This is a genomic window from Homoserinimonas sp. A520 (assembly GCF_054489245.1).
In genome coordinates this window covers 616016-727754 of the sequence record NZ_JBTMWX010000001.1, presented here as the reverse complement: position 1 = coordinate 727754, position 111739 = coordinate 616016, and the positions used below count along the sequence as shown (strand labels likewise).

The 111739-nt window shown below is 64.8% G+C and carries 119 protein-coding genes, 3 tRNA genes and 1 pseudogene (2 of these 123 cut by a window edge); 67 read left to right on the top strand and 56 right to left on the bottom strand.

The features are described 5' to 3' along the window. Both ACX3PH_RS03740 and ACX3PH_RS03735 read left to right on the top strand, forming a co-directional pair. Positions 1-1010: the 3' portion of an MATE family efflux transporter gene (locus tag ACX3PH_RS03740; RefSeq protein WP_459089513.1), read on the top strand. It extends 307 nt beyond the left edge of the window; only the last 1010 of its 1317 coding nucleotides appear in the window; its start codon lies beyond the left edge, outside the window; it ends in the stop codon at positions 1008-1010. A gap of 19 nt (positions 1011-1029) precedes the next feature. Next, entirely contained in the window at positions 1030-2250 is a 1221-nt protein-coding gene (locus ACX3PH_RS03735; protein WP_459089511.1) for an MFS transporter, read from the top strand. Here ACX3PH_RS03735 and ACX3PH_RS03730 read toward each other — a convergent pair. Continuing rightward, complete coding sequence (locus tag ACX3PH_RS03730; protein ID WP_459089509.1) at positions 2247-2453, bottom strand: dodecin family protein; 207 nt, start codon at positions 2451-2453, stop codon at positions 2247-2249. The two genes, ACX3PH_RS03735 and ACX3PH_RS03730, sit on opposite strands and share 4 nt — an antisense overlap. Before the next feature lie 359 nt (positions 2454-2812). Further along, positions 2813-3766 carry a hypothetical protein gene (locus ACX3PH_RS03725; protein ID WP_459089507.1) on the bottom strand — a complete coding sequence of 318 codons (954 nt, stop codon included), beginning with the start codon at positions 3764-3766 and terminating at the stop codon, positions 2813-2815. Between the two features lie 119 nt (positions 3767-3885). Here ACX3PH_RS03725 and nucS point away from each other — a divergent pair, with 119 nt between their 5' ends. Together nucS and ACX3PH_RS03715 are read left to right on the top strand one after the other, a co-directional pair. Further along, a complete protein-coding gene (gene nucS, locus ACX3PH_RS03720) occupies positions 3886-4581 on the top strand; it encodes an endonuclease NucS (RefSeq protein ID WP_459089505.1) in 696 nt (231 codons plus the stop codon). Between the two features lie 26 nt (positions 4582-4607). After that, positions 4608-5264 carry an HAD hydrolase-like protein gene (locus ACX3PH_RS03715; RefSeq protein ID WP_459089503.1) on the top strand — a complete coding sequence of 219 codons (657 nt, stop codon included), beginning with the start codon at positions 4608-4610 and terminating at the stop codon, positions 5262-5264. A gap of 118 nt (positions 5265-5382) precedes the next feature. Here the strand turns inward: ACX3PH_RS03715 and ACX3PH_RS03710 are convergent, their stop codons facing one another. Continuing rightward, on the bottom strand, positions 5383-5598 hold the full coding sequence (locus tag ACX3PH_RS03710; protein ID WP_459089501.1) for a hypothetical protein: 216 nt from the start codon (positions 5596-5598) through the stop codon (positions 5383-5385). A gap of 78 nt (positions 5599-5676) precedes the next feature. Here ACX3PH_RS03710 and ACX3PH_RS03705 point away from each other — a divergent pair, with 78 nt between their 5' ends. Then, positions 5677-6117: a MarR family winged helix-turn-helix transcriptional regulator gene (locus ACX3PH_RS03705; protein ID WP_459089824.1), complete on the top strand. Its 441-nt coding sequence runs from the start codon at positions 5677-5679 to the stop codon at positions 6115-6117. A 111-nt stretch (positions 6118-6228) separates the two neighbouring features. After that, positions 6229-7110 (top strand): bile acid:sodium symporter family protein, encoded by an 882-nt coding sequence (locus ACX3PH_RS03700; protein ID WP_459089499.1) that lies wholly within the window; start codon positions 6229-6231, stop codon positions 7108-7110. Between the two features lie 124 nt (positions 7111-7234). Here the strand turns inward: ACX3PH_RS03700 and ACX3PH_RS03695 are convergent, their stop codons facing one another. The 7 genes from ACX3PH_RS03695 to ACX3PH_RS03665 all read right to left on the bottom strand — a co-directional run bounded on the left by ACX3PH_RS03695 (position 7235) and on the right by ACX3PH_RS03665 (position 17604). After that, positions 7235-8353, bottom strand: coding sequence for an NAD(P)/FAD-dependent oxidoreductase (locus tag ACX3PH_RS03695; protein WP_459089497.1), 1119 nt, complete (start codon positions 8351-8353; stop codon positions 7235-7237). 10 nt (positions 8354-8363) lie between these two features. Beyond that, positions 8364-8879: an isoprenylcysteine carboxyl methyltransferase family protein gene (locus tag ACX3PH_RS03690; RefSeq protein ID WP_459089495.1), complete on the bottom strand. Its 516-nt coding sequence runs from the start codon at positions 8877-8879 to the stop codon at positions 8364-8366. Beyond that, positions 8876-9934 (bottom strand): type III polyketide synthase, encoded by a 1059-nt coding sequence (locus ACX3PH_RS03685; protein ID WP_459089493.1) that lies wholly within the window; start codon positions 9932-9934, stop codon positions 8876-8878. The genes ACX3PH_RS03690 and ACX3PH_RS03685 overlap by 4 nt, the downstream gene beginning before the upstream one ends. Positions 9935-10161: 227 nt before the next feature. Continuing rightward, positions 10162-10869 (bottom strand): ABC transporter ATP-binding protein, encoded by a 708-nt coding sequence (locus ACX3PH_RS03680; protein ID WP_459089491.1) that lies wholly within the window; start codon positions 10867-10869, stop codon positions 10162-10164. After that, positions 10866-11867 (bottom strand): ABC transporter ATP-binding protein, encoded by a 1002-nt coding sequence (locus tag ACX3PH_RS03675; protein WP_459089489.1) that lies wholly within the window; start codon positions 11865-11867, stop codon positions 10866-10868. The genes ACX3PH_RS03680 and ACX3PH_RS03675 overlap by 4 nt, the downstream gene beginning before the upstream one ends. After that, the gene (locus ACX3PH_RS03670; protein ID WP_459089487.1) at positions 11864-14629 is read right to left on the bottom strand and encodes an ABC transporter permease; all 2766 of its coding nucleotides are present in this window, start codon (positions 14627-14629) and stop codon (positions 11864-11866) included. The genes ACX3PH_RS03675 and ACX3PH_RS03670 overlap by 4 nt, the downstream gene beginning before the upstream one ends. Next, positions 14626-17604, bottom strand: a complete 2979-nt coding sequence (locus tag ACX3PH_RS03665; protein ID WP_459089485.1) for an FtsX-like permease family protein — start codon at positions 17602-17604, stop codon at positions 14626-14628. The genes ACX3PH_RS03670 and ACX3PH_RS03665 overlap by 4 nt, the downstream gene beginning before the upstream one ends. Before the next feature lie 146 nt (positions 17605-17750). Here ACX3PH_RS03665 and ACX3PH_RS03660 point away from each other — a divergent pair, with 146 nt between their 5' ends. Both ACX3PH_RS03660 and ACX3PH_RS03655 read left to right on the top strand, forming a co-directional pair. After that, the gene (locus ACX3PH_RS03660) at positions 17751-18107 is read left to right on the top strand and encodes a hypothetical protein (protein ID WP_459089483.1); all 357 of its coding nucleotides are present in this window, start codon (positions 17751-17753) and stop codon (positions 18105-18107) included. A gap of 26 nt (positions 18108-18133) precedes the next feature. After that, a complete protein-coding gene (locus ACX3PH_RS03655) occupies positions 18134-18466 on the top strand; it encodes a cupin domain-containing protein (RefSeq protein WP_459089481.1) in 333 nt (110 codons plus the stop codon). Positions 18467-18468: 2 nt separating this feature from the next. Here the strand turns inward: ACX3PH_RS03655 and merB are convergent, their stop codons facing one another. Next, positions 18469-19146, bottom strand: a complete 678-nt coding sequence (merB, locus tag ACX3PH_RS03650) for an organomercurial lyase (RefSeq protein WP_459089479.1) — start codon at positions 19144-19146, stop codon at positions 18469-18471. 132 nt (positions 19147-19278) lie between these two features. Here merB and ACX3PH_RS03645 point away from each other — a divergent pair, with 132 nt between their 5' ends. Continuing rightward, positions 19279-20967, top strand: a complete 1689-nt coding sequence (locus ACX3PH_RS03645; protein ID WP_459089477.1) for an ABC-F family ATP-binding cassette domain-containing protein — start codon at positions 19279-19281, stop codon at positions 20965-20967. A 24-nt stretch (positions 20968-20991) separates the two neighbouring features. Here ACX3PH_RS03645 and ACX3PH_RS03640 read toward each other — a convergent pair whose 3' ends face one another. Next, positions 20992-21444, bottom strand: a complete 453-nt coding sequence (locus ACX3PH_RS03640; RefSeq protein WP_459089475.1) for a CHRD domain-containing protein — start codon at positions 21442-21444, stop codon at positions 20992-20994. A gap of 102 nt (positions 21445-21546) precedes the next feature. Here ACX3PH_RS03640 and ACX3PH_RS03635 point away from each other — a divergent pair, with 102 nt between their 5' ends. Continuing rightward, the gene (locus tag ACX3PH_RS03635; RefSeq protein WP_459089473.1) at positions 21547-22200 is read left to right on the top strand and encodes a hypothetical protein; all 654 of its coding nucleotides are present in this window, start codon (positions 21547-21549) and stop codon (positions 22198-22200) included. A 154-nt stretch (positions 22201-22354) separates the two neighbouring features. Here ACX3PH_RS03635 and ACX3PH_RS03630 read toward each other — a convergent pair. Further along, positions 22355-22438, bottom strand: a tRNA-Leu gene (locus tag ACX3PH_RS03630). A 155-nt stretch (positions 22439-22593) separates the two neighbouring features. On the opposite strand from ACX3PH_RS03630, the gene ACX3PH_RS03625 reads away from it, so the two are divergent. The 7 genes from ACX3PH_RS03625 to pknB are packed head-to-tail and all read left to right on the top strand — an operon-like array spanning position 22594 to position 31359. Further along, entirely contained in the window at positions 22594-23301 is a 708-nt protein-coding gene (locus ACX3PH_RS03625; protein WP_459089471.1) for an FhaA domain-containing protein, read from the top strand. Further along, entirely contained in the window at positions 23302-23811 is a 510-nt protein-coding gene (locus ACX3PH_RS03620) for an FHA domain-containing protein FhaB/FipA (RefSeq protein WP_459089469.1), read from the top strand. Positions 23812-23815: 4 nt separating this feature from the next. Beyond that, the gene (locus tag ACX3PH_RS03615; protein ID WP_459089467.1) at positions 23816-25057 is read left to right on the top strand and encodes a Stp1/IreP family PP2C-type Ser/Thr phosphatase; all 1242 of its coding nucleotides are present in this window, start codon (positions 23816-23818) and stop codon (positions 25055-25057) included. Next, complete coding sequence (locus ACX3PH_RS03610) at positions 25044-26453, top strand: FtsW/RodA/SpoVE family cell cycle protein (protein WP_459089465.1); 1410 nt, start codon at positions 25044-25046, stop codon at positions 26451-26453. The genes ACX3PH_RS03615 and ACX3PH_RS03610 overlap by 14 nt, the downstream gene beginning before the upstream one ends. Positions 26454-26473: 20 nt before the next feature. Next, entirely contained in the window at positions 26474-27916 is a 1443-nt protein-coding gene (locus ACX3PH_RS03605; protein ID WP_459089463.1) for a peptidoglycan D,D-transpeptidase FtsI family protein, read from the top strand. Then, positions 27913-29601, top strand: coding sequence for a protein kinase domain-containing protein (locus ACX3PH_RS03600; RefSeq protein WP_459089461.1), 1689 nt, complete (start codon positions 27913-27915; stop codon positions 29599-29601). The genes ACX3PH_RS03605 and ACX3PH_RS03600 overlap by 4 nt, the downstream gene beginning before the upstream one ends. Before the next feature lie 54 nt (positions 29602-29655). Then, positions 29656-31359, top strand: a complete 1704-nt coding sequence (gene pknB, locus ACX3PH_RS03595; RefSeq protein WP_459089459.1) for a Stk1 family PASTA domain-containing Ser/Thr kinase — start codon at positions 29656-29658, stop codon at positions 31357-31359. Between the two features lie 23 nt (positions 31360-31382). Here pknB and ACX3PH_RS03590 read toward each other — a convergent pair whose 3' ends face one another. From ACX3PH_RS03590 to ACX3PH_RS03580, 3 genes are read right to left on the bottom strand one after another with little or no spacing between them, the layout of a single operon-like run. Next, entirely contained in the window at positions 31383-32021 is a 639-nt protein-coding gene (locus tag ACX3PH_RS03590; RefSeq protein WP_459089457.1) for an anthranilate synthase component II, read from the bottom strand. Continuing rightward, a complete protein-coding gene (locus ACX3PH_RS03585; protein ID WP_459089455.1) occupies positions 32018-32176 on the bottom strand; it encodes a hypothetical protein in 159 nt (52 codons plus the stop codon). Before ACX3PH_RS03585 ends, ACX3PH_RS03590 begins: the two co-directional genes overlap by 4 nt. 1 nt (position 32177) lies before the next feature. Then, positions 32178-32945 (bottom strand): class E sortase, encoded by a 768-nt coding sequence (locus ACX3PH_RS03580; RefSeq protein ID WP_459089453.1) that lies wholly within the window; start codon positions 32943-32945, stop codon positions 32178-32180. A 79-nt stretch (positions 32946-33024) separates the two neighbouring features. On the opposite strand from ACX3PH_RS03580, the gene ACX3PH_RS03575 reads away from it, so the two are divergent. After that, positions 33025-33270, top strand: coding sequence for a cell division protein CrgA (locus tag ACX3PH_RS03575; protein WP_459089451.1), 246 nt, complete (start codon positions 33025-33027; stop codon positions 33268-33270). 90 nt (positions 33271-33360) lie between these two features. Here ACX3PH_RS03575 and ACX3PH_RS03570 read toward each other — a convergent pair whose 3' ends face one another. After that, positions 33361-34233: a rhomboid family intramembrane serine protease gene (locus tag ACX3PH_RS03570; RefSeq protein WP_459089449.1), complete on the bottom strand. Its 873-nt coding sequence runs from the start codon at positions 34231-34233 to the stop codon at positions 33361-33363. Between the two features lie 15 nt (positions 34234-34248). After that, positions 34249-34788: a peptidylprolyl isomerase gene (locus tag ACX3PH_RS03565; RefSeq protein WP_459089447.1), complete on the bottom strand. Its 540-nt coding sequence runs from the start codon at positions 34786-34788 to the stop codon at positions 34249-34251. Positions 34789-34905: 117 nt separating this feature from the next. Here ACX3PH_RS03565 and ACX3PH_RS03560 point away from each other — a divergent pair, with 117 nt between their 5' ends. Then, complete coding sequence (locus tag ACX3PH_RS03560; RefSeq protein WP_459089445.1) at positions 34906-35490, top strand: hypothetical protein; 585 nt, start codon at positions 34906-34908, stop codon at positions 35488-35490. 4 nt (positions 35491-35494) lie between these two features. On the opposite strand, the gene nhaA is transcribed toward ACX3PH_RS03560, so the two are convergent. Then, the gene (gene nhaA, locus ACX3PH_RS03555) at positions 35495-36817 is read right to left on the bottom strand and encodes a Na+/H+ antiporter NhaA (RefSeq protein WP_459089443.1); all 1323 of its coding nucleotides are present in this window, start codon (positions 36815-36817) and stop codon (positions 35495-35497) included. 294 nt (positions 36818-37111) lie between these two features. Here nhaA and ACX3PH_RS03550 point away from each other — a divergent pair, with 294 nt between their 5' ends. Further along, positions 37112-38380, top strand: a complete 1269-nt coding sequence (locus ACX3PH_RS03550) for an MFS transporter (RefSeq protein WP_459089441.1) — start codon at positions 37112-37114, stop codon at positions 38378-38380. A gap of 53 nt (positions 38381-38433) precedes the next feature. Here the strand turns inward: ACX3PH_RS03550 and ACX3PH_RS03545 are convergent. From ACX3PH_RS03545 to dnaA, 10 genes are all read right to left on the bottom strand, one after another. Further along, positions 38434-38506: transfer RNA gene (locus ACX3PH_RS03545), tRNA-Ala, on the bottom strand. Positions 38507-38520: 14 nt separating this feature from the next. After that, positions 38521-38594, bottom strand: a tRNA-Ile gene (locus ACX3PH_RS03540). Positions 38595-38725: 131 nt separating this feature from the next. After that, positions 38726-39133: a DUF3566 domain-containing protein gene (locus tag ACX3PH_RS03535; protein ID WP_459089439.1), complete on the bottom strand. Its 408-nt coding sequence runs from the start codon at positions 39131-39133 to the stop codon at positions 38726-38728. Next, positions 39126-41711 carry a DNA gyrase subunit A gene (gyrA, locus tag ACX3PH_RS03530; RefSeq protein ID WP_459089437.1) on the bottom strand — a complete coding sequence of 862 codons (2586 nt, stop codon included), beginning with the start codon at positions 41709-41711 and terminating at the stop codon, positions 39126-39128. Before gyrA ends, ACX3PH_RS03535 begins: the two co-directional genes overlap by 8 nt. Positions 41712-41831: 120 nt before the next feature. Next, positions 41832-43850 (bottom strand): DNA topoisomerase (ATP-hydrolyzing) subunit B, encoded by a 2019-nt coding sequence (gyrB, locus tag ACX3PH_RS03525; RefSeq protein ID WP_459089435.1) that lies wholly within the window; start codon positions 43848-43850, stop codon positions 41832-41834. A gap of 167 nt (positions 43851-44017) precedes the next feature. Beyond that, entirely contained in the window at positions 44018-44524 is a 507-nt protein-coding gene (locus tag ACX3PH_RS03520; RefSeq protein WP_459089433.1) for a DUF721 domain-containing protein, read from the bottom strand. Further along, a complete protein-coding gene (gene recF / locus ACX3PH_RS03515) occupies positions 44521-45687 on the bottom strand; it encodes a DNA replication/repair protein RecF (RefSeq protein WP_459089431.1) in 1167 nt (388 codons plus the stop codon). The genes ACX3PH_RS03520 and recF overlap by 4 nt, the downstream gene beginning before the upstream one ends. A 6-nt stretch (positions 45688-45693) precedes the next feature. Beyond that, positions 45694-46584: a phosphogluconate dehydrogenase (NAD(+)-dependent, decarboxylating) gene (gene gnd, locus ACX3PH_RS03510; RefSeq protein WP_459089429.1), complete on the bottom strand. Its 891-nt coding sequence runs from the start codon at positions 46582-46584 to the stop codon at positions 45694-45696. Positions 46585-46669: 85 nt separating this feature from the next. Then, positions 46670-47818, bottom strand: coding sequence for a DNA polymerase III subunit beta (dnaN, locus tag ACX3PH_RS03505; RefSeq protein WP_459089427.1), 1149 nt, complete (start codon positions 47816-47818; stop codon positions 46670-46672). 362 nt (positions 47819-48180) lie between these two features. Continuing rightward, a complete protein-coding gene (gene dnaA / locus ACX3PH_RS03500; protein ID WP_459089425.1) occupies positions 48181-49590 on the bottom strand; it encodes a chromosomal replication initiator protein DnaA in 1410 nt (469 codons plus the stop codon). 290 nt (positions 49591-49880) lie between these two features. On the opposite strand from dnaA, the gene rpmH reads away from it, so the two are divergent. The 8 genes from rpmH (at position 49881) to ACX3PH_RS03460 (ending at position 55328) form a co-directional block, all read left to right on the top strand. Beyond that, positions 49881-50018, top strand: coding sequence for a 50S ribosomal protein L34 (gene rpmH, locus ACX3PH_RS03495; protein WP_459089423.1), 138 nt, complete (start codon positions 49881-49883; stop codon positions 50016-50018). Beyond that, entirely contained in the window at positions 49957-50373 is a 417-nt protein-coding gene (gene rnpA / locus ACX3PH_RS03490) for a ribonuclease P protein component (RefSeq protein ID WP_459089421.1), read from the top strand. Before rpmH ends, rnpA begins: the two co-directional genes overlap by 62 nt. Then, on the top strand, positions 50370-50747 hold the full coding sequence (yidD, locus tag ACX3PH_RS03485) for a membrane protein insertion efficiency factor YidD (RefSeq protein WP_459089419.1): 378 nt from the start codon (positions 50370-50372) through the stop codon (positions 50745-50747). The genes rnpA and yidD overlap by 4 nt, the downstream gene beginning before the upstream one ends. Positions 50748-50756: 9 nt before the next feature. Continuing rightward, a complete protein-coding gene (yidC, locus tag ACX3PH_RS03480) occupies positions 50757-51716 on the top strand; it encodes a membrane protein insertase YidC (RefSeq protein WP_459089417.1) in 960 nt (319 codons plus the stop codon). Between the two features lie 7 nt (positions 51717-51723). Beyond that, positions 51724-52290 carry a Jag family protein gene (locus tag ACX3PH_RS03475; protein WP_459089415.1) on the top strand — a complete coding sequence of 189 codons (567 nt, stop codon included), beginning with the start codon at positions 51724-51726 and terminating at the stop codon, positions 52288-52290. A 361-nt stretch (positions 52291-52651) separates the two neighbouring features. Continuing rightward, positions 52652-53284, top strand: a complete 633-nt coding sequence (gene rsmG, locus ACX3PH_RS03470) for a 16S rRNA (guanine(527)-N(7))-methyltransferase RsmG (RefSeq protein ID WP_459089413.1) — start codon at positions 52652-52654, stop codon at positions 53282-53284. A 113-nt stretch (positions 53285-53397) separates the two neighbouring features. Next, positions 53398-54369 carry a ParA family protein gene (locus tag ACX3PH_RS03465; protein WP_459089411.1) on the top strand — a complete coding sequence of 324 codons (972 nt, stop codon included), beginning with the start codon at positions 53398-53400 and terminating at the stop codon, positions 54367-54369. Continuing rightward, positions 54369-55328, top strand: a complete 960-nt coding sequence (locus ACX3PH_RS03460; RefSeq protein ID WP_459089409.1) for a ParB/RepB/Spo0J family partition protein — start codon at positions 54369-54371, stop codon at positions 55326-55328. The genes ACX3PH_RS03465 and ACX3PH_RS03460 overlap by 1 nt, the downstream gene beginning before the upstream one ends. 115 nt (positions 55329-55443) lie before the next feature. Here the strand turns inward: ACX3PH_RS03460 and ACX3PH_RS03455 are convergent, their stop codons facing one another. From ACX3PH_RS03455 to ACX3PH_RS03430, 6 genes are all read right to left on the bottom strand, one after another. Next, the gene (locus ACX3PH_RS03455) at positions 55444-56400 is read right to left on the bottom strand and encodes a D-alanine--D-alanine ligase family protein (RefSeq protein WP_459089407.1); all 957 of its coding nucleotides are present in this window, start codon (positions 56398-56400) and stop codon (positions 55444-55446) included. 50 nt (positions 56401-56450) lie between these two features. Beyond that, the gene (locus ACX3PH_RS03450; protein WP_459089405.1) at positions 56451-57761 is read right to left on the bottom strand and encodes an aminotransferase-like domain-containing protein; all 1311 of its coding nucleotides are present in this window, start codon (positions 57759-57761) and stop codon (positions 56451-56453) included. Between the two features lie 100 nt (positions 57762-57861). Beyond that, positions 57862-58188, bottom strand: coding sequence for a thioredoxin (gene trxA / locus ACX3PH_RS03445; protein ID WP_459089403.1), 327 nt, complete (start codon positions 58186-58188; stop codon positions 57862-57864). A 32-nt stretch (positions 58189-58220) separates the two neighbouring features. Next, positions 58221-59168, bottom strand: a complete 948-nt coding sequence (gene trxB, locus ACX3PH_RS03440) for a thioredoxin-disulfide reductase (RefSeq protein WP_459089401.1) — start codon at positions 59166-59168, stop codon at positions 58221-58223. An 84-nt stretch (positions 59169-59252) separates the two neighbouring features. After that, complete coding sequence (gene murJ / locus ACX3PH_RS03435; protein ID WP_459089399.1) at positions 59253-60902, bottom strand: murein biosynthesis integral membrane protein MurJ; 1650 nt, start codon at positions 60900-60902, stop codon at positions 59253-59255. Continuing rightward, positions 60895-62565, bottom strand: a complete 1671-nt coding sequence (locus ACX3PH_RS03430; RefSeq protein WP_459089397.1) for a DUF6049 family protein — start codon at positions 62563-62565, stop codon at positions 60895-60897. The genes murJ and ACX3PH_RS03430 overlap by 8 nt, the downstream gene beginning before the upstream one ends. A gap of 106 nt (positions 62566-62671) precedes the next feature. Here ACX3PH_RS03430 and ACX3PH_RS03425 point away from each other — a divergent pair, with 106 nt between their 5' ends. Next, entirely contained in the window at positions 62672-64102 is a 1431-nt protein-coding gene (locus tag ACX3PH_RS03425; protein ID WP_459089395.1) for a CCA tRNA nucleotidyltransferase, read from the top strand. On the opposite strand, the gene ACX3PH_RS03420 is transcribed toward ACX3PH_RS03425, so the two are convergent. Next, on the bottom strand, positions 64095-65165 hold the full coding sequence (locus ACX3PH_RS03420) for an inositol-3-phosphate synthase (RefSeq protein WP_459089393.1): 1071 nt from the start codon (positions 65163-65165) through the stop codon (positions 64095-64097). The two genes, ACX3PH_RS03425 and ACX3PH_RS03420, sit on opposite strands and share 8 nt — an antisense overlap. 178 nt (positions 65166-65343) lie before the next feature. Here ACX3PH_RS03420 and rpsF point away from each other — a divergent pair. From rpsF to ACX3PH_RS03390, 6 genes and pseudogenes are all read left to right on the top strand, one after another. After that, positions 65344-65706, top strand: a pseudogene (rpsF, locus tag ACX3PH_RS03415) (30S ribosomal protein S6); the annotation flags it as partial. An 87-nt stretch (positions 65707-65793) separates the two neighbouring features. Further along, entirely contained in the window at positions 65794-66288 is a 495-nt protein-coding gene (locus ACX3PH_RS03410) for a single-stranded DNA-binding protein (protein WP_459089391.1), read from the top strand. A 29-nt stretch (positions 66289-66317) separates the two neighbouring features. Next, on the top strand, positions 66318-66581 hold the full coding sequence (gene rpsR / locus ACX3PH_RS03405) for a 30S ribosomal protein S18 (RefSeq protein WP_141881228.1): 264 nt from the start codon (positions 66318-66320) through the stop codon (positions 66579-66581). Between the two features lie 11 nt (positions 66582-66592). Then, positions 66593-67045 (top strand): 50S ribosomal protein L9, encoded by a 453-nt coding sequence (gene rplI / locus ACX3PH_RS03400; protein ID WP_459089389.1) that lies wholly within the window; start codon positions 66593-66595, stop codon positions 67043-67045. A gap of 529 nt (positions 67046-67574) precedes the next feature. Continuing rightward, on the top strand, positions 67575-68948 hold the full coding sequence (dnaB, locus tag ACX3PH_RS03395) for a replicative DNA helicase (RefSeq protein ID WP_459089387.1): 1374 nt from the start codon (positions 67575-67577) through the stop codon (positions 68946-68948). 305 nt (positions 68949-69253) lie between these two features. After that, positions 69254-69916 carry a hypothetical protein gene (locus tag ACX3PH_RS03390; RefSeq protein WP_459089385.1) on the top strand — a complete coding sequence of 221 codons (663 nt, stop codon included), beginning with the start codon at positions 69254-69256 and terminating at the stop codon, positions 69914-69916. 115 nt (positions 69917-70031) lie between these two features. On the opposite strand, the gene ACX3PH_RS03385 is transcribed toward ACX3PH_RS03390, so the two are convergent. Then, the gene (locus tag ACX3PH_RS03385; protein WP_459089383.1) at positions 70032-70598 is read right to left on the bottom strand and encodes a hypothetical protein; all 567 of its coding nucleotides are present in this window, start codon (positions 70596-70598) and stop codon (positions 70032-70034) included. 226 nt (positions 70599-70824) lie between these two features. Between ACX3PH_RS03385 and ACX3PH_RS03380 the strand changes: the two genes are divergently transcribed. From ACX3PH_RS03380 to ACX3PH_RS03370, 3 genes are all read left to right on the top strand, one after another. After that, positions 70825-71454: a uracil-DNA glycosylase gene (locus ACX3PH_RS03380; protein ID WP_459089381.1), complete on the top strand. Its 630-nt coding sequence runs from the start codon at positions 70825-70827 to the stop codon at positions 71452-71454. A 149-nt stretch (positions 71455-71603) separates the two neighbouring features. Further along, positions 71604-72257: a DUF308 domain-containing protein gene (locus ACX3PH_RS03375; protein ID WP_459089379.1), complete on the top strand. Its 654-nt coding sequence runs from the start codon at positions 71604-71606 to the stop codon at positions 72255-72257. Further along, a complete protein-coding gene (locus ACX3PH_RS03370) occupies positions 72254-72523 on the top strand; it encodes a hypothetical protein (protein WP_459089377.1) in 270 nt (89 codons plus the stop codon). The genes ACX3PH_RS03375 and ACX3PH_RS03370 overlap by 4 nt, the downstream gene beginning before the upstream one ends. A gap of 12 nt (positions 72524-72535) precedes the next feature. Here ACX3PH_RS03370 and purB read toward each other — a convergent pair whose 3' ends face one another. Both purB and ACX3PH_RS03360 read right to left on the bottom strand, forming a co-directional pair. Then, entirely contained in the window at positions 72536-73918 is a 1383-nt protein-coding gene (purB, locus tag ACX3PH_RS03365; RefSeq protein WP_459089375.1) for an adenylosuccinate lyase, read from the bottom strand. Continuing rightward, on the bottom strand, positions 73915-74436 hold the full coding sequence (locus ACX3PH_RS03360) for a low molecular weight protein-tyrosine-phosphatase (RefSeq protein ID WP_459089373.1): 522 nt from the start codon (positions 74434-74436) through the stop codon (positions 73915-73917). Before ACX3PH_RS03360 ends, purB begins: the two co-directional genes overlap by 4 nt. A 141-nt stretch (positions 74437-74577) precedes the next feature. Here ACX3PH_RS03360 and ACX3PH_RS03355 point away from each other — a divergent pair, with 141 nt between their 5' ends. Next, entirely contained in the window at positions 74578-74829 is a 252-nt protein-coding gene (locus ACX3PH_RS03355) for a hypothetical protein (RefSeq protein WP_459089371.1), read from the top strand. Next, positions 74822-76231 (top strand): hypothetical protein, encoded by a 1410-nt coding sequence (locus ACX3PH_RS03350; protein ID WP_459089369.1) that lies wholly within the window; start codon positions 74822-74824, stop codon positions 76229-76231. The genes ACX3PH_RS03355 and ACX3PH_RS03350 overlap by 8 nt, the downstream gene beginning before the upstream one ends. 14 nt (positions 76232-76245) lie before the next feature. Here the strand turns inward: ACX3PH_RS03350 and ACX3PH_RS03345 are convergent, their stop codons facing one another. Further along, positions 76246-76650, bottom strand: coding sequence for a phage holin family protein (locus ACX3PH_RS03345; protein ID WP_459089367.1), 405 nt, complete (start codon positions 76648-76650; stop codon positions 76246-76248). Positions 76651-76712: 62 nt separating this feature from the next. On the opposite strand from ACX3PH_RS03345, the gene ACX3PH_RS03340 reads away from it, so the two are divergent. The 8 genes from ACX3PH_RS03340 to ACX3PH_RS03305 all read left to right on the top strand — a co-directional run bounded on the left by ACX3PH_RS03340 (position 76713) and on the right by ACX3PH_RS03305 (position 84585). Beyond that, a complete protein-coding gene (locus ACX3PH_RS03340) occupies positions 76713-77810 on the top strand; it encodes a histidinol-phosphate transaminase (protein ID WP_459089365.1) in 1098 nt (365 codons plus the stop codon). A 100-nt stretch (positions 77811-77910) separates the two neighbouring features. Continuing rightward, positions 77911-79050 carry a thiamine pyrophosphate-dependent dehydrogenase E1 component subunit alpha gene (locus tag ACX3PH_RS03335; RefSeq protein ID WP_459089363.1) on the top strand — a complete coding sequence of 380 codons (1140 nt, stop codon included), beginning with the start codon at positions 77911-77913 and terminating at the stop codon, positions 79048-79050. After that, on the top strand, positions 79047-80036 hold the full coding sequence (locus ACX3PH_RS03330; protein ID WP_459089361.1) for an alpha-ketoacid dehydrogenase subunit beta: 990 nt from the start codon (positions 79047-79049) through the stop codon (positions 80034-80036). Before ACX3PH_RS03335 ends, ACX3PH_RS03330 begins: the two co-directional genes overlap by 4 nt. Positions 80037-80048: 12 nt before the next feature. Next, entirely contained in the window at positions 80049-81359 is a 1311-nt protein-coding gene (locus tag ACX3PH_RS03325) for a dihydrolipoamide acetyltransferase family protein (protein ID WP_459089359.1), read from the top strand. Between the two features lie 164 nt (positions 81360-81523). Beyond that, the gene (locus tag ACX3PH_RS03320) at positions 81524-82483 is read left to right on the top strand and encodes a metal ABC transporter solute-binding protein, Zn/Mn family (protein WP_459089357.1); all 960 of its coding nucleotides are present in this window, start codon (positions 81524-81526) and stop codon (positions 82481-82483) included. Positions 82484-82502: 19 nt separating this feature from the next. Further along, complete coding sequence (locus tag ACX3PH_RS03315; protein WP_459089355.1) at positions 82503-83330, top strand: metal ABC transporter ATP-binding protein; 828 nt, start codon at positions 82503-82505, stop codon at positions 83328-83330. Next, positions 83327-84208: a metal ABC transporter permease gene (locus tag ACX3PH_RS03310; protein ID WP_459089353.1), complete on the top strand. Its 882-nt coding sequence runs from the start codon at positions 83327-83329 to the stop codon at positions 84206-84208. Before ACX3PH_RS03315 ends, ACX3PH_RS03310 begins: the two co-directional genes overlap by 4 nt. Further along, positions 84205-84585: a Fur family transcriptional regulator gene (locus ACX3PH_RS03305; RefSeq protein ID WP_459089351.1), complete on the top strand. Its 381-nt coding sequence runs from the start codon at positions 84205-84207 to the stop codon at positions 84583-84585. Before ACX3PH_RS03310 ends, ACX3PH_RS03305 begins: the two co-directional genes overlap by 4 nt. Positions 84586-84655: 70 nt before the next feature. Here ACX3PH_RS03305 and ACX3PH_RS03300 read toward each other — a convergent pair whose 3' ends face one another. Continuing rightward, positions 84656-85753, bottom strand: a complete 1098-nt coding sequence (locus tag ACX3PH_RS03300) for an LLM class F420-dependent oxidoreductase (RefSeq protein WP_459089349.1) — start codon at positions 85751-85753, stop codon at positions 84656-84658. A 210-nt stretch (positions 85754-85963) separates the two neighbouring features. Between ACX3PH_RS03300 and rpmB the strand changes: the two genes are divergently transcribed. The 4 genes from rpmB to ACX3PH_RS03280 all read left to right on the top strand — a co-directional run bounded on the left by rpmB (position 85964) and on the right by ACX3PH_RS03280 (position 87073). Then, complete coding sequence (gene rpmB / locus ACX3PH_RS03295; RefSeq protein ID WP_459089347.1) at positions 85964-86200, top strand: 50S ribosomal protein L28; 237 nt, start codon at positions 85964-85966, stop codon at positions 86198-86200. Further along, complete coding sequence (gene rpmG / locus ACX3PH_RS03290; RefSeq protein ID WP_108518565.1) at positions 86200-86367, top strand: 50S ribosomal protein L33; 168 nt, start codon at positions 86200-86202, stop codon at positions 86365-86367. Before rpmB ends, rpmG begins: the two co-directional genes overlap by 1 nt. 2 nt (positions 86368-86369) lie before the next feature. Then, positions 86370-86675, top strand: coding sequence for a 30S ribosomal protein S14 (gene rpsN, locus ACX3PH_RS03285; RefSeq protein ID WP_459089344.1), 306 nt, complete (start codon positions 86370-86372; stop codon positions 86673-86675). 125 nt (positions 86676-86800) lie between these two features. Then, entirely contained in the window at positions 86801-87073 is a 273-nt protein-coding gene (locus tag ACX3PH_RS03280) for an HU family DNA-binding protein (protein WP_459089342.1), read from the top strand. Between the two features lie 109 nt (positions 87074-87182). Here the strand turns inward: ACX3PH_RS03280 and ACX3PH_RS03275 are convergent, their stop codons facing one another. The 5 genes from ACX3PH_RS03275 to ACX3PH_RS03255 all read right to left on the bottom strand — a co-directional run bounded on the left by ACX3PH_RS03275 (position 87183) and on the right by ACX3PH_RS03255 (position 91214). Beyond that, positions 87183-87545 (bottom strand): hypothetical protein, encoded by a 363-nt coding sequence (locus ACX3PH_RS03275; RefSeq protein WP_459089340.1) that lies wholly within the window; start codon positions 87543-87545, stop codon positions 87183-87185. A gap of 551 nt (positions 87546-88096) precedes the next feature. Then, positions 88097-88843: a GAF and ANTAR domain-containing protein gene (locus tag ACX3PH_RS03270; protein WP_459089338.1), complete on the bottom strand. Its 747-nt coding sequence runs from the start codon at positions 88841-88843 to the stop codon at positions 88097-88099. Between the two features lie 46 nt (positions 88844-88889). Continuing rightward, positions 88890-89582, bottom strand: a complete 693-nt coding sequence (locus tag ACX3PH_RS03265; RefSeq protein ID WP_459089336.1) for a GAF and ANTAR domain-containing protein — start codon at positions 89580-89582, stop codon at positions 88890-88892. 193 nt (positions 89583-89775) lie between these two features. After that, the gene (locus ACX3PH_RS03260) at positions 89776-90444 is read right to left on the bottom strand and encodes an esterase/lipase family protein (protein ID WP_459089334.1); all 669 of its coding nucleotides are present in this window, start codon (positions 90442-90444) and stop codon (positions 89776-89778) included. Then, positions 90441-91214 (bottom strand): alpha/beta fold hydrolase, encoded by a 774-nt coding sequence (locus ACX3PH_RS03255; protein ID WP_459089332.1) that lies wholly within the window; start codon positions 91212-91214, stop codon positions 90441-90443. Before ACX3PH_RS03255 ends, ACX3PH_RS03260 begins: the two co-directional genes overlap by 4 nt. Positions 91215-91292: 78 nt before the next feature. Between ACX3PH_RS03255 and ACX3PH_RS03250 the strand changes: the two genes are divergently transcribed. Both ACX3PH_RS03250 and ACX3PH_RS03245 read left to right on the top strand, forming a co-directional pair. Then, positions 91293-91553 (top strand): hypothetical protein, encoded by a 261-nt coding sequence (locus ACX3PH_RS03250; RefSeq protein WP_459089330.1) that lies wholly within the window; start codon positions 91293-91295, stop codon positions 91551-91553. Then, positions 91550-91972 carry a type II toxin-antitoxin system VapC family toxin gene (locus tag ACX3PH_RS03245; RefSeq protein WP_459089328.1) on the top strand — a complete coding sequence of 141 codons (423 nt, stop codon included), beginning with the start codon at positions 91550-91552 and terminating at the stop codon, positions 91970-91972. Before ACX3PH_RS03250 ends, ACX3PH_RS03245 begins: the two co-directional genes overlap by 4 nt. Before the next feature lie 6 nt (positions 91973-91978). On the opposite strand, the gene ACX3PH_RS03240 is transcribed toward ACX3PH_RS03245, so the two are convergent. Beyond that, positions 91979-93001 carry a DUF6398 domain-containing protein gene (locus ACX3PH_RS03240; protein WP_459089326.1) on the bottom strand — a complete coding sequence of 341 codons (1023 nt, stop codon included), beginning with the start codon at positions 92999-93001 and terminating at the stop codon, positions 91979-91981. Positions 93002-93056: 55 nt separating this feature from the next. Here ACX3PH_RS03240 and ACX3PH_RS03235 point away from each other — a divergent pair, with 55 nt between their 5' ends. Both ACX3PH_RS03235 and ACX3PH_RS03230 read left to right on the top strand, forming a co-directional pair. Next, positions 93057-93542, top strand: a complete 486-nt coding sequence (locus ACX3PH_RS03235; RefSeq protein WP_459089324.1) for a hypothetical protein — start codon at positions 93057-93059, stop codon at positions 93540-93542. Positions 93543-93699: 157 nt separating this feature from the next. After that, the gene (locus ACX3PH_RS03230) at positions 93700-95670 is read left to right on the top strand and encodes a cytochrome c oxidase assembly protein (RefSeq protein WP_459089322.1); all 1971 of its coding nucleotides are present in this window, start codon (positions 93700-93702) and stop codon (positions 95668-95670) included. Positions 95671-95699: 29 nt separating this feature from the next. Here the strand turns inward: ACX3PH_RS03230 and ACX3PH_RS03225 are convergent, their stop codons facing one another. After that, entirely contained in the window at positions 95700-96701 is a 1002-nt protein-coding gene (locus ACX3PH_RS03225) for a hypothetical protein (RefSeq protein ID WP_459089320.1), read from the bottom strand. A 63-nt stretch (positions 96702-96764) separates the two neighbouring features. Here ACX3PH_RS03225 and ACX3PH_RS03220 point away from each other — a divergent pair, with 63 nt between their 5' ends. Further along, positions 96765-98054: an ATP-dependent DNA helicase gene (locus ACX3PH_RS03220; protein ID WP_459089318.1), complete on the top strand. Its 1290-nt coding sequence runs from the start codon at positions 96765-96767 to the stop codon at positions 98052-98054. 6 nt (positions 98055-98060) lie between these two features. Here ACX3PH_RS03220 and ACX3PH_RS03215 read toward each other — a convergent pair whose 3' ends face one another. Together ACX3PH_RS03215 and ACX3PH_RS03210 are read right to left on the bottom strand one after the other, a co-directional pair. Then, positions 98061-98705, bottom strand: a complete 645-nt coding sequence (locus ACX3PH_RS03215) for a biliverdin-producing heme oxygenase (RefSeq protein ID WP_459089316.1) — start codon at positions 98703-98705, stop codon at positions 98061-98063. Positions 98706-98818: 113 nt separating this feature from the next. After that, positions 98819-99115 (bottom strand): DUF2470 domain-containing protein, encoded by a 297-nt coding sequence (locus ACX3PH_RS03210; protein ID WP_459089314.1) that lies wholly within the window; start codon positions 99113-99115, stop codon positions 98819-98821. Between the two features lie 42 nt (positions 99116-99157). On the opposite strand from ACX3PH_RS03210, the gene ACX3PH_RS03205 reads away from it, so the two are divergent. Beyond that, on the top strand, positions 99158-99682 hold the full coding sequence (locus ACX3PH_RS03205) for a DinB family protein (protein ID WP_459089312.1): 525 nt from the start codon (positions 99158-99160) through the stop codon (positions 99680-99682). 72 nt (positions 99683-99754) lie between these two features. Here the strand turns inward: ACX3PH_RS03205 and ACX3PH_RS03200 are convergent, their stop codons facing one another. The 6 genes from ACX3PH_RS03200 to ACX3PH_RS03175 form a co-directional block, all read right to left on the bottom strand. Continuing rightward, positions 99755-101170 carry a serine hydrolase domain-containing protein gene (locus tag ACX3PH_RS03200; protein WP_459089310.1) on the bottom strand — a complete coding sequence of 472 codons (1416 nt, stop codon included), beginning with the start codon at positions 101168-101170 and terminating at the stop codon, positions 99755-99757. A gap of 109 nt (positions 101171-101279) precedes the next feature. Further along, the gene (locus tag ACX3PH_RS03195; RefSeq protein WP_459089308.1) at positions 101280-101924 is read right to left on the bottom strand and encodes a dienelactone hydrolase family protein; all 645 of its coding nucleotides are present in this window, start codon (positions 101922-101924) and stop codon (positions 101280-101282) included. A 66-nt stretch (positions 101925-101990) separates the two neighbouring features. Then, positions 101991-102374 (bottom strand): flagellar assembly protein FliW, encoded by a 384-nt coding sequence (gene fliW, locus ACX3PH_RS03190; RefSeq protein WP_459089306.1) that lies wholly within the window; start codon positions 102372-102374, stop codon positions 101991-101993. Continuing rightward, a complete protein-coding gene (gene flgL / locus ACX3PH_RS03185) occupies positions 102371-103252 on the bottom strand; it encodes a flagellar hook-associated protein FlgL (RefSeq protein ID WP_459089304.1) in 882 nt (293 codons plus the stop codon). The genes fliW and flgL overlap by 4 nt, the downstream gene beginning before the upstream one ends. Before the next feature lie 3 nt (positions 103253-103255). Then, positions 103256-104686, bottom strand: coding sequence for a flagellar hook-associated protein FlgK (flgK, locus tag ACX3PH_RS03180; RefSeq protein WP_459089302.1), 1431 nt, complete (start codon positions 104684-104686; stop codon positions 103256-103258). A 9-nt stretch (positions 104687-104695) separates the two neighbouring features. After that, positions 104696-105259 carry a flagellar protein FlgN gene (locus tag ACX3PH_RS03175; RefSeq protein ID WP_459089300.1) on the bottom strand — a complete coding sequence of 188 codons (564 nt, stop codon included), beginning with the start codon at positions 105257-105259 and terminating at the stop codon, positions 104696-104698. A 305-nt stretch (positions 105260-105564) separates the two neighbouring features. Between ACX3PH_RS03175 and ACX3PH_RS03170 the strand changes: the two genes are divergently transcribed. The 9 genes from ACX3PH_RS03170 to fliF all read left to right on the top strand — a co-directional run. Then, a complete protein-coding gene (locus ACX3PH_RS03170) occupies positions 105565-106386 on the top strand; it encodes a sigma-70 family RNA polymerase sigma factor (RefSeq protein ID WP_459089298.1) in 822 nt (273 codons plus the stop codon). A gap of 110 nt (positions 106387-106496) precedes the next feature. Further along, complete coding sequence (locus ACX3PH_RS03165) at positions 106497-107345, top strand: flagellin N-terminal helical domain-containing protein (RefSeq protein ID WP_459089296.1); 849 nt, start codon at positions 106497-106499, stop codon at positions 107343-107345. A gap of 142 nt (positions 107346-107487) precedes the next feature. Continuing rightward, positions 107488-108819 (top strand): flagellar filament capping protein FliD, encoded by a 1332-nt coding sequence (gene fliD, locus ACX3PH_RS03160; protein ID WP_459089294.1) that lies wholly within the window; start codon positions 107488-107490, stop codon positions 108817-108819. Positions 108820-108821: 2 nt separating this feature from the next. Further along, positions 108822-109253, top strand: a complete 432-nt coding sequence (gene fliS, locus ACX3PH_RS03155; protein WP_459089292.1) for a flagellar export chaperone FliS — start codon at positions 108822-108824, stop codon at positions 109251-109253. After that, on the top strand, positions 109243-109560 hold the full coding sequence (locus ACX3PH_RS03150) for a hypothetical protein (RefSeq protein ID WP_459089290.1): 318 nt from the start codon (positions 109243-109245) through the stop codon (positions 109558-109560). Before fliS ends, ACX3PH_RS03150 begins: the two co-directional genes overlap by 11 nt. 237 nt (positions 109561-109797) lie before the next feature. Beyond that, positions 109798-110139: a flagellar basal body rod protein FlgB gene (gene flgB, locus ACX3PH_RS03145; protein ID WP_459089288.1), complete on the top strand. Its 342-nt coding sequence runs from the start codon at positions 109798-109800 to the stop codon at positions 110137-110139. Then, positions 110139-110531 (top strand): flagellar basal body rod protein FlgC, encoded by a 393-nt coding sequence (locus ACX3PH_RS03140; protein WP_459089286.1) that lies wholly within the window; start codon positions 110139-110141, stop codon positions 110529-110531. Before flgB ends, ACX3PH_RS03140 begins: the two co-directional genes overlap by 1 nt. After that, the gene (gene fliE / locus ACX3PH_RS03135; protein WP_459089284.1) at positions 110531-110836 is read left to right on the top strand and encodes a flagellar hook-basal body complex protein FliE; all 306 of its coding nucleotides are present in this window, start codon (positions 110531-110533) and stop codon (positions 110834-110836) included. Before ACX3PH_RS03140 ends, fliE begins: the two co-directional genes overlap by 1 nt. Continuing rightward, positions 110836-111739: the 5' portion of a flagellar basal-body MS-ring/collar protein FliF gene (gene fliF / locus ACX3PH_RS03130; protein ID WP_459089282.1), read on the top strand. Its footprint extends 680 nt past the window's final position; 904 of the gene's 1584 nt are visible here — the first part of the coding sequence; its start codon is at positions 110836-110838; its stop codon lies off the right edge, out of view. The genes fliE and fliF overlap by 1 nt, the downstream gene beginning before the upstream one ends.

The following is a 111739-nucleotide window of genomic DNA, read 5'->3' as shown; positions in this document are numbered from 1 at the left end:
TGATCGTCGGGATCCCCACCAGCGAGTGGTTGGTGACCGCATTCGGTGCCGCTCCCGACGTGACGACAGCCGCGAACACCTACCTCGCTATCTCCCTCTGGGGGATCCCCGGAATGCTGATCGTGATCGCCGCGAACGGCCTGCTGCGAGGGCTGCAGGACACCCGGACTCCGCTGGTCGTCGCCGTCTGCGGCTTCGGCGCGAACATCGTATTGAACGCCGTCTTCATCTACGGCTTCGGCTGGGGTATCGCCGGCTCCGCGGTCGGAACGGTCATCGCCCAGTGGGCGATGGCGATCGTCTACATTGTCATGGCCGTGCGTGCGGCATCGGCGACCGGGGCGAGCCTGCGGCCTGGACTGCGCGGTGTCAGTTCCGCTGCGGGAACCGGGATGTGGCTCCTCGCCCGCACCGCCAGCCTGCGGGTGGCCATGCTGGCAACCGTCTTCGTCGCCACCGACTTCGGCGTCACCGAGTTGGCCGCACTGCAGATCGCGATGACGATCTTCGCAACACTGGCATTCATCCTCGATGCTCTCGCGATTGCTGGCCAGGCGCTCATCGGGCACGGGCTGGGCGCATCCGCCGTCGACCGGGTCGCAGCCATAACCAGGCGCCTCATCCAGCACGGCCTGCTCTTCGGCCTGCTGCTCGGGGTTGTCGCCGCGCTGGCACCGGTGGCTGCTCCCGTGTTCACCTCGGATGCCGCGGTGCGGAGCGCGGTCACCGTCACCTTGTACATCATGGCTGCCGGCATCCCGCTCGCCGGTTATGTGTTCGTGCTCGATGGCGTGCTGATCGGGGCGGGCGACGCCCGCTACCTGGCGATCACCGGTGCGCTCAACCTGGCTGCGTATGTGCCACTGCTGTTCTGGTTGGAGTCCGTCCGACCGGATGCCGCACTCGCCTGGCTCTGGGTGGCGTTCGGCTTCGGTTACATGGGAGCGCGTGCACTGACCCTCGGCCTGCGGGCGAAAGGCACCCGCTGGATCGTCACCGGGTCACGCTGACCCGCCTACGATTGTCAGAGTGACCTCGCCCACTCCCGTCTACCCCGCTGGACTCAACCGTGGTCAGGTCGTCGCCTGGCGCAACGGGATCTTCGCGATCTTCGCCGTCTGCGGCATCGGCATCGCCAGCTGGATGGCCCGCATCCCGGCGGTCAAGGACGCGCTCGACGTCAATACCGCGCAGATCGGCGTACTCATTTTCGCCATCGCGGTCGGCTCGATCACCGGGTTGCTGGCGGCGAGCCACGTGATCACCAGTTTCGGCACCCGCCGCGCGATGGCCTGGTCGCTGGTGATCGGCCCCCTGGGCCTGGGGCTGGCCGGTGTCGGCGTCACCGTCGGGCAACAATTCTGGGTGGTATTCGCCGGCATGGCCGTTTTCGGTGCCGGCATGTCGGTGTGCGACGTCGCCATGAACCTGTCCGGTGCCGTCAACGAGCGCGCGCTCGGGCGCACCATCATGCCCATCTTCCACGCCTTCTTCAGCTTCGGCACCATGATCGGGGCTGGGGTCGGAGCGGCCGCGGAGTTCGCGCAGGTGCCGATCGCTGTCCAGGCCGCGGTGGTGTCGGCGGTAATGGTGGTCGCCGGATTGCTCGGAGTGATGTCGACCCAGTCGGAGAACGTGCTGCAAGCCGATTCGCCGGATGAAGACCACGGCACTACCTGGCGGGAACGCCTCGGCGTCTGGCGAGACCCCCGTACGCTCCTCATCGGCGTGATCGTGCTCGGCATGGCCTTCGCCGAAGGTTCGGCGAACGACTGGCTGTCGCTCACCATGGTCGAGGGACACGGCGTGGACAAGTCAACCGGCGCGCTGGTGTTCGGCGTCTTCGTGACTGCGATGACCGTCGGTCGTCTCGCCGGCGTCAGAATCCTGGACCGGTTCGGACGCGTTCCGGTGCTGCGCGCATCCGCTGCCCTCGCGGTGATCGGCCTGCTCATCGTGATCTTCGTCCCGGTCGCCTGGATCGCCGTGGTCGGGGTAGTCCTGTGGGGCCTGGGATCGGCTCTCGGCTTCCCCACCGGCATGTCGGCGGCGGCGGACGATCCGCGCACGGCCGCGGCGAGGGTCAGCGCGGTTGCCACGATCGGCTACTCAGCGTTCCTGATCGGGCCGCCGCTGATCGGCTTCCTGGGTCAGCAGGTCGGGCTGTTGAATGCCCTGCTGATCGTGCTGGTGCTCATCGTGGCCGCGGGCGCCGTCTCGCACGCCGCCCGCGAGCCGATGAAGTCCTAGTCATCCAGCACGAAGGTCACTTCGAGCACGACCGACCAGGCGGTGATCTGGCCGTCGGCCGCTTCGACCTTCTGCTCCTTGACCCAGGCTCCGGAGATTCCCCGGAGAGTCTTGTGTGCGCGCTCGATGCCGATCTTGACGGCGTCCTCGAAACTTGTCTCCGAGCGGATATTGAGTGTGGTTACTCGTGCGACGGATCCCATGATTCCTCCTCTAAGTGGTGGATTTCTCCGCGATGGCGGATGATTTTCGAGCGTACGCTCGGGCCTCCGCGCCGGCTCGAGCTCTCATCCAATGCCCAGCCTTTGCAGGGCGGCGCGTGATGGCTGCGCTCGGGTGCATCAGGATGACGGCGCCGGGCTCCGCAGCGGCACCTCGGGAATCTCCGAGGCCTCAGCCCCCAGGCTTCGGAGACCCCGATGACCGGATCGGGTGGCTGATCCGCGGTCTCCCCTGGGTAATCAAGGGTGTAGCCGTTGGCTCAGCTGTTCCGGTCTAGTGGAAGTCGGGCCTCGGGAAAGCCTGACGTGTTGGAGCTCCACCAAAAGCCTAGGCGCGACACTCAGCCCTTGACCCGCGGTGGCACCAACCCCAAACGAACCCGGACGGTGTCCGTAATGGCGAACCCGTAGTGCGCGAGAGCCCAGACGATGAACAGCCCGAGATAGCCGGAAATGAGCTTGTCCGCCAGGGAAGTGAGCATGTTGACCGAGAACAACGTGGCCAGCAGCCCGTTGCCGAGCTGCTGCGCCGCATCTGCGAGCGCAGCGGCACCAGACAGGGTGCTGACCCCGTCGAAAAAGAGCAGAATGACCGGCACGGCCACCAGCGAGCAGACGACCGCGACCACAGCATTGAGTAACAGGAAGCGAGAACGGCTGCGCCCGAACCAGCCTCGTAAGCCATAGCCCCAGATGACTGCTCCGGCGACCTGGACGGACGCGAAGCCCCAGCCGCTGAAGTCCCCGTGCATGAGGTTGCCGGTCAGATTGGTCGCCACTCCAACCGCCGCGCCCGCCCACGGCCCGAACGCGAAGGCAGCGAAGGCGGTGCCGACCATGTCGAGGTAGAGCGGCAGATGCAGCGCGCTGCCGGTGAAGTTCATGAACTGGCTCAGCCCGACGGCGGCAACGCACAGCACCACGGCCAGGGCAACATTCCTGCCCCGCTTGCTACCACCGAGTCGGTCGTCCGGGGGTTGCACGTCCTCCTCCCGTGCGGCGGCTGTCCTCAGACGCCAGGCCGTCGCCTCGTCCTCGCCGCGCCCGAGCGCGAGGACAATCTCTCCGACCAGCTCGGCGTTCACTCGCTTTCGACCCGGCCGGAACACGTCGTAAACCGACGACCGGGCAACTTTCGCCGCCGCCTCGCTCATGCCTTGGGACTCACGGAGCTGAGTGATGCGCGTCGCCAACTCCGTGTAGGACACCGCCCCGGCCTCCAGCCGCATGCGTTGGAGGTCGCGAGCAAGCTCATCGAAGCTGCCCGAAGACACCCTCGGCCCCGTAATGGTCATGTCCACAACCTAGCCAACACCAGCAGGTCGGAGCTGACCCCTGATGTGGGCATTGATCGCGGCCTGCTCCGATGCTGTCCCCATCACTCGAGGCCGGGCCGAACCCATACCCTAGAGAAGTGAGACTTGTCATTGCCCGCTGCTCCGTCGACTACGCGGGCCGCCTCAGTGCGCACCTTCCCCTTGCCACCCGGCTGCTGCTGCTGAAAGCGGACGGCAGCGTGCTGGTGCACTCCGACTCGCTGTCGTACAAGCCGCTCAACTGGATGAGCCCGCCCTGTACTTTCGCCACGATCGAGCCGGAGTCTGAGCAGGCGGATGCCGGCGTCGCCGAAATCTGGAAGGTCACCCAGGCGAAGACCGCCGACCTGCTGGTCATCTCCATCCACGAGATTCTTCACGACAGCACCCACGAGCTGGGCATCGACCCCGGCCTGCAGAAGGACGGCGTCGAAGCACACCTGCAGAAGCTGCTCGCCGAGCAGATCGAGGTGCTCGGCGACGGCTACCGCCTGGTGCGCCGCGAATACATGACCGCGATCGGCCCGGTCGACATCCTGGCGACGGATGCTTCCGGCGGCAGTGTCGCGGTGGAGATCAAGCGGCGCGGCGACATCGACGGGGTCGAGCAGCTCACCCGCTACCTCGAACTGATGAACCGCGACCCGCGCCTGGCCCCGGTGGCGGGTGTCTTCGCGGCACAGGAGATCAAACCGCAGGCACGAACGCTGGCACTGGACCGCGGCATCCGCTGCATCACCCTCGACTACGACGAGATGCGCGGCCTCGATGACAGCCACCTGCGCCTGTTCTGACGCTCCTTAAGTAGGCTCGAGGCACAATGAAGAAGCCGTGGACCTGCATCCTGTTCGACCTCGATGGGACGATCGCCGACTCCGCACCCGGAATCACCGCGTCGCTCAGCTACATGTTCGAGAAACTGGGCCGGCCGGTTCCATCGGCCGAAGAACTGCTCGCCTACGTGGGCCCGCCGATCCTCGATGCTTTCCGCGACTACGCGGGGATGACGCCGATCGAATCTGCGCAGGCGCTCGCCATCTACCGCAAGCACTACCTCGACCACGGCACGCAGACCAGCCCGGTGTTCGAGGGGATCGGCTCCGTTCTGCGCTCCATCCACGAAAGCGGTATCCCGCTGTCGCTGGCCACCTCGAAGCCGGAGTTCCCGGCATCCGTCATTCTCGACAACGCCAACCTGACGCAATATTTCCGGGTGATCGCCGGCTCGTCGATCGACGAGATCCGCAGCGCCAAGAAGGACGTCATCGAAGAGGCGCTCACCAGGTTCCGGATGATCGGGGCCGACCTCAGCAACCCGGTCATGATCGGCGACCGGAAGCACGATATCGAGGGCGCGGCCGCGAACGACGTACCGGCCATTTTTGTGGACTGGGGCTACGGATCGCTCGCTGAGCAGGAGGGCTCGATCGCGGTCGTCTCCTCGCCGGGCGAACTCATCCCGTTGCTGCTGCCCTAGGCCGCTGCATCTCCTGAGCCTCCGTCAACAGGACGGATTCGGTGACACGCCGACGAGCGCGCTGGGGCGACGGCGCGTCGGATGATCGGTCCTGTTGACAGATGGGACGGGCTCTGCGCTAGGCAGCCGGGACCGGGCAGTGCAGCTTGGTCGGGCGACCGTCTCGGCGCTCGACTTCGTGTGCCGACATGACGACCCCGCACATCGGGCAGGCCGACAGCCCGGTCGGCGGCAGCGGAGCCTCGCCGTAGGGGCCGAGCGGCGGCGGGCCGATGTACGGGACCAGCAGGGCATTGAGCTTGTCTGCCCAGTTCGGTTTCCGCTGGTCGTTCATTCCGTCTCGCTCCTAATTAATTCGCACACTAATCATACGCACACTAACTGAATTGGCTAGACTGGATCCATGACCACCATGACCGCTCGCGATCCGCTCTCCCTCGATATGCAGGTCTGCTACGCCCTCGCGGCGACCTCGCGCAGCGTCATCGGCCTCTACCGTCCGGTACTCGAGCCACTCGGGCTCACGCATCCGCAATACCTGGTGATGCTCGCACTCTGGGAGCGCAGCCCACGAACCGTCGCCGACATCGGGCACGCCCTGCACCTGGAACCTGCGACGCTGTCCCCACTGCTCAAGCGGCTGGAAGCTGCCGGGTTGATCACGCGCGCCCGCAGTGAGAGCGACGAACGCGCGCTCGCGGTGACATTGACCGCTGCCGGGACTGAACTCCGTGCGGAAGCCGAGAAGGTGCCGGCGCAGATCATCGAGCGGCTCGGGGTGCCGATCGCCGACCTTGAGAAGCTGCGCGACATCCTGCACGTCGTGCTCGCCGCCGCCACCCACCCCCAATAGTGCCCGTTCCGGAGGGATGCACCCGTTCCGCGGGGCACATCTCTCCGGAACGGCCACTATCGCTCCGTGTTGCGGTGGCACGACGGTACCGATTTCCGCCACACTGAGCGGATGGACTCAGCGCTGACCACCATCGGTCTCCCCGTCGCCCTCGGAATCATCATGCTGGGGCTCGGCCTCACCCTCACGGTGGCCGACTTCGCTCGGGTGGGGAAGCATCCGAAAGCCGTATTCATCGCCTTGGCCTGCCAGCTCATCGTGCTGCCCGCCATCTGCTTCGGCCTGGTACTGGCGTTCCAGCTGCCCCCGGTGCTGGCAGTCGGAATGATGCTGCTCGCCGCCTCCCCCGGAGGCACCACGGCGAATCTCTACAGCCACCTGTTCCGCGGCGACGTCGCCCTCAACATCAGCCTCACCGCCATCAACTCGGTGATCGCCGTCGTCACGCTGCCGATCATCGCAAACCTGGCGATCGCCTACTTCATGCCCGGCGGCGAGCAGGTCGGCCTCCATCTGTCGAAAACACTGGAAGTGTTCGCCATCGTGCTGCTCCCGGTGCTGCTGGGCATGCTGATCCGCAAGTGGAAGCCGAAGTTCGCGGATGCCATGGACAAGCCGGTGCGCATCGCATCCGTCATCATCCTGGTCGTTGTCATCGCCGGCGCCGTCATCTCCAACCGGGAGATCCTGGTCGCCAACTTTGCGACGCTCGCGCTCATCACGGTGCTGTTCTGCGTGATCAGCCTCACCGTCGGCTACCTGGCGCCCCTCCTGTTCAAGGTCGGCAGGTCGCAGGCGATCGCCAGCGGATTCGAGATCGGCATCCACAACGCCACGCTGGCAATCGTCATCGCGCAGTCGGTGCTCGGCAGCCTGGAGCTGTCGCTGCCGGCCGCCGTGTACGGCGTGCTCATGTTCTTCGTCGCGGCCGCGTTCGGGTTCTTCGTGCTCGGGCGCTCGCGCACGACGGTCCCCGACGCGGTCCCCGCGTAGACAAGCTCGGTCTCACCTACGCGAGTCGGGCCAATCTGCTGTTCGACGCTGTAGGTTCCCACACAATGCCCCGACTCGGGTGAAGGTGCGTCGTCCACCGCGAGAGCGGCACGTCTGCTGAGGGTCAGCGGGCGAGACGCTCGACCACGGCACCGAAGACGCCGGGCAGGCGTGCGGCGGTCGGCACCAGCGTTCTGCGCAGTGGTGAATCCGCCCAGGCGACCAGCCCGGTGGTGAGTGCGCGGAAGTCACGGGTCACCCGCCTCCACTCCCCCTCGTACCGCTGCGGTCGGCCGTCCACCACGCTGGCGACGGCAGCGGATGCCTGCGCGAACCCGAGCCGGAGCCCCTCCCCGGTCAGCGCGTCGACGTAACCGGAGGCGTCCCCGACCAGCAGCACCCTCCCGGTGGTGCGCGCCCGGGTGCGCTGGCGGAATGGCCCGGCGCCCCGGCGTTCACTCGCGACCGCTACGCCGGTCAGGCGATCGGCAACCTCCGGTACGGCGGCCAGCGCGGCGTCGAACGAGGTTCCCTGCGGTGCGAGCATGGCGACCCCCACGGCGTCGGCGCCAACCGGCGTCACGTACAGCTCGGCGGTCGGCCCGTAGTGCACTTCGATCAGACTGCTCCAGGGGGCCAGTGCGAAATGCTGGCGAATGCCATACCTCCTATCGCCGGGGCGGGGCGGCCTGGCGAGTCCGACCAGCCGGGCGACGTCAGAGTGCAGCCCGTCGCAACCGAACAGCCAGCGGGCGTCGATGCGGTTCGCGCCGACGATCACGGTGACGGAGCCTTCGTGCTGCTCAATCGCATCCGCTCGTCCCTTGATGAGGTCGACGCCGAGCATGGCCGCACGTTCCCACAGCGCTTCGTGGAGCACGGTGCGCCGGACGCCAAGCCCGTTCCCACTCAAGAAAAGATGCTCCACGCTCCGCATTAGTGCCCGTTCCGGCGGATTGTTCCCGTTGCGCGGGGCACTACTGACCGGAACGGGCACTTTGGTGGAGCTGCGGTGCGGGTGGGCGGCAGCGTAGTAGCCGACACCGAGCAGCGGATGCCCGGCCGGATGCACCCCGAGCCTGTCGAGCAGCGGCAGCGCTCCGGGCATGAGCCCCTCGCCGCAAGCCTTGTCGATCGGGCCCGTTCGCGGCTCGATGACCGCAGCGCTGAGCCCGGCCAGCCTCGCCTCGATCGCCGCAGCGAGGCCGACCGGCCCGCCGCCGACAATGACGACGTCGATCATCCGCCTGCGCTCATCGGGTCAGCGTTGCCAGCGCGCGCTCTTCGACCGGGATGCGGAACCCGAGCAACAGCACCGCATTGAGCACGGTGAACGCGGCGGCGGTGATCCACGATGAGTGGACCAGCGGCAGGGCGAACCCCTCGATGACGACGGCGACGTAGTTCGGGTGCCGCAACCACCGGTACGGTCCGCGCGTCACCGCGCCGGCGCCCGGCACCACGATGACCCTGGTGTTCCACTGCGGGCCGAGCGCGGTGATGCACCAGTAGCGCAGCGCCTGGCTGAGCACGACCAGGGCGAGCATCGGCCAGCCGAGCCACGGCAGGAAGGGCCGCTCGAGCAGCCAGGCCTCCAGGAAGCTGGCGACCAGCAGTCCGGTGTGCAGCGCGACCATCCACGGGAAGTGCGCTCGCCCGAACTCTTGGCCGCCGCGGGCGAAAGCGGCGCGGGCGTTGCGCGCCGAGATGACCAGTTCGACCAGGCGCTCCACACCGGTGGCGAGGATGAGCGCGAGGTACGCGATCACATCCACTCCAGCAGCACGAATTCGGCGCTGACGCCGGGGCCGAGCGCGAAGAGGAGCCCGCACGATCCACTGTCCGGATGTGCACTGTCCGGATGCGTGTCGGCCAGCACGTGCAGCACCGACGAGGAGGAGAGGTTCCCCACTCTGGCCAGGGAGTCCCAGCTCGGCTGGAACGCGCTGTCGGGCAGGTCGAGCGCCTGCCCGAACGCCTCAAGCACCCGCGGTCCACCCGGGTGCGCGATCCAGTGGTCCACCTCGCCGATGGTCAGCGAGTTATCGGCCAGGAAGCCGGTCACGTCCACCGGGAAGTAGCGTTCGATCACATCCGCGACTCCGGCGCTCAGCACGATCTCGAACCCGCTCGCCCGCATTTTCCAGCCGATCACGTCGTGCGTTTCCGGATAGTAGGAACTGCGGGTCGCGATCACCGCCGGCCCTGGCTCGCTCCGCTGATCCCCCACCATGACCACGGCGGCCGCCCCGTCGCCGAAGATGCCGCTGGCCACGAAGTTGGCCATGGTCTCGTCTCCGCGTTGCAGGGTCAGCGAGCACAATTCCACCGACAGCAGCACCCCCACCTCAGTGGGATGACCGGCCAGGTAGTCGTGCACCCTGGCGATTCCGGATGCCCCGGCCACGCACCCGAGGCCGAACGACGGCATCCGCTTGACGTCCGATCGCAATCCGAGACGCGAGACCAGCAGGCCGTCGATCGAGGGTGCGGCGATTCCGGTGACCGTGGTGAACAGGATGTAGTCGACATCCCGCGGCGTGAGTCCGGCATCCGCCAACGCCGTGCGCACCGCCCGCTCACCCAGCTCGATTGCCACCTCAATGAAGATGTCGTTTGCCTCACCGAAGGACCCCAGGGTGCGATACCGCTCGAGCGGCAGCGCGGTGTGCCTCGTTCCGATGCGGGTGGACGCGTGCATCCGCTCGAGCACGCTACGGCGATTGTCGGACGGCGCGATCAGCGACGCGAGCTCAGCCGTGATCGTTTCCTGCGTGTAGCTGTGCTCTGGCAAGACTGGCGCAACCGCCGCGATACGGCTCATGGGGGCGAAACTAGCACGCCCACCCTGAAGGCGGCGGATGGTGTTGGGTGGAATCACGTGCTACTCGCTGTAACGGCGTTCCAACAGCGGGTAACCGCCTGAATAGGTTACGCGCACAGAACGCATTTTCGCGCGCGAGACGGGGCGTTATGCGGGTGCGCGCGGCGAACGACCCGCACCATGGCCCTACTCGCGGGCCCCTTCGGATGTCTCGGGAGCAGGCCGGCTCAGGAGGCGATGCGCCCGTCGTGCAGCTCGATGACGCGGTCGGCGCGGTCGATGAGCAGCGGGTCGTGGGTCGCGACGACAGCTGCGACCCCCTGCGAGTGCACCAGTTCGCCGATCAGGTCCATGACGGTCGCCGCCGTGCCACTGTCGAGTTGCCCGGTCGGCTCGTCCGCCAGGAGGATCTGCGGCCCAGCCGCGAGCGCCCGGGCGATCCCCACCCGTTGCTGCTGCCCGCCAGACAGCTCGTACGGTCGCTGGGCCGCGTGCTCGCCCAGGCCGACGAGCTCGAGCATCTCGGTGACCCGGGCATCGCGCGTTCGCGGTGCCATCCCCTGGATGCGCAGTGGAACCTCGACGTTCTCGGCGGCCGACAACACCGGGATGAGCCCGAACGACTGGAACACATACCCGAGCCGATTGCGGCGCAGGGAGAGCAGCTCGTCCTCACTCATTGCGGTGAGGTCGACGCCGCCCACCCAGACGCTGCCCGAGGTGGGGGTGTCGAGTCCGCCGAGCAGGTTCAGGAGGGTGGTCTTGCCCGATCCGGACGGTCCGCGCACTACCAGCAATTCGCCGGCCCTCACCTCCAGGCTGACGTCGGTGCAGGCGTGAACGTCGCCACCTGCTCTTCTGAACACGCGACTGACGGATGCCGCTCGCAGCACCGCCTCGGACAGCACCGCCTCCGTCAACATTGCCTCGGTCATGACTGGTCTCCGTCCGTGCTCTCCGGTGCCGCGGCGTGCCTGCCGGCGGAGCGCCTGCCTGTTCCAGCGGTGCCACCACCAGGGTTCTTGGCAGCGGGGCTTTTGGCAGCAGTGTCGCCGGGCCACACGCCGACGTGGTCGGTCTCCAGCGCCAGTCGCACCTTGTCTCGCAGGCTGAGGTCGGCCATGAAGTCGGCCGGCAGCTGCATCCGCCCAACCCGGTCGAGCACGGCGAACTCCTCGGCCACGGTGTGCTCCTCCCCGTGCTGGTCGACGTGCTGGCGGCGCAGCACCTCGGTGGAGGTTCGGCCATCCCGAATCTGGATCGTGCGCCGCACATGGTTCGACACCGTGGCGTCGTGGGTGACGATCAGCACGGTGACGCCACGCTGTTCGTTGACGGTGCGCATGGCCTCCAGCACCTGCACGCTGGCAGCGTCGTCCAGCTCACCGGTCGGCTCGTCCGCCAGCAGCACTTTCGGCGAGTTCGCGATGGCGACGGCAATGGCGACGCGTTGCTGCTGCCCGCCCGAGAGTTCGGCCGGCCGCCTGTCCGCACAGTCGTCGACGCCCAGCAGGGTCAGTAGCTCATCCACTTGCGTCTCCCGCTGCCTCGCCGGCATGGACCCGGCGAGGATCATCGCCATCGCCACGTTTTCGGCCGCCGTCAGGTACGGCAGGAGGTTGCGCGAGGTCTGCTGCCAGACGAACCCGACACTGTGCCGCTGGAAATCCAGGCGCTCACGCCGTCCCATGGTCAGCAGGTCGTGGCCGGCAACCATCGCGGCGCCGGCCGTCGGGGTGTCCAGCCCGGAGAGGATTGTCAGCAGCGTCGACTTTCCTGATCCGGATGCTCCAACCAGGGCGACCATCTCGCCGCGCTCGACTCGCAGGTTCAGGCCCTGGAGCGCCTGCACCTCGACTCCCTGCGCCGTGAAGATGCGCACCAGGTCGGTGCAGAGGATGTCTGGTTCTTCAGCCACAATGTCCACTCTCATTCCTCAATCGTTCTCAGCGCTGTCGCGGGGTCGGTTCGCCGCGCGGTCACGACGGCGATGACCGTCGCCACGAGCACCAGCAGCACGAACCCGCCGGTCAGCAGCGCCGTCAGCAGAGGGTCGATGACGACGGCTGGCTGCTGCGACCCTCCGGTGAACAGGGTCAGGTCCACGCCGGCGAGCACGATCCAGGGCAGCGCGACTCCCAGTGCGGTGCCGGCGATCAGCGCCACGACGGTCATCGGTGCGAGCTCCCACGCCACGATGGCTGTTCCCGAACGCAGGCCCAACCCGAGCGTTCGCAGCATGGACAGCAGTCTGTCGCGCCCGGCCGCCCCTCGCGCCAGGGTCATGACGACGGCAACGGTGCAGAGAAAGCTGACCAGCACCAGCGCCGCGATCAGCGCCGACTGCAGCCCGGTCACGACCGGGTTCGACCTCAGCTCGTCCACCACCTGTTCCGGAATGGACACGGTGGCACTGGCCTGCACAAGGGAGCGGATGTCATCGCGCACCTGGGTGGCGGATGCCTGCTCATCGAGATCCACGAACACCCGCGACGGCGAGTAGATGGTGCCGACCAGTATTTCAGCGTTGGTCCGGTCGACGATCACCCAGGCGCGACGGTCGCTCATCGGACCGTCGGTCGGCGCCGCCCCGACCACCTCGATGGCGGCACCATCGATCTCGGCGTCGCCACTGGCGTCAGCCGAGCCGCCCAGCAGTTCCGCGACTGCCTTCGATGCGATCACCGGCACCCGCTCCCCTTGACCGTGCAACAGGTCCAGGCCCTCGATCGAGCCGGGCTTCCCTTGTTGCACCGCCGCCAATTGGTCCGCGTCGACGACGATCGCGGTGAGGTAGTCCCGCGCACCGTCGTGGGTGAGGGTCACCCGCACCTCGGCGTACACCTGAGCTGTGGCGACGACGCCGTCGATGGCTTCGATCGCATCCGCCTGCTCAGCGGTGATCGCCTGCGAACTGACCAGGAGGTCCGCACCGACGGATGCTCGGGCGGAGTGTTCGACGCCGGCGTTCACGGTGCTGAGCATGGCGCCGGAGAAGACGGCGACGGATACGCCGACCACCATCGCGAGGATGGGCGCCAAACCTGAGGCCGGGTCGCGGACTCCGCGCGCCGCCCCGAGGAAGGCGGTGAGTCCCGGGCGGCGCGCCGCCCAGCGCGCGATCGCCGCCAGCGGGAGCGGGTACACCCGCATCACGACGACACAGGTGGCGAGGGCGAGCAGCAACGGCACGGCCGCCAGCAAGGGATCGACTGTCACCGTGCCGGCCGCGGTGGTGAGCCCTCGGCGCAGCAGCAGGAAGGTTGAGAGGCCGGCGGCGGCCAGCACGAGCACTTCGAGGATCCACCGCCATGGTCCGGTCGCACGCGGGCCGAGGTCCGCTCGTACGCGGCGCATCCCCGACACGACCGGCGTCGTGGCGAGCAGCACGGCCGGAAGCGCAGCGACCAGCGCGGCCAGCACCAGCGTCACCGGCTGGGGCGGCCCGGGGACGAGCATCGATCCGACGACAGCACCGAGAACGCCGGCCGGGACGCCGATACCCAGGCCTTCCACCGCCAGCGTCGCCCGCAATTGGCCTGGCGACGCTCCGCGGGCGGCCGCCAGTTGCAGTCCGGTGTTGCGCCGGTCGGTGACCAGCCGGGTACCGAGCAGCAGCACGGCGACCGCAACGCCGATCGGTCCGGATGCCAGCATGGCCAGCACGGCACTCGTGGCCGAGGTGGACGCAATCGCATCATCCAGCGCGTTGGTGACACGCGTGCTGAAGGGCAGCTCGAACACCGGGACGGTGGTGTACCGGCCGAACCACCCGTCGTCGAGTGTCGGATCCCCCACGCGGTGGGCGTTCCTGGTGAACTCGCGCACCCCCTGCGAGAAGGCCGCCGCGTTGCCGGCGGTGACGGCATCCGCCTCCAGGGGGAACCACGCCTGCAGCTGCGCGCCCGCACTGAACGGCACCACGTGTTGCCACGATGCCGGATGCGCGAACCCGACCCCGATCACCACAGGCGGTGCCAGTCCGATGATCTCGATGGATGGCCGGAGAGACGCGGCAACGTGCTGCCAATACGGGTCGTCGTCGTCGTGCGCCGCGAAGGTTCCGGTCAGCTCGAGCGGCTGGGTTCCGTTCGGGGTTCGCAGCTCGCGCACTTCTCCCGGCGTCCATTCCATCCGCTCAGCGATGATCTCGGAGAGGAGGATTCCGGTCGGCTCGTCGTTTGGCACATCCGCGGTCATGGCTTCCGGCATTTCGCCGCTGGTGACGCTCACGTGGTCGAGCAACCGGGGGTCGAACCCGAGCGAGATCTCGGTATCCGGCGCGCCGTCGCGCTCGGCGATGGCCCGGTTCGGCGCGAGGGTGACGGCGTACTGCACTTCGCCCACGGCGCGTTCCACCACCTCGGGCATCGCGTTCCGCACGTCGGTGAGGCCGTCTTCGAGGGAGCCCCAGACCGCGTCGACCTCCGGCTCGAAGGGGCTGCCTGCAGGGTCGGCGGAGGCCCCGATCACGGGCCCGCCAAACGCCTGGCCGACGAGGTCGCGAGTGGTGACCGGCAGCGAGGTCACTTCGTGTTGAACACTGTCGGTGACGAGAAGCTGGATGGCTCGGGGCACTCCGACGGCGATTCCGGCGAGCACGAAGACCACGACGGCGACGGTGACGGAGGCGCCGGTCCCAGCCGTCGCGTGCCGCCACAGCAGGTGCCCGGCGCTCAGCCTGCGCCGACTCATGCGGCGCCTGCCCGGTACTCGGTGTCGCGCGCCTGGCGAGACACCGAACCGGCGTAACCGGTTGAGATGGTTACCAAAACGGCGACCAAAGCGAAGAGGAGAGCAACCCACCCGAGCACGTCGAATCGAAGCGAGACCGGTACCGAAGCGCCGGCAGCCGTGGTCGCCAACTCCCCGACGGTGAGGGCGGATGAGATCAGTCCGGTGATGACGCCGGTCACCAGCGCCGCTCCCACCACGCTCACCAGTTCCATCAGCCGGTTTCGACCCTGTTCGGAACTCGACATCCCGAGCGCGCGCAGCACCATGACCTCGTCCCGCCGATCCCGTGCGAAGGTGCTGGTGATCGCGAGCACGGCGATCGCGGCGAGGAGCAGTGCGCCGGCGGTGCCCCACCACAGTCCAACGAGCGCCGGGGCGATGACGCGGTCGCCGGAACCATCACCGGGCGTGGTGACCGTCGCCGAGGTGGTGCTGACCGAGATGGCTCCATCCACAAGCCGCGTGCCGTCGGTGGCGCTGATCCAGACTTCGGCCGGCTGTGGCATCCGCTCGCTGCGCTGCAGGAGGTAGCGGTTCAATGTCTGCAGGTCGGCGATCATGCCGAGACCTCCGTCAGCAGCCGGTATGGCCGGGGTCGTTCCGGCAACGATGGCCTCCACTGCGCTGGCGGTGCTCGGGATGCGCGCCCTCATCGTGCTTCCATCCTCGAGGCTCAGGCGGGAGGCCAGCGCCTCCGTCACGACCACCGGCAGGGTGGGCAGCTCAGCGTAGGTGATCGCCCGGTCGGTCGGCTCGGTGGAGGACAGGGCCAGCGCGTAACGCTGGTCGAGCCCGCTCACGGCGACCTCGATGCCGCGAGCGCCGTCCGCCGCCGAAAGCGCGGCTTCGACGGCGAGCACCGTCCACTCCCCCGCCCTGCCCTCCGGCACGACCGCGGTCAGGGTGGTTGGGGCGGCGTCGGCGACCGGAGTGCTTCCGAGAGAGAGAAGCGTGAGGGAACCGTCAGCGTCCTCGAGCCAGGCGAACACCTCCACCAGGCCGGCCTCCTGGCCGGGAGGGCTGCTCACCTGCACCGTCAACGGCAGTTCGCCCGCAGCTCCCAGCTGGAATCCGGTCCGTTCGGCCTGCAGGGCGGATGCGACCAGCGCCGGGTCGAAGGATCCCGCCACCGGCAGCATCACCCCCGGCATCCTGACGGCAGCCACGGCCGTCAGGCCGACGGTGTCGTCGCCGATCCGCACCGGCGTCCTGAGCACCGTGGCAGCATCATCCGCCCCGCTCATCCGCAGGTACGGCACGGCGCTCACCCGGAAACCGGACCGCTCGACGGTGGGCGGCGGGCTGAGCTGCACGCGGACATCCGCGCCGTTGCTCAACTGCCCAGCCGTCGCGCTGGCCGTAGCCCAGGTCTGCGAATAGGCGGCGGTCAGAGTGGTGCCGCTCACGGCGAGGATGACGAGCAGCAGGGCGACCCCGAACACCGGAGCCCGCCTCGCCACCTGACGGGTGGGGAGTGCGGGAAGGATGCCCCGGCCCTGGGTTCCCCACCGCTCGAGCAGGCGAGCGACCGGGCCGAACGCGAGGAGTCCTACCATGGCGAGGGCCAGCAGCAGCAGGGCCGGGGCGACGACGGTGAGCGGGTCGACCCGGGTGACGCCGTCCTGCCCGACAGTGAGGGGGGACCCGTAAAGCTTGAACTGCCAGAGCGATACCCCGGCCGCCACCAGCACCAGGACGGCTGCGCCGATCGTGACGGAGGCGCGCGTGCGACCGGAATCGCCGTGTACCGGCCCCGCACCGACCACCGCCGCCCGCCAGCCCACCACACCGCACACCAACGCGGCGGACCCGACAACGGCGAGCGCGATCGGCCAGGCGGCCGCTGTCATCGCGGCACCGTTCACCGGGACCAGCCCCGACCCCAGCAGGAGCACCACCGCCGTCAGGCCGACAGCGCCGCCCGGAACGATGACTGCCACAGCCTCGGCAAGCGAGACGACAGTCAGCTGGGTGACGGATGCGCCGCGAGCCCGCAACAGCGCCGTCTCGCCGCGGCGCACCGCCACCAGCAACCGCGCCAGCTGTGCGAGGGTGATGAGGCCGATCACGATGACGAGCACGGCCGGAACGGTGACGAGCGCACTCGCAACCCCCAGGCTGCGTTGCACCAGGTCAACCCGCTCCCCGAGTGAGCCCGACAGCTCGATGTTCTGCTCGCCGTCGGCGCGCTCGACCCGCAGCGCAAGCTCATCGAGCGCGCTTGCCAGCGTGGGTAGTCCCGCCGCTGTGAGAGCCGCATCGGTGGGCACGATCGTCCACCGGGCATAGCTGCGCACCGGCAGTTCGGCCAGCGCGCCCTCGAAGGTCACGACCGGGCCATAACTGAGCCGGTCCAGGCCGGAGGCGACGGCTGGGTCGGAGAACCAGTACGGGTCGGTCGCGTCGTCGGGGAGCCAGGTCGCCTCGACCACGAACTCCAGCCCTTCGACGGTGAAGCTGTCCCCGACCCCGATACCAAGCGCGTCCGCCGCGGAAGCCTGAACAGCCGTCGGCACTGCCCCTTCCCGCGGGCTGGGCCAGGCGCCGTCGACGAGGGTTGCGTGCTCGGGAAGCTCAGCGTCGGCCATGAGGATCAGCTCGGGGGCCTCTTCGCCGATGGACGCCTTCGCCGGGTTGCTCCGCACCGTGCGGTGCACCGCGACCTCCACGTCGGTGAACGCGTCATCGATCAGCTGCCGGGTGGCATCCGCCTGCTGGTCGCTGTCACTGGCCAGGCGGGTGCTCAGCTGGGTTGACACCGCCTTAGCCGGTCCGACGCTCAGAGTCTCCCGCACCGCAGCATCCGCGGCTCCGCTCAGGTAGCCGATCATCCCGGCCAGCAGGAAGGCGACGATGGCCACCACGGCGAAAAGGGAGAGGAGCAGGTTGCCCCGCGTGCGTGAGCGCCTGACGACGAGTCGGGCTGCACCCACAGGCACTACCTCCCGGTACCGTTGACGACGTTGGCCGGCGTGACGGCATCAATTTGCCCCGCCAGTGAGTCAGCGTACCGGTCACGGTCGTTGCCAGCTGCGGCTGGCCCCGCTCGCGCGGTGGCGGATGCGGGTAGCCTGTCGGCATGGAAATCCTGCGGAACGTGCTTCTTGTGCTCCACTTCGTCGGCATGGCGTCGCTGCTCGGAGGGGTGATCGCCCAGGTTCCCGCGCTCAAGGCCGGTGCAGGCAAGATCAACGCTGCGATCTTCCACGGTGCGCTCACCCAGCTGGTCACCGGTGTGCTGCTGGTCGGGGTGATCCAGATGGCGGACCTCGGTGACATCGACAACGCCAAGATCGGCGTGAAGCTCGCCGTCGTGATCGTCATCATGGTGCTCGCCTTCATCTACCGGAAGAAGGAGAAGGTCGCGAACTGGGTGCTGCTCAGCGTCGCCGGCCTCACCCTGGTCAACATCTGCATCGCCGTCTTCTGGGGTTAGGCACGCAAGCGGAGGATAGTGGGCGCATGCAGAAAACATCGCTGACCGCGCTCTCCCGGGAGTTGCTGGAGGATGCGCTGCGTTCCTCGAGCGGCCGAAGCGCGCGCACGGTCTATGGCGGGCACGAACGCGCCCTGCGCCAAACCGTGATGGCGCTGGCTGCCGGCCAGACGATGGCCGAGCATCAGAACCCCGGCGAAGCCACCCTCTACGTGCTGCGTGGGCGGATCACCCTGACCGCGGGCGCCACGTCCTGGCCGGGCATGGCCGGTGACCACCTGATCGTGCCGGAGGGCCAGCACAGCATCGAGGCGATCGAGGATTCGGCCATCCTCCTCACGGTGGCGAAACTGCCGTAGCGTTAGTCGAGCCCCCAGAATTCGCCGCGAAGCCCCACTTGCCGAAAGTACTCGTGCGCCTCGACCGGTTCGCGACGTCGGTACGGCGAATCCAGGCGACCGGCGTACCAACCCTGCGCCAGCCGCCAGAGCGTTGCCAGGTCGAACACCGAACCGCGCTGGTTTCCGGATGTGCTGAGCCAGTTTTCCACGCAGGTCTCGTTGCAGAAGATCCGCTGATTCGAACAGGTGTGCACCACGTCGTCCCAGATGTGGGCCGTCGGTACCAGAAAATGGGCCACCTGGTCGCCTTCGGGCGGCGCATCCGACGTCACCGTCCAGGCGTGTGCAGTTCCGCAAGCCGGGCAGGTCGTGGCGACCAGTACGCTCGGCTCGCCCGGGACCAGGTGCGGGATGGCGAAGGAGTCCCACGCGCATCCGCCCCACCAGATGGTGTTCTCGCCCATCACCGAGAAGTGAAGGTTGATGGCCGCGAACGGGTGCGCCATCACGATCCTCCCGTTAGTGTCGAGCACCACGTGGCGGGTATCTGCGAGCTCGCGGAAGGCGGCAACCGTCTGCGCCGGTTCAAGACCTGTTTGGGCTGCTATCTCCTCCTGGTCGAGGGCGCGGCCCGTGCTCGCGAACGTGCGATAGATGGCGAGACGAACGGTCTCTGCGGTGCTGCTCAGGTCAGCCATAGGGATATTGTGCGCCCTTCATCCCCTCATGGACAGAAAGTCTTCGGCGAAGCCACGGCTGCGCTGTAAACTGATCGGCTCGCCACCCCGCGGGCGCCCCATCCGGGGCTTCCCGATCGTCAGGCATTCACTGTGGGTTACATCGACGTCAGCGACGTCTCCTTCTCGTTGAGCGACGGCCGCGTGCTGCTGGACGAGGTCTCGTTCCGCGTCGGAGAGGGTGCGACCGGTGCGCTGATCGGGGCGAACGGCGCGGGCAAGTCGACCCTGATGCGCCTCATCCGCGGCGAGCTTTCTCCTGACTCCGGAACCATCGCCGTCGACGGTGGTCTCGGCGTGATGGACCAGTTCGTCGGGCACGTGCGCGACGATTCGACAGTTCGCGACCTGCTGATCTCGGTGGCCCCGGCCGGCGTGAAGGCTGCGGCCCTCGCCGTCGACCGGGCGGAGTTGGCACTCTTGGAGAACGATGTCGAACGCACCCAGATGGCGTACGCGAACCGGTTGGCGGAGTACGCGGATGCCGGTGGTTACGACCACGAGGTCGTCTGGGACACCTGCTGCCAGGCTGCCCTCGGGCTCTCCTTCGACAAGGCCCAGTGGCGTCGCGTGAACACACTGTCCGGCGGCGAGCAGAAGCGACTCGTGCTGGAGGCTCTGTTCCGCGGCCCGGAACAGGTGCTGCTGCTCGATGAGCCAGACAACTATCTCGACGTTCCAACCAAGCGCTGGCTGGAGGACACTCTGTTGGACAGCTCGAAGACGGTGCTGCTGGTCTCCCACGATCGGGAGCTGCTGGCTCGCGCCGCCACGCGAATCATCACGCTGGAGGTCGGTGCTGCCGGCAACGACACCTGGACCCACGGCGGGAGCTTCGCCACCTATCACGACGCCCGCCGTGATCGGCTGGACCGGCTCGATGAGCTGCGCCGGCGCTGGGACGAGGAGCGGGTCAAACTCCGGGCGCTGGTGGTGCGCCTCGGCCAGCAGGCCAAGTACAACTCCGACATGGCATCGCGCTATCGCGCGGCCCAGACCCGCCTGGCCAAGTTCGAGGCGGTCGGACCACCGCAGGAGCGCCCGAAGGACCAGAACGTGAAGATGCGACTGCGGGGCGCCAGAACCGGGCGCCGCGCCGTCGTCTGCACCCAGTTGGAGTTGACCGGCCTGATGAAGCCGTTCGACGCCGAGCTCTGGTTCGGCGAGCGCATCGCGGTGCTCGGCTCGAACGGCTCCGGCAAGTCGCACTTCCTGCGGTTGCTGGCCCAAGGCGGAACCGATCCGGATGTCACGGCCGGCCACCTGGCATCCGCTGCCCAGATCCTGACACCGGTGGAGCACAATGGCACCGCCAAGCTGGGGGCACGGGTACAGCCCGGCTGGTTCGCGCAGGCACACGATCACCCCGAGTTGATCGGCCGAACGCTGCTGGACATCCTGCACCGCGGTGACGACCACCGTGACGGGATGGCCCGGGAGGCAGCCAGCCGGGCGCTCGACCGCTACGGCCTGGCCGGCGCCGCCGAGCAGGTATTCGAGTCGCTGTCCGGCGGTCAGCAGGCGCGGCTGCAGATCCTGCTGCTGGAACTGTCCGGTGCAACACTGCTATTGCTCGACGAACCGACCGACAACCTCGACCTGGTTTCGGCGGAAGCGCTGGAGGAGGGACTCGAAGGCTTCGAGGGAACCGTCATCGCGGTCACGCACGACCGCTGGTTCGCGCGCGGGTTCGACCGTTTCCTGGTCTTCGGCTCGAACGGCGAGGTCTACGAGTCGGATGCGCCGGTCTGGGATGAGCGTCGGGTGGTGCGGGAACGCTAGCTGAAACTCAGCTATGTGAACCAGCTACTTGAGTTGACCCCGAATCTCCCCGCCCGGGAATGTCGGGGTGTGGACGTTCACGTAGTAGTTACGTGGGTTCGCGGCCACCGCTTCGAGCAGTGCGGGGTCCGCGGTAGTGCACGCCTGGACCGTCCAGTCGGCTCCGGCGCCGACCGTCAGCGGGATCACGATCGAGCCGGCAACGTTTCTTGGCGCCACGTGGATGTGGGCTGCGAGTGCTGGTTCGGAAAGGTCGCGCGCGGTGAGCGTGTAACAGAACTGGTTGCCATCGATCGTGTAGGTGATGAAGCCGCTGGCACCGGTGTTCGAGCCTGTGGTTTCTTGCTCGGTGTTCAGCGGTATCGCGGGTACGCCACCCTTCAGTGCGTTGGCGGCAGTCAGGTTGACAGTGGTAAGTGCAAGCGCAGCTCCCAGGACAGCGATGGCCCGGATGCTGACGCGTCGTACGGTGTTCATTTCGGTCCTCCAACAGTGAGAGTCCCCCAACGGGAGGAACGGTACGCCGCGTAACGGTGCGGCACAAGGGTGCGCTCGAACCTCAACCGCTAGCGTGTGCCCATGGGGATTTCTCGCGATAAGCAGAACCTCGTTCTTCGCGCATCGCTCTGCCTACTGCTCCTCTCCGGGGTGATGTGGGGCGGCGCTGGTTGCACGACTCAGGCATCCATAGAGCACAACAAGTTCGGGATCCCGGAGCTGTCGGCGGATGAAGCGGATCGCCTGGTCGAGATCCAGCTCGAGTCCCGGCGGGCCGACCTGCTCAGCAGGTTTCCGGATGCCGTACTTGGTGAGATCGAGCGCATCCGGTTCGTGACTCCGGAGGAGTGGCCGGAGGCGATCGCCGAGTGCCTTACCGGGATGGGTTTCGAAGCAACCGCATCAGCGGATGGCGGCATCGAGATGTCGTATGCGAATGAGCAGGCGGAGCCGGCCGAACTGGCGCATTACACCTGCGGCGCGAAGTACCCGGTGCATCCGAAGTACAGCCAGCCGTTGAACGAGGCGCAGCTGGAGTACCTCTACGACTATTACGTGAACGTCCTCAGTCCGTGCCTTGAGGGGGAGGACGTCAGTGTTGCCGACGCTCCCAGCTTGTCCAGCTTCCTGGAGGCGGATGACGCGGAGCGGTGGTTCCCGTACAACAGCGTCGACCGGTTCTCGCCGAAGCTCGAAGAGAAGTGCCCGCAGTCTCCCAGTGGACTGCACGGCTGAGGCCCTCCGTGACGGAGAGAGCATCACGCGGAAAGCAGGTTGTCGGGCGAAAGCAACAGAAAACCAGCAAAGGCCACCGGAAACCCGGTGGCCTTCACTTTTTCGGATAGTTCCGAGAACCAATCCTGCCAGTTCTGGGAACAATCCATTTCGGTGCGCGAGGGGGGACTTGAACCCCCATGCCCTCACGGGCACACGGACCTGAACCGTGCGCGTCTGCCAATTTCGCCACTCGCGCAGACCTAGCGAGATTATCACAGCAGGAGACCTCTTTAATCGTCGCCCCGACGGGTCGATGTCATCCATTAGGAGGACATTCGGTAGGCTCATGCCGCGGTTCGGGCCCACCGGCTAACATCGTCATAGTCACCCGACTGGTGCAAAGGGAGATCCTTGGGACTACTGGACAGCTTCGAGAAAGGTCTGGAGAAGGCGGTCAACGGCGCCTTCGCCAAGACCTTCAAGAGTGGTCTCCAGCCGATCGAGATCACCAGCGCACTTCGGCGCGAACTCGACACGAACGCCGCTGTCGTCGCGCGTGACCGCATCCTGGTCCCCAACCGCTTCGTCGTGCGCCTCGGACAAACCGATTATCAGCGGATGACCGGACTGGGCGACACCCTCATCGATGAGCTGACCCAACTGGTGCAACAGCACGCCGCAGCCCAGCACTACCAGTTCGCCGGCGGCATATCGATCAAGCTCAGCCAGGATGCGTCGCTCAGTGAGGGCATGATCCAGGTCGATTCCGAGAACGTGAAGGGTGCCGTCACCTGGACGCCCGTGCTGGACATCAACGGCAAGCGCCACCCGATCACCCGTTCCCGCACGGTGATCGGTCGCGGCCACGATGCGGACATCACGGTGGACGACACTGGAATCTCCCGCAAACACGTCGAAATCCTCTGGGACGGCAGCCGCGCCGAGGTCAACGACCTGGGCTCCACCAACGGCTCAGAACTGAACGGGGCCCGCATCACCCGCGCCCCGCTGCCCACCGATTCGGTGATCTCCATCGGCAGAACCCGTATTGTGTTCCGAGTGCTGGCCCAGGCGACACCCGTCGACCCGACCAGCACCGAACGTGGGGAAGGCCGGTAGATGAGCGCACTGACCCTCCTGTTGCTGAAGTTCGGCTTCCTGCTGCTGCTCTGGGCCTTCATCTTCTCCGTCGTCTACGCGCTGCGCTCCGACCTTTTCGGCGAGCGCGCCCGCCGACTCCCCGAGCAGAAGGCGGCGGCCCCAATGCCGGCGGCGGATGCTGCGCCTCGCCCGGTCGCATCCGTCCCAGCCAATTCGGCTCCGGCCGCAACCTCGGCGACGACCAGCCGACTGGTGATCACGTCCGGCGCCAAGGAGGGCCTCGAACTCCCGATCAGCAATGAGCCGCTGACCATCGGCCGGTCCAGCGAGAGCGGCCTGGTCATCCGGGACGACTACACCTCGACGCATCACGCGCGACTGGTGCTCTGGGGTGACGAGTGGGTCATCCAGGACCTGGACTCCACCAACGGCACGTTCCTGAACGGCAACCGGGTCAACGCGCCGACGCCGGTGCCGCTGAACACTCCAATCAAAATTGGAACGACCACCTTCGAGCTTCGGCGGTAGCTGAATGGCCACCACGGGCAGGAGTGCGGCGGTTTCGCACGTCGGGAAGATCCGCGCCAACAACCAGGACTCCGGCTACGCGGGCACCAACCTCTTCGTGGTGGCCGACGGCATGGGTGGCCACGCCGGCGGGGATGTCGCATCCGCTATCGCCATCAAACGCGTTGTCGAGGTCGACAAGTCGTTCGCCTCCCCGCACGATGCCGAGTTCGCCCTGCAGTCGGCACTACTGGCCGCTAACTCGCTCATCGCCGAGACCGTGTTCGAGCATCCGGAACTGACCGGAATGGGCACCACCGTCAGCGCCGTCCTCCGCCTGGGCGACAAGCTCGCGCTGGCACACATCGGCGACTCCCGCATCTACCGTTTCCGCTCCGGCAAACTGGAGCAGATCACCGCAGACCACACGTTCGTGCAGCGACTCGTCGACAGCGGACGCATCACGGCGGAGGAGGCCGCGGTGCACCCGCGCCGGTCAGTGCTCATGCGCGTGCTCGGCGACGTCGACGCCTCCCCGGAGATCGACACCACCGTGATCGACACCCAGCCTGGGGATCGCTGGTTGCTCTGCTCCGACGGGCTCAGCAGTTACGTCTCCGATGACAAGATCATGACTGCGCTGAAGTCGGTGGCAGATCCGGATGCCGCCGCGAGCCGCCTGGTCAAGGATGCTCTCGACCAGGGGGCGCCAGACAACGTCACTGTGGTCATCGTCGACATCGGCGACGACCCGAGTTCGGCCATGTCACCGCCGAAATTGGTCGGGTCGGCCGCCGAGCCGCTCTCGTTCGAGGCCGCGATCGTGCGAAAGCCGCTGCGCCTGCCCACGCTGCTGCTGCACCCGCTCAAGTCCACGCTGCACGAGGACAGCCACTTCGAACCGGAGTCCGACGAGTACCTGCAGGAACTCATCGCCGAGGACCGCCGCAGGCATCGCCGCCGGCGCATAACCTGGCTGGTTGCCATCGCGCTGGTCATCGCCCTGCTGGTGACCCTGCTGGTAGCCGGTTACCGCTGGACGCAGACCCACTACTTCGTCGGGCCCAACGGGTACACGATCGCGATCTTCAAGGGCGTGCAGCAGGACATCGGGCCGATCAAGCTGTCGAGCGTCTACGAGGTGACGAGCATCCAGCTGAACGAGCTTTCACCCTTCGAGCGACAGCAGGTCGAAGAGACCATCACTGCTGACAACCTCGAGGATGCCCGCGACATTGTGAAGCGGTTGGCCAATGTCAGCCGGTAGCAACGCGCGCACCGCACCGGTGGCGGCTGGGGCGACGCCGGAGCGCAACACCTTCACCCAGTCGATCAAGCTGAAGCTCCGCGTGCCAGCGCGCCTCCGCAACCGGGAGCTCGTGCTGTTGCTGTTCGCGTGCGCGATCAACGGTGCCGCCATGGTCCTGGTGCAATTGGGCGCCCAGGGTGAGGTCGACAGCAGCCTGCTCGTGCTGGGCGGCGGGCTCGCGGTGCTGGTGCTCGGAATGCACGTCGCGTTGCGTTTCGTCGCCAAAGAGGCGGACCCGTTCCTGCTGCCCATCGCCACCGTTCTCAACGGGCTTGGCATCGCCGAGATCTATCGCATCGACATCGCCTACGGAGACGCCGGCTGGGATGCCGCGGGCATCCGCCAGATCGCCTGGACCGGTCTCGCCATCGCTGTCGCCCTCGCAGTGATCCTGCTCATCCGCAACCATCGTGTTCTCGCGCGTTACCGCTACGTCGCCATGTTCACCGGCATCGTGCTCCTCCTCCTGCCGATGCTTCCCTTCATCGGCCACGAACAGTTCGGCGCCCAGCTGTGGATCAGGGTCGGCGGCTTCACCTTCCAGCCTGGCGAGCTGGCGAAGCTCTGCCTCGCCGTCTTCTTCGCGGCCTACCTGGTCGAAAGCCGTGACTCGCTCTCCCTGGTGGGAAAGAAGTTCCTGGGGATGCGGTTCCCCCGAGTGCGTGACCTCGGGCCGATCCTCGTCATCTGGGCCGCCTCGATGGCCGTCCTCATCTTCCAGCGCGACCTCGGCACGTCGCTGCTCTACTTCGGCCTCTTCCTGGTGGTGCTCTACGTCGCGACCGGCCGCGGCAGCTGGATCGCGATCGGCCTCGTGCTCTTCGCCGGTGGCGCGCTGATCGCCAGCCAAACGTTCAGCCACGTCCAGACCAGGATCGACGGATGGCTCGACCCGTTCAACGACGCCATGGGTGGCAGCTTTCAAATGGTGCAGGGGCTGTTCGGCCTCGCCAACGGAGGGCTCGTCGGCACCGGACTCGGCCAGGGCAGGCCCGACCTTGTTCCGGTAGCCCAGAGCGACTTCATCATCGCCAGCCTCGGCGAGGAGCTCGGGCTCGCAGGGCTCTTCGCGATCCTCGCCCTGTACCTGCTGTTCGTGTCTCGCGGATTCCGCATCGGCTTCGCCGGCCAGGATGACTTCGGCCGCCTTCTCGCCGTCGGCCTGTCCTTCGTCGTCGCCCTGCAGGTCTTCATCGTGATCGGCGGCGTCACGCGCGTCATTCCGCTCACCGGGCTGACCACACCATTCCTGGCCGCAGGCGGTTCGGCGCTGGTCGCCAACTGGATCATTGTCGCGGTGCTGTTGAGACTGTCCGACAGCCTCCGCAACCAACCTCGGCTGGTGGTCGGCTGATGAGCGAGGTGAGCGGCGGAATGAACAAGGAACTGAAGCGGGTCAGTGTCGCGGTCCTCCTGATGTTCGTGGCACTCCTGACATCCGGTTCCATCATCACGGTGTTCCAGGAAGACAACCTGCGGGCTGACAGCCGCAACGTGCGCACCCTGTATGACAGCTTCTCGGCCGAACGTGGCCCACTGCTGGTCGACGGTGCTCCGATCGCGCACTCGGTACCGGTGGACGATGACTTCAAGTTCCTCCGCACCTACACGAACCCCGAGCTCTATGCCGCCGTCACCGGTTACTTCACGCTGAACCAGGGCAACGCCGGGGTTGAGGGCTCCATGAACGAGGTGCTCAGCGGAACCGCTGACAGCCAGTTCCTCGACCACATCAACTCCATCCTGACCGGCAAGAGCCCCAAGGGTGCCGCCGTCGAACTGACCATCGACCCGGTCGCGCAGCAGGCGGCCTGGGATGCGCTGGGCGACCACACCGGTGCCGTCATCGCCATCAATCCGAAAACCGGCGCCATCATCGCCATGGTGTCGAAGCCCTCCTACGACCCGAACCTGCTTGCCAGTCACGACACCTCGTCGGTGATCGACACCTACAACCAGCTCCTTGAAGCGCCGGGAGATCCGCTCTTCAACCGGACGATTTCCGGTGATCTCTACCATCCGGGTTCCGTGTTCAAGGCGTTGGTCGCTTCGGCGGCACTCGACAGCGGCCAGTTCACCCCGGAGACCACCGTCCCCAACCCGCCCTCGCTGCAACTGCCGCTGTCGTCCTCGGTCATCTACAACGCCGGCCGCTCCACCTGCGGTGGCACACCTGAAGTGACCCTCGCCGACGCGTTCCGCCTCTCCTGCAACATTCCCTTCGCCCAGATCGGCGCCGCCCTCGGCGAAGACGTCATCGCCGAGTACGCGGATGCTTTCGGGTACGGCCAGCGCATCCAGGTACCGATGACGGCATCCGCCAGCAACTACCCGAAGGGAATGGACGCGCCGCAATTGATGCTCTCGTCGTTCGGCCAATCCAACGTTCGGGTAACGCCGCTGCAGATCGCGATGACGACTGCGGCGATCGCCAATGGTGGCGTGCTCATGCAGCCCACCCTCATCGAGAGCGTGATCGCCCCTGACCTGACCGTCATCGAGCCATTCCAGGAAGAGGTGTTCAGTGAGCCGATCAGCGCTCAGACCGCCGCAACCGTCGCCGCGATGATGGTCAACAACGTGAGCAATGGGGCCGCCAGTTCTGCAAGAATAAGCGGAGTCGAAGTCGGTGGAAAGACCGGTACAGCACAGAACAGTGAAGGCAGCGCGAACACCCTGTGGTTTACCGGATTCGCCCCTGCCAGCGACCCACAGATTGCGATTGCCGTGGTCGTCGAAAACCAAGAAGAAGGTTTCGGCGACAGCGTCGCGTCGCCGATCGCGAGAAAAGTCATTGAGGCGGTGCTGAGCAAATGAGACCCACGAGTGGCCTCACTTTCGGTGGACGGTACCAACTGTCGTCACGAGTGGCGATCGGGGGCATGGGCGAGGTCTGGCAGGCGACCGACCTGGTGATCGGGCGCACCGTCGCCATCAAGATCCTCAAAGACGAGTACATGGGCGACCCGGGCTTCCTCGAGCGCTTCCGCGCCGAGGCCCGCCATGCTGCGCTGGTCAACCATGAGGGCATCGCCAACGTCTTCGACTACGGCGAGGAGGAGGGCAGCGCCTACCTGGTGATGGAGCTCGTTCCCGGTGAGGCCCTCTCCGCCGTGCTCGAGCGCGAACGAGTACTCTCTACCGACCGCGTGCTCGACATCGTGGCGCAAACGGCCTCAGCACTGCACGCCGCCCACTCGGCCGGCCTGGTGCATCGCGACATCAAGCCCGGCAACCTGCTGATCACACCGGATGGCCGCGTCAAGATCACCGACTTCGGCATCGCACGCATCGCCGACCAGGTTCCGTTGACCGCGACCGGCCAGGTGATGGGAACCGTGCAGTACCTGTCCCCAGAGCAGGCCAGCGGACATCCGGCCTCCCCCGGCACCGACATCTACTCGCTGGGCATCGTCGCCTATGAGGCGCTGGCCGGCCGACGCCCGTTCACCGGCGAGTCGCAGGTTGCCATCGCGATGGCCCAGATCAACGACCAGGCGCCGGAGCTGCCATCCACCGTCTCCGAGCCGGTCCGCAACCTGGTCTACTCGTGCATCTCGAAGTCACCGGCCGAACGGCCGGCCTCCGCCGCCCACCTGGCCCGCGCGGCACAATCGCTGCGCCGCGGTGACGTTGCCGGGGCATCCGCTGCCGTCCCCGGAATCGGTGGAACCGGCGCGCTGCTCGGGCTCGGCGCAGCCGCTGGTGCCACGCAGGCCACCCGGGTGCTGTCATCCGTCAACGACGGGGCAACCGGAAACGTCGCCACGAAACCGACAGAGTCGAAGACCAGGAGCCCGTGGACCTGGCCGCTCATCGCACTCATCGGCATCCTGCTGGTGGTGCTCATCGGCACCATCATCGCGCTGGTCGTCTCACCGGATGACGAGGTCGAACCACGCGAGACCACCACCAGGGGCCAGACCGCGACGACGCCACCACCCACCACGGCGAGCAACACCGTTGCCGTGAATGCGGAGGACTTCATCGGCCTGAACCGCGAGCAGGCTCAGGCGCTGCTCGACGAGCTCGAACTGAACATGAACGCGCTCGACGGCGACATCGCCACGGACCCCAACAACCAGGGCCTGGTGCAGCGGATCAACCCGACCGGCCCGGCCATCCCCAAGGGCAGCACGATCGACGTCTACTTCTGGACGAATATCCCACCACCCTCCAAGCCGGCAACCGCATCCATGCCGGCCGAGTTCGAGTTCACCGACGGTACAACCACCTTCACGGCGTCCTGGCCGATCTATGAGGGCTGCCCTCCTGGGACGACCCGCACCGCCTACCGGGCGACCGTCACCGGAGCCACCATGGAAGGCTTCACCAACGGTGGTTTCATCCCGCCGGGCGTGCAGCAATTGCAGGTGCGACCCACCGGCCCGGGCACGGTGACCTTCACCTACCTCGCCGAATGCTCCGGAACGGCATCCCCGCCCTCCGACCCGGCGACCACTGCCGTTACTGAGGAGACGCCGCCGCCCGACGGCGAGTAGCCGACCTGACCTACTAAGCTTGCAGGGCTGTTGCCGTGCGACCTGGAGACCAATGTGACTGAAGATACTCGGCTGCTGGCCGGCAGGTATCAGGTTGGTGCGCTCATCGGCCGTGGCGGCATGGCGGATGTCCATGTCGGCACCGATTCCCGGCTTGGCCGCCGGGTGGCGGTCAAGCTGCTCAAGCCATCGTTGGCCACCGACCCGAAGTTCCGCCTGCTGTTCCGCGAGGAGGCGCAGAAGGCTGCCCGCATGGCGCACCCGACGATCGTGCGCGTGTTCGACGCCGGCGAAGAAACCGTGCGCGACTCCATGGGCATCGAGACCCAGGTGCCGTTCATCGTCATGGAATACGTCGACGGCCGACTACTCAAGGACATCATCGCCGACGGCCCGCTCGAGCCTCGTGAAGCGGTTCGCATCATCGACGGCGTTCTGACCGCGCTCGAGTACAGCCACCGCGCCCTGGTCGTGCACCGCGACATCAAGCCCGGCAACGTGATGATCACGCAAAACGGCCAGGTCAAGGTGATGGACTTCGGCATCGCCCGCGCCGTGTCCGACAACTCGGCAACCGTCGCAGACACCAGTGCCGTGCTCGGTACCGCCCAGTACTTCTCCCCGGAGCAGGCCCGCGGCGAGACTGTTGACGCCCGCACCGACCTGTACTCGACCGGCGTCGTACTGTTCGAACTCCTCACCGGTCGTCCGCCCTTCCGCGGCGAGCGCCCGGCCGCCGTGGCCTACCAGCACATCAGCGAGGCGGCCGTGGCCCCGAGCACGCTGAACCCCCAGGTGTCGCCGGCGCTCGACGCCGTCGTGCTGCACGCCTTGAGCAAGGACAAGTTCGAGCGCTTCCAGACGGCATCCGACTTCCGCTCCGACCTGGAGGCAGCCGCAAAGGGCGAGCTCCCAACCCGCAAGCTTCCTCCGGTCGCCGACTTCAACTCAACGCTGTTCGGGGTCAACCCCAGCGCGACCGCCGGTTCGGAGGCGACCATGCGGCAGCTGGCCTCCGACAGCCGCGAGCGCACCGTGAAGACCCAGAACCGGCCTCCGGTTGCCTGGATCTGGGCGGGCGTCACCGTGATGATCGCTGTGTTGATCGCCCTCGGCTTCTGGGTGTCCAACCTGACGTCGCCCGACATCGGCGAGAAGCTCTCCATCGAGGTGCCGCAGGTGGTCGGCGCACAGTATGAGAGTGGCGAACAGACCCTGGCCGACCTGGGACTGGTTCCCAGCCGGTTCGATGAACCAGATCCGGATGCCGCTGTCGGCGAGATCATCAGGACCGACCCGCCGGCAGGAACCCGGGTCGGTGACGGCCAGGTCATCAAGGTCTATGTGTCGCAGGGCAAGGAATCAGTGGATGTCCCCAAGGTGGTGAACCTCACCACCGAGGCTGCCGTAGCAGCGATAGAGGCCGCTGGGCTGACCTTTGCCGCGACCAATCAAGAGAACCACGCGTCAGTCCCTGCCGGTACGGTCATCCGCAGCGACCCGGAAGCCGGCACCCAGGTCAAGGAGGGCGATCCCGTCACGCTGTACGTCTCCAGCGGGAACGTGACAGTCCCCGACGTGAAGGGGCAGCCGATCGGTACCGCGAGTTCGACGCTCAGGGGGATCGGCCTCAACGTCACCGACCTGGTGGCGGATAAGGAGTGTAGCGGGGGGACGGTCACCGGTCAGTCGCTGGCGCCCGGTAACCACCCGCAACGTTCCGATATCTCGCTCACCTACTGCTCCGGCGGTGAGTAGACCCCTGGCTGAGAAACCTGCTGTCAGTCCAGGCTGACCAGCGGGCTCAGCCCGACCGCCCGATCGCGTGCCTCCGGCAGCCCGGCGAGAGCCAGCCAATTGGCGAGCAGCTGGTAGCCGCCTTCGGTGAGCACCGACTCGGGATGGAATTGCACCCCGAAGACCGGCGCCGACACGTGCCGCAGGCCCATGATCACTCCACCGGTGGTGCGGGCGTTCACCATGAGCGTGTCCGGCACGGTGTCCTCCACCACCGCCAGCGAGTGGTACCGCGTTGCCGTGAACGGCTGCGGTACACCGGCGAAGAGCTCCGGATCGTCATGGGTGACGACAGAGGTCTTGCCGTGCATCAGCTCATCGGCATTGGTGACGGTCGCGCCCAGGGCTTCGGCGATGGCCTGATGGCCGAGACAGACACCGAGCAGCGGCAGGCCACTGTCGAGGGCGTGCCGAACGAGCGAGATCGACACTCCGGCCCTGGCCGGCGTGCCCGGTCCCGGGGACAGGAGCACACCGTCGAACCCGTCCAGGCGTGAGGGGATCTCTTCGGCGGTGAAGCTGTCGTTTCTCATCACTTCGGTTTCCGCACCCAGCTGCTGAAGGTATCCGTTCAGCGTGTAGACGAAGCTGTCGTAGTTGTCGACGACGAGGATGCGGGTCATTCCTCCACCGTAACTTCATAGGTGTTCACAAACGAATTCAGCCAGGGAAAGAGGAACATGACGAGGAGGAGGATCACCAGCGCCATCAGGATGACGGCCAACACGATGCGGAGCCACAGTGGACCGGGCAGCAGTCGCCAGAGGAAGGCGTACACGCTAGGCCTCCCCGATTTTTTCGGCCAGCTCGGCGGGCATCCCCGCTGAGGTCGGTTGCCAGTGCTCGAACACGCCGTACGCGATGATGCGTTCAGCGGCGGAGAACATCGGATTGCAACTGGTGAGTGTGATCACCCGGTCCAGCGGGTCGATTCCTGGTGCCTGCGGAACCGGTTCGAGAACACCCACCCCGGTCGGCCAGACGTACTCCATGGTGCGGAACGCGTAGGTGTACCAGCCGTCCGTGGTCTGCACATACAGCTTGTCACCGACCCTCAGATCGGCGATCTGCTTGAACGGAGCACCATGGGTCGTGCGGTGGGCTGCCAACGCGAAATTGCCCAACTCGCCCGGTAATTGCGTCTCCGGGTAATGGCCGATGCCCAGGTCCCGGTTGTTGAGAACGGATGCGAGGCTCACCCCTTCCCCGATCGCCCGAACATAGTCCGCACCGAAGCGGGGGACGTACAGGGTGGCGAAGCCGGTGCCGGCGCGCGGAGCTGGGGTGACCACCGGCTCGCCGAAGTCCACGGTGCCGGCGTCCGGGGAGGGCGGCACCGGCGGGGCCCCGGGAGTTCGCCATTGGTCCTCGAGTTCGAGGGCGCTGCTCCGCTGCTCCTGGCCGACCACCAGGTCGTTGAGCCAGAGCTGCCACCCGATGAAGAGAAAGCAGATGACGCCGGCCGTGATGAAGAGTTCACCGATAACGCTGATGATCCCGAGCGCCCTCCGCCCGCTGCGGCGTTTGACGCGGTCACCGGCATTCATGCACCCGATTCTACGGCTCAGCGCACGCTCTCCCGGGCCGGTCAGGCCGGGTGCAGGGCTTTCAGGCTAGAATTCGGGCATGGCCAGAACGAAAACGCAGAAGACCGTTGAGCGTCCGCAGGCGACCCGCCCAGGTGAAAAGGGTCCGAACCCGGTCTGGTTCAAGCCGATCATGTTCGGTCTCATGCTTCTGGGCCTCGCCTGGATCATCGTCTACTACGTCAGCCAGAGCACCCTTCCGATCGCCAACCTGGGCGATGCCAACATTCTGGTCGGCTTCGGAATCCTCTTCGTAGGCTTCCTGATGACCACCCGCTGGCGCTAGCGTGTAACCCGTTTCCCGGCAAGGGGGACAGTTACACGGATGTAACTATCCCCACTGTGGAAACTCCTGTGGATAACTAGCCGCCAGCTTCTAGCCGAGCAGCCGCGGCACCAGCGTTGCCGCACCCAGGATGATGATCACGACCAGCAGCGCCAGCACTCCCAGGAGCAGCAATCGCTGTCGCCCCGCCTGCCGCGGAGACCTGGTCTTCATCAGGACCCAGGCAACCAGACCGCCAACGAGCAGGCCTCCCAAGTGCGCCTGCCAGGAGATGTTCGAGCCCGGAATGAACCCGATCACCAGGTTGAGGCCGATCACGATCAGCAACTGTGTGGCGTTGCCTCCCAGGCCGCGCTGGATGACGAACATCGCAGCGAACAGTCCGAAGACTGCTCCGGATGCACCGACCACCCAGGTGTCCGGCGACAGCCACAGCACAGCCGCCGAGCCACCGAGCCCACTCAACAGGTACAGCGTGAGGAACCGCCACCGGCCAAGCGCTGGTTCCAGCATCCGCCCGAACAACCACAGGGCGTAACCGTTGAACAGGATGTGGAAGATCGAGCCCTGCGAGTGCACGAAGGTGGACGTGAGCATCCGCCACGGCTCAGAGGTGGTGAGCACCGGGTGGTAGGCGAGCGCCTGCGTTACCGCCCCGCCTGAGATTTGCTGGAGGAGGTAGACGACAACGCAGATTGCGAGAATCGTGTAGGTGACGACCGGTGCGCCACCATGGCGCGCCCGGTTGATGGCCGTGACGATGGCAGGCTTCCTCTTGGGAGCGCTGTTACGCGCTTCCTGGCGACATTCCGGGCAGTGCACACCGACGGCCGCCTGCGTCTGGCATTCCGGGCAGACCGTACGCCCGCACCGCTGGCAGAGGATGTAACTCTCGCGGTCCGGGTGTCGGTAGCAGTAGTTGTCGGAGCTGCCCAACTGCTCATTCACCCGCTGGTCACTCACCTGCTAGTTCCGGGGTCAGACTTCGTCGATGGTGATGCTGTTGATGACAACGTCTTCGAGCGGCTTGTCACGGCCATCCTTCTTGACGTTCTCGATCTTCTTGACGACAGCCTTCGACTCCTCGTCTTCGACCTTGCCGAAAATGGTGTGCTTGCCTTGCAGCCAGGTGGTCGGCACCGTGGTGATGAAGAATTGCGACCCGTTGGTACCGCGGCCCATCTGGATGCCTGCGTTAGCCATGGCCAGCACGTACGGCTCGTTGAAGTTCAGTTCGGAGTTGATCTCGTCATCGAACTGATAGCCGGGGCCACCGGTTCCCTGGCCGAGCGGGTCGCCGCCCTGGATCATGAAGTCGTCGATGATGCGGTGGAAGATCACGCCGTCGTACAGCGGGTCTTTGGAGACCTTGCCGGTCGCCGGGTGGGTCCATTCGATCTGTCCGCTCGCAAGGCCGATGAAGTTGGCGACGGTCTTGGGCGCATGGTTTGCCAACAGGTTGACCTTGATGTCGCCGAGCGAAGTGTGGAGGGTTGCTACATGTGTGTGAAGGGGCATCGCACCAGTATTTCATTGTTGGCGGGCGACCCTGCACAGCCAATCCCCAGTATGTTCACAGGGGGCCGCATGCAAGGATGGGAAAGCTCTTCCGTATACCAGCACTGGAGGAATCTCATGGGACTGTCACGCAAACGTGAACGCGAATTGAAGAAGCTGCGCCACTCGGCTTCGGAACTGTGGGAAGACCAACGGGAAGTGCTCGAGCACGCCAGCAATGTCGTGCGTGAGGCGGGAAAACAGGTCGGCTACCTCGGGCGTGAGCAAGTGGTTCCGAAGGTGCGGGGAACGATCGACCACCGGATCAAGCCCACCGTGGCATCCGGTGTCGCCGCCACCAGGCATGTCGCCGGTTCGGCCCGCGACAAGGTGGCCCACGATGTCTTCCCCTCGGTGGCGTCCGCGATCGCATCCGCCCTCGCCGTCATCGAGGTGGCAAAGGACGCCAAGGTCAAGGAAGCCAGCCGCCAGCTTGCCAGGGCGGGCGATAAGGCCTCGAAGGCCGGCCGCAAGGTGGGTAAGAAGGTGGGGATCGTGAAGAAGGAGCCGCACAAGGGTCCCGGCCGTTACATCCTCCTCGGCCTCGGCGTCGTGGCAGCGGCCAGTGTCGCCTATGCGGCCTGGCAGACCCTGCGTGAAGACGACAACCTCTGGATCTCGGACGAGTTCGAGGACTCCCCCGCCAAGCTCGAGGCCCTGTAGCGCCCTACTTCTCGTACACGTCCGGCACGCCGTCTGCGTCGGCGTCTATTCGTGCCAGCCGATCGATTTCGCGGTAGCGCCTGTTTCGGGCGACGAGGATGGTGCTGGCCAGACCGGCCGCCAAGACCGATGCGGCGAGGATGGCGACCTTCGCGTCGTCTCCGTGGGTGGTACCCAGTCCAAAACTGAGTTCCCCGATGAGAAGCGAAACAGTGAAGCCGATTCCGGCGAGGAGCGCAACGCCGGTCAGGTCAACCCACCGTACGGTGTCATCGAGCGTGGCGCGCGTCACCCGGGTCACCACCCAGGTTGTTCCCACAATTCCGATCGGCTTGCCGGCGACCAGGGCGACGATGATCCCCAGGGTCACCGGGTCGCTGAGCGCTGAGGTGAAGCCCTCCGGGCCCCCCAGGGCGACCCCGGCGGAGAAGAACGCGAAGATGGGAACCGCGATGCCGGCCGACAACGGCCGGAACCGGTGCTCGAAGTGTTCCGCCAGCCCCGGACCGGCGTCCGGTCCACCCCTGGCTGCACTCCGGATGACAGGAACCGTGAACCCGAGAATGACCCCGGCGATCGTGGCATGGATTCCGGATGCGTGCAGCAGCGCCCACGCGACGAGCCCGATCGGCAGCAGGATCCACCAGGCCGCCGCCGGGTGCTCTCCGAAGAATGGCCGGCACCGCTGCACCAGGAAGAGGAACAGGCCGACGGGGACGAGGAAGAGCGCCAAGGGTATGGCGCTGACATCCTCGGTGTAGAAGATGGCGATGATCCCGATGGCGAGGAGATCGTCGACCACGGCCAGGGTCAGCAGGAAGATTCGCAGGGCACTGGGCAGGTGCGAGCCGATGATGGCGAGCACCGCAACGGCGAAGGCAATATCGGTTGCGGTGGGGATGGCCCAGCCGCGAACCGCTTCCGCGTTGCTCCAGTTGAAGGCGACGAAGATGAGAGCCGGGATCGCCACTCCGCCGACGGCTGCCGCAATCGGCACCACCGCCTTGCTGAACTGGCGCAGGTCACCCGCCACGAACTCTTTCTTCAGCTCCAGCCCGACCAGGAAGAAGAAGACGGCGAGCAGGCCGTCGGATGCCCACTGCCCGAGGCTCAGCTCCAGATGCCATGGTTCGTAGCCGAGGCGGAAGTCGCGAAGGGCGAAGTAGCTTTCGGATGCCGGCGAGTTCGCCCAGACCAGCGCGATGATGGCGGCCGCAACCAGCAGCGCTCCCCCGACAGTCTCCTTGCGCAGGATTTCTCCGACGCGTAACGCTTCGGAGTAGCTGCCCAGTCCGAAGAGTCGGGGTCGGCGATCGGAGTTGCTCACAGGGTTCCTTCTGGGTCGACGAACAATCTGCCGACCAGACTTCCCGGCTCACCGATTGTGAGTCTACCGGCCACGGTTCGTGGCCAACGCGGCCGCGAGGAAAGTTTCCACACTGTGGAGGGAGCTGGGGATAACTACACCGGTGTAATTCGCTGCCGAACAGGCGACCAATAGCCATCCGGGAGTCGCCGTCGCGCCAGCCAGCCGGAATTGCCTATGCGAGGATAGTTCTGGATCGAACGGGTCGACCTCGGAACGTGGCCGTTCCGCTCCTAGGATGAGTGAGTGTGACGAGTGACGACTGATTCGCGGGCTGGTTCGTTCCGGAATCTCGCTTTTTCTCGGTACTTCTCGGCGGTGGCGATTGGTGCTTTCGGCACAGCACTGACGGCGGTCGCGATGCCGGTGCTGGTCGTCGATGTGCTCGGGGCGAGTGCGCTTGAGGTTGGGATCGTCAACGCGGCGCAGTTCGTTCCTTATGCGCTGCTGGGCCTGCTCGCTGGCGTGTACGTCGACCGTTGGCGGCGACAACGAGTACTTGTGTGGGCAAGCTTGGGGCGCGCCGTGAGCCTTGCGCTCATCCCCACATGTTGGATCGTCGGGGTGTTGCACCTCTGGATGCTCGTGCTGTTGCTCCTCCTGTTCGGCGCCTTCTCCGTTTTCGGCTTCGCCGCCACGCAGTCGCTGTTGCCGCAGATCGTCGAACGGCGCGCGCTGCGAAGCGCGAACGCGCGACTCGATCAGGCAGAGGCGGTCGCGCAGACGGCCGGTCCCACCCTTGGCGGCCTTTTGGTCGGCACCATTGGTGCGCCGTTCGCCATAGCCGTGGATGCCGTGACCTACGTCGCCGACGCCGTTCTGATTGCCGGACTACGCGTTACGGAATCCGTGCGGCGAGAGTCACGTCAGCGTTCCGTTCGACGCGAGGTGATCGAAGGGCTGCACTGGACGTATCGTCATCGCGTTCTGGGTCCGCTCGCGTGGTCTACGCATCTATGGTTCTTCGCGAACGCCGCTGCGCTTACCGTGCTGGCGGTCTTCACCTTGCGGACTCTGGATTTCGCGGCGTTCGTCTACGGTCTATTGTTCGCCGTGGGGGGCATCGCAACCCTGGTCGGGGCCACTCTCTCCTCACGTTTTGGTGCCCTATATGGTTCGGGTGCCACGATCATTGTCGGCCGAGCCATCTATCCCGTCGCGTGGACCCTGGTCGCACTCGCGCCTGTCGGGGGCCGACCGCAGTCGGACGCTGTCGCCGTCGCTCTTGTCTTCTCCGCATTTGCGCTTCAAGGGGTGGCGAGCGGACTGGAGAACGCAAATGAGATGAGCCTCCGCCAGGGGCTGACCCCCGATGCCTTGCTCGGCCGAGTGAATGGCACCATGCGAGCTGCGAACCGCACGATGGGCGCCGTCGGCGCACTGACAGGTGGAGCTGCCGCGACGCTGCTCGGCGAGCGACCCACGCTCATTATCGCCGTTTGCCTCTTCGCGGCCGCATTCATGATCGCGATCGCTTCACCGCTGCGGACTGCGCGCGGCGATGAAGACACACCCGTCAGCTGAGATCCGGGCTTATCGCCGATTTCAGGTCTCGCCGTGCGTGTGGTTCTGAACTGTGGAGCCTAGGGGAATCGAACCCCTGACCTCCTGCTTGCAAAGCAGGCGCTCTACCAATTGAGCTAAGGCCCCGAACACATCGTGCGTGGGGATACCAGGACTTGAACCTGGGACCTCTTCGTTATCAGCGAAGCGCTCTAACCGCCTGAGCTATATCCCCGTGAGGGCAGATACGAGAGTATCGTACGCTGACCTGTTTTCTTAAATTGAGGGTTGAGATCTCGATACGATCGCCCGGCAGGGGCGATCACTCGATCTGAGCCGCGCCACGAGCTTCGCTCGCGACGTGGCTCAGTTGTTGGTGAAGCCGACCAGGAGCCCGCCGGTCAGCTTGACACTGAAGTTGTACAGCAACGCACCGATCGCGCCGAGGACGGTTCCCGCAACCATGTTGAGGAGGGCCACCACCAGCGAGAACAGCATCACCTGGGTGAGCGAGAAGGTGTCGATGAGCCGGAAGGTGCCCTCGCCGAGAATGTCGCCGAGCGTCTTGTCCAGGTCGGCGAAGATGCCGAGCGAGTTGAGAACAGTCCACACCAGGAAGGTGACGACAACGAGGATGATGCCGAGCGTCACAGTCACCAGGAAGGACAGCTTGATGGCCGACCAGAAGTCGATGTAGACCAACTTCAGGCGAACCTGCTTGGTCGCAACCGAGCGCTGCGACTTGCGCTGGAGCTTCTCTGCCACGCTACTCATCTACTGCCTCGTCTTTCGTCGTTTCGCCGGCGTCCTGGTCAGCCTCGAGTACGGCATCCTGAACTTCGAGATTGCGTTCACTGTTGCGCGCCACCGCGATGATCTTGTCGTCCTCGGCAAATCTGGCGAAGACAACACCCATGGTGTCACGTCCCTTGGCCGGGACCTCAGCGACAGAAGAGCGTACCACCTTGCCGCTGGCAAGAACCACAAGGACCTCGTCCTCGTCGCCGACGATCAACGCGCCGGCAAGGTCGCCCCTGGCCTCCTGCAGCTTGGCCACCTTGATGCCGAGACCACCACGGTTCTGGACGCGGTACTGGTCGACGGAGGTGCGCTTGGCGAAGCCACCCTCGGTGACCACGAAGACGAACCCTTCATCAGAAACGACGGATGCTGCGAGCAGCTGGTCCTCCGCCCTGAAGTGCATGCCGATCACGCCGGAGGTGGCGCGTCCCATTGGGCGGAGTGCATCATCCGTCGCCGTGAACCGCAGGGACATGCCCTTGCGCGACACCAGCAGCAGGTCGGAATCCTCCTCGACCAGCATGGCGGAAACCAGTTCGTCGCCATCGCGCAGGTTGATGGCGATGATGCCGCCTGAGCGATTGGTGTCGTACTCGCTGAGAGCCGTCTTCTTGATGAGGCCGCCCCTCGTCGCCAAGGCGAGGTACTGCGCAGCCTGGTAGTCCCTCATGTCGAGGATCTGGGCGATCTCCTCCTCCGGCTGGAGCGCCAGCAGGTTGGCCACGTGCTGGCCCTTCGCGTCGCGGCCGGCCTCCTGGATCTCGTAGGTCTTCGCGCGGTAGACGCGGCCCTTGTTCGTGAAGAACAACAGCCAATGGTGTGTGGTCGTCACGAACAGGTGCTCGACGACGTCGTCGGCGCGCAGCTGCGCACCGCGAACACCCTTGCCGCCACGGTGCTGGCTCCGGTAGTTGTCGCTGCGCGTGCGCTTGATGTAGCCGCCGCGGGTGACCGTGACCACCATCTCTTCGACCGGAATGAGGTCTTCCATGTTCATGTCGCCGTCGAACCCGAACATGATCTCGGTGCGCCGGTCGTCACCGAACTTGTCGATGATCTCGGTGAGCTCTTCGCTAATGATGTCGCGCTGCCGCTGCGGCTTGGCGAGGATGTCGTTGTAGTCGGCGATCTCGCGTTCGATCTGCTCGTTCTCGTCGATGATCTTCTGGCGCTCCAAGGCTGCCAGGCGGCGAAGCTGCAGGTCGAGAATCGCGCGAGCCTGCAGCTCGTCGACGCTCAGCAACTTCATCAGGCCTTCGCGGGCCTCTTCAACAGTCGGTGAGCGGCGGATGAGGGCGATCACCTCATCGAGCGCGTCCAGGGCTGCGAGGTAGCCGCGCAGGATGTGGGCGCGCTCCTCCGCCTTGCGGAGGCGGAACTGGGTGCGCCGCACGATGACGTCGATCTGGTGGGCGACCCAGTAGGTGATGAACCCGTCGATGGGGAGGGTGCGCGGGATGCCGTCGACGATCGCCAGCATGTTGGCGCCGAAGTTCTCCTGAAGCTGCGTGTGCTTGTAGAGGTTGTTCAGCACGACCTTCGCGACCGCGTCGCGCTTGAGCACGATCACCAGGCGCTGGCCGGTTCGTCCTGAAGTCTCGTCGCGGATGTCCGCGATGCCGGAGATCTTGCCTTCCTTCACCAGTTCGGCGATTTTCAGAGCAAGATTGTCGGGGTTCACCTGGTAGGGCAGCTCGGTGACCACCAGGCAGGTACGGCCCTGGAGTTCCTCGACGTTGATGACCGCCCGCATGGTGATGGACCCGCGGCCGGTGCGGTAAGCATCCTGAATGCCCTTGATACCCAGGATCTGTGCGCCGGTTGGGAAGTCTGGCCCCTTGATCCGCTGGAGCAACGCCTCGACCAGCTCCTCCTGGGTGGCATCCGGGTTGGCCAGGTGCCAGAGAGCACCGGCCCCAACCTCGCGCAGGTTGTGCGGCGGGATGTTCGTGGCCATGCCGACCGCGATACCGACAGAACCGTTCACCAGCAGGTTGGGGAACCGCGACGGCACGACCGACGGCTCCTGAGTGCGACCGTCGTAGTTGTCCTGGAAGTCGACGGTCTCCTCATCGATGTCCCGCACCATCTCCAGCGCGAGCGGCGCCATGCGGGTTTCGGTGTAACGGGGGGCTGCAGCACCGTCGTTGCCGGGTGAGCCGAAGTTGCCCTGCCCGGCGGCCAGCGGGTAACGCAGGCTCCACGGTTGCACCAGGCGCACCAGGGCGTCGTAGATGGAGGTGTCGCCGTGCGGGTGGAATTGGCCCATCACGTCGCCGACCACGCGCGAACTCTTCGAGAACGCCTTGTCCGGACGGTACCCGCCGTCGAACATGGCGTAGATCACCCGTCGGTGTACCGGCTTCAACCCGTCACGCACATCGGGCAGCGCACGGCCGACGATGACGCTCATCGCGTAGTCGAGGTACGACCGCTGCATCTCCAGCTGCAGGTCGACCTGCGTCACCTTGTCGTGCGTGAGGTCGATCTCCTTGCCCGGGATGTGGTCGTCTTCGACCGGGGTGTTGTCCGTGGGGGTTTCGTCAGCCATGTGCTCGTTCTCTACTTGTTCGTCGTCTTGAGTTCTGGAAGCCTGAGGTCTCGATACGACCGGCCGGAAGGGCCGGTCACTCGACCCTGATGGCGAAAATCGCTGCCGCGATTTTCGCTATCAGATATCCAGGAAGCGGACGTCTTTGGCGTTTCTCTGGATGAAGTTGCGGCGGGACTCTACGTCTTCGCCCATCAGCGTGGCGAAGATCTCGTCGGCTGCCGCGGCATCGTCGAGCGTCACCTGCTGCAGGGTGCGGGTCTCCGGATCCATGGTGGTCTCCCACAGTTCCTTGTAGTCCATCTCGCCGAGACCCTTGTAGCGCTGGATCGCGTTCTCCTTGGGAATCCGCTTGCCGGACGCTGCACCGTGCTCGAGCATCGCATCCCGCTCCCGATCGGTGTAGACGTACTCGTGCGGGGAGTTGCTCCACTTGATCTTGTACAGCGGCGGCTGCGCCAGGTACACGTAGCCGAGGTCGATGAGCGGACGCATGTACCGGAACACCAGGGTCAGCAGCAGTGTGGTGATGTGCTGCCCGTCGACATCGGCATCTGCCATCAGGATGATCTTGTGGTACCTGACCTTGTCCGGGTTGAAGTCTTCGCCGATTCCGGCGCCGAACGCGGTGATCATCGCCTGCACCTCGTTGTTGCCGAGGGCCCGGTCGAGCCTGGCCTTCTCCACGTTCAGGATCTTGCCGCGCAGCGGCAGGATGGCCTGGGTCTCCGGGTTCCGGCCCTGAACCGCTGAACCGCCGGCCGAGTCACCCTCGACGATGAAGATCTCGGAGCGGCTGGGGTCACTGCTCGAGCAGTCCCGCAGCTTCCCGGGCATTCCACCGGACTCGAGCAGGCCCTTCCGCCTGGTCTGCTCCCGCGCCTTCCGCGCCGCGAGCCGGGCGGCGGATGCCTGAATCGCCTTGCGAATGACGTCTCGCGCCTGCGTGGGGTTGCGATCGAACCAGTCGCCGAGCTGCTCACCGGTTATGCGCTGCACGAACGACTTTGCCTCGGTGTTGCCGAGCTTGGTCTTCGTCTGGCCCTCGAACTGCGGTTCGGCCAGCTTCACCGAGATGACAGCAGTCAGGCCTTCACGGATATCGTCACCGGTGAGGTTCTCCTCCTTCTCCTTGATGATCCCCTTCTCCCGGGCATACCGGTTGACCAGGCTGGTGAGGGCTGCGCGGAACCCCTCTTCGTGAGTTCCACCCTCGTGGGTGTTGATCGTATTGGCGTAGGTGTGCACGCTCTCCTGGTACGAGCTGGTCCACTGCATGGCCACTTCCACCGAAATCTTGCGGTCGGTATCTTCCAGGTCGAAGGAGATGATCTCCGGGTGCACGACCTCGAGCTTCTTGGCCGAGTTCAGGTATTCGACGTAGTCGACGAGCCCCTTCTCATAGAGGTAGGTGACGGCCACGTCTTCCTCGGCGCCATCGACGCGTCGTTCGTCGACCAGGGAGATGCTGAGGCCCTTGTTCAGGAACGCCATCTGCTGGAACCTGGCGCGCAGGGTCTCGTAGTCGAATTCCACCGTTTCGAAGGTGTCCGGGCTGGGCCAGAACGTGATGACGGTTCCCGTCTCGTTGGAGGTCTCCCCCTGCTCGAGCGGTGCTTGAGGCACACCATGCTTGTAGGTCTGCCGCCAGACGGATCCATTGCGGCGAACCTCGACGTCGAGTTCCTTCGATAGTGCGTTGACCACGGACACACCAACGCCGTGGAGCCCACCGGACACCGAGTACCCGCCGCCGCCGAACTTGCCACCGGCGTGCAGGATGGTCAGGACCACCTCGACGGTCGACTTGTTCTCCTGCTTGTTCAGGCCGACAGGGATACCTCGCCCGTTGTCGACCACCTGGATGCCGCCATCGCGTCGCATGGTGATGGTGATCGCGTCACAGTACCCGGCCAGTGCCTCATCGACGGAGTTGTCGACCACCTCGTAGACAAGGTGGTGGAGTCCGCGGGGCCCGGTCGAGCCGATGTACATTCCCGGCCGCTTGCGAACCGCGTCAAGACCCTCGAGAACCTGGATCTGATCCGCGCCGTATTCGCTGTCGTTGCGAGGCTTCTTGGTGGTGGCAGTTGAGGTGGAGGGAGCTTCCGGCAGGTTTTCGGGCGTGGGCGATGACATCTGAAATTAGGCTCCTGCCAGGTAGATCGATTGTGTCGTTCGCGGCCCGACTTCCATCCCGGGAAGCTGCCATGACGACGAATTCATTCTACCAAGAACCCGAGGCGATTCGGTGATATACGCCCGTCTGGGGACTTTGTTCGCAGCAGCCCACCTAATTTGCCTTGTCAGCCGTAGGTATCGCGCGGACCGCGGCCTGGAACCGATCTGGGGCCGCGTTTCCAGGAGGGGGCACCCGGTCCTTCGAAGCGCAGTGAGTCAATGCCGGCATCTGGGTACCGTGAAACGATCAGGTTCAGGATCTGCACCCGCATGAGGCGCAGCTGCGTCGCCCAGGCGGTGGAATCACAGCGAACGGCGAGCACCCCGTCGTCTATGCCGACCGGATGCGAGTGCTCCGCTGTCTCCTCGCCGACGATGCTCTCCCACGATGCGAGCAACTCCGACTTGGCCAGGGAGGAGTCCCACCCGAGCTTCGAAGTCAGTGCATCCATCACTTCGCCGATACCGCGCGGGTCTCGTCCTCCACCGAACGGGGTGGTTGAACTGGGGTCCTTGATCGCCCGCTTTCGCGCATCCGCCGACCGCGATATGCCGCCCCCGAAGACGCGCTTGAACCGCAGGTAGACGTTTCGGGCTTCGGATGCGCCTGCCTCCTCGCCGTCGCGGTTCACGACGCGGCCTCCACGATCGCGCCCTGCGCGATGTGCACGGTATGGGTGCGGAGGGCCTCCGGTACGTCGTCATAGACGGCGGCCGTGATCAGCACCTGTTCGAATCCGGAGATGGCGTCGGCCAGGCGCCCCCTCCTGGACTGGTCGAGTTCGGCGAACACATCGTCCAGGATCAGCACCGGATCACCGGACGCCGATTCGCGGCGCAGAACCTCGGCTGACGCCAGCTTCAGCGCGAGCGCGAACGACCAGGACTCTCCGTGGCTCGCGTACCCGCGCGCCGGCATCCCGTTCAAGTGCAGCACCAGGTCATCCCGGTGCGGCCCGACCAGGCTGATCCCTCGGTCCAGCTCATTGCGGCGAAGCCGCTCGAGTGAATTTCGGAATGCGACAGCGGCCTCATCAGCAGTGACAATGCCGGCACGGTCGCCATCCGCCACCTCGGCATCAAGCTCCGGATGATCGGACAGGATACTCAGCTGGTTGGTGAGAATCGCGTGGTGATCCTCACCCGCAATCCGCTCATACGCGACTGTCACCTCGGGCAGGAGCTCGGCAACCAGCCGAGTTCTCGCCTCGATGAGTTCGGAGCCGAGCGCGACCAGGCGGTCATCCCAAATCTCCAGCGTTGTCAGTTGGCCCTGCTTGATGCCAGCAGCGCGTGCCGACTTGAGGAGCGTATTGCGTTGCCTGAGTACCCGGTCGTAGTCAGCCATCACGCCGGAGAAGCGGGGAATGCGAAGGATGAGCAGCTCGTCGAGGAATCGGCGGCGGCCGGATGGCTCACCTCGAACCAGGGCAAGGTCTTCGGGCGCAAACAGGACACTCGAGAAGTAGCGGGGCAGCTCCCTCGTCTTGATGACGGATCGGTTCACCTGCGCCCGGTTCGCTCCGGTTCGATTCAGCTGCACCTCGACCAGCAACTGCCGGTCACCGTTTTCCAGCCGTGCCCGCACGATTGCGGCATCCTGTCCCTGGCGGATCATCGCGTGCTCCGTCGACACCCGATGAGAGCCGAGGGTGCTCAGGTACCCGAGCGCCTCGACCAGGTTCGTCTTCCCCTGACCGTTGCTCCCCACGAAAAGATTCGCGCCCGGCACGAGCGTGACATCCGCCGTCGAATAGTTCCGGAAGTCCGTGAGGTTCAGCTGGGTGACAATCAACTTCGGCTAATCGGCTTTCTTCACCGAGTGCCCGCCGAACTGCTGGCGCAACGCAGCAACAGCCTTCATGGCAGGTGAACCGTCTTCCTGGCGGGAAACGAAGCGGGCGAAGATGGATGCGCTGATCGTGGGCACCGGCACAGCATTGGCGATCGCCTCTTCGATCGTCCAGCGGCCCTCCCCGGAATCCTCCACGTAGCCGGCGATGTCATCCAGGTCCGGGTCATCCTCCAGCGCCCGCACCAGCAACTCGAGCAGCCATGACCGGACCACCGTTCCGCGTTGCCAGGCCTTGAACGTGCCGGTGACGTCCTTGATGATGTCCTCGCGCTTGTCGAGCAACTCGTAGCCTTCGGCATACGCCTGCATCAAGGCGTACTCGATGCCGTTGTGCACCATTTTCGCGTAGTGTCCGGCGCCGATTTCACCGGCGTGCACGAACCCCTCGTCCCGCGGACCTTCCGGACGCAGGGCGTCGAATATCGGCATCGCCCGCTCAACCTGGTCTGGCTTTCCACCGACCATCAAGCCGTAGCCGTTCTTGGCGCCCCAGACTCCGCCGGAGACACCGGCGTCGATGTACTCGATCCCCTTCGGTTCCAGGGCGGCAGCATGTTTGGCATCCTCGGTGAAACGGGAGTTTCCTCCGTCGATGATGAGGTCGCCTTCTTCCAGCAAGGAACCCAACTCGGTGATCACCGCGGTGGTGACTTCGCCGGCCGGAACCATCACCCAGACAATGCGCGGTGCGGTGATGACCTGCACCATTTCGGCCAGGCTGCCGGCATCCGTCACCTCAGGGTTGCGGTCGAAACCGGTGACCTCAATGCCATGGCCGCGAAGCCGATCGCGCATGTTGCCGCCCATTTTGCCGAGCCCGACGAGTCCGATGTGCATGGCAATCTCCTTGTCTCCCCGCATCACCCGCAGCATTCGTCTTGGTCAGCCGGCAGCTGCAATCAACCTGCCGCCGTGCTGATGGTCAGCGCAGGAGCAGGTTGGGCTGCAGGAGGTACTTGTAATTGTCCGCGCCCGGCTGATCCTTCGACGATTGGCTGGTGATCAAGACCGGGCCCGGCTTGTTGGGGTTTTCCGTCTTGGTGAACGAGATACGCACGAACTCCGAATGCACGGCTCCCAGTCCATCCAGCAGGAACTGCGGCTTAAGCGACACGACAGTGTCCGCACCGTTCAGATGGGCATCGATGCTTTCGGATGCCTGTGCCTGCTCCGACCCGATGGCCTCCAGCGTCACGCCATCAACCGTGAAGGTGAACCGGAGTGCCGCTTCGCGCTCGAGTACCAGGGAGACTCGACGAACCGACTCAATCAACTCTGCGGTGTTGATCACGGCGTAATTGTCGACGTTCTCGGGGAACAGCCGGCGCACCGGAGGGAAGTTCCCCTTGATGAGCAGCGAGGTGACCATCTTGCGGTCTGCGCGGAAGGCGATGATCTCGCGATCATCCGTGTTCGTGATTGCAACGGAGATTGTTCCGCTGTGGCCGAAGGTCTTTCCCACTTCCTGGAGGGTGCGGGCTGGAACCAGCGCGGTTACCGCTTCCTGTGTTGCGGTGTCACCCGAATCCCATTCGATCTCGCGAACCGCGACCCGATACCGATCCGTCGCCACCATCGTGAGTGTGTTCTCGGCGACCTCGAGCTGAACGCCGGTGATGACCGGGGTCACATCGTCCCTGGATGCTGCGACGGCTACTTGCGAGACCGCATTGGCGAACGACTCGGCCGGCAGCAGCCCAGACTGCTCCGGAATCTGCGGCAGGGTCGGGTACTCCTCGACCGGCATGCTCAGCAGGGTGAAGTTTGCCGAACCGCAGATGACCGAAATCTTGTTGTCCTGAACCGAGAACTGCACTGGGGCGGCCGGAAGCCTGCTGGCGATATCGGCCAACAATCGTCCAGAAACCAGGATGCGACCGGGCTCCTCGACGTTGGCATCGATCTCGGTTTGCGCCGAAACCTCGTAGTCGTATGACGACAACGTCAATCCGGTCTCGGTAGTTTCGATCAACACACCACTGAGGATGGGCAAGGTTGTTCGCTGGGGCAGAAGTTTCACGGCAAAGGAGACGGCCTCGCTGAAAACGTCGCGATTCACCTGAAACTTCATGGAGTATCCCTTCGAAAGCCGAACGTGGTCCGGGATGTTAATACTGGCATAGCCCTCCGTCGCCCGTCGCCTAAGGGTTATCTGATCGATTTCAATAGTTAATTAACTTCTAAAAGCATTAACCGCTGTGTGGAATGTGGATAACCCGGTGGAGCTCAATGACTCGAAGGGAACTACAACCGTGTGAGATGTGAGTGTGTTGTGGGCGAGTTACGCAATCTCTGGTTTAGTTCGAGGCTGCGCGGAACCGGATTCCACAACGGCGGCTGAATAGTGCACATTCGTTCCGGCGTGTTCCCACCAGTTATCCACAGGCTATGCACACCTTGTGGAGTGAAACCACTCAGTGGTAATACAACTTGTCACGCGTTGTTGTAGCGGTGGTTCTGCTTGATGCGGCTGGTCAGCTCAGTGACCTGGTTGTAGATCGACCGGCGCTCTTTCATGAGCTCGGTGATCTTCTTGTTCGCATACATGACGGTGGTGTGATCGCGGTTGCCAAACAACTGCCCGATCTTCGGCAGTGACAGATTGGTCAATTCACGGCACAGGTACATGGCGATCTGCCTGGCGGTAGCGACCGCCTGTGACCGCGACGAGCCGTAGAGATCCTCGACAGTGAGCTTGAAGTAGGCGGCTGTGTGGTTGATGATGTCGACCGGCGCGATCACATTGTCTTCGTCGAGGGTGATCAGGTCCTTCAACACGGTCTGGACCAGCCCGAGGTCGACTGGAGTGCGATTGAGGCTGGCGAACGCGGTGACCCGAATCAGGGTTCCCTCCAGCTCGCGAATGTTGGAGGAGACCTTGGACGCCATGAACTCGAGGATGTCGTCGGGAACCTGGAGCTTTTCGCTCTGCGCCTTCTTGCGCAGGATGGCGATGCGCGTCTCGAGATCTGGTGCCTGAACATCCGTGATCAGCCCCCACTCGAAGCGGGAACGCATCCGGTCTTCGAATCCAGTGAGGTGTTTTGGGGGCAGGTCGCTGGTGATGACCACCTGCTTGTTGTGATCGTGGAGCGTATTGAAGGTGTGAAAGAACGCTTCCTGCGTGCTGTCCTTGCCCTGGAGGAACTGGATGTCGTCGATCAGAAGGATGTCGATGTCACGGTAACGGGACTGGAAGACCGAAGCCCGGTTATTCGCGATCGAGTTGATGAAGTCGTTGGTGAATTCTTCCGAGCTGACATAGCGGACTCGGATTCCGGGATAGAGGCTGACCGCATAATGACCGATGGCGTGGAGGAGGTGGGTTTTGCCGAGCCCGGAGTCGCCGTAGATGAACAAGGGGTTGTAGGCCTTGGCCGGTGCTTCCGCGACGGCGACCGCCGCGGCATGGGCGAAACGGTTGGATCCGCCGATGACGAAGTTGTCGAAGTTGTATTTCGGGTTGAGGCGAGAATCGCTGCGGCCGCTCGAGTCTGTTGCAGGTGGCGGTACCTGCTCGATGTACGGCTGCTCCGCCGGCTCCGCGGGCTGGTCCAGCGACACGTGCTGAATCTCGGGATTGACGACGATGGCGAAGTTGGCGACATCGTTGTCGTCACCCAGGGCACCGATGGCGTTCAGGAGGGGGAGGCGGATGCGCTGTTCGAGCATCCCGCGAGTGAGGTCGTTCGGCACTTCGAGGTACAGCGTTCCCGCCATGACACCGCGCGGCTCGACCAGGCTGAGGAATCCCTGCAGTTGTGGCGTGATCCGGTCATCCTGGTGCAAAGTGCTCAGAATGGATGTCCAGATCTCCTGGGTGGGATCTGCAAGGTCGGTCATATTTCCCTCGAAGTCGGTTGGGTTATACACAGGGTTATCCACCGGGTGTGCAGTGACACCACCTTAGTTTGTGACGGCGGGTCGGTGGCAATCAAGCACGATTGCGTGTGGATAATGTGAGGTTTGGCCCGTGGAGTTTGACCGCCGGGGTTTAACCCCGTACTTTTAATCAGTTGACTTCGGCCGTATTGGCCACTTTCTACTTTCTCGGTCGTGCTTGACCGAGGGTACATTCCCACCCGTGCTGCTCGAATCGCGAGCGGCACATTGACTGTCGCGGAGATAGAACCATGAGCAAGAGAACCTTCCAGCCCAACAACCGTCGTCGTGCGAAGGTTCACGGCTTCCGTCTGCGCATGCGCACCCGTGCCGGCCGCGCCATCCTGGCGCACCGCCGCTCCAAGGGACGCACCAAGCTCTCCGCGTAGTCTTCCGAGACCGTCAACGGTGTTGGCCAGGGCCAATCGGCTCGTCACAGCCGATGACTACCGCAACACTGTTCGGCGCGGCCGGCGTTCAAGAACGGGGAATACCGTCGTTTACCTTGTCCAGCGCGGTAGCGCCGGAGGGCCTCGATTCGGTTTCATCGTTTCCAAAGCGGTGGGCAACGCTGTGACACGCAACCTTATTAGAAGAAGACTCAAGTCTGCGTGCCGGTCGCTGGTGCGACTGGATGCTGACGTTGATGTGGTTGTGCGGGCTCTCCCCAGCGCTCGCCACATAGCGTGGACCGAGCTTGAGAACGAAGTGACAACCGCCGTTCGGAAGGGTATGGGCCGATGAACCGAGTCGCACTCTTCATCTGGCTGCTGCCTCGAAACGCCTGCGTAGTGATCCTCCGCGTGTACCGTGCCGTGATCTCCCCGCTATACGGTGACGTCTGCCGGTACTATCCGTCCTGCTCGGCGTACGCGCTCGGGGCCATCCAGCAGCACGGCGTGGTCAAGGGGGTGTGGCTGGGAAGCCGCAGGATCGCCCGTTGCCACCCATGGGCCGCTGGTGGAGTCGATGACGTTCCTGAAGCCTCCGCTCGCCGTTATAACGTTTCGCCATTCGGTTTCGTCTACTCCCCCGCTACATCCGGCGGGATGCTCCACAACCACACCCATCAGCACACCGCAACGCGGGAGCTCGTCCAGCAAGAACGAAAGGGCTGACCCAGACGCATGGATTTCATCGGAATAATCCTCTGGCCCATCAAGTGGGCCATTGAAGCGATCCTGGTCGCATTTCACACCGTCTTCACGGCTATCGGAATGGACCCCCATGATGGCCTGACCTGGGTGCTCTCCATCGTGGGACTCGTGCTGGTGGTGCGCGCTGCTTTGATCCCCATCTTCGTGAAGCAGATCAAGAGCCAGCGCCGGATGCTGGAGGTCGCCCCCCAGCTGAAGAAGATCCAGGACAAGTACAAGGGCAAGAAGGATCAGTTCTCCCGCGAGGCGATGTCCCGCGAGACGATGGAGCTGTACAAGAAGACCGGGACCAACCCGCTCAGTTCCTGCCTCCCCCTGTTGCTTCAGATGCCGATCTTCTTCGGGCTGTTCTCGGTGCTGCAACACGCGCAGAACCAGGCGGCAGCGGATCCGTCAGGTGTCGGCCTGCTCAACGCGGAGCTGTCGGCGTCGTTCGGCAGCTCTGACCTGTGGGGTGCTCCGCTGCACCTCGCGATCAGCACCGCCGACGGCAACGTGACGGTGATCGTCATGGCATCCATCATGGTGTTGCTGATGACAGGCTCGCAGTTCATCACGCAGTTACAGATCATGTCGAAGAACCAGACGCCTGAGATGCAGAACAGCCCGATGTACAAGCAGCAGCGGATGCTCTTGTACCTACTCCCCCTCGTGTTCCTGTTCTCCGGCTTCACCTTCCCGCTCGGCGTGATGTTCTACTGGCTGGTTTCCAACCTCTGGACGATGGTTCAGCAGTTCCTGGTGATCCGGAACATGCCGACGCCCGGCTCTGAGGCTGCGCTCGCTCGGGAGGCTCGCCTCGCCAAGAAGCGCCAGCGCCTGGGAATCACGATTGTTGAAGAAGGCCAGCCCGAGCCGGAGCTCCCCAAAACCACTCAGCGGCAACAGCCGGTGAACCCGAAGAACCGCAAGAAGAAGAAGAAGAAGTAGGTACCCGATGAGCATCGAAACCGAAGGCAACGCCATGACGGATTCCCCTGAGTCACAGGCGCCGGATGAGACGGCCCAGGAGTCGGCAAGCGAGGCTACCCAGCGCGAGCACGACGGGAGCCAACTCGAAGAAGAGGGCGACATCGCGGCGGACTACATCGAGGAACTTCTCGATATCACCGACCTCGATGGCGACATTGACATCGATGCCCGGGACGGACGCGCCTACATCTCCGTGAACTCAAGCGAGGACAGTAACCTGCGGTTGCTCTCCAAGCCGGACACGGTCAACGCTCTCCAGGAGCTGACCCGGATTGCTGTTCAAGCAAAGACGGGCAACTTCTCTCGCCTGATACTCGACGTCGGCGGATCGCGGGAGGCCCGTCAGGCAGAACTGACGCTACTCGTTGAGCGTGCCATCGAGAAGCTCGAAGGCGGTGCCACTTCGGCAGCGCTCCCCCCGATGTCTTCCTATGAGCGCAAGCTGGTCCACGACATCGTCGCGGCACACGGCTTCGTGTCGGAGTCAGAGGGCGAAGCCCGCGACCGCCACACGGTGATCACCCGCGCGTAATGTTTCACGTGAAACCCTGACCCGCTCGCTGAGCCAGGAGATCGCCGGTTTGTCGAAACCCAGCCGACGCCACACACACCTAGGGCAGCCATCAAAACCCGCTGCCTGAGCTTGTCGAAGGGTCGGCCGCCCGAGGTGGGGTTTCGCTTCCCAGCGCACCGCCGACCGATGCTGGCGCATTGTTCGGAACCGGCGGCGTGGGGCCAGGCTCAACCAGCGGACGTTCGCCCCGAAGTCGGGGTTCTCGCCCGAGCAGATCCCTGAGCTTGTCGCAGGGAGCTCGGCCTGGAGGGGAGTCATCTCCAGACTCCTTAGACTTGTCCGGTTGGGTATCCGGCCGCATTACTCAGGAAGGTTTCACGTGAAACATGACGATCTAGAGCCAGAGCCGGCGGCTGCCCAATTGCTCTTCGGTGACCGGATCGAGCTCGCGCGTTCCTATGCTGACGAGCTCGCGTCGCGGGGGGAGGAGCTGGGACTCATTGGACCACTGGAGCTCCCCCGCTTATGGACACGGCACATCCTCAACTCGGCACTTCTCGCGCCGTTGATCAAGCCTGGGAGGGTTGGCGACGTCGGAAGTGGGGCCGGACTCCCCGGGGTCGTCCTTGCGATCGCCCGACCGGATGCTCAGTTCGTGCTGATCGAACCCATGGAGCGGAGAGTTGACTGGCTTCTCAGCGAGTCGCAGCGCCTCGGCCTGAACAACGTCGAGGTCGTCCGGGCTCGCGCGGAAGATGTCACGCTGAGTCCCTGGCTGGATCAGGTAACAGCCCGCGCGGTGAGTGCGCTTTCGAAGCTCATTCCCCTGACGGCTCGGTTGGTGCGCTCGGAGGGCGAGCTCCTGCTGCTCAAGGGTGCGAATGTTGATGCTGAGGTATCGGCGGCCGGAAAGGCGATCCGCAAGGCACGCCTCACAAAGGTCGAGGTGCTGACCCTCGGTGAAGGGGTAGTGCCCGAGGTCACCCGGGTGTTTCGGGCTACAGTTGACTAGATGGCCCGCACTCCCCCAATTAGGCAACCTGCGCGGCACAACTTCCTTTCGGCGCCCTATCCACCCACAATCTGTCTCCCTTCAGGGAGAGAACTAACCGTATGAACGGGCCCATGAATCCAGACCCCATTACCGAGAGGTTTCACGTGAAACATCCCGACGAGAAGGCTGACGCCGCAATCCCGGCGAGTGGGTCCTATCAAGACACTCCCCTGGCCCGCGAGATCTCTGAGCTCACGCGACGGAGGCAGGCGCTGTCGGCAGCCGTGCTCCCGCTTCCGGACCGTACCCGCATCTTCACTGTGGCGAATCAGAAGGGCGGGGTGGGAAAGACGACCACCACGGTCAACCTGGCTGCCGCACTCGCCCGCAGCGGTGCTCGCGTTCTGGTGATCGACCTCGACCCCCAGGGCAACGCATCGACAGCCCTCGGCATCGATCACCGTTCCGACACGATCAGTGTGTATGACGTGATCGTGAATGATGAGCCGATCAGCGGGGTGGTTCAAAAGAGCCCCGAATTCGACCAGCTGTACTGCGTACCGGCGACCATCCACCTGGCTGGGGCGGAGATCGAACTGGTTTCGCTGGTGGCCCGCGAACAACGCTTGCGCTCGGCGCTGGACAGCTTCCTCGCTGAGACCGAGGACATGTTCCACTACGTCTTCATTGACTGCCCGCCATCGCTCGGATTGCTCACCATCAACGCTTTTGTGGCAGCACGCGAGGTGCTGATTCCGATCCAATGCGAGTACTACGCGCTGGAAGGCCTCAGTCAACTCCTCAACAACATCAAGCTCATCGAGAGGCACCTGAATCCCGAGCTGGCCGTCTCCACGATTCTGTTGACGATGTACGATTCCCGCACGAACCTCGCGAATCAGGTCGCCCAGGACGTTCGGGACCACTTCCCCGAACAAGTGCTCGCCACACCGATCCCTCGTTCGGTCAGGATCTCCGAAGCTCCGAGTTTCGGACAGAGTGTGATCAGCTACGATTCAAACTCATCGGGCTCGCTCTCATATCTTGAGGCGGCTGCGGAAATTGCACGACGGGGAGCCCCCTCGACAACAGGAAAGAACTGATGGCAGCAAAGCGGACCGGACTCGGGCGTGGCATTGGCGCACTCATCCCCACAGATATCGGCTCCCCGGAGCGCCCAGTCGATGTGTTCTTCCCACACACCAGGACGGCCACGGTCGAAGAACCCACCGGGCTGACTGCCGTCCCCGGGGCCAGGCTGGCCAATCTCGACCCGAATGACATCGCCCCGAACGCCGTGCAACCCCGGGCTGTCTTCGTGCAGGAGGACCTCGACGAGCTGATCCACTCCATTCGCGAGGTCGGAGTGCTGCAACCCATCGTTGTACGCCCCATCGAAGGCGCTGTCGACGGCGAAGCCCACTACGAATTGGTGATGGGCGAGCGGCGGCTGCGTGCCACCAAGCACCTCGGCCTCGACAGTATCCCGGCGGTGGTGAAGAACACCGCAGATGAGTCGATGCTGCGCGACGCGCTGCTGGAGAACCTCCACCGAGCGAACCTGAACCCGCTCGAAGAGGCCTCGGCGTACCAGCAACTACTGGCGGACTTCGGCATCACGCAGGATGTGCTCGCCACACGCATCGGTCGGTCTCGGCCGCAAATCACCAATACTCTGCGCCTACTCCGCCTTCCGGAGGGAGTGCAACGCCGCGTGGCTGCCGGCGTGCTCAGCGCAGGGCACGCGCGAGCCATCCTCTCCGCGGGTGACGCGGCGACGATGGAACGACTGGCAGACAAGATCGTCAACGAAGACCTTTCCGTGCGCGCTGCCGAGGCGGCGGCCGGGCTCGTGAGCACGAAGCCAGCGAAACCGGCGAAGCCCAGCGCGGGTAAGCGCCAGGGCCAGCTGAATGAGATTGCGGAGCGGCTGGGTGACCGGCTGAACACCCGGGTCAAGGTCAACCTGGGTGCCAGCAAGGGCACCATCACGATCGACTTCGCCAGTGTCGCTGACCTGAACCGCATCCTCGCGGAACTCAACGAGCCGGGATTCTCTTAGGCTCTTGTGGGTTGAGTAGTCGCGAAGCGACTGTATCGAAACCAAATTTCGATACGCGCGGTGAGCGCGCTACTCAAACCCACAAGTTCGAGAAAACCGCTGATCAGAGCGGCTTTCAGTCGTTGAAGGCGGTCTGGCACAGGGCAAGGTAGACCCAGCCGACATCGTGACCGGCCACCTCCAGCGCCTGCGGAAAGAGCGATGTCTCCGTCAGCCCGGGCATCACGCTGGCCTCCAGGAACCAGGGAACCCCGGCCGCGTCGAGAACGAAATCGATGCGGGACAGGTGGCGGAGGCCCAGGGTCTGGTGCGCGGTGACCGCGGCATCCGCGGCGGCGGCGGCCGAGGCATCCGAAATCCTGGCCGGAGTGTAAAAGCGGGTTTCCCCTGCGTTGTACCGCGCCTCGAACGAGTAAACCCCTGATCGGGGCTCGATCTCGACCGGCGGCAAAGCGACCGGCCCATCGCCGTTGTCAATGATGCAGACCGAGATCTCCGTGCCGACGATCCTGCGCTCGATCAGGGCGACATCCCAATAGCGGTAGGCGTTCACCATGGCGGCGGAGAGCTCCTCCCCCGCGTTCCCGATCAGGCTCACGCCCTGAGCCGAACCACCCTGGGCAGGTTTGACCACCAGCGGGCCTACCAGGTTGCTGCTGATCTGCCTGAGAACGTTCGCGGCCCCGAGATCACGGAAGGTGTCACGGGACAGGGATAGCGACTCCGGCGTCGACAGACCGGCCCGGGCGACGAGCGACTTGGCTGTCGGCTTGTCCCAGGCGAGCCTGGCGGAGGCTCCGCGGGCGCCAATGTAGTGGACCCCCATGACGTCAAGGAGTCCCCGCAGGGATCCGTCCTCGCCGCTGGCGCCATGCAGGGCGGGCCAGACGACATCCGGCCTTTCCTCCTCGAGATAGCTGAAGAGCGCAGCATCGGGGTCACGCAACTCGACGTCGACGCCCTGGCTGGTCAGGCTGTCGGCTATGAGCCGCCCGGAGCGAAGCGAAATATCGCGTTCGTGCGAGATGCCGCCGGCGAGAACGACGACTTTGTTCAGCGAATTCTGGTTCATCGGCTGGATCATTCCCTCCGTGGCGGGCCGGATGCCCGGATCGGCGCCAATCAGTTCGTGTTGGGCGGCGGACCGGCGATGTGGGTGTCGTCGTGCAGGATGCGCACAGGGCCGGTCTCGGCGAAGGTGTCGAGCAGCTCCAGCTCTTCACGCACCACCGAGGCAAGCCGGCGGATACCCAGCCTGATCGCATCCGGCGTCGGATAGCAGAACGACAATCGGATCTGCTCGTGCCCGCCGCCGTCCGCGAAGAACGCGGTTCCCGGGGTGTACGCAACCAGTTCCTTCACCGCACGCGGCAGCATGTCCTTGGAATCCAGCCCGGGCTGCAGGGTCAGCCAAACATAGAATCCACCGTGAGGAACCGTCCACGTGCATTCGGGCAGGTTCTCCTGCAGTGCCGTCAGCATGGCATCGCGGCGTTCCCGGTACACACTGCGGAAAGTGTTGATCTGGCCCTTCCAGTCGGCACCGCGCAGGTACTCGGTGATCGCATATTGGCTGAAGGCGCTGGGTGAAAGGATCGCCGACTCGTTGGCGAGGATCAGCTTCTCGCGGATGGCGTGCGGCGCGAGCGCCCAGCCCATCCGGAACCCAGGAGCGAGGGTTTTCGAGAACGTGCCGAGGTAGATGACGCCGTCGGTGTCGATCGACCGCATGGCCTGGGGGCCTGGCTGGTCGAAATAGAGTAGCCCGTAGGGGTTGTCCTCGAGCACCAATATGCCGTTTGACCGGCATATTTCGAGAATCTCCACCCTTCGGTCCCAACTGAGCGTGACGCCGGCAGGATTGTGGAAGCTGGGGATCGTGTACAGGAACTTGATGGTCTTGCCGGCCGCCTTGATGGTGGCGATGGCTTCACGGAGTGCCTGAGGTATCAGACCGTCAGCATCCATGGCCACGTGCGAAATCTCGGCCTGGTAGGAGCGGAACACCCCAATCGCGCCCACGTAGCTCGGGGCTTCGGCCAGCACGACGTCGCCCGGATTGATGAAGAGCTTGGTGACCAGGTCGAGCGCCTGCTGGGACCCGGTCGTCACCACAACGTCGTCCACGCGGCCGCGGATGCCCTCGAGCGCCATCACCTCGAGAATGTGCTCCCGAAGGGCGGGTGTCCCCTGGCCCGAACCGTATTGGAGGGCCTGGGCGCCGTGGTCTCGCATCACGCGTTGCATGGCCGAGGTGACAAGGTCGGTCGGCAGGGCGGAGACGAACGGCATTCCACCGGCCAACGACACGACCTCAGGCCGCGAAGCCACCGCGAACAGGGCACGGACTTCGGATGCGCTCAGGCCGGAGGCCCGATCCGCATAGTGGTCATACCAGGGATCGAAAGTCGTGCTCGTACCGTGCGTGGTCATGTTCAGTTCCGTTCGCCGGCCCAGCCGGTGTCATGAAGTTCCAAGAATAGACGACGAAGGCCCGCGCAATGGATTGCGCGGGCCTTCGTTACGACGTGACTCAGGCCAGGAACGCGGCGAGGTCGGCTTCAAGGGCGGGCTTCGGCTTGGCGCCGATGACGGTCTTGACGACCTCTCCCCCGCGGTACACCTTCATCGCCGGAATCGACGTGATCTGGTACTTGGCAGCGGTCTGCGGGTTGTCGTCGACGTTGAGCTTGACGACCGTGATCTTGTCGGAGTGCTCGGATGCGATCTGGTCGAGGATCGGCGAAACGGCGCGACACGGGCCGCACCACTCTGCCCAGAAGTCGACCAGGATCGTCTTATCGGACTTCAGTACCTCGTCCTCGAACGTGGCGTCGGTTACATCGAGCGCTGTTGACATAATGCTGTATCTCTTTCCTTGGTCGGTCCCCGTCAGGCGGGAACGGTCACTACTGGCTTGGGGATTTCTGCGAGGTAATGCTCGGCATCGAGCGCGGCAACGGTGCCGGATCCGGCTGCCGTGACAGCCTGGCGGTAGGTCGGGTCCACGACATCGCCGGCGGCGAAGACACCGGGGACCGAGGTGCGGGAACTGCGACCCTGGACCGCGATGGTGCCTTCCGGAGCGAGCTCCAGCTGGCCGTGAATCAGGTGGGTTCTGGGGTCGGCGCCGATCGCGATGAACAGGCCGCTGACATCCACTGTCGTCTCGCTGCCGTCAAGCGTGTCGATGAGGCCGACGCCGGTGACCTGGCCCTCACCGTAGATGTGCCGGACGGTCTTGTGGAACAGGAACTCGATCTTCGGGTTGGCGAAGGCGCGATCCTGCATGGCCTTGGATGCGCGCAGTTCGTCGCTGCGGTGGATCACGTAGACCTTGTCGGCGAACTTGGTGAGGAAGGTGGCCTCTTCCATCGCTGAGTCGCCGCCGCCGACAACGGCAATCGTCTTCTGGCGGAAGAAGAAACCATCGCAGGTGGCACACCACGAGACCCCGTAGCCGCTCAGGCGCTCCTCGTCCTCGAGGCCGAGCTTGCGGTAGGCGGAGCCGGTCGCGTAAATGACGGTGAGCGCTTCGTGCACGTCACCGTTTCCCAGTGTCACCTTCTTGATCTCACCGGTCAGCTCAAGGTCTGTGACGTCATCCATCACGATCTCGGTGCCGAACCGCTCCGCCTGCTTGCGGAAGTTCTCCATCAGGTCTGGCCCCTGGATGCCCTCGGGGAAGCCGGGGTAGTTCTCGACGTCCGTCGTCTTCATCAGCTCACCGCCGGCCTCGACGGAACTGGCGATCAACAGGGGTTCAAGGCCGCCGCGAGCGGCGTAGATAGCTGCCGTGTAGCCGGCGGGCCCGGAGCCGATGATGATGACTTGGCGCAAAGCGTCTCTCCTCTGGATGGCCGGGGGCAGCGTCGAAGGCTGCTGTTGCCGGGTACAACCAATACTATTCGCCGTCTATTCCTATCAGCCCCTACCGAAACGCGAGCGGATGGTCATGGAGAGGGTGCGCAGTTCCGGGTTTCGCATGGTGAGCAGCACCGCGACGTATACCGGGGCCATGACCGCACCGACAATGACGATCGCGACCAAGGCGGTCACCCAGTTCGACAGCGCGAACCCGGCCGGATGGTATCCGCCGAGCAGGAACAGGATGCCGAAACCGACCGCACCGGCCACAACGCCGGCCGCCAGGTATTGAGTGTGCCGCCAGAGGAGCAGGCGCCCGTCGAGGTTTCCCAGCCGCCTGCGCAGCACGATGAAGGCCAGCCCGAAATAGATGAAGGCGATCGCCGAGGTCAGCAGGGCAACGCCGACGCCGATCTGTTCCACGGGCAGCAGCGCGACCAACAGGAGACCACCGACGAACACCGTGGACTTGGCGAAGACGATGAAGAACACTGTTCGCGTGTCTTCGAGCGCATAGAACGTCCGTTGAAGGACGAACACCATGCTGAACGGCACCGTGCCGAGGGCGAACGCGATCACCAGGTTCCCCATGCCGATAATCACGTCGGGGTTGGAGGTGAAGATGCGGCTGAGTGGGTAGGCGGCCACGATCATCGCCACCATGGCGAAGACCAGGATGACTCCGATGGCGCGAATCGATGATGACAGGTCCGAACGCACGCCGTCGTAGTTCCCGGTGGTCGCGTGTCCACTCATCCGGGTGAAGTACACGGTCATGATCGACACGGCGATGACCGAGAACGGAACCATGAAGATCAGCCAAGCGGTGGCGATCGCGAAGTTCGACGTTCCGGTTCCTGTGGCGAGGCTCACGACATTGATTTGCACGATCCCGGCGAGCTGGCTGACCAGGACCATGGCGAACAACCAGCCGGCGGCCTTCGCGGTGCTGCCCAGCCCCACGCCCGCCCAGCGGAAGTCCGGACGGAATCGCAGGCTGGTGCGGCGCCAGAAGAAGGCCAGTACACCGGCTTGAGCTGCGATTCCGAGCGTCGAGCTTCCCGCCAACAACGCGATCATTGCCGGTGTCCAGACATCCGGCGATGAGTTGGCGGATGCGTCTCCGAAGAGCCCCATGAATACGATCAGGCCGGCGATCGCCACCACGTTGTTGAGCACCGGGGCCCAGGTGAACGGGCCGAAGACCTTGCGCGCGTTCAGCACCTCACCGAGCAGGCTGTAGATCGCATAGAAGAGGATCTGCGGGAGGCACCAATACGCGAAAGCGGTGGCGAGGGCGAGCCCCTCCGGGGTGAAGCCCGCTCCCTTTCCGTCGACGGTGGACTGCGTGAAAAGGTCGACGAGCCAGGGCGCGGCGAGTGTCGCGATCGCGGTGATGACGACGAAGACCACGATGCCCACCGTGACCAGCTTGTTGATGAAGCGCTGACCGCCATCATCGTGAAGGCCGGCCCTCACGATCTGGGGAATCAGCACGGCGCTGAGGATGCCCCCCGCCACCAATTCGTAAATCAGGTTGGGCAGCTGATTGCCGATGGTGAAGGCGTCGCCGGCGGCGAGGAAGCCGATGGTGTGTGCCAACACGGCCGCCTTGACGAACCCGAGCAGACGGGAGACCAGGGTTCCGGAGGCCAGCCACGCGCTGGCGCGTCCGATGCCGCCTGGCGCGGCCTCGGCGCTACTCACCGTGCTCCTGCGCCGGTCCGTGCTCCCGATCCGGGCCTTGCTCCTGGCCCGCATCCGCTTCGCCGCTCTGCGCCTTACGTCGCTTGAGCACGGTGCGCACGATGCCGGCAATGAACAAGAGGACCAGCAGTACGGCCATCACCCAGGTGACGGTGGTCTCCCAGCCGGCCGCAACATTCGCCGTGATGGTCTTCGGGGTGCCGATCGGCACGCTTGCCGCGCTCGAGAGGGACACCTGCAGCGAAGCCTGCCCATTCGCGATCGACTGCACCGGAATGGCAGCCCGAGCCTGCGAGCCGGCCTCGATCTCGACCGGAACCCGGCTGTTCACGACGACCAGGATTCCGGTTGCCGACCGTACGGAAACGTAAACCGTGACCGGATATTCGAGCTGGTTGCTTACCGCGATGGGGAGGTTTCCCTTGTCCTGGATGAAGTTCAGCGTGCTGCTCTCCGCGATCTGTACCGAGTTCAGGATGGCGGTGGATTGTTCCAGCCACTCGTCGACGGTCCTGATCCACACGGTCGTCGGGTCGACCCAGGAGTTCGACGACAGGGCGAGCAGGGAGAGGCGTCGCTCCCCGGTGAGCAATGTCGGGTCGGCCATCACTGTGGAGAACGGCACGATCCGCGCCTCGGCAGCGAGCATCAGGCGCACCCTGCTGATCCGGTCGGGGTCGACCGGCGCATCCGCCACCCGCACTCCTACGGGAGTCTCAGCTGCTGCCGCGGCGAGCCCGACCGGCTGAATGCCGGCCAACTGCGTCGCGGCAGCAACCGTTTCGGCCAGGCGACCGACACTGTCACGGGAAGTGCGGTCGAAGGTGGCGAGGATGGTGGTGTTGCCGGGCTTGCTCGCCAGTTCGGCAGCAAGCCGGTCGATGGCCGCCTGCCAGTCGACCGGAGTGAGCGCATTCACTGCCTCGTTCAGCAGGCCGGAGATGATCTCGTCCGAGACCAGCACCGCAGCCTCACCGACGGCAGCGGATGCACTCGGCGCCGCGGTGACATTGCCTGATCCGAGGATGGTGGTGACTGGGGCAGCGGCGTTGAAAGTAGCCAGGTCTGCCGCGGTGACGGTGTTTCGCCTCGGCCACAACAGGTTCTCGATCGTGTACGGCCAGTCGGTGATCGTTTCCAGGGTGGGGACTGCGGGGGCCACTGGCGCAGTGGTCGGGCCGGGTGGTGACGTCTCCTGTGGCTCGGCGGGTTCAACCGGATACCGCGTTGGGTCGATGACGTACGAGGTGGGTGCGAGTACGCCACCACTGCCCGCCTGGCTGAGTGCTGCGAGATCGGAGTCGGCGTAGCTGAGCGCGAAGGTCTCGTTGCCGATCTCCTCCAACCGATCCAGCCAGTCGATGGCCGACTCTGGGGCGGTGTTGCCGAGGATGCGGATGGACGCGATGATCATCGGGTCGATACCGATCGCGACCTGCTGACCCTCCACGGCATTGAGTTTCCGGGTGAGGATGCCAACCGGTGACGTGTAGCTCTCGAGGTCTTCGGCGGAGATCAGCCCAGTGGATTCCGGCGGAACGGTCAGCGGCATGGCCAGCGCGAGACGGGTCGGCAGCACATCGGCGGCGGAGGCGACTCCCGCAGCAGCAGGGATGCCTCCGAGCGCAAGGGCCAGGGCGACAAAGGCTGAAACGAGTCTCATGGGCGTCCACCAGCCGAAGCAGTCCGGTCAGCCAGCATGAACCGAGTCTATTCGGCTGGCGCTGGGAGAACCCGACGGGACGAGCACGGCGCCTAGTCTTGATGCCATGGACAACGTCGCATCCGCCCTTGAGCGACTGGCCACCCTCGCCGAGTCCCCGCATGTCGCCCGCCTGGCAGCAGCCTTCGACGCGGCGGGATTCGAGCTCGCTCTGGTCGGTGGTCCGGTTCGCGACGCCTTCCTGAACCGCCCGGTCAACGACCTCGATTTCACCACCAACGCCACCCCCGACCAGATTCTCGAGCTCGTCGTTCCCATCTCGTCCGTGCAGTGGGATGTCGGCCGCGCTTTCGGCACCATCGGCGCCCGCATCGACGGCCACACCATGGAGATCACCACCTACCGAACGGATGCCTACGACGGTGAGTCCCGCAAGCCGGTAGTGGAGTTCGGGGACACGCTCGAGGGCGACCTGGTGCGACGCGACTTCACCGTCAACGCCATGGCACTCCGGCTTCCGGAGCGCACACTGGTCGACCCTTCCGGCGGTGTCGAAGACCTGATCGCCGGGCGACTGGCCACTCCGGCAGCACCCGAGGTGTCATTCGGCGACGACCCGCTGCGGATGATGCGGGCGGCCCGCTTCACGTCGCAACTCGGCTTCACCGTCGACGGCGCTGTTCAGGGCGCCATGGTGGCGCTCGCCGACCGGATGGCGATCATCTCCGTCGAGCGGGTCAGCGACGAACTCTCCAAGCTCCTGAAAACCGATTCCCCCCGTGCTGGGATCGAGTTGCTGGTCGAGACCGGCATCGCCGACCTGGTGCTGCCTGAGGTCCCTGCCCTGCGCCTGGAGATCGACGAGCACCACCATCACAAGGACGTCTACCAGCACAGCCTCACCGTGCTGGGGCAGGCGATCAGCCTGGAGAAGGAAAGGTTCCCCGATCAGGAACCCGACCTCATCCTGCGCCTGGCCGCCCTGCTGCACGACATCGGCAAGCCGTCGACCAAGCGCACGGAGGGGCCGGGCGTCGTCACCTTCCATCACCACGATGTCGTCGGGGCGAAGCTGGCCAGGAAGCGACTGCGGGCGCTGCGCTTCGACAAGGAGACGATCACCGATGTCTCCCGCCTGATCGAGCTGCATCTGCGCTTTTTCGGGTACACCGAGGGTGCCTGGACGGATTCAGCCGTGCGCCGCTATGTGCGTGACGCCGACCACCTGCTCAGCCGGCTGCACATTCTCACGCGGGCGGATGTCACCACCCGCAACCGGCGCAAGGCCGACCGGCTGGGTTTCGCGTACGACGACCTGGAGCAGCGCATCGCCGAGCTGGCCGAGGCTGAGGGCATCGCGGCGGTGCGACCAGACCTCGATGGGGAGCAGATCATGCAACTGCTCGATCTGAAGCCGAGCCGGGAGGTGGGTGAGGCCTACAGGTTCCTGCTGGACCTGCGGCTCGATGAGGGCCCGCTCGGTGAGGAGGAGGCCACCCGCCGCCTGCGTCAGTGGTGGGAAGCGCGCGTTAGCTGAGGTCGCGGATGAAGTGCTCCAGCAGTTCGCGGGCCACCGGGTCGGGGTGCTGAATCGCCGGCGACTTCATGAAGTAGGCGGATGCCGCCTCCAGGGGTCCGCCGATACCGGCGTCGAGGGCCATCTTGGCCGCACGGATGGCGTCGATCACCACGCCGGCGGAGTTGGGCGAGTCCCACACCTCGAGCTTGTACTCGAGCGAGGTGGGGGCATTGCCGAACCCGTGACCCTCCAGGCGCACGAACGCGAGTTTGCGGTCATCCAACCACGGCACATGGTCGCTCGGACCGACGTGCACATTCCGCGGGTCGAGTTTCGTGCTGATGTTGCTCGTCACCGCTTGGGTCTTCGAGATCTTCTTCGACTCGAGGCGCTTGCGCTCGAGCATGTTCTTGAAGTCCATATTGCCGCCGACGTTCAGCTGGTAGGTGCGGTCGAGCACGAGCCCCCGCTCCTCGAACAGGCGGGCCAGGACGCGGTGGGTGATGGTCGCCCCGAGTTGGCTCTTGATGTCGTCGCCGACGATCGGCACACCGGCATCGACGAACTTCTGGGCCCAGACCGGATCGCTGGCGATGAAAACCGGAAGCGCATTCACGAAGGCGACACCGGCATCCAGCGCCGCCTGGGCGTAGTGCTTGGTCGCCTCCTCTGAGCCGACAGGCAGGTAGCAGACGAGAACGTCGACGCCGGAGTCGCGGAGCGCCTGCGCGACATCGACCACCGGCACATCCGACTCCTCGACGATTTCGCGGTAGTACTCCCCCAGTCCGTCAAGGGTCGGACCCCGCTGCACTCGAACGCCGGTCGAGGAGACCTCCGCGAACCGGAACGTCTTGTTCTCACTGGCCCACATCGCATCCGCCAACTCGGACCCGACCTTGGCGGCATCAACATCGAACGCGGCGACGAACTCGATGTCACGCACGGCGTACGGGCCGAAACGGGTGTGCATCAACCCCGGAATGGACTCGTCGTCTGCGGCGTCACGATAAAAAGTGACCCCCTGAATGAGCGCGTTGGCGCAATTTCCGACACCGGCAATGGCAACCCGAAGGGTCATGGGGATAGTGCTCCTTGATTAGAACTGGCCTGATTGTTTGATTAAGACAGCAGTCGCTGACTACACTAGGCAGGTTGTCTGCGTGCGTTGATCTGATGCACCTCCAGGCAACGGATGCCAAAACCCTCCTGTCACAGACCGTCTGTGGCCGTTTTAGTCCAAAGGAGGTGGGTTAGTTATGCATCAGTACGAACTAATGGTAATTCTCGATCCAGAGATCGATGAGCGCACCGTAGCTCCCAGCCTGGACAAGTTCCTGAATGTGATCCGAAACGATGGTGGAACCATCGACAAGGTCGACATCTGGGGCAAGCGCCGCCTGGCCTACGAGATCAACAAGAAGACCGAGGGCATTTACGCCGTCGTCGACATGACGGCGAACGCCGAGGCAACGGTCGAGCTCGACCGCCAGCTGAAGCTCAGTGAAGCCGTCATGCGCACCAAGGTGCTGCGCGCCGAGGATGCCATCGCCCAGGTTGCCGAAGCTGCGAAGCTGTCGGCGGAGAAGGCGGCCCGCAAGGCCGCAGCCACCCCGAAGGCCGCAGCGAAGGCACCAGCCGACGCCGCTTCGCCGGCTGCAGCCGAAAAGGCACCGGCCGACGACGCAGCCGTGAGCGCGGAGTAAGCCATGGCCGGCGAAACGGTAATCACCGTGGTGGGCAACCTCACCGCTGACCCGGAACTGCGGTACACGCAGAACGGTCTCGCTGTTGCCAACTTCACCATCGCGTCCACCCCCCGCAACTTCGACAAGGCGAGCAACGACTGGAAGGACGGCGACACGCTGTTCCTCCGGGCCAGCGTCTGGCGCGAGTTCGCAGAGCAGGTGGCCGGCTCACTCACGAAGGGCTCGCGGGTCATCGCGACCGGGCGGCTCAAGCAGCGCTCGTACGAGACCAAAGAGGGCGAGAAGCGCACCAGCATCGAGCTCGAGGTAGACGAGGTCGGCCCGTCGCTGCGTTACGCGACGGCTCAGATCACCCGCACCTCGCGCGACGGTGGCGGCGGAAACCGCAGCCAGTCCGCGGACGAGCCGTGGGCGGCATCCGCTCCCGCTGCCTCATCCGGTGGTGGCGACGTCTGGAACACTCCGGGCAGCCACAGCGATGAGACCCCCTTCTAAACCGACTTCACACAACTAAGGAACAAACAATGGCTGGAAAGAGCAGCGGCGACCGCCGCAAGCCACTCCGCAACATGAAGGGCGGCAAGAACGCCGCCCCAGCGAAGTCCATTCGCGTCGGCGTCATCGACTACAAGGATGTCGCCACCCTCCGCAAGTTCATTTCCGAGCGTGGAAAGATCCGCGCCCGCCGTATCACCGGTGTCTCCGTTCAGGAGCAGCGTCTCATTGCGCGTGCAGTCAAGAACGCTCGCGAGATGGCATTGCTTCCCTACGCCGGCTCAGGCCGTTAGGAGCCACGCACATGTCCAAGTTGATTCTGACGCACGAGGTCACCGGCCTCGGCGCACCAGGTGATGTCGTCGAGGTCAAGAACGGGTTCGCCCGCAACTACCTCATCCCGAAGGGCTTCGCGGTTTCATGGAGCCGCGGCGGCGAGAAGCAGATCGATCAGATCAAGGCTGCCCGCGCCGCCCGTGAGCACGCGACGATCGAGGAAGCCAAGGACCTGAAGGCGAAGCTCGAAGCGACCAAGGTCAAGCTCGCCATCAAGGCGGGCAAGGAGGGTCGCCTCTTCGGCTCCGTCAAGACCGCAGACATCGCTGACGCGGTGTCTGCTGCCGGCCTCGGCTCGCTCGACAAGCGCAAGATCGAGATCTCTTCCCCGATCAAGGTCGTCGGTGACCACGAGGCAACCGTCCGCCTGCGCGACGACCTCATCGCCACCATCACCGTTCAGGTGGTCGCGGCCAAGTAGCATCCGGATGCGCTCAGCGCACCCACGATAGCGGCGAGTTTTTTACTCGCCGCTATCGGTATTTAACCCCGCTTGTCAAGGATTCCCGGCCGGCTTCATGGCTCATTTGTGCACAGAGGGAATTTTCAGGTACCAACCCTCAACCCGAACTCTAAACATGTTTCTACACACAAGGTGTGAATGACGAAAATGCTGGTCAGGAGCGCAATACTTGCGAAAAGACCAAGGTTGCCCACAGGCTTGTCCACAGCTTCCCCACACCGGCGTCGGCGTTTCGCGCAAACAATCCACAGTCTTATCCACAGGGTGAGTTGAGGACCGCTCTCCACACTTCCTAAGGTGTAGCAGCACGTGATTCGTGAGTCTGAAACAGGCGCAGTCGCGGGTATCCGAACCTCGGTCGCACAGGCCGATTCCACCACCACCGGTATGCCTGCGCGAAATGTCCGAGGCACGCGTTACAAGTAGTTAACAGGTCATGCAGCCATCCGACATCCGGAACGCTGGAGACAGAACAGGAGGCGCGTCAGTGTCGATAGCGCACCTTGGAATCGCCGGGCAGGACTCGCGTGGTTCGGGCCATCCGTCTGACCGCACGCCACCGCATGACCTTCTCGCCGAGCAGAGCGCCATCGGCGGAATGATGCTCAGCAAGGACGCCACGGCAGACGTGATCGAGTCGGTGCGCGCCATCGACTTCTACATCCCGAAGCACGAGATCATCTTCGATGCCATCCTCTCGCTGTACTCCCACGGCGAGCCGACGGACGTCATCGCCGTCACCGACGAGCTCACCAAGACCGGCGAGCTCACCAGGGCCGGCGGGGCGGAATACCTCCACACCCTCACCGGGCTGGTACCCACGGCGGCGAATGCCGGTTACTACGCGAGCATTGTCGCCGAGAAGGCGGTGCTGCGGAGACTGGTCGAGGCCGGGACCCGCATCGTGCAGATGGGCTACGCCAGTGAGGGCGAGGTCGTCGACCTGGTCAACAATGCCCAGGCTGAGATCTACGGGGTCACCGGCGGCGTCGAAGCCGAAGACTTCATCCCGCTCACCGTTGCCGTCACCACCGCGATCGACGAAATCGAGGCTGCCAAGGGCCGCGACGGTTCGATGACCGGAGTGCCGACCGGCTTTGCCGAACTCGACGAGCTCACCAACGGACTGCACCCCGGCCAGCTCATCATCATCGCCGCCCGGCCGGCGCTCGGAAAGTCGACCCTGGCGCTCGACTTCGCTCGCGCTGCATCGATCAAGCACGACATGCCGTCGATCTTCTTCTCGCTGGAGATGGGCCGCTCCGAGATCGCGATGCGACTGCTGTCGGCGGAGGCATCCGTTCCGCTCCAAAGCATGCGGAAGGGAACGGTCGATACTCGCGACTGGACCACCATCGCCTCCACCCGCGGCCGCATCAACGACGCCCCCCTCTACATCGACGACAGCCCCAACATGACCCTGGTCGAGATCAGGGCGAAGTGCCGCAGGCTCAAGCAGAAGGTCGGCCTGAAAATGGTCATCATCGACTACCTGCAGTTGATGACCTCCGGCAAACGTGTGGAGTCCCGCCAGCAGGAGGTCAGCGAGTTCTCCCGTGCGCTGAAGCTGCTTGCCAAGGAGCTTCAGGTTCCGGTCATCGCGCTCTCCCAGCTGAACCGTGGACCCGAGCAACGCCAGGACAAGATGCCTGCCCTCTCCGACCTGCGTGAATCCGGGTCACTTGAGCAGGACGCCGACATGGTGGTGCTCCTGCACCGCGAGAGCGCCTACGAGAAAGACAACCCGCGGGCGGGCGAGGCCGACCTCATCGTCGCCAAGCACCGCAACGGGCCGACCCGAACCGTGACGGTCGCCTTCCAGGGGCATTTCTCCCGCTTCACCGATATGGCACCCGGCTAAGGGACACTGTCGACCGCCATCTATATTTGTCTCCCCGCCACGATTTCTGTCTTTTCTCGCTCTTGAGACAGATCGAGTGGCGGAAGATCTTGTGGCTTTGCCAACGTGAGACATCTCGTTCCCGAGGAATGTGGGACGCATGGTCGAAGACATCGAGCTGCGGGTGAGTGGACACGAGGTCCTGCCCGTATGTGTTCATGGCCAAACTGCTCACCTATGACGTGCAGTACTGATCCTCGTAGGGCCATATCGCGGGGGATGAGGCGCCTCTAGATTCGACCATCGGGCCTCAGTAGTCTTCGTCCATGCGCCCATTGCGTCATGAAGATGACTTGCGTCCGGCCGAGGGCGTCGCCAAGCTGCTCGACGCGGCGGGAGACAGCGTGACGTCGGTGATTCCACCCGGCTACGAATCGTATGTGCGTATTCTCAATCCGATCGAGCTTTCAGACGGCTCCACCGCCTCCTGGACGGAGGTCGTGGCCAGGAACGGAATCGAGCCTCGGGCATGGATGCAGTGGCCTGAGTTCGCGGCCGTTGACGGTGTTGTGCTTCCCGACGGCTGGCGGGAACCCGATATGGGCAATCCACCCGTCAGCCTCGCAAAGCGACTCATCGAAGCACTCAAACCGGATCAGAGCACCCACTACTTCGCGTCCTGGGCCGGGTATGCCGGGGAAATACAGGGACCGGCCGTGATGTTCTCCCCGTACCAACGCGAGATGGTGCTCTACTCCGGCAGTTTGGTCGATGAGCATCGCGCTCTACGCTTGCCGACCACGGCGACTGGGCGTGTGCCGATGTACTGGTGGCCTTCGGATCTGCGCTGGTTCGTCGGTCAGGACATCTACGCGCGAAGCCTCTTCGTCGGATGCACCCAGAGCACGGCGCAAACGATCCTCGAGGATCCCAATCTTGATGCGTACCCCATCAGCCCCTCAGATGCGGTCACCAACGAAGAGTTTTGACGGGACAGCATCGGTTAGATCGGCACTGTCTCGTAACCTCTGTGTCTCGAATCCCAAATGTTGAAACGCAACATCACCTGACTACGGAGAATACCCACGTATTGCATAGTCGTGCCTAGTACTCCGGGTAGATGACCTCGGGTTTTGGCCAGACGGAAGGAATGTGCCGTTCGAACGGTTCGCCGGGAATCACGTCGACCAAGACCACCTGAGGCAAGCCGAACTGGATGACCCGTTCGATCAGCCCGAGGTCACGGTTGATGACAAGAGTGCTGCGCAAGGAGGCGTCAGCCTGGTGCTCGAACGTGATGAGGATCGAGCGCGCACCGATGTTCTGCGCGAGCATGGGCCGAGCACTATTTGCCCTTTGCCCCCAGAGCATCAGCTTTTCGGGAAATGCCAGCGCGGCAGGCATCGGCACAGGTTCGCTGAATGTGGTGTTGTGGATCAGCGGGCCGCCACCGAGCATCGTGGTCCCATCTGAGAACTCCTGCGTTTCACCGTTCTCGAAGGCTATGAACCACTTCTGTGCCGGCTTGTCGACCTCGAGATGGAACTGCTGTCCTCGATCAGAACCTTGAATGAAGCCACGAGCGTGGAAGCGTTGGATAGAAACGAGTTCGAGAACTTCCTGTAGAACCGACGGAGCCTCCTCTAGCGGCAACACCTCATCGAATCGCATCAGGCAACCATCCCATATAGACACCCACCTCCGTACAGGGCTGACTTCTCGCCTGACTCCCGTGGTTTGCCGTGGAGCTGCCTCGACGACGATGACCGCGCCACAGGCTGAAACAGCCGGGCAGCTGGTGTCAAGGGATAGATTCCATCACTGGCTGGCTCGCGGCGTCGTCGGTGGTGTTCGATACGCTGAGTCGGCGAGGGTGGGTTCTTCGAGGAGGGTCGGAGTGACGGCAGGCGGTTTGCTTGATTCGGTGTTGGCAATTCCGTCGACCGCGCTGGCGATGAACTTCTACCTTGCCGACAGCGACAAGGAAGGCGGCTTCCGCACGAGTGCCGCCGAGCGGTGCGATCGCCTTCTCTCGCACCTTGGTCGCGTGAGCGGCGGAGACATCGTCATCGTCGGCGAAGCCCCGGGGTGGAAGGGTGCGCGCCAGTCGGGAGTGCCTTTCACGTCCGCCAAGACGGTCGGACTCGAGGGAGTATCCACCGAGGGAAGCGCCACTATCGTGCACGGCATGCTCTCGAGCCTCGGGATCGCGGACCGCACGCTTCTGTGGAATGCGTTTCCCCTCCACCCGCACGATGCGGGTGCGCCCCGGACCAACAGGACGCCGACCGACGAGGAGTTGGACTCGGGGCTGGCCCCGCTTCGGCTGGCAGTGGCCGGTCGACGAATTATCTGTGTTGGCAACCCTGCACGAAGGAGCGTCGAGAAACTCCTCGGGTTCAAGCTGCCCGGAGCAGGCGACGCATCCGCCACCGGTCCCGCAGTTGCCATTCGACACCCTGCAAATGGAGGTGCCCCAGAGTTCAGATCCGGCCTCGCGACTGTAGGCGCACTCTGGAACCTGTAGCGCGCGGACGGACAATCTATTTGGCGGAGTTGCGGGACAAACTGCTGGCGGAAAGCGCCGGATGTGCCTCAGGCGGACAATCTAGTTGGCAGACCGACAGACACCAGCGCGCAGCTAAACTGGCAGGGATCAGGTCAGAAAGAGGCACCGTGTCGACACCCCAGCGCTCAGCACAGCAGCGCCCCTACGGCGGACTGACGACGCCGGATGCGGGAGTCGCCACCACCAGCGCCTACTGGCTGGTACCGGTGCTTCGCGCCATCCCCGCAGTGCTCGTCGGGTTGATCATCACCTTTACGGAAGACCACTCGCCGCGCATCGGTCTCATCGGATTCGGCGTTTTCGCATTCATCAGCGGTGTCGTGCTCCTCGCTGGCAGCCTGAAAACCATCACCGATCCAGTCGCGCGCGGGGTGTTCATCGCCCAGGCGTCCATCGCGCTGATTTCCGGAGCGGCAGCGGTGGCACTGTGGGACAGCGGAATCGGCGTGCTCCTGTTCGTCGTCACCGTCTATGCGGCGCTGACCGGAGCTCTCGAGCTGTACGCCGGTCTTCGTGCTCGCGGCGCCGCAGCCGCCCGGGATTGGGTCTCGGTCGGGGCGTACACCGCTGTCGCCGCCATCGTCTTCGTGCTCATTCCGCCGGACTCCATTCTGGCCACCGGCCTCATCGGTGCCTACGTGATCATCCTCGGGGTGTTCCTGCTGATCGGCGGGCTCTCGTTGAAGTGGGCCGCCGATAAGCAAGGCGAGCCCGGCCCAGTCGAAGGACCTGGCCCAGTCGAACGAAAGGTGTCACCATGACCGAACCGACCAGACGGGACAGGTTCCGTCCGGCAGAACTGATCGGACTCTCCGCGATCATCGCCCTGTTCGGCGGGCTGGTCACGCTCATGTCCACCCGCGACCTGGTATTGGCGCTGATCTTCTTCGGGATCATCTTCATCCTGACCCTGATGACCATCGCCCTGCTGGTCATGGCGATCAAGCCCGACCAGGCCGAGGAGCAAGACCTCGAAGAACAGAACCGCGGAGTCCTCCGGCAACCACGTGGTCGCAAAGACGCCTGACGCTCGGGTTCCCTACCCCAGGTAGTCCACCAAGTCACTGGCCAGACCGACATAACCCCGAGGGGTGAGAGCGGACAGTCGCGCCTTCGCCTCAGGTGAGACGTCGAGGCCTTCGACGAACTCGAGCAGCTCTGCCGCGCCGACCTTCTTGCCGCGGGTGAGCTCCTTGAGCAGGGCGTATGGGTCGGCGATCGTGCTGCGACCGGCGGCCACCTCGGCGCGAATCACCGTCTGGATCGCCTCGCCGAGGATCTCCCAGTTCGCATCGAGGTCTGCGCCAAGCCTGGCCGGGTCGACGGCGATCTCGCCGAGCCCGCGATGGATGTTGTCGAGAGCCAGAAGGGAGTGCCCGAGCGCGACGCCAACGTTGCGCTGGGTGGTGGAGTCGGTGAGGTCCCGCTGGAGGCGACTGGTGACCAGGGTCTGGGCGAGGGAATCGAGCAACGCGCAGGACAACTCGAGGTTCGCCTCGGCATTCTCGAACCGGATCGGGTTGATCTTGTGCGGCATGGTGGATGAGCCGGTGGCTCCGGCCTGAGGAATCTGGGTGAAGTAGCCGATCGAGATGTAGGTCCAGACATCCGTGCACAGGTTGTGCAGGATGCGGTTCACGTGGCCTACCCGCTGGTAGAGCTCGGCCTGCCAGTCGTGGGACTCGATCTGGGTGGTGAGCGGATTCCAGACCAGGCCGAGCGAGGTGACGAACTCTTTCGAGATGGCCGGCCAGTCCTGGCTGGGATCGGCTGCGACGTGGGCCGAGAACGTGCCGGTGGCGCCGCTGAACTTGCCGAGGTACTCGGTGGCCTCGACCTGCTTGATGATTCGCTCCAGGCGGTAGACGACGACCGCGAACTCTTTACCCACGGTGGTTGGCGTGGCCGGCTGGCCGTGGGTGTGGGCAAGCATCGGTTCGTCGCGGTGTGCAGTGGCCCGCTCACGCAGGGCAGCAACCACACCGCGCACCTTCGGCAGCCAGACCTGCGTCATGGCGTCGCCGATGGTGATCGCGTACGACAGGTTGTTCACGTCTTCACTGGTGCAGGCGAAGTGGGTGAGTTCGGCGATCGACTCGAGGCCGAGCTCGGCGAGCTTGCCGCGAACCAGGTACTCCACCGCCTTCACGTCGTGGCGGGTGGTGGCCTCCAGCGACGCGAGCTGGTCGATTTCTGCCTGACCGAACTCGGTGACCACGGCGCGCAGGGCGCCTTTGTCGGCATCCGTCAGCGGCGTGGACCCGAACAGTCCATGGTCGGTGAGGTAGATGAGCCACTCCACCTCGACGTGTACCCGCGCGCGGTTCAGTCCGGCCTCGGAGAGGTGCTCCCCCAGTTCGGAGACAGCTGCCCGGTAGCGTCCGTCGAGGGGACTGAGAGGTTGGATGGGCAGGTGGCTCATGAGACTCCTCGCCGGATGCCCGGCTCTATCTGGCGGAACAGCGCCGCACTGGCTTGCTTGATCGAACGCAGCACCGTGTCGAACAGTGCAGCATCCGAATAGTAGGGATCCGGGATGTCGATTGGGGACTGCTCTGAGTCGAAGCCGAGCAGCAATTGCACCTTGCCCCGGTCGGCGTCACTACCGGCCCAGGACTTCAGGATGCGTTCCTGGCTGCGGTCGAAGACCACCACCAGGTCGAGGCTCTCGAACCAGCTGGACTCGAACTGCTTCGCCCGATGCCGTGAACCATCGTAACCGTGCTCCGCCAGGGTCGCGAGGGTTCGGTAGTCGGACTGCTCGCCCACGTGCCAGTCACCGGTGCCGGCGGAGGTGACGGCAACCGTGCCCGCGTAGCCGGCGTTCCGGACCTCTTCAGTGAACACGGCTTCGGCCATCGGTGAGCGGCAGATGTTGCCGGTGCAGACGAAACAGATGCGGAAGAGCGCCGACACGTCGAAGATGCGGTCGAAGCTCATGTCGTCATTGTCTCGCAGATGGCGGTGATGCGCAGTCTCCTCCTCCCCCGCGGCCATGTGAGGTTGTCCATTACGGGTTTCCGTTGCGCTCCGGCCTGTGGGCTGAGTGCCGACCACCATGGCGGTGGTGGAAGGAGGGCATTGGACGAGGAGCTGAATCGAAACCTGCGAGAGCAGGAGCACCGGTTGAGAGGAGTGATCGCGGTATTCGCGCGCGCATCCAGGCGGGTGGCAGCGCTGGGTGACACCGTCGGGTGGGTCGGCCCTGCCAGCGCAGCGTATGACGCGGCCATCGGTGCGCTTCACGTTGAGCTTTGGGTCGCAGAGGTGCACCTGAACGGCGCACTCCGTGACACCTTGAGTGCGATCACCACCGAGGAATCCTGTGGATGATGGGCTCACCGTTTCGGGCGGCGGCTCGACAGCGGTGGCGACGGCAGGGCTCTTCGAGCAGGCCAGGGACCTGCATACCGTGATCATCGAACTCGATGACTGCCTGGCACGACTCGAATCAATCGACCGCGGCATCAGTGGCGCCGAGCTTCGCGCCTGGAATGCGAAATACCGGGCCTTCGCCGCAGAGGCCCGCATCGACGACGCCGTGACCGCATTGAGGGTGGCCGGCAGCACGGCGCGGGCCGTGGTCCAGGCGCTGGGGGCATCCGCTGAGGCTTACGGCCTGGTGGAACGCACATTGCAGGGTCTCAGTCAGGCGCTCGCCGCGAAGTTCGCGTACGTGCTCGGATTCGCCTTCCCCTGGCTGGCGTTCCTGTTCGGACCGACGCTCGCCTCGAGCGCGGCGTCGGGCGCCCTCGCCTATGCCATGATGCCGGGGGAGAAACGGGAGTCACTGCATCGCTGGCTCGCCGACCAGAACGAGGTCCTCACCAACCCCGGGCTGGTCACCCTGGTTCGGCTTGGAGTGATGAGCGCCGATGACTTCGGTGGCGGCGTCGCGCGAGTGAGCCCGCAGCTTCTTGCGCTCCTTGGAGACGAGGGGCTGGGACTCCTCGGGCTCACCACCTCGGCCGGGCTTCTCGCCGCCGCTGTGAGGCCATACGGAGCGCTCGCCGAGACGCCGGTGCGGGTGAACCGCGTGTCGACGCGTGCCGTCGACACGCCAGCCACCACCTTCGAGGAACGGGCGAGGCGCATCCCGCAGGGTGATTCACAGGTCCGTATCGACCTTTTCCACACCGATGGACAACCTGACCGCTTCGAGGTCTACATCGGAGGGACCAAAGACCTCAGCCTGGTCGCCGGCAAAGAGCCGTGGGACATGACCAGCAATGTGAACGCCTTGTCGATGGGAGACGCCGGTTCCTACCGGGCGGTGGAGGAGGCCATGCGGCTGGCCGGTATCGAAGCGGATTCGCCGGTCCAGTTCGCCGGCCACTCACAGGGCGGGCTGGTCGCATCCGCCCTGGCCTCGTCCGGTGACTACAACGCCCAGGGCTTGTTCACGGTTGGTGGTGTGGTCAGCCAACGGCTGGTGCCGGAGGGTGTTCCGTGGCTGGCGATCGAGCACACCGACGACCTGGTGCCCGCGCTCGGGGGAAACCGGTCGGCTCCTGACGCTGTGCTGGTACGACGGCAGGTTTTCGCCGGCGAAGCGGTGCCGAGCGCGACCGTGCTTCCTGCGCATGAATTGACCCGCTACCGGCAGACGGCGGCGATGCTCGACGGGAGTGATGACGGGCGGTCCGGGCCGATCCTGGAGCGCCTCAACAACCTTGGTGCTGGCGCCGAAACGGTGACAACCACGCGATACCTGGCTCGGCGCGTGACGGGATAGCGGATGTCGGGAGGCTAGCGGCGGGCGTTCTTGCCGAGCACCGGGCGCAGCACGATGCTGATCAGCCAGCTCAACAGCGCGAGCACCACCGCTCCGAGCACGCCCCACCAGAAGCCGTCAACTTGAAGGCCGAATCCGATCAGGTCGGAGATCCACGCCACCAGCAGCAGGAGGAGCGAGTTCACCACCAGCGCGATGAGGCCCAGGGTCAGGATGTAGATGGGGAACGCGACGATACGGATGAAGTTGCCGATCACCCCATTGACGATCCCGAAGATGCCGGCGACCAGCAGGAAGGTCAGCACCTTCGCGGTGGTGTCGTCCGGCTCGTAGGCCACGACGCTCACCCCGGCGACCAGCATGGTGGTGATCCAGAGGGCCAGCGCATTGATCAGGAGGCGCACCAGGAAACGTGTCATTCCCCAACTATTGCAGTCACCCGGGATGACGGGCAATCGCCACCATCGCTTAAGGTGAAGTGGTGACCACTCCCGACCCCTCCCCCGAAGCATCGACCACTGTGCGGTTGCGCCCCGAGATCGTTGCGACGGCCGCGTATCGCCAGGGCAAGCCGGCTCCGGCGGACTCGTTCAAATTGTCATCGAACGAGAACCCGTTCCCTCCGATCAAGGCCGTGACCGACGCCATCGCCCAGGCGACGACCAATAGGTACCCGGATGCTTCGGCGGCAGTCTTGCGCGCCCGGTTGGCTGACCGTTACCAACTTCCGGTCGAATCGGTGCACACCGGTGCCGGTTCGGTGTCGATCCTTGCCCAGCTGGTGCAGGCGGTTGCCGGCCCTGGTGACGAGATCGTCTACGCCTGGCGCTCCTTCGAGGCATACCCCGGACTGGTCACGGTAGCCGGTGCCACCAGCGTGCAGGTGCCGAACCTGCCGGACCACCGTCACGACCTGCCGGCCATGGCAGCAGCGGTCACCGACAAGACTCGCGCCATCATCGTCTGCACCCCCAACAACCCGACCAGCACGATCGTCACCCGGGACGAGTTCGCCCGCTTCATGGCCGAAGTGCCGCGCACCGTATTGGTGGTCCTCGATGAGGCCTACGCCGAGTTCGTCACCGACGGCAATGCCGTGCGCGGGAGGGAAGAGCTGGCCGAGCATCCGAATCTCGTCGTATTGCGCACCTTCTCGAAGGCGTACGGGCTGGCCGGCCTGCGCATCGGGTTCGCCCTCGGTGCACCATACATCCTGGACGCGGCCCGCAACACGGCGATCCCGCTCTCGGTCACCGAGCCTGCCCAGCGGGCGGCGATGGCCGCGCTCGACCACGAGCAGGAACTGCTGGACCAGGTGGCGGCGATCGTCGAACAACGCGACAGCACCTGGGCCTCGCTCCTCGAGCAGGGCTGGGAGATCCCCCGCCCTCAGGGCAACTTCGTCTGGTTCCCCACCGGCGAATTCACGACCGAAGCATCCGACACCTTCGTCGATCATGGCATCGTCGGTCGAGCCCTCGGCGACGGCATCCGCATCTCCATCGGTGAACCCGAGTCTGTGGACAAGCTCCTAGAGGCTGCGGCAGAGGTTGTCGAGAAGCTCCCATCGGGCGCCTAGCTACCCGCATTAGATTAGAAACTTGGTTTCGCGGCGGGCAGCGCCCCGCCGATAATCGCCGGTTCCCGCACCGACGATTCGACAGGACGGCGAGGCACGCGTGGAAGAGGGCCTGAACACCAGCGATCAGGGTGCTGTCGATACGGTGCGGTTGCTGGATGCCCAGGGCGTTCTCACCACTGACGGCGTCGCCGCGGAATACCTGCGCTACATCGAGCAGCTGACGGATGCCCAGCTGAAGCGCTTCCACCGGGACATGGTGATCACCCGCCGCTTCGACGTCGAAGCAGCCAATCTGCAGAAGCAGGGCGAGATGGGTCTGTGGGTGCCAAGCGTCGGCCAGGAGGCCGCCCAGGTGGGCTCGGCCCACGCGGCGCGCTCGCAGGACCACCTGTTCCCCGCCTATCGGGAGCACGCCGTCGGCATGGTTCGCGGTCTCGACCCGCTGCGCGTCGTCGAGCTGCTGAGGGGCAACACCCACGGGGGCTGGAACCCGGCAGAGACCGGCAATTTCCACCTGTACACGCTCGTGATCGGCTCGCACACCCTGCATGCGACCGGGTATGCCATGGGTATCGCCTTCGACGGCAAGTGCGCGACCGGCGACCCCGAGGTCGATGAAGCCGTCATGGTCTACTTCGGTGACGGGTCCACCTCGCAGGGCGATGTCAGCGAAGCGCTCGTGTTCGCCGCCAGTTACCAGACCCCGCAGGTGTTCTTCCTGCAGAACAACCAATGGGCGATCTCGGTGCCGGTGAGTGTGCAGTCGCGCACCCCGCTGGTGCAGCGGCCAGCCGGCTTCGGGATCCCAGGAGTCCAGATCGACGGCAACGACGTGCTGGCCAGCTACGCCGTCACCGCGAAGAACCTCGACGACGCCCGCGGTGGCCTCGGCCCACGCTTCATCGAAGCGCTCACCTACCGCATCGGCGCTCATACCTCATCGGACGACCCGACCAAGTACCGCACGGATGCCGAACTCCAGTCCTGGGTCGCTCGCGACCCGATCACGCGGTACGAGGCGTGGTTGCGGTCGAAGGGCGAGGGAGACCAGTTCTTCGCCGAGGTTGCGGCCGAGGCCGAAGACCTGGCTGCAGACATCCGCCACCGCACCCACGCGCTGGAAAGCCCGAGCACTGACAAGATCTTCGACCACGTCTACTCCGAGCCGCACCCCGTGATGGCCGAGCAGAAACAGTGGCTGGCCGGCTACGAGTCGACGTTCGGGGGTGCCGCATGAGCGTGACAACCGACACTGTCGAGCTGCCACTGGCGAAGGCGCTGAACGCGGGCCTGCGCAAGGCGCTCGCCGACGACCCGAAGGTCCTGCTGATGGGCGAGGACATCGGTCCGCTCGGCGGGGTGTTCCGCGTCACCGAGAACCTGCAGGCGGAGTTCGGCAAGCGGGTCATCGACACTCCGCTGGCCGAGTCCGGCATCATCGGCACCGCCATCGGCCTGGCCATGCGCGGCTACCGGCCGGTCTGCGAGATCCAGTTCGACGGGTTCATCTTCCCTGGCTTCGACCAGATCACCACCCAACTTGCCAAGATGACGAACCGCCATGAGGGCCAGGTGCAGATGCCGGTCGTCATCCGCGTGCCATACGGCGGCCACATCGGTGCGGTCGAGCACCACCAGGAGAGCCCTGAGGCGTATTTCGCCCACACTCCGGGCCTTCGCCTGGTCAGCCCGAGCACCCCGCACGATGCTTACTGGATGATCCAGGAGGCTATTGCCTCGAACGACCCGGTGATGTTCTTCGAGCCGAAGAGCCGCTACTGGCACAAGGGCCCGGTCGACCTGTCCGAGAACACCACCCCGCTGCACTCCAGCAAGGTCGTTCGGACCGGAACGGATGTCACGCTGATCGGTCACGGGGCGATGATCACGGTACTGCTGCAGGCGGCCGAGATCGCCCAGGCGGAGGGCACCAGCGTCGAGGTCGTCGACCTGCGCTCCCTCTCCCCCATCGACTACGCGCCGATCCTCTCCTCGGTGGAGAAGACCGGCCGCGTGGTCGTCGCATCCGAGGCGCCCGGCTTCGTCAGCGTCTCATCGGAGATCGCAGCGACCGTCGCCGAGCGGGCCTTCTACTCGCTGGAGGCTCCCGTGCTCCGCGTCACCGGGTTCGACGCACCGTTCCCGCCAGCCAAGCTGGAGACCACCTACCTGCCCGACGCCGACCGGGTGCTCGAGGCGGTCGACCGCGCCATGGCCTACTGAGTGAGGACCACAATGACCACGTCAGAATTCCTGCTGCCGGATGCCGGTGAAGGCCTCACCGAGGCTGAGATCGTTTCATGGAAGGTCGCCGTGGGCGACACCGTGGCGGTGAACCAGGTCATCGTCGAGATCGAAACGGCCAAGTCGCTGGTCGAGTTGCCGTCGCCGTTCGACGGTGTGGTCGAGGCGATCCTTGTGGAGGAGGGTGTCACGGTCGCGGTGGGTACTCCGATCATCGCGGTGGCGACCGGCGCGAGCCCTGCTGGTCGAGGAGCGCCCGAGCGCAGCGAGGACGCGCAGGATGAAGGGGCCGACACCGTGGCCGACGCTGCAGCGAGCGTCTCATCCGAGGACCAGCCGGGTGCGGTACTGGTCGGCTATGGACTCAAGGGTTCCGTCTCCTCCCGCCGAACGGGGCGCAGGGCAGCGCCGGAGGTCCGGCCGGCAGTGCCACCGGCATCCGGCACCGTCCTGGCCAAGCCGCCCGTTCGCAAACTGGCCAAAGACCTCGAAGTCGACCTCGCATCCGTCACCGCCACCGGTCCGATCGGCGAAGTCACCCGGGACGACGTGCTGCGCCAGGCCTCCCAGGTGAGCGTCTTCCGCAACCTGCAGACGCCGGAGTGGGCGTCGGAGCGGGAGGAGCGGATTCCGGTCAAGGGTGTGCGCAAGGCCATCGCCAGCGCGATGGTGTCCAGCGCGTTCTCGGCGCCGCACGTCGGTGTCTTCGTTGATGTCGACGCGACGCGCACGATGGAGTTCGTGAAACGGCTGAAGGCTTCGCCCGACTTCGCGGGTGTGAAGGTCTCGCCATTGCTCATCATCGCCAAGGCGATTATCTGGGCTGTACGCCGCAACCCGACGGTCAACGCGCAGTGGACGGACGAGGAGATCATCGTCAAGCATTTCGTGAACCTGGGGATCGCCGCAGCGACACCACGGGGTCTGATCGTGCCCAACATCAAGGATGCGCACGACCTCTCCCTTCTGGAGCTCGCCCAGGCGATCGAACAGCTGACCACCACCGCGCGGGACGGCAAGACCCAGCCGGCCGAGATGGCGAACGGCACCATCACCATCACCAACATCGGCGTCTTCGGCATGGACACCGGAACGCCGATCCTGAACCCGGGCGAGGTGGCGATCGTCGCACTCGGCACCATCAAGCAGAAGCCGTGGGTGGTCGACGGCGAGGTGCGCGCGCGTTACGTGACGACGCTCGGCGCGAGCTTCGACCACCGGGTGGTCGACGGGGACGTCGCGAGCCGCTTCCTGGCGGATGTCGCGAGCATCGTTGAGGAACCGGCCCTCCTCCTCGACTGAGCTCCCCCGGTCGTTTACCCCTGCATCGAAAGTGCCCGTTCCGGCGGATAGTGCCTGTTCCGCGGGGCACTATCCGCCGGAATGGGCACTTCGACGGGCGTATGGTTTACTTATTGATAACGAGTCTCATTAGCAGGACTCCTTCACTTAGAAATACCCACTCCATGCGCTCTCGCACGAAGACGGGCATCGCCCTCACCGCACTCCTCACCGCCGCCAGCCTCGCGGCGTGCACCGCTCAGCCCGCCCCGGCAGACGACGGCGCCATCTCCGTCGTCGCCTCCACCAATGTGTACGGAAACATCGCCGAGATCATCGGAGGTGACCTGATCGAGGTCACCTCGATCATCGACGACCCGTCCCAGGACCCGCATTCCTTCGAAGCGGATGCCCGGACGCAACTCACTCTCTCAAAGGCCGACATTGTCATTGAGAACGGTGGCGGATACGACGGCTTCGTCGACCAATTGCTGTCCAGCCTCGGCGACTCGGACCGGGTGGTACTCAGCGCGGTAGAGCTCAGCCCCCTCGAACTCGAGGGCGGCGATGAGCACGCCGAGGAAGAGGAGGAAGGTCACGAGGGGCACGGCCATGGCGCCTTCAACGAGCACGTCTGGTACCACTTCGCCACCGTTCGGGCAGTCGCCATCGCAGTCCAGGACGCCCTGGCTTCGATTGACCCCGCCAATGCCGACCGCTACGAGTCGAACGCCGCCCTGCTGGTTGACGAGCTGGATGCGCTCGGCGAGCGGGCAGCAGCCATTCATTCAGCGCATGACGGCACCGGCGTTGCCATCACCGAGCCAGTTCCGCTCTACCTGCTGGAGGCCGCCGGGCTCCACAACGTCACCCCGGCCGACTTCAGTGAGGCGATCGAAGGGGGTTCCGAAGTGTCGGCGGCGACCCTGAACGAAACCCTCAAGTTGTTCTCGACCGGCGAGGCGCTCCTGCTGGTCTACAACGACCAGACCACCAGCCCGGAGACGGAGGCGCTGCTCGCACAAGCAGAAGGAGCCGGCGTGCCCATCATCCCGGTGACCGAGCTGCTGCCGGAGGGCACCGACTACATCGGGTGGATGAACGGCAACCTCGACTCGCTGGAGTCCGCGCTGGGCACGCCGTAATGAGCGGATGGAGGAGGGCATGGTGAGCGAGGCCGTACTCAGGCTCCGCGCCGCCACCCTTCGCTTCAGTGAGCGGGAGCTCTGGAACAACCTCAACCTCGAGATCCGGCCGGGCGAGTTCATCGCCGTGCTCGGACCGAACGGGTCAGGCAAGACGAGCCTGGTGAAGACGATCCTCGGGCAGCAGCGGCTCACCTCCGGCACGATAAGCCTCTTCGACGAGCCGGTCTCGAACGGCCACCGGCGGCTCGGCTACATCCCCCAGCAGAAGGTTCTCGACGACGACATACCGGTTCGTGCGCGCGATCTGGTGGCGTTCGGGCTCGACGGGCACCGGTGGGGACTGCCCCGCTGGTCGCGAGCGGTACGACGACAGGTGGACGAGGTCCTGGACGCCGTCGGTGCGAGCAGCTACGCGGATGTTCCGGTCGGCATCCTCTCCGGCGGCGAGCAACAACGCATTCGCGTAGCGCAGTCGATTATCGGGAGTCCCGCCCTGATGCTGTGCGACGAGCCCCTCTCCTCCCTCGACCTGCACCACCAGAGGGTGATCAGCGAGCTGATCGACGAACAGGCCAAGGCGCGTGGCTCCGCGGTGATCTTCGTCACCCACGACGTCAACCCGATCCTCGGAATGGTGGACCGCGTGCTGTACCTGGCCGGCGGCCGATTCCAGGTGGGGACACCGGATGAGGTGCTGCGCTCCGAGGTGCTGTCATACATGTACGACACCCCGGTCGAGGTGATCCGCAGCCGCGGCCGGATCGCAGTGCTCGGGGCGCCGGAAGGCTACGGCGTACACGACCATCTCGAGCACCACCTCGACGAGAGGAGGCCGCAGCTGTGAGCCCTGATTTCTGGTCGACCCTCTTCAACTTCGACAACTACGGCGAGTTGCTCTACCTGGTGCGCAACTCGATCATCGCCGGAGCCATCCTCGGTGTCGTCGGCGGCCTGATCGGGCCATTCGTGATGAGCCGCGACCTCCCGTTCGCGGTTCACGGGGTGAGCGAGCTGTCGTTCGCCGGTGCCGCCGCCGCCCTCCTCTTCGGGGTCAATGTGGTGGCAGGGTCGATCGTCGGCTCGCTGCTGGCCGCCCTGCTGATCGGGATTCTCGGCGCCAGGGCGAGGGACCGCAACTCGATCATCGGCGTGCTGATGCCATTCGGGCTGGGCCTCGGCATCCTGTTCCTCGCCCTCTACAAGGGTCGTAGTGCCAACAAGTTCGGGCTGCTGACCGGGCAGATCGTGTCGGTCGACAACCCACAACTCACCCTGCTCGTCATCGTGTCGGTGATCGTCATCGTCGGGTTGTTGGTCATGTGGCGCCCGCTGACGTTCTCCAGCATCGACCCGGATGTCGCCCAAGCCAAGGGGCTTCCGGTCACCGCCATCTCGCTGGCTTTCATGGTGCTGCTCGGCCTGGCCACGGCGATCTCGATCCAGATCATCGGCGCTCTCCTGGTGCTCGCACTGCTGGTGACGCCCGCGGCAGCCGCCATGAGGGTGACGTCGTCGCCGCTGTTGACGCCGCTGTTGAGTGTGACGTTCGCCGTCGTCTCGGTGGTCGGCGGCATCCTGCTCTCGTTGGGAGGCGGCCTGCCGATCAGCCCGTTCGTGACCACCATCTCGTTCCTCATCTACCTGGTCTGCCGTCTCATCGAGTGGAACCGCAGGGGAAGCCAGGTTCGTATCGCGCGGCCGGCTCCGGTGGTGGTCCCATGAAAAGGAACACCTGGCAGCGGGAAGCCGTCCGCGAAGCCCTCGAGCACGAGGACGGTTTCGTGAGCGCCCAGTCACTGCACCTGACACTGCGGGAGAACGGTTCGCCGATCGGGCTGGCCACCGTGTACCGCGCGCTTGCCGATCTCGCTGCGAAGGGCCTGGCCGACTCCTTGCAGCAGGAGGGTGAGAGCCTGTACCGGGCCTGCACTTCGGGGCACCATCACCACCTGATCTGCCGCAACTGCGGCAAGGCCGTGGAGATCAAGGCGGATGCCGTCGAGCAGTGGGCGCGCGCCGTCGCCGCCGAGAACGGGTTCACTGAGCCGGAGCACGTGGTCGACGTGTTCGGCCTGTGCCCCGACTGCTCCGCCCGCTGAGCCGCGCTGCTCCTTTCGGTGCTGCGCCGAGGCATCCGCTGCCGCGTGTCACTGAAACGCGCGCGGGCGCTTAGCGGCGGCGGGACGCGTAGGCGAATGCCAGCGCGCCGAGTTTCGCCCGGGTGAGTGAGCCGCCGGTCACCACGTCGTGGATGGTGCGCAGCGCGTACGCCGGACCCTGCACCAGCAAGGTGGTCACCACGGACTCCTCCCACGCCTGCAACTCGTCGCGGATCTTCTCGGGTGGTCCGATCAACGCGACTTCCTCCACCAAGCGAGTGGGCACCGCGGCGATCGCCTCCTTCTTCCTGCCGGCCAGGTAGAGCTCCTGGATGCGGTCGCAGGCATCGGAGTAGCCGAGCCGGTCGATCACGTTGCGGTGGAAGTTGGCACCCTTCGCCCCCATGCCGCCCACGTACAGGGCGATGACCGGCCGCACCAGGTCGGCGGCCGCCTCCACGTCGGGGTGCGGGATGACCGCGAGCTGCACGGCGATTTCGAAAGCGGATGTCGGCGACAGTGCCGCATCGCGTCGGGAGAAGCCGTCGGCCAGGTATCCGGCAAATTCGGCATTGGCACGAGGTGAGAACAGGAACGGCAGCCACCCGTCCGCAATCTCCGCAGCGAGGGCGACATTCTTCGGGCCTTCCGCGGCGAGGTAGATGGGGAGGTTCGTGCGAAGCGGATGCACGGTCGACCGCAGCGGCTTGCCCAGCCCCGTGGCATCCGCCCCCTGGTATGGCAACGGATAGTGCGGTCCGGGCGCCGTCACCGCCGACTCGCGGGCCAGGATGTCGCGAACGATCGCCACGTACTCGCGGGTTCGGGCGAGCGGCTTCGGGTACGGCTGGCCGTACCAGCCCTCGACGACCTGGGGCCCGGATGCTCCGAGCCCGAGGATTGCGCGTCCGCCAGAGAGGTGGTCGAGACTGATGGCAGCCATGGCGGTTGCGGCGGGCGTTCGGGCGGAGAGCTGCGCGATTCCGGTGCCGAGCTTGATCCTCCGCGTGCGGGAACCCCACCAGGCCAGCGGCGTGAAGGCGTCCGAACCGTAGGCTTCCGCAGTCCACACGGACTCGTAACCGAGACGCTCCGCGGTGCGGATTGCCTTCAATGCACCCGCTGGTGGGCCCTGGTTCCAGTAGCCGGTCGCGTAACCGATGCGCATCCGCTGCCTCCCTATCGCCCGAGCAGTGCCGGTGTCAGCGTAGCCGCGGTTGCCGTAGCCTTGCGGATCGCATAAAGTGGAACGTTGCGTGCGGTATCTCCGTGCGCCTGTATGCAAACTCCCACCAGAAATGCACGGGAGTTGTGTGTGCCGACAAGAGATCTTGGGTAGGGCAGATCGTCCTACGGTATTCATGAAAGAGAGAATCACATGGCAGCAACCTGCCAGGTGACCGGGGCCGTTCCAGGCTTCGGGCACAACATTTCGCACTCGCACCGTCGCACCAAGCGCCGTTTCGACCCGAATGTCCAGAAGAAGACGTACTACGTGCCGTCGCTCCGTCGCAACGTGACCCTGACGCTCAGCGTCAAGGGAATCAAGACGATTGACGCTCGTGGCATCGAGTCGGTTGTCAAAGACCTGCTCGCCCGTGGGGAGAAGATCTAATGGCCAAGCAGCAGGACGTCCGTCCGATCATCAAGCTCCGCTCGACCGCCGGCACCGGGTACACCTACGTGACCCGCAAGAACCGCCGCAACAACCCAGACCGTCTCGTGTTGAAGAAGTATGACCCCGTCATCCGCCAGCACGTCGAATTCCGCGAGGAGCGCTAACCATGGCGAAGAAGAGCATGATTGCCAAGAACGAGCAGCGCAAGGTGATCGTCGCCCGCTACGCGGCGAAGCGCCTTGAGCTGAAGAAGGCCCTGGTCGACCCGGCGTCGACCGACGAGCAGCGCGAAGAGGCCCGTCTCGGCCTGCAGAAGCTGCCGCGCAACGCTTCACCGGTGCGCGTTCGCGGCCGCGACGCCATCGACGGTCGCCCACGAGGCTTCCTCAAGCAGTTCGGTGTTTCGCGTGTTCGCTTCCGCGATATGGCTCACCGGGGAGAATTGCCCGGAATTACCAAGTCAAGCTGGTAAATTCGTTGCAATGACGGGGTTTCCGATAAGGTTCCCTAGAAAAATTCAATGCTGAACTGAACCAAACGCTCATGCTGGAACAACCAGCAGGTGTGAATGTGTCAAATGTCCGAGGAGGACTTCGAATGAACCGTACCGAGCTTGTCGCGGCTGTCGCCGCATCGTCTGGCCAGAGCCAGGCCGCTGTTAACGGAGTGCTTGATTCTCTCTTCAGCACCCTGGCCACCGAGGTGGGCAAGGGCACGAAGGTCACCATCCCCGGATGGCTCTCGGTTGAGCGCACCCACCGCGCCGCGCGCGCAGGTCGCAACCCCGCCACCGGCGAGGCAATCCAGATCGCTGCCGGCTACGGTGTCAAGGTCAGCGCTGGCAGCAAGCTGAAGGCTGCAGCCAAGTAAGTACGTTCTCGGGAGGGGTGCGGACCACATCGGTCTGCACCCCTTCTGGTGCTTAACCGCAGGTTGAGGATCAAGCCGTTCTGCGACGAAACGCACAAGGTGATCGGCCTCAAGACCGAGCCGCTGACCGAGACCTAACCCTGGTCGGCGGTTCCGCACTCATCCACGACAAGACGTGGTCCTCGAGCGCGACCGCCTCGGGACGTGCGCGCGTGAAGTGGTCCGTCGCCGCGATGAGTGAATCGAAGTAGAACCAGGCGAACCCATGATCGAGCTGCATGACTTCAAATTGATCATTCTTCTTCTCGATGTAGCCGAGAAGACCGCGTGCGTCGTGCTCGGACACTCGCCTGTCGCAGATCCGCCACCGATCAGAGGTGAGCGGTTCGATGAGGATGTCCTCCGCGCTCGTTCCCGAACCCGACGGCGGCGCCTCGTTCGACAACACGCCACAAGAAATTGCGTCGACCATGATGACTCTCCTTGACCATCAAGAAACCCAATGTGGGGGTGCGGATGCTGAGGGAAATGGAACGCCTACTCCTGTTGGACGATCAGCGCCCTGATGTCAATTGGCTGGGTGACGGCTATGTCGGATCCAGAGTCGGTCAGCGCTCCGGGTACGTCAGATGTGCCTCCACCGGATGCCATGCTGCGGATCATGCCTCGTCACCCAGAGCTGTTCGCCAGGCTGCGCTGCGACCAGCGACCAGCCACCCGTTCACCACTTCAGCGTTTGCTGTGGCAATGATTTTTTCCAGCACCGTACCGACTGCAGGGCGGGGCTGGTGGTGTTGATGTACCGCGCCGATCTCGGATCCGATGACTACGGATGGTCGGTGCCACCGTGGTTCGATCTCCATGCTGTGCCTCCACATTTGATGGAGCTCGACTGAGCTCCTCACAATGCGCACTCCGAGGTCTGGAGAGAACGACTACGTAAGTCCTAGTTGTAGACGAGAACGTACAGTCTGTCAAATTGTTCTCAGCTATGTGACCCGCATGAGCGTGACCGCGAGAGCGCTACGCCCCCGATTCGGTGGCGGCGGCGGTGGCAAGAACATCTATGGACCGATCGGTGACTCCCTCGGCAACCAACCGAAGGCTGAGGTTGTTGCTGCGGGCGTAGTTGCGCATGGCCCTGAACGCGTCATCCATTTCCATGGATCCGGTCTGCGAAAGAACACCCTTAGCCTGCTCGATCAGGATTCTGCTATCGAGAGCGCGCTGGAGTTGTTCTGAGACGATGTCGGACTCGCGAATGAGGCGCTCCTGCAGAATGCCAATGGTCGCGACATCCGCGAGAGCCTGCACAACGGCAGCGTCGGGAGCGCTCAACTCTCCGACGCTCGTGCTGAAGAGGTTCATCGTTCCAATGACCTGCCCTCGCAGCCTCAGCGGTGTGGCGTTCACGGAGTGAAAACCCTGCTGTAGTGCGGCTGCCCGGAACTCGGGCCACTGCGTGCCCGACGCGTCAATATCGGCCACGGCCACAGCAGTACCCGTCGCGAAACAGTCCACGCATGGCCCACTGCCCGCATTCAGCTGCATGATCTCAACGAAATCTGCTTGCTCGCTGGTCGACGCCACGAGTTGCAGCTGGCCCAACGGGTCGGAAATCATCAAACCACCGGCCTGCGTACCCACCAGGGCAGTGCACTCCTCGACCAGCGTGTGGAGCAGGTCGACGACGTCGTAATCGGCAATCAGGGTGTCGGCAAGTTTCACGAAAGCCGCGTTGAGCTTGGCTTCTCTCGATAGATCACTCATCTGAAAGTCTCGTTTCTTTCTCGCACCTGTATCAACGGTACTCGTTTCACTCGGTCAAACCGCGAAAGTCGAGTCGGCGCATCACGACATCGCGCGCCACGACCTCTATCGTTTGCCCGCTGGAAAAGGCGTGAGCTCTGAGACGGGCGAATGCCTCCGTGGCGCTCGTGTCGAGCTGTGCAAGAATCATGCCGGTTGCCTGGTGCACTTCTCGCCGCAATTCGGGGGCCAGCTTCACGTCTGGGTGCTCTTCCCCGGCAGACCAGACGGCACGACGCAATGCAGCCCCGGCGGCCGCCCCGGCAAGGGCGAGAGCCCTTTCCACATCATTGATGCTCAAAGCACCCGCGCTGGAACGGTAGAGATCGACGACACCGACAGTGACTGCACCCATGACCAGGGGAAAGGCGAACAGCGCACTCACCCCGATGCCCTGAACGGCGGCGCCGAAGATCGGCCATTCCGGCTGTCCATCAGAAATATCGGGAACGAGGACGGGCCGGCCGGTGCGAAACGCCTTCCAGCGCGGCCCCTCACCCAACTCGAATTGCAGCGCGTCGACCCGAGTGGCGATGGCGTCACTCGCACAGATCGTTGAATGCTGTCCCGGCCCGCCGATCAGCGATACGGATGCTCCCGTAATCGGAAGGCGCTCGAAGAATGGACCGCATAGGTCCTCGCGGGAGAGCGGTGACCCGGACGGATTCTCTTCGGAGACCGCTGCGCTTTCATCGGTCATTAGTGCCTTTCAGGCGTGTGCTCTACTCGGACGAAGCCGCGAGTTTCAGCGGGAGCAACGTCTCCTGTGGCCCTCGACCGCGGCCATTCCAGAACAACCGTACGCCCCAAACCGAAATAAATGATCCCAGCCAGCGTCATGGGAAGAACATCTAAGCCGCGCCGACAGCCACCCGTTGCCGTACTCGCAGCGGCTACCCCTCGACCGCTTCCAGCACGGCGTCTATGCACCGGCGATCACTCAGGATGCGAAAGTGTCCCGCTATGGGCAGCAGGAGATTGGTGGCACCGACCAGCTCGCTGCCCTCCGGAATGTGCGGGTCGAACAATCCGAAAATCGACGTGATGCGGGCGTTGACGGCCACTTCAGTTGCCAGCAGCGCAGTGATGGCGTGGGACGGCGAGAATGCGCGGAGGCTGGGCAGCAGCATGAAACGCGCATACCGGGATCCGGAGAATGGTGCGCAGACCGCAGCCATCGCGTGCACCCGGCCCCGGGCATCCGGTTGCATCATCAGGAACTTGCCGATCAGTCCGCCCTTGCTGTGCGCGACGATGGCGACATCACTCAGATCCACACGCTCGAGGTAGTCGGCAACGAGTTGGGCCGCCCGGTCGACCGGAATGCGGTTGTTCTGCAGCATCGTGACGACGTGCACCGGATGCCCGGCCTGGTGTAGCGCGTCGACCATCGGCCGCAGGAACTGCCAGGTCTCGTAGATGCCGGGGATGACGATGACCGGCCGCCCGGTTCCGCTATGGAAGTCGGGCCTCGACGTGCGGGTGGCGGCGGCCCGCAGCTGCCAATAGCCGGCGTACGCGTAGTCGAGCACCCACCAGCAGGCGCGTTGCAGCACCCTCACGGTGCGCCGCCCACGGTGGAAGGCGCCGTGGTGAACGAGCGGATGGCATCCGCCACCACCGCGGGCTCACTCTGCTGCACGACGTGCCCGCACCCGGGGATCTGCAGCATCCGCCCGGCCGGGGCCCTCGCCGCCAGCACCGCACTCCAGACGGCGCCGACCACCGGATCCCGGGCGCCACGCATCACCAGCACCGGCGCGGAGACGTCGGTGATCCGCTCGTCCGTCGGGTAGGCCATCATCTCGGGAAGCTCCGCGAGGTACCACCGCGGCCCACAGCGCAGGTAGTCGGTGAGGACGATCAGGTTGGTGGATGGCGACTCGACGAGGAAGTCAGTCGCGAGGGCCGCCACCTGGCGCAGCACGGTGCGTCGACGCGCGTCGACGACGGGCCCGATCAGCACCACCCGTGACACGAGGGTCGGCCGCTGCCTGGCCAGCTCGACGGCGAACTGGGATCCCATCGAGTGGCCGACGACCACGCATTCGCCCACACCACTCCTGTCGAGGGAGTCGCCGATCAATGTCGCATACTGCTCGACCGAGACGTGGTCGGGCGGCTTCGGCGTGCCACCGAACCCGGGGAGGTCGAACGAGATGACGGTAGCGGATGACCGCAGCTCGCGGTGCAGTTTCGCGAGGTAACGATGGGACATGCCGATGCCGTGCAGCAGCACGAACACCGGCGCCTCCTCCGCGCTCGCCGTGGAGGTATGCATTCGACAGGCCAGGCCGTCAACCTGTACGAACTCCCTACGTGGTGGTGTCATCCTTCGAGGGTAGGCCGCACAACTACGGCCCGGGAGGAGCGAGCTGGCCCAAGAACATGCACATGCTACAGTATGTGCATGGCGACGCTGGATAGACGGGTGCAGGTGCTGTTCGACCCTGCGGTCTATGCATTGCTCGAGGCTGAGGCGGTGGCCGAGCGGGAGAGCGTCGCTTCGCTCATCCGTGAGGCCGTGAATGAGCGGCTGGAGCGCAGGCGCGTCTCGCGGCGCGATGCTCTTGAACGTTTGCTTGCGAGTGCCGACTCCGACGGTCCGCCGATCGATTGGGAGGCCGAGAAAGAATCATTCGAGCGTGATTACCTGCGTGACCTTCCGTGAAGGAGAATGCTTACCTCGTCGACAGCGCGGTTGTCGTCTACGCATTAGGGGCTGACAGTCCCTGGCGACAGTCGTGCAGGCGGCTACTCGTGCAGGCTGGTCAACAGCATTTTCGCGCATACGCGAGCGTGGAAATGGTTCAGGAACTCGTACACCACAGGCTCCGCCGCAGTGGTGATCGAGCGGCGTCCGCACAACAGGGCCGCTACGTATCGTCACTATTCACTCTGCTCAATTTTGACCGCGAGGTGCTCGACCTGTCGCTTGATCTGATTGAGCGACTGCCGATGATTCGCGGTCGTGATGCGGCGCACGCCGCCACGGCACTCGCCTACGGCATCGACACGATCGTCTCGCCTGATCGCGCCTTTGACGGCATTCCGAGCATCACCCGGCTGGACCCGAGCGATTTGGCCTAACTGAAGTCAGCTGGGCGTCAGGCGAGCCCGGTAGTAGTCCCGCACCCCGATGAGATTGGAGCGTCGGGCGGCCACCAGGAACTCCCGGTCACCCAGATCGGTTGACCCGTAGCGCCATTCCTGGCCGATGGCCCGCCGGAACAGCTCAGCGCGTTGCGACACGCTGCCGGAGATACCGAAATGACGCATTAGATCCTTCACCAGAACCCCGGCTCCATAGATGGAGAAGCTCTCGTTGGCCTGACCGGCCATCCAGCACACCGCGGCGGCAGCAGTGTGAGCGGCACTCCGGCGCCTGAAAATCTGCGGGTCGCCCACCGCGACCCGGGCAAGAAGGCGGCGGCAGGCGGTACGGAACTCGATGTCGAACAACTCCGCGCAGCATCCGTCAACCAGATCGAGTACCTCGCCCACCCGTCCGTGCACGTCACTCGGAATACCAGACCAATCAAAGTCCTCGTCGGGGAGCGGTACCATGTCGAGGCGGGCGAGAGCATCCGCGCCGCCAACTGCGCGCGCCAGCACCTCGATCATGTACTCGTCGTGGTTCATGGACTCCAACCGCCGGGACTCCAGCTCGGTCTCGGCGAAATGCTGGAGCACCTTCGCTTGCTCCTCCCGTTGCGGGTCGTGCACCGCCTCCAAGAACTCGGGCTCGAACTCGGTGAGGGACGCGAGGGTCTGCGTGGTCAGCTCGGGAGAGATGCCCCTCACCGCATGGCTGTACCGGATCAGCGCACGCAGCAGATCAGGCACGAGCAGGAGATCGTCAACGGGTACCGCAAGCTTGCGTGGAATCCAGTCCATCAGGGCGATCTCAACGGACACCGGGCTCCAGCGCAACGGGTCGCCAGGGCCGGTCGTGGCCCCGAACTCGAGCAACGACTGCGCCATCATCCGGTTGTTCTCATCATCGAGTTGCTGAGCGAACGCGGAGGCAAAGAACTCGTCGGAAATGGTAGCAAGCTCCTCGCTGGTCCACTCCTGTCGTACATAGCCCGTCCCGTCTGGGGGAAGGAGTGACAGCATCCACTCGGTCAGCGGCCGGACGGACGGCCAAGTCTCCGTCTCGAAGGGCGGGAACGTGGCTGATTGTGCGATCGAGTACGAACGCGTCCTTCACCACAGTCCCCAGGTTGTGGTCGATGTAGACGAGGATGCTGCACTCCCGGCCACCGGGAAGGCGGACACCGAGCACGATATTGTCGCCGTCCCCAAGTACATGCGTCATCTCCACGGCACGATAGGGCTCCACCTGGTCGAGCCGGATGATCCAGCCGGGAAGCGGATGCCGCCGTTCGGCCACTTCGCGTCGAATCCTTGCTTCCAACAATTCGTCGTCCTGCATCCTCGCGAGCACGAGCAGCAGCGCGTCAGTTTGCCGGTGACCGGTCTCGAGGAACATCTCGAACAGTTCGGGAAGGGACGGCTGGTTTTCGGCGGATGCGAAGGGATCCTGCTCACGCGGGTCCAGCACCGAACCGAGCGCACTTGCCCGGAGCAGGAAAGCCATCGGATGGGGTTCGCGCAGGGCGTCGTCCAGGCCGGCGAGCAGCTCAAGTTCGGGTAGCTCGACGCGGTCTGACCCAGCGCTCGGCCGCGGCGGGCGGCGCCCGGGTTGGCGAGTACTCGTTCGCTTGGGCTCGTGCCGGTTCCGACCCTTTTTCGAAGACATGGCCACCACTTTACAAAACTGGAGGCTTGGCAGACTCGCCTAGGCTGGATGGGTGACCAGGCTCGTACGCATCGTCGGTCCAGCGCTCCTGCTGGCCGTGGCGTTGGTGGCACTCTTCGGGGCCCTGGCCTTCGGCGGTGGGGCAGAGGCTCCCCTCATCAGCGATCCAGGTCCGATCGTGCGTTTCGGCCTGCCGGTGGCCAAGCTCTTATTCAACCTCGGTGTCGCCCTGACCATTGGCACGCTGGTGCTCGTCTGTTTCGCGCTGTCGAAGGACGAAGACGCCTACGACGCTGCCATCGATATCGCCGCCGGCGGTGCTGCCTTCTGGACCGTCGCATCCGCCGGCACCGGATTCCTGACCTTCCTCAGCTTCTACCAGCGCCCGGTCTCATTCGATCCTGCATTCGGGCAGACCCTGACCCAGTTCATCGGCGACACGGAGGTGGGTCGCGCCTGGCTCATCATCACGTTGATCGCAGCGGCAGTTACGGTGCTGTGCTTCGCGGTGCGCAACCCGACCGCGCTCATTTTCGTGACCGTCCTGGCCGGTGCGGCACTGCTTCCAATCGCGGAACAGGGGCACTCGGCCGGCGCGGCAGGGCATGACGCAGCCGTCTCGTCTCTCGGATTGCACCTCGTGTTCGCGGCCGTCTGGCTGGGTGGGCTGCTCGCCATCGTCCTGCTGCAGCGAACCCTGAAGGGCGGGCGCATCGGGCCCATCATCGCCCGCTACTCGAGTCTCGCGATCGTCTGCTTCGTGGTGGTTGCGGTGTCAGGCTATGTGAACGCCGCGCTCAGGGTGGGCTCGCTCGACCAGCTGCTGACACCGTACGGCGTGCTCGTGAGCGTCAAGGTTCTCGCCCTGCTCGCCCTCGGCCTGTTCGGGCTGGCCCAGCGTCGCTTCCTGATTGACCGGATGCAACGGGCTGAGAATGGCGGGCGCGGATACTTCTGGTGGCTGGTCGCGGCGGAACTCGGGTTCATGGGCCTCGCATCCGGTGTCGCCGCAGCACTCGGCCGCACCGCAACGCCGGTCTCTGAGGAGTTGGTGACGTCGACTCCGGCCTTCATCCTCACCGGGGAACCGTTGCCACCGGAGTTGACCGCAAGCAGTTTCTTCACCGAGTGGCGCTTCGACGTGCTCTGGATCCTGGTGGTCGCCTTCCTCGCCTTCTTCTACCTGGCCGGGGTGTGGCGTCTGCACCGACGGGGGGATCGCTGGCCGGTGCTGCGCACGATCTCGTGGCTGGCCGGTCTGCTGCTGCTGTTCTACGTGACCAACGGCGCCCTCTACGTCTACGACAAGTACCTGTTCAGCATGCACATGCTGGGACACATGCTGCTGACCATGATGATCCCGGTGCTGCTGGTTCCTGGCGCGCCGATCACGTTGGCTGCGCGGGCCATCCGCAAACGAGCGGATGGCAGCCGTGGCGCTCGGGAGTGGATCCTGATGGCCGTGCACTCCCGGTACGCCTCGGTGCTGGCCAACCCGATCGTCGCCGCCGTGCTGTTCGCCGGGTCGCTCTGGGTGTTCTACTACTCACCGCTGTTCCGCTGGGCGGCGAGCGAGCACATCGGCCACATCTGGATGGTCGTGCACTTCCTGGGTACCGGCTACCTCTTCGTGCAGGCGCTGATCGGGATCGACCCTGTGCCGTACCGGGCGCCGTATCCGTTGCGCCTGCTGCTGTTGCTCGGGACGATGGCATTCCACGCCTTCTTCGGGCTGTCGCTGATGACCGGCACCGGGCTGCTGCTCTCCGATTGGTACGGCGCGATGGGCAGGGACTGGGGGCCGAGCGCGATCGCCGACCAACAGGCGGGCGGCGGGATCGCGTGGAGTATCGGCGAGATCCCGACGATAGCGCTGGCCATTGCGGTGATCATCAGCTGGGCCAGGAGTGACGACAAGATCTCGAAACGGTTGGACCGCAAGGCTGATCGCGACGGCGATGCCGACCTCGCTCAGTACAACGCGATGCTGGCGAAGCAGGCCGCGCGCGACAAGCGCTCTTAGGCGGGTCGAGCCTGTCGAGGCAGACCGCCCTAGCGCGGCGTGATCAGCAGGCTGCCGTCGCCTGGGAACGTGATGGCGTACTCGACGTCGAACGGCACGTCTTCATCGAGGGTCGACAGCGACCCGTCGAAGAGTGACCGCACTTCAACTGTGAGGTGGGCCACCGCGGGTGTTGGCGGCACAACCCAGACCCCTGGGTCAGGCGACGGGGCGATGGTGACCTGCGGGTACAGCACGATCGACCACGCCGGAAGCCCTTCGATGCGGTCGCGGATGCTCCGACCGAACGGGCAATCCGTGGGGAGCAGCACCTGCTGCGTCGCGCAATCGTCGAGGTACGCGGCCAGCTCGGTGTTCACCTGGTCGACGAACGCTTTGCTCGCGCGAATGTCCAGGTCCGCCGTCGTCACCCTGGCCGAGCTGCCTGCCAGGAAGGTCGCCGGCTCGGCCTCCAGGAACTTCGACTGGTGCGACAGCGTGTAGATGCCGGGGGTCATCACCTGGAAACGGCTCGGCTGGTTGGCACCGTCAACGCTGGTGACCGGCACGCCGTTCACTTCGAAATCGGCCGCGTGCCGTGGGGTCGCCTCCAGCACGCCGACCGGGCTGCGGGTGAATGTCCAACCGGAGAACACGCCCATCCGCGCCCCGGTGTGTTCCACCCAGAACTCGACTTCTTCGGTGATGCGCTCGGTGAACCGGATCTCGAAAACCAGCGTGTGTTCGTTGCCGACCCCTTCGTCGGAAACGAGGCTGTATGAGCGCAACGGTCCCATGGCATCCGGAACCAACAGGTCGGGCAAAGCATCAGGCGGATGCTCGACACCCGGCATCGCCAGCGCACCTTCCAGGTCGTGGCGGCTGAGGGCGTCCAGGTAGGAGGAGACGAAGCCGGCCGCGCTGTAGAGCGTCGAGTTGAGTGTGATGACGGTGCCGGCGAACGCCAGAATGAGCACGCCGAAGACCACGCCCCAGCGAATCGCCCATCGGCTGGCCGCGCTCGAGTTGTCCTCCCCCGCGTGCGTGACCATGACGCCATCCTAAAGGTCGCCCTTCCGGCCGCCCTCCGCGACGAGAACAACTAGATTGTATGGATGCGCGAACTCGAGCTATCGGCCGAGCAGGACGCCGTCTACGAGACGATCGAGAACACCCGCGAGAACATCTTCGTCACCGGGCGGGCCGGCACCGGCAAGTCCACCCTGCTGAACCACCTGTCGTGGAACACCTCCAAGCAGGTGGTCATCTGTGCGCCGACCGGGGTGGCGGCGCTCAACGTGGGCGGCCAGACCATCCACTCCCTGTTCCGGCTGCCGATCGGTGTCATCGCCGATCACGACATCGAGCAGAACGGCGACGTGCGCAAGCTGCTGAACACCGTCGACACCCTGGTCGTCGACGAGGTGTCCATGGTCAACGCCGACCTGCTGGATGCGATGGACCGTAGCCTGCGCCAGGCCAGGCAGCGCCCGCATGAGGCATTCGGTGGCGTGCAGCTGGTGCTGTTCGGTGACCCGTACCAGCTTGCGCCGGTGCCGGGCGATGCCGATGAGCGCGCCTACTTCAGCGACCAGTACCGCTCGATGTGGTTCTTCGACGCGAAGGTGTGGAATGACACGGAGTTGCGGATCTTCGAGCTGAACACCATCCACCGGCAGCACGAGGAAGAGTTCAAGGCGATGCTGAATGCAGTTCGCCATGGGCAGGTCACCGCCGAGATCGCCGGTCGCCTCAACGAGACCGGTGCCCGGTCGGCACCGACGGATGGCGCCATCACCCTGGCAACGCGCAATGACACCGTGAACCGCATCAACGCGAGCGAATTGGCCAGACTCCCTGGGCGGGTGCTCACAGCAAAGGCGGAAATCTCCGGCGAGTTCGGCGGGCGCGCCTATCCTGCCGACGAGAAACTCGAACTGAAGGTCGGCGCTCGAGTCATGTTCCTCCGCAACGATGTTGACCAGCGCTGGGTGAACGGCACCGTCGGCACTGTCACCAAGATTGCCACCACCGTATGGGTCGACGTCGACGGCGAGGAGCACGAGGTTCAGCCGGCGGTGTGGGAGAAGTTCAAGTACACGTACTCGCCTGCGACCAAGCAGCTGCGCCGCGATATCGTCGCCGAGTTCACGCAGTTCCCGCTGAGGCTCGCCTGGGCGGTCACCATCCACAAGTCGCAGGGCAAGACCTATGACCGGGCGATCGTCGACCTCGGCCAGCGCTCATTCGCCCCCGGACAGACCTACGTGGCGCTCAGCCGAATCACCGAGCTGGACGGGCTCTACCTCACCAGGCCGTTGCGGCCGTCCGACATCATCGTCGACGAGAACGTCCAGCGCTTCATGTCGCAGGCGTCGACGATCCCGGGCATTGCCGCTTCGTAGTTGCGCCTACGCGGCAGCCTTCGCGGCTGACAGGTCTTCGAACAGCTCGGTATTGAACCGGTAGGCGATCAGCACCTCGTCGATGACCCGCTCGCGCTCCTCCGCCGACCAGTCAACGGAATCCAACTGTTCGCGATACGTGTCTTTGAAGTCTTTCGGGCTGGCGATCTCATCGAAGAAGTAGAAGCCGACCCCGTTCGTGTCGAAGCCGAAGTGGCGTTGCATCAGGCGGCGGATGTGCTGCCCGCCGGACAGGTCACCGAGGTAGCGCGTGTAGTGGTGCGCGATGAATCCGCCGCTCCAGGTCGCGGCAACCGTGTTGATCCGGTCGACGTAGCGCTGTGTCGTCGGCAGCGGTGCGATCTGCTCACGCCAGTCCGGGCCGATCAGGAAGGACAGGTCTGCCTCGATGGCGGGCAGGCGGGTCAGGCGCGGTGTGATGAAAGCGGATGCCACGGGGTCGCCGGAAAAACCGGCCTCCGCAGCCTCCAGCGCCTCGTAGATGAAGTAGTGCTGCGCGACCAGGGCGATGTAGTCGTTCCTGCTGCCCTTGCCCTGCATGAGGTCGGTCATGAAGCCTGCGCCTTCACTGGCTCCGTGGCTGGTCCAGGTGCGCTCTCGCAGAGCGGTGGAGAAGGAAATGGTTGTCACGGTGCTCGCCTCATGGTCGAAGTTAGGTGAGCCTTAGCTTAGCAGCGGGGCTTCGCGCCGTCAGTGCCCGGTGTGAACGGTTTGGTGCGATTCAGGTTGGTGCAGGCATCCACTCAATGAGGGCGCGGGGTGATTCCCAGCTTCTCGCAGGCCCGGTCATAGAGCACGACGATCTCACGCCGGATCTCTGGTCGTTCCGAGATGGTGGTCGACCACGGAACCGTCAGTGCGGCGCTGGTGCCGCCCACGGTGTAGGTCCACTGACCGCCTGCCTCGTCGAGGTCGATCATGGTGGCGGAGCTGGCATCCGGATCGCCGAAGGCGCGTGCAATGAGCAGGTTGTCTTCTGGGTGGTCGCCGTTCATGTGGGAGAGCACCGCGGCAACGACGTCGGGGGAGAATGTTGGCACGAAATCTACGGTACCCGGTTCGGCGATGCGTAACGATGGGGTATGGCGATAACCCCTGACAGCAAGAATTGGACCTGGACTGCCGAACGGCAGTGCCCTGAGTGCGGATTCGACGCCTCGGCGATCGATGTGACGGCCGTGGGCGGACTGGTTCGTGACAACGCGGCGGCGTGGAAGCCGGTGCTGTCGCGCGACGACGTGCGTCAGCGCCCGGATGACCACACCTGGTCGCCGCTGGAGTATGCGGCGCACGTGCGCGACGTTCACCAGGTCTACCTGCAGCGGCTCGAACGGTTCCTGGTGGAGTACAACCCCACCTTCATCAACTGGGACCAGGATGAGGCGGCCATCGCAGAACGCTACAACGAGCAGGACCCCGAGCAGGTGCTGGCCGAGCTGTTCGAGGCGGCGGAGGCTGTGGCATCCGCTTTCGACGCGGTGCCGGCGGATGCCTGGAACCGCACCGCCGAGCGTTCCGACGGGGCAACGTTCACCCTCGACTCATTCGCCCGTTACTACCTGCACGACATCGTGCACCACCTGTGGGACGTCGAGCACCAGCGCTAACGCGTTCATCCGTCACCTGCGGACACGCCCGCGGGGCGGATACCTGCGTGTCCGCAGCTGACGGGTGGGCGACTAACCCTTGTCGACGGTGACCTGCAGGAACTGCACGCGCGGCGGATTCTCCGGCGTCAGCTGAAGTTCGGCGCGCAACCGGCCCGCATGGCCCGGGATGAACCAGACCAGGTGTGATGGGGAGTTCGACTCTTCATCCTGAGGGCGAGGGGCAGCGGATGCGTCGAGCCCGCCGATGCGTTCAACAGCCTTGGCGATGGACTTCCGCCGCCGGTCGTAGGGGTCGTCCAGGGCGACATTCTCGGAAAAGAGGCGGTCGGCAGCCTCATCGCTCCACTCCCGGATCAGCCCAGTGGCGGCTTGCTGGGCAACACGAACCGCAGGGAGCAGCCGGTCGATCGGCTTCGGTTTGCGCGTCGAGACCAGGTGGTCGAGCACTTCGATCACGGCGACCGGAACACGCGAGCCGGTGGCGTTCTCGAAGGCGACCATGCCCACGCCGCTGGTCTGGGACCAGCGCATGTGCGCGGAAAAACCCGGGTACCCGCCCGAGTGGCAGGTGATCACATCGCCCCCGGGGTAGTGGTTCGTGTGCAGCCCGAACCCGTACCCACCCGGACGACCGGGCTCCGCCACGAACCGCTGCACCTGCTGCAGCTCGCGTCGGGAGGCGCGAGACAATGGCGAGCCGGGCGCATCCACCCCTTCGTCGTCGAACGCCTCAGACATCCAGTGCGCCCAGCGCGACAGGTCGGTCACGGTGCTGAACATGCCACCGATCGGCGAGAACGCCCCGGGGCCCGAGAATGGCAGCGGCTCCCAATGGTCATCGAGCCAGCGCGTGCCCACGGCAACTCCGCCGGCGGACTGGACGGAGGTGTCGAAGCCGGTGCCGGTCAGCCCGAGCGGGCGGATGAAGCGTTCGGTGACAAAGTCGATGAAGGTCGTGCCGGTCACCACTTCGATCGCCCGACCGACCAGGGCGAAGCCCAGGTTCGAGTACGCGAAGGTCGTTCCGGGGACGGTATCGAAGGTGAGGCCGCGGCGGAGGAAGGCGTCGAGTTCGTCGTTGGTCATCGACTCCTGGCGGTCGCCCCACGGGTTGTCGGTTGGGAAGCCTGCCGACATGGTCAACAGCATCCGGAGTGTCGGCACGGGGGAGTCGGCGGTGGGCAGGGCGACGTCGGTGAACGCCGGGACGTAGCGGGTGATCGGGTCGTCAAGACTCAGCGCTCCGGCATCGCGCAGGGCGAGGACGCCGGCCGCGACGAAGCTCTTGGTGCAGGATGCGACGCGGTAGGCGGTGTGCTCGGTCGGGGTGGTTCCGTCGGGCAGGGTTCCCGTGGTGCCGGTGGCGACCAGTCCGCCGCGATCGAAGACACCCCACACGGCGCTGGGTGCGTGCCCGCGGCTGTGCCGCTTCGCAAAGTAGTCGGTGATGTAGTCGAGGTCTGGTTGCTGGATGGCGTGGGTCACGGTTCCATCATCCACTCGCTGGTTGAGCTTGTCGAAACCAGACGAGCTTGCCGAGGCACCACCACGGTTCGACAAGCTCACCTGGTCTCGACAAGCTCGACCCGCTTTGCTATCGCAGGTGCTCGTCGAGGAAGGCGACCGTGCGCTCGAAGGAGAGGGCGGCGACGGCCGGGTCCCAGGCCTTCTCGATCGATTCGTTCGCGAATGAGTGCCGGGTGCCGCCGTAGGTGTACTCGGTGACCGGCGTTCCGTGGTCCTTCAGGTGCACGACCATGCTCTCCGGGTCGCCGCGTTTCGGCCAGTCGTCGACCTCGGCGAGGTGTAGCAACACCGGGCACGGGGTGACGCCGTACTCGGAGGAGTTGAGGCTCCCGTAGTAGCCGACGACGGCATCCGCTGCCCCGCCCTGGGCGTGGAGCAGTGCGATCCAAGCGCCGACGGAGAACCCGATCACGCCGATGCGCTCGGTTCCCTGGGTGCGGGCTTCGAGGATGGCGTCGTCGATGATGGCCAGGCACAGGGCGACATCGAGTTCGTCCCGCAACTGCCTGGCTGTGCGGGCATCCTTCGTCGCCACCCCGTTGTACAGGTCGGGCACGACGACCCGGAAACCGAAGGTCGACAGCGCCTCGGCGTACTCCGTCACCCATGGCAGCCGGCCGTACCAGTCGTGAATGACGACGGCGAGCGGATGCCCCGGCTCGCCGTATTCCAGCGACCAGCCGGGCGAATCGATCGGGATCAGTTCGGCCATCCTGGCTCCCTCAGACGGTGAATGGTGGTGCAAACATTCGCCACTCTAGCCGTGGACCGCCGCTGTTCAGGCGGAGCGCGCTGTCAATTCTGCGCGGATCGGCCAGTCCTGGTCTTCGAGGATCACCTGTGCGCATCGACCGGTCTTCGAGTTGACCACGATGGGTGCCATCAGGTTGGTGGTCGTCCCGGATTCCGACGCGTTCGCGACCACCAGCACCATGGCGTCCTCCGGCGCGCCAATGCCGAGGGTGAGCGCCTGCTCATCAGTGATCTCCGGCGTGTACCACGGCAGGTAGACGGCCGCGTCGAGCACGTAGAGGCGGATACCCGGGTCGCTGGCGGCGTGGAGTGCGTAGAGGCCGGCCGCACCGTTGACGTCGTCGAGGATGAAGTCGGTGAGGGGCGCGAGCCCCGGCGGGGGACCGGTGAAGGTCAGGACGGCGGTCATCGCAGGAAGTCCATCAGCGTCGGCTGCAGCACTCGCGCGGTGACGGCGAGGGCGGACTGGTAGGTGACCTCCTGCAGCTTCAGCTCGAGCACCACCTCACCCAGGTCGACGTCTTCGATCCCCGATCGCTGGGCCTCCAGTGATCCGGATCGTTCCATATTCGTCTCCTCGGCTCTCAGGATCTGCGCGTGCCTGGCACCCACGGCGCCGTGCTGGCCGAGGATGGCGTTCAATCGGGTGTCAATGTCGCCGAGGCGTGGGCCGACATTGGTGCCATCGCGCAGGTTGGCGACGATCGTGTCGACGAGGGCAAATACCGAGTCCGGGCCGTTCCCGAACACCTCACTGCCGTCCACGTCGACACGCACCGTGGTGTTCGCGTCGATCGGTCGCTGAACTGTGCCACCTGTGGAGTTATGCGTGTAGCCGGCTCCGAAGGCGGCACCAGCATCGGAGGTGCCGGCGAAGATTGTGCGGCCCAGGTACTGGGTGTTGGCGGTGCTCAGTAACTCGTCCCTGAGCCCCTCGAGCTCGATCGCAATGGCCTCTTTCGCTTCCGGTGACATTGAGCCGTCGTTGGCGCCTCGCACGGTGAGGTCTCGAATCTTGTGAATGAGAGCGGTGGATTTGGTCAGCGCAGAGTCGACTGTGGAGAGCCAGCCCTTTCCGTCGTTGATGTTGCGGGAGTGCTGGTCGTTTTGCTTCTGTTCAGCCCGCACTCGCATGGAGTCTGCGGTGCCGATCGGATCATCCGATGGCTTGCTGATCTTCTGGAGGCTGGTAGCGCGGTCCTGCAGCCTGGCCAGTTCGCTCATGCTGTGCTGCAGGTTCTGCTGGGCGGCGCGCATCACCGTCTGGTTGGTCACTCGCGAGATCATGGCCTACCTCCCTACCACTCCGGTGCGGTTGATCAAGGTGTCGAGCATCTCGTCAATGGCGGTCATCACCCGGGCGGCGCCCTGGTATGCGACCTGGTGGGTGAGCATGTTGATGTTCTCCTCGTCGAGGTCGACGGATGCGTTGGACAGCTGGTTGCCGACGGCGGCGGATGCTGCCAGCTCGCCCAGAACCGCCTGCTGCATCTCAGAGCGGCTGGCAACGCCAGTGCGGGTCACGAACGTTGACCATACTTTGTCCGGTGAGCCGTTTCCGGTCCCGAGAGCCGAAATCGCGGCTGCGTTGGATCCGTCAAGGTTGCCACCGGTCGGCGACGCAGTGGCGAGGTCAGCAACGCTGGTGGGAAGGACACTCAGGCCCAACGCTGCTGGAACCCCAGCCGTGGTGTCCATCTCAAAGAATGCTCCCGCCTGCACTCCGCTATTGGTATATCCGGCCGAATGCACTGCGTTCACGGTTTCGGCCAGGTAAGTGGCGAACTCGTTGTACTGCTTGGCTGCTTCCGCCAGGGCTCCGCCGGTTCCGGCGGGCGTGGTTGGCGCAAGCATGGAAATGGCCCCCGCCATCTCACCTGCGTCGAGGGAGACGGACGCTCCCGGTCGGTGCACCCACTCCAGGTGAACGGGAGGGTTCGCTGCTCCGTCAAGGTGGGCGCTGCCTACCACGGTGACCGGTCGGAACGTGTCGCCCGAAACGATCGCGTTGCCGCCGATAAGTACTTCCGCTGTCCCGTCAGGCAGGTTGCGCACGGTTCCGCCGCTGAGGGCCGCAATGGTGGTGGTGAGCAGGTTGCGGTGATCGAGCAGCTCGTTGACCGAGCTTCCGCTGGCCTTCGCGGCACGGATGCGCCCGTTGAGGTCGGCGACCTGGGCTGCAGCGTCGTTGAGTTCGCTGGCCATGCCAGCGAGTTCGCTTCGTAGCTGGGTCCACTGGTTGTCGACGGCCTTGTATCCGCTGGCGACTTGCGAGGTGAGGACGCCGGCCTTCTCGAGGATGATTCCTGCCGGTGCGGGCTCTCCTGGACGGTTGGCAAGATCCTGCCAGCCGGCCCAGAACTCCTGAAGCCGGGTGGATAGGCCGTTCTCGCCGGGTTCCTGCAGGCTGACCTCGAGCGAGCTCATGGTGTTGGCACGTACCGCCCAATAGCCGGATGAGGCTGCCGAGTCCCGAACGCGGGCGTCGAGGTAGACGTTGCCGAGCCGGGCGATGCCGTCAACGCTTACGCCCTGGCCGACTTGCAGCGGGGCGGACAGCGGTCCAACCTGGGCGACTGAACCAATGGAAGAGGTGGTCACGCGCTGCCGCGTGTAGCCCTGAGTCGTCGCGTTCGCGATGTTCTGCCCGACGACATCGAGACCCCGGCGCGCCGCGGTGAGGGCTGTGTAGGCGGAGTTCAGCCCGCTGAAGGTGCTCATCGGACTTCCCTAAACGCTCTGGTCGAAGAGTCGGGCGCCTGTCGCGGTGCCGCCGGAGGTTCCGCTGGCGTTGTACAGGCCGGTGTCGTCGCGGGGCCCGGCCAGCGTTTCCTGGCTGGAACGGATGGCGCTGCGCAGGTACTTCTCGTTGAGGTCGCGCAGCTCCGCGATCTGCGCGGTGAGTTCGGACATCGCGGTCAGGTGGGCGGTGAACAGTTCTGCCCAGGCACCCTCAGGCGCATGCTCGACGAGTTCGCGAAGCGTGGCGTTCTCGTCCGTTCCCCACTCGCCGGCGAGACTGCTGACCTCGACGGTGCGGGCGAGGCTTGCGGTGCGGAGCCTCTCCATGACCTGCTCTACTTCACGCGTCGCGAATTGCAGCCACCGGGCCTTGCCCGCGGCGAGCAGCAGCTGCTCCTCCTCCAGCTTGAAGACCAGGAGGTCGAGAAGTTCGCGTTCACGCCAGAGGGCGGCGGAGAGTTCGTTGGCACCCATATCTGCACTAACCCTCTCCGTTGATCCGAATTCTGACGCCGAGAATGGCTTCTCCAGCAGGCTGTTCATGCGCTTCATGTCACCACTTCCGTCGTATGAACTATCGGCAAGGGTACTACCGGCGTTAGCGATAACCCGGCGACTCGTCGGTCCCCCGGACAGGGGTAGACAGTCCACCGAAGTGAGGACAGCTTGTCGACTTTCGGGGTACAGGCGCCCCCGCACTGGGGGCAACAACCAAGCAAACAAAAGGGAATTGGGGTCGTATTGCGGGGTACAGCGTCGATACAGTGACAACACCCGACCCGAATCAATTCGAATGCATGCTTACCCAAATGCACGACAGCACCAATAGAGCAGTACTCGTTAATGGGGGTCCAGGAATGAACAGAACAGAACGCAACAGGCTGGTGGTCGAGAATCTCCCACTTGTCGGTTACCTGGTGTCAGATCTGTGTGCCAAGGCGAGTCACCTGTCACGTGATGACCTGGCCTCAGCGGGGGCTGTCGCACTCATCACGTCGGCTGATTCTTACAACCCCGACCTGGGGATTCCGTTCGGAGCTTTCGCCCGACGCCGCATCATGGGCGCCTTCGCCGATGAGATGCGTGCGAGCGACTGGGCGACCAGGGGAGCGCGGCGCAGGATCAAGGAGACTCTCGCCGTCAAGGAGACTTTGACTGCGGCACTCGGTCGCACCCCGGGTGTTGATGAGATCGCATCCGCCCTCGGAGTTGACCGCGAGGCGGCCGCCGCAGGTCTCGCCGACGCCGCCAGGGTCGTATCGACACTTGACGAGGCGACCGCAGAAATCCTGGTTGCCGACACCGCACTGCCAGAGGAAACACTGTTGTCCGCCGAGCGGCTCACCTATCTTCGGGCGGCTGTTGCGGCCCTGCCAGAGAAGATGCGGAACATCGTCACCCAGATCTACTTCGAGGACCGCACGGTCAAGGAGATCGCCGAAGAGCTGGGCACCACCCACTCGGCCGTCTCGCAGCAGCGCGCGGAGGCCGTGCGGTTGCTGAAGGACGGGCTCGAAATCCACTACTCGGACTCGAACACCGAAAGTTACGTTCCGGAGTCGCGGATCGCGCCGGCCAACCGCAACGCCTACTTGGCGCGTGTTGCCGAGCAGGCGCTGATTGGCATGGCCCGCATGGCGAACGACAAGCCGCGCCGCGCGCTCGAGGTTGCGTCGTAACCGGACCTGTCTGCGGTTCATCTAACGGATGTCGTTAGGCCGCCGATAGCTATGAATGTCAGCCCATGGATGGGCCGGCGATCAATAACCCAATCACGGAGGAAAACATCATGGGTATGCAGATCAACACCAACGTTGCGGCGCTCAACGCGTACCGCAACCTGTCCAACACGCAGAACGATCTCTCAAAGTCCCTGGAGAAGCTGTCCAGTGGTCTCCGCATCAACCGCGCTGCGGATGACGCGGCCGGCCTGGCGATCTCCGAGGGTTTGCGTTCGCAGATCGGCGGCCTCACTGTTGCAGCCCGCAACGCCCAGGACGGCATCTCGGTCATCCAGACCGCAGAAGGCGCCCTGACCGAGGTTCACTCGATCCTGCAGCGCGTCCGCGACCTCGCTGTTCAAGCCGGTAACGACTCGAACAACGCAGACTCGCGCTTGGCGATCAAGGCAGAATCGGACGCACTCGCCGACGAGCTCACCCGGATCGGCAACTCGACGAACTTCAACGGCATCACCCTACTCAACGGTGCAACCTCCGGTGACGGAACTGGCAAGCTCACGTTCCAGGTTGGAGCTGGTAGCACGGCCGGCAACGACCAGATCGCGATCGACCTGAGCGCGGCTGACATCGCCACACTCGGCGCCGACATCAAGGCGTTGACGTACGACACCGCTGCAAACGCGCTGACCACAATTGGAGCGGTCGACACGGCCATCACCGAGGTGTCCACCTCGCGCGCTGCGATGGGTGCTGTGCAGAACCGGTTCGAGTCGGCCATCAACAGCCTCAACGTGTCGAGGGAGAACATCACCGCTGCCGAGTCTCGCATCCGCGACACCGACATGGCTTCGGAAATGGTCAACTTCACCCGCGCCAACCTGCTGTCGCAGGCCGGCACGGCGATGCTCGCCCAGGCGAACCAGTCGAACAGTGGAGTTCTCCAGCTGCTCGGCTAGCACAGGGCGCTAGATCAACGCCCGGTGGCGGCCGAGGAGGAACTGGACCTCTTACCTCGGTCGCCACCGCGCGTTCCCAAGTAGAACTCACGAACCACACGGAAGAAACCACTAGAAACGTCGCGCAGAAGGGGACAGGACAATGGGATTCGCGCTCGATGGCCTCTCCAGCTCCCTGGACACCACTGCACTGATCAACGGCCTCATGCAGGTAGAGGCCATCCCGCAAACCTTGCTCAAGAGGAAGGTCTCCGGCTCCCAGAACGTCATCGCCGCGCTGCAGCAGCTGAATGCCAGGATCGCGTCGCTTGCCACTCTGGCGAAGGGCACCGCGAAGCCCGAAGCACTCGACCTCTTCACCGCGAAGACGAACTCGACGAATGCCACAGCCACCGCGGGGTCCGGGGCCGGCGTCGGCTCGCTTAGCTTCGTGGTCGACAAAGTCGCCCAGACCCAGGTCACGGTCACCGACGCGGTGACCGCCTGGCCAGACACCGCGATCACGATCGACGGGGCGAATGGCCCCATCGAGATCACCGCGGCATCCACCTCGCTCGACGACATGGTTGCCGCGATCAACTCCTCGGCTGCCGGTGTGAAAGCCGTCAAAGTGGCATCCGGAGTCGACGGGGTCACGGGCGATCCCCAGTTCCGTCTGCAACTGACCTCGGAGACGAGCGGGATCGCCGGCAAATTCACCGTCTCGGGGACGGCAGTGGGAACCACCGCTGTCACAGTGGCCCAGGATGCCGAAATCCGACTCTGGGCTGGCACGGCCGCTCAGCAGACCATCACCTCGTCCACGAACTCCTTCGAGAACTTGCTTCCCGGGGTGAATGTGACCGTCTCCAAGGCATCGACCGACCCGGTCGAGCTCACGGTGGAACGGGATCAGGAAGCGACCACCAAGGTCGCCGCAGACTTCGTCGCCTCGCTCAATGACATCTTCGCCCTCATCGCAGCCCGATCGTCGGTGACAACGACCACCGGTGCCGACGGAAAACCGACCGTCACCGCGGGTCTCTTCACCAGCGACAGCACGGTACGGAGCGTCAAGCAGTCACTCCTGTCGGCTGCGTCTCTGCCGGTTGACGGCAAATCACCTTCCGAAATAGGGATCTCGATCACCAAAGCAGGGGCGCTCGAGTTCGACGCCGAAAAATTCGAAGCCGCCATGAAAGAAGACCCGGCGAAGGTCGCATCCGTCATGAAGGAGCTGTCCACGCGGGTGGAGGCATCCGCAACCGAAGCCTCGGACAAGTACGACGGCCTGCTCACTTCGAAAATCACCGGCCAGGAATCGCTCGTCAAGAACATGAGCACCCAGATCTCCGAGTGGGACGACCGCCTCACGGCGCGCGAAGCCACCCTGAGGCGAACCTTTGTCGCCATGGAAGTGCGGCTCAGCTCGCTCAACTCCCAGTCAGCCTGGCTGACGTCGCAACTATCGTCGCTAACACCACGGAAGGACTAGTCATGACGATGACCAACATTGAAGTGCAGCGCTCGCAGTACAACCGCGATGCCATTCTTTCCGCTTCGCCGATTCGCCTGCTGACCATGCTCTACGACCGACTGCTGCTTGACCTGGAGCGCGCCGAAGCCGCTCACGGCAAACAGGACTGGGAAGTGGCATCCGAAAACCTGCTGCACGCCCAGGCGATCCTCGCCGAGCTCGGGTCGTCGCTCAAGACGGATGTCTGGGACGGTGGCGAAACACTCCTCGCGCTCTACACCTACGTCTCCAACGCCCTCATCGCGGCCAACGTGCAGCGCGATGTCTCACGCGTGCGCGAGGCCATCTCCCTGCTGGAACCGCTGAGGCAGGGCTGGCACGAGGCCGCCGGGCAATTGTCGGCGCAGCCGGCGCCCACCGAACCAAGTGGGCGGATTCTCGGTGTCGCCTGAAGCACACGCGATACGCCAGGGTTGGGTCGAGGCGCTTGAAGGCCTCGAATCCGACCTGGCGAACGACCGCCACCTGCTCGACCACGGTGTCGTTCCGACCCAGCCGTCGGCCTGGCAACCCCCGCAGCACCTGGGGCCGATACCCATCGACCTGCGTGACCGCGCGACCGGCATCCTGGCGGAGCTCGGCGAGTCGGCCAGGCGCCTGAACGAACTGAAACTGGCGACCGGCCAGCAGCTGACCGCGGTGCGCTCCATCCCGCCGGTGCGCGGCGACAGGTCCGTCTACCTCGACATCACCGGCTGACGCACCCTTCTCCCGAAGTTTCGATACGGCGCTGTGCGCCTACTCAACCCGCAGACTTGCAGCTTGTGTGCGCCTACTCAACCCGCAGACTACGGCACCCCCCGAAGGGGTGAGAGTGGCGGAATGCGGCTAACACTGCCTGATAGCTGGCCGATAGCTGTGAATGACGAGCATGGATAGCTCACCGACAGGCCACGGATCGGCCGTCAAGATTCTTTGACGACGAAACAGGTAATCGTGCTTGAATCGGTCAGCTCCGCTGCCCTGAGCAGTGCGCTCGATGGTCTCGCGCTGCGCCAGCGCACCATCGCCAACAACATCGCGAACGTGAACACCCCCGGCTACCACGCCAAGCGGGTCTCCTTCGAGGCCGCACTGGCCAAGTCGGTCAGCGAGGGTGACGGCAACGTTCAGGCCACCACGCAGCGCTCCCTCGAGCCGACGCGCCTCAACGGCAACAACGTCAACCTCGACACCGAGACGCTCTCCAACATCGACACCGTGCTGCGCTACACCTTCGCCACGCAGGCGATCAACGGACAGTTCAGCAGCATCCGCACAGCGATGAGGACCAACTGATGACATTCGACGCCATCGGCATTGCCGGCTCAGCACTCACCGTCCACCGCAAGTGGCTGGACGCCATCAGCGACAACATGGCCAACATCAACACGGTCAAGGGAACGGATGGCGACGCCTTCCAGGAACGGTTCGTCATCGCCCAGGAGGGTAAAGGCAACGGTGGGGTCTTCGTCTCCGGCACGGCCGTCGGTAGCGGCGAGGGTCGCCTCGTCTACTCGCCGGAGCATCCGCTGGCCGATGCGGATGGCTACGTGAAGTTCCCCGACATCGACCTCGCTGAGCAGATGAGCAACCTGATCATGGCCCAGCGCGGCTACCAGGCGAACGCCGCCGTGGTGGACCGTGCCAAGGAGAGCTACCAGGCAGCCCTGCAGATCGGACGCAACTGATGGACATCAGCGCCATGAGCTCGGTGCAGGGCGTGACCGGCACCGGGTACGTCACACCGGGAACCAAGACGCAGCAGACGGATGGCGCGGGCTTCGGCGTCGCGCTGGGCAGTGCTGTCGACAACCTGCAGGGGCTGCAGTCCGCCTCGAAAGACCTCGCCATCAAGGCGGTCACCGGGGACCTGCAGGACATCCACACCGCGATGATCGCCTCCACCAGGGCGTCAGTCACCCTCGAGCTTGTCGCAGCGGTCCGGAACAAGGGCGTTGACGCATTCAACGAGATCATGAGGATGCAGGCCTGATGCCCGCTCAAGTCACATCGGCGATGCGCCGGTTCACCGCCGCCATTCGCGAATTCACCATCGCCCAGCGCACCATCGCGCTCATCGGAGCCGCCGTGCTGGTGCTCGGGGCGGCCGGGCTGTTCGCCTGGATCTCCCAGCCGTCCTACACGCCGTTGTTCTCCGGCCTGCAGGGCGAAGATGCCAACGCCATCGTTGAGCAGCTGCGCACCGACAGCGTGCCGTACCAGCTCACCGACGGCGGTGCCACCATCCTCGTGCCTGAGGAATTCGTCTACGATCAGCGGCTGAAGTCGGCCGCGGCCGGCCTGCCCACCTCCGCCAACGGCGGGTACTCCCTGCTTGACGACATGGGTGTCACCTCATCCGAGTTCCAGCAGTCGGTGACCTACAAGCGCGCGCTGGAAGGCGAGCTCGCGGCGACCGTCAGCGCGGTCACCGGCGTGAAGATGGCATCCGTTCGACTGGCCATCCCGGAGGAGACCGTCTTCGCGTCCACCAAGGTCGACCCGACAGCATCTGTGTTCGTCCAGACCGACCACGGCGTCAACCTCACGGCCGAACAGGTGCAGGCCATCGTTCACCTCACCTCGGCGTCCATCGACGGCATGAAGGCGTCGAACGTCGCAGTGATCGACTCGCGTGGAACAGTCCTGTCCGCGGTCGGCGTCGGGGCGACTGGTACCGACGACAAGAATGGCGGCAAGTACGAGGACCGGGTGCAACTGGCCGTTCAGACCATGCTCGACCAGGTGGTCGGCCCGGGCAACGCGACCGTCGTCGTCGCAGCCGACATGAACTACGAGTCGGCTGAGCGCCTCGAAGAGACGTTCACGACACCGGAAGACGCACCAGCGCTGAGCGAGTCCATCGACAAGGAAAGCACCTCGGCCACCACTGATC

Coding starts and splice junctions, on each gene's coding strand:
- ACX3PH_RS03730 (WP_459089509.1), bottom strand. CDS start 2,453: ATGGGATCCGTCGCACGAGTAACCACACTCAATATCCGCTCGGAGACA.
- ACX3PH_RS03725 (WP_459089507.1), bottom strand. CDS start 3,766: ATGACCATTACGGGGCCGAGGGTGTCTTCGGGCAGCTTCGATGAGCTT.
- ACX3PH_RS03715 (WP_459089503.1), top strand. CDS start 4,608: ATGAAGAAGCCGTGGACCTGCATCCTGTTCGACCTCGATGGGACGATC.
- ACX3PH_RS03710 (WP_459089501.1), bottom strand. CDS start 5,598: ATGAACGACCAGCGGAAACCGAACTGGGCAGACAAGCTCAATGCCCTG.
- ACX3PH_RS03705 (WP_459089824.1), top strand. CDS start 5,677: ATGACCGCTCGCGATCCGCTCTCCCTCGATATGCAGGTCTGCTACGCC.
- ACX3PH_RS03700 (WP_459089499.1), top strand. CDS start 6,229: ATGGACTCAGCGCTGACCACCATCGGTCTCCCCGTCGCCCTCGGAATC.
- ACX3PH_RS03695 (WP_459089497.1), bottom strand. CDS start 8,353: ATGATCGACGTCGTCATTGTCGGCGGCGGGCCGGTCGGCCTCGCTGCG.
- ACX3PH_RS03685 (WP_459089493.1), bottom strand. CDS start 9,934: ATGAGCCGTATCGCGGCGGTTGCGCCAGTCTTGCCAGAGCACAGCTAC.
- ACX3PH_RS03680 (WP_459089491.1), bottom strand. CDS start 10,869: ATGACCGAGGCAATGTTGACGGAGGCGGTGCTGTCCGAGGCGGTGCTG.
- ACX3PH_RS03675 (WP_459089489.1), bottom strand. CDS start 11,867: ATGAGAGTGGACATTGTGGCTGAAGAACCAGACATCCTCTGCACCGAC.
- ACX3PH_RS03670 (WP_459089487.1), bottom strand. CDS start 14,629: ATGAGTCGGCGCAGGCTGAGCGCCGGGCACCTGCTGTGGCGGCACGCG.
- ACX3PH_RS03660 (WP_459089483.1), top strand. CDS start 17,751: ATGGAAATCCTGCGGAACGTGCTTCTTGTGCTCCACTTCGTCGGCATG.
- ACX3PH_RS03655 (WP_459089481.1), top strand. CDS start 18,134: ATGCAGAAAACATCGCTGACCGCGCTCTCCCGGGAGTTGCTGGAGGAT.
- merB (WP_459089479.1), bottom strand. CDS start 19,146: ATGGCTGACCTGAGCAGCACCGCAGAGACCGTTCGTCTCGCCATCTAT.
- ACX3PH_RS03640 (WP_459089475.1), bottom strand. CDS start 21,444: ATGAACACCGTACGACGCGTCAGCATCCGGGCCATCGCTGTCCTGGGA.
- ACX3PH_RS03635 (WP_459089473.1), top strand. CDS start 21,547: ATGGGGATTTCTCGCGATAAGCAGAACCTCGTTCTTCGCGCATCGCTC.
- ACX3PH_RS03620 (WP_459089469.1), top strand. CDS start 23,302: ATGAGCGCACTGACCCTCCTGTTGCTGAAGTTCGGCTTCCTGCTGCTG.
- ACX3PH_RS03615 (WP_459089467.1), top strand. CDS start 23,816: ATGGCCACCACGGGCAGGAGTGCGGCGGTTTCGCACGTCGGGAAGATC.
- ACX3PH_RS03610 (WP_459089465.1), top strand. CDS start 25,044: ATGTCAGCCGGTAGCAACGCGCGCACCGCACCGGTGGCGGCTGGGGCG.
- ACX3PH_RS03605 (WP_459089463.1), top strand. CDS start 26,474: ATGAACAAGGAACTGAAGCGGGTCAGTGTCGCGGTCCTCCTGATGTTC.
- ACX3PH_RS03600 (WP_459089461.1), top strand. CDS start 27,913: ATGAGACCCACGAGTGGCCTCACTTTCGGTGGACGGTACCAACTGTCG.
- ACX3PH_RS03590 (WP_459089457.1), bottom strand. CDS start 32,021: ATGACCCGCATCCTCGTCGTCGACAACTACGACAGCTTCGTCTACACG.
- ACX3PH_RS03580 (WP_459089453.1), bottom strand. CDS start 32,945: ATGAATGCCGGTGACCGCGTCAAACGCCGCAGCGGGCGGAGGGCGCTC.
- ACX3PH_RS03575 (WP_459089451.1), top strand. CDS start 33,025: ATGGCCAGAACGAAAACGCAGAAGACCGTTGAGCGTCCGCAGGCGACC.
- ACX3PH_RS03565 (WP_459089447.1), bottom strand. CDS start 34,788: ATGCCCCTTCACACACATGTAGCAACCCTCCACACTTCGCTCGGCGAC.
- ACX3PH_RS03560 (WP_459089445.1), top strand. CDS start 34,906: ATGGGACTGTCACGCAAACGTGAACGCGAATTGAAGAAGCTGCGCCAC.
- ACX3PH_RS03535 (WP_459089439.1), bottom strand. CDS start 39,133: ATGAGTAGCGTGGCAGAGAAGCTCCAGCGCAAGTCGCAGCGCTCGGTT.
- gyrA (WP_459089437.1), bottom strand. CDS start 41,711: ATGGCTGACGAAACCCCCACGGACAACACCCCGGTCGAAGACGACCAC.
- gyrB (WP_459089435.1), bottom strand. CDS start 43,850: ATGTCATCGCCCACGCCCGAAAACCTGCCGGAAGCTCCCTCCACCTCA.
- gnd (WP_459089429.1), bottom strand. CDS start 46,584: ATGCACATCGGACTCGTCGGGCTCGGCAAAATGGGCGGCAACATGCGC.
- dnaN (WP_459089427.1), bottom strand. CDS start 47,818: ATGAAGTTTCAGGTGAATCGCGACGTTTTCAGCGAGGCCGTCTCCTTT.
- dnaA (WP_459089425.1), bottom strand. CDS start 49,590: ATGACCGACCTTGCAGATCCCACCCAGGAGATCTGGACATCCATTCTG.
- rpmH (WP_459089423.1), top strand. CDS start 49,881: ATGAGCAAGAGAACCTTCCAGCCCAACAACCGTCGTCGTGCGAAGGTT.
- yidD (WP_459089419.1), top strand. CDS start 50,370: ATGAACCGAGTCGCACTCTTCATCTGGCTGCTGCCTCGAAACGCCTGC.
- yidC (WP_459089417.1), top strand. CDS start 50,757: ATGGATTTCATCGGAATAATCCTCTGGCCCATCAAGTGGGCCATTGAA.
- ACX3PH_RS03475 (WP_459089415.1), top strand. CDS start 51,724: ATGAGCATCGAAACCGAAGGCAACGCCATGACGGATTCCCCTGAGTCA.
- ACX3PH_RS03465 (WP_459089411.1), top strand. CDS start 53,398: ATGAATCCAGACCCCATTACCGAGAGGTTTCACGTGAAACATCCCGAC.
- ACX3PH_RS03460 (WP_459089409.1), top strand. CDS start 54,369: ATGGCAGCAAAGCGGACCGGACTCGGGCGTGGCATTGGCGCACTCATC.
- ACX3PH_RS03455 (WP_459089407.1), bottom strand. CDS start 56,400: ATGAACCAGAATTCGCTGAACAAAGTCGTCGTTCTCGCCGGCGGCATC.
- ACX3PH_RS03450 (WP_459089405.1), bottom strand. CDS start 57,761: ATGACCACGCACGGTACGAGCACGACTTTCGATCCCTGGTATGACCAC.
- trxA (WP_459089403.1), bottom strand. CDS start 58,188: ATGTCAACAGCGCTCGATGTAACCGACGCCACGTTCGAGGACGAGGTA.
- ACX3PH_RS03430 (WP_459089397.1), bottom strand. CDS start 62,565: ATGAGACTCGTTTCAGCCTTTGTCGCCCTGGCCCTTGCGCTCGGAGGC.
- ACX3PH_RS03425 (WP_459089395.1), top strand. CDS start 62,672: ATGGACAACGTCGCATCCGCCCTTGAGCGACTGGCCACCCTCGCCGAG.
- ACX3PH_RS03420 (WP_459089393.1), bottom strand. CDS start 65,165: ATGACCCTTCGGGTTGCCATTGCCGGTGTCGGAAATTGCGCCAACGCG.
- ACX3PH_RS03410 (WP_459089391.1), top strand. CDS start 65,794: ATGGCCGGCGAAACGGTAATCACCGTGGTGGGCAACCTCACCGCTGAC.
- rpsR (WP_141881228.1), top strand. CDS start 66,318: ATGGCTGGAAAGAGCAGCGGCGACCGCCGCAAGCCACTCCGCAACATG.
- rplI (WP_459089389.1), top strand. CDS start 66,593: ATGTCCAAGTTGATTCTGACGCACGAGGTCACCGGCCTCGGCGCACCA.
- ACX3PH_RS03390 (WP_459089385.1), top strand. CDS start 69,254: ATGCGCCCATTGCGTCATGAAGATGACTTGCGTCCGGCCGAGGGCGTC.
- ACX3PH_RS03385 (WP_459089383.1), bottom strand. CDS start 70,598: ATGCGATTCGATGAGGTGTTGCCGCTAGAGGAGGCTCCGTCGGTTCTA.
- ACX3PH_RS03370 (WP_459089377.1), top strand. CDS start 72,254: ATGACCGAACCGACCAGACGGGACAGGTTCCGTCCGGCAGAACTGATC.
- purB (WP_459089375.1), bottom strand. CDS start 73,918: ATGAGCCACCTGCCCATCCAACCTCTCAGTCCCCTCGACGGACGCTAC.
- ACX3PH_RS03360 (WP_459089373.1), bottom strand. CDS start 74,436: ATGAGCTTCGACCGCATCTTCGACGTGTCGGCGCTCTTCCGCATCTGT.
- ACX3PH_RS03345 (WP_459089367.1), bottom strand. CDS start 76,650: ATGACACGTTTCCTGGTGCGCCTCCTGATCAATGCGCTGGCCCTCTGG.
- ACX3PH_RS03330 (WP_459089361.1), top strand. CDS start 79,047: ATGAGCGTGACAACCGACACTGTCGAGCTGCCACTGGCGAAGGCGCTG.
- ACX3PH_RS03325 (WP_459089359.1), top strand. CDS start 80,049: ATGACCACGTCAGAATTCCTGCTGCCGGATGCCGGTGAAGGCCTCACC.
- ACX3PH_RS03320 (WP_459089357.1), top strand. CDS start 81,524: ATGCGCTCTCGCACGAAGACGGGCATCGCCCTCACCGCACTCCTCACC.
- ACX3PH_RS03315 (WP_459089355.1), top strand. CDS start 82,503: ATGGTGAGCGAGGCCGTACTCAGGCTCCGCGCCGCCACCCTTCGCTTC.
- ACX3PH_RS03305 (WP_459089351.1), top strand. CDS start 84,205: ATGAAAAGGAACACCTGGCAGCGGGAAGCCGTCCGCGAAGCCCTCGAG.
- ACX3PH_RS03300 (WP_459089349.1), bottom strand. CDS start 85,753: ATGCGCATCGGTTACGCGACCGGCTACTGGAACCAGGGCCCACCAGCG.
- rpmB (WP_459089347.1), top strand. CDS start 85,964: ATGGCAGCAACCTGCCAGGTGACCGGGGCCGTTCCAGGCTTCGGGCAC.
- rpmG (WP_108518565.1), top strand. CDS start 86,200: ATGGCCAAGCAGCAGGACGTCCGTCCGATCATCAAGCTCCGCTCGACC.
- rpsN (WP_459089344.1), top strand. CDS start 86,370: ATGGCGAAGAAGAGCATGATTGCCAAGAACGAGCAGCGCAAGGTGATC.
- ACX3PH_RS03280 (WP_459089342.1), top strand. CDS start 86,801: ATGAACCGTACCGAGCTTGTCGCGGCTGTCGCCGCATCGTCTGGCCAG.
- ACX3PH_RS03275 (WP_459089340.1), bottom strand. CDS start 87,545: ATGGTCGACGCAATTTCTTGTGGCGTGTTGTCGAACGAGGCGCCGCCG.
- ACX3PH_RS03270 (WP_459089338.1), bottom strand. CDS start 88,843: ATGAGTGATCTATCGAGAGAAGCCAAGCTCAACGCGGCTTTCGTGAAA.
- ACX3PH_RS03265 (WP_459089336.1), bottom strand. CDS start 89,582: ATGACCGATGAAAGCGCAGCGGTCTCCGAAGAGAATCCGTCCGGGTCA.
- ACX3PH_RS03255 (WP_459089332.1), bottom strand. CDS start 91,214: ATGACACCACCACGTAGGGAGTTCGTACAGGTTGACGGCCTGGCCTGT.
- ACX3PH_RS03250 (WP_459089330.1), top strand. CDS start 91,293: ATGGCGACGCTGGATAGACGGGTGCAGGTGCTGTTCGACCCTGCGGTC.
- ACX3PH_RS03240 (WP_459089326.1), bottom strand. CDS start 93,001: ATGCTGTCACTCCTTCCCCCAGACGGGACGGGCTATGTACGACAGGAG.
- ACX3PH_RS03225 (WP_459089320.1), bottom strand. CDS start 96,701: ATGGTCACGCACGCGGGGGAGGACAACTCGAGCGCGGCCAGCCGATGG.
- ACX3PH_RS03220 (WP_459089318.1), top strand. CDS start 96,765: ATGCGCGAACTCGAGCTATCGGCCGAGCAGGACGCCGTCTACGAGACG.
- ACX3PH_RS03205 (WP_459089312.1), top strand. CDS start 99,158: ATGGCGATAACCCCTGACAGCAAGAATTGGACCTGGACTGCCGAACGG.
- ACX3PH_RS03195 (WP_459089308.1), bottom strand. CDS start 101,924: ATGGCCGAACTGATCCCGATCGATTCGCCCGGCTGGTCGCTGGAATAC.
- fliW (WP_459089306.1), bottom strand. CDS start 102,374: ATGACCGCCGTCCTGACCTTCACCGGTCCCCCGCCGGGGCTCGCGCCC.
- flgL (WP_459089304.1), bottom strand. CDS start 103,252: ATGATCTCGCGAGTGACCAACCAGACGGTGATGCGCGCCGCCCAGCAG.
- flgK (WP_459089302.1), bottom strand. CDS start 104,686: ATGAGCACCTTCAGCGGGCTGAACTCCGCCTACACAGCCCTCACCGCG.
- ACX3PH_RS03175 (WP_459089300.1), bottom strand. CDS start 105,259: ATGAAGCGCATGAACAGCCTGCTGGAGAAGCCATTCTCGGCGTCAGAA.
- ACX3PH_RS03170 (WP_459089298.1), top strand. CDS start 105,565: ATGAACAGAACAGAACGCAACAGGCTGGTGGTCGAGAATCTCCCACTT.
- ACX3PH_RS03165 (WP_459089296.1), top strand. CDS start 106,497: ATGGGTATGCAGATCAACACCAACGTTGCGGCGCTCAACGCGTACCGC.
- fliD (WP_459089294.1), top strand. CDS start 107,488: ATGGGATTCGCGCTCGATGGCCTCTCCAGCTCCCTGGACACCACTGCA.
- fliS (WP_459089292.1), top strand. CDS start 108,822: ATGACGATGACCAACATTGAAGTGCAGCGCTCGCAGTACAACCGCGAT.
- ACX3PH_RS03140 (WP_459089286.1), top strand. CDS start 110,139: ATGACATTCGACGCCATCGGCATTGCCGGCTCAGCACTCACCGTCCAC.
- fliE (WP_459089284.1), top strand. CDS start 110,531: ATGGACATCAGCGCCATGAGCTCGGTGCAGGGCGTGACCGGCACCGGG.